The organism is Mycobacterium sp. OTB74 (genome assembly GCF_029892685.1).
Taxonomy (GTDB): Bacteria; Actinomycetota; Actinomycetes; order Mycobacteriales; family Mycobacteriaceae; genus Mycobacterium.
The window spans coordinates 55,229-170,571 of record NZ_JARXVD010000010.1 but is presented as its reverse complement, the minus strand read 5'-3'; the positions used below and the strand labels follow the sequence as shown (position 1 = coordinate 170,571).

Genomic DNA, 115,343 nt, shown 5'->3' with positions numbered 1-115,343 from the left:
CCAGCGGCAAGCCGCGCGCTGCACCGCGCCGCGCGATCTACGCGCACATGGCGCTGATCCAGGAGAGCATCGGTGAGCCGGACATCGACCCCGACGACCGGGTCGCCGTCGAGCGGGTGATCCGTGAGCAGGGGCGGTTCGTCGCGATGTGCCGGACCGGCAGCGGGCTGAACAAGTACGCGGACGTTTTCCCAAGATGAACAAGTTCCCGAACCTGAAGCGGTGGGCCAGCCAGGCTCCTCCGAGCTGGCCGCGCTGAGGATCGACGCCGCAAGCACCACCTTTACAGTAGTTGTCATATTGCTACATTTCAGCTGTGAAACTCCTGAACGCCGCTCTCGTTGGCTCTCTGACGTTCGCACTCGCAGCCTGCGGCGGAACACGCGGTAACCAAGAGAGTGCAGCCCCGGCCGCTACCACCACCATCTCGGCGCAACCACCAAAACCGTTGCCATTCAACGCGAGCGGCTTGTTGGCAGGGACCGCAACGCCGAATCTCCCAGCCGGCGCACTGCACGAAGTGTCCGTCATTCAAACTGGCCCACTCGACGTGCACATAAGCGGCGCCGCCAAGCTCCCGTTCGCATTCCGCAACAACACCAGTGGCGCAATTTCTCACGTCGACTGGACCGCGACAGCCCGTAGCGGCGGCAAGATTGTCGCCACCGCCAACAGCCAGGGCACGATCCCCGCGCAGGTGCAGCCCGGAGAAGTCGGACTCGCCTTCATCTACTTCGGACCCGGTGACCCGAAACCACCCACCGAGGCCGCCTATGACTTCCAGGCCAAGACCAGCGCGGCCGACCAGCACTCGTACAACACCGCCGCACTCAAAGTGACCGAGGCCAACGCGTCCGGCGATGCCGTCGTGGGCGGGGCCGTCAACTCCACCGGAAAGTCCGTCGAAGGACCGTTCTCTGTGTCCACCTACTGTTTCGATGGCGACAAACTGCTCGGTGCCCACGACGCGTTCGCTAAACAGAACGGACCGGCCGCCCCGGACGAACAGGTGACGTTCTCGGTGCCGCTGTATGGCGCGAGCTGCCCGACTTTCATCGTCGGCGTGGGCGGCTTCTTCGCCTAGCGCAAATCGCCTCACCCCACATACGACTAGCGACCGCGCCGACGAGGAGCACAATCCGATGGGCAAAGACGACGCACTCGGGCAGATCCGTAGTGATCTGTCCCGGTTGGAGACCAAGAAGCGGCTCAAAAACAAGGACTTCATACGGCTCGAAGAAATCCTGAGCCAAACGGGAAGTCTCGTCGCGAAGGACCGCGAGTACGAGCGGTTGTACCGGTGGGCGCTGGGCATCCACAAAGGCAAGTCCAAGCCTCCGTCGCAGCCGCCGCGTGCAAATAAACGTATCGGTCCCTCTGGGCTCGTCGAGAACCCCGGGCTCTCCCAGGGCGGCCGCGAGGTGCTCGGCGGACTTCCGGGATCGCGGCGGGGACACTGACATGGCGAACCCATACCGCGGCGAGATCGCCGACCTACTTCGCGGTGCCCGTTGCCATTTCGGCCACACGCTGCGCGAGATCGAAGACGGGCTGACCGTCGACCAGGCATCCGAGTTGCGCGACGTGAGCCGCGACCAGGTGGCCGCGTGCCGCCGTGCTGTGCAGCGGGTGCTCAACGGCGAGTTCTCTACCAACGTCACGCAGGCCGGCTACGACGAAGCCGTCCACCGTGCACTGCTGCATCACCGCGGCGAGATGAGCGACGGTCTGCGACAGCACGTCGACACAAAGCTGGCCTGGTTCAAGGCCGAGTGGCTGCCGGACCTCAAACCCGAACCGCTGCAGTGTCCGTACGGCTACGGTGCGCCGGCGAAGGGAGCAACCGGCCGCCCGGAGCCGGCGGTGTGCCCGGACTGCCGGATGGCTCCCTGCTGGTGCGACTGACCGTCGGTTCTCGCCGCGCGAGCCAGCGTCGGGATTTATCGTTCCATCCATGTTCGATCGCGCTGATCCGCCGGAATGCCTCTGGCTCCCCCTGCCGTACTCCGAGGAAGAGCATGCTGCCGTTATGGAAGCAGCGGATGCTGACGGCGTCGAATACGTGCCCTGGGCCAATTTTCGGCAGCTTGTCGACGGGATGGCACGGGCCCGCAGAGCCCGGATCCGGTTTGTCGCCACCGAGGGCGATCCGACGGATGGTTATCCGGCGCTTGCAGGTTGGGCTGCGGCGGTTGGTGCCACGAACGTCCTGACCAAGGCGACCGCACCGGCTCCACCGCCCGAGGCGGAGAAGATGCTCGGCGCGCTCCGGTTCTATGGGAACAATGGCTGGGCGGACTTCAAGACAAATGTGGGCCCGATGACACGCACCCATGGCCAGAAGCTGGCCGACGCCGGGTATGACCCTGACTGGGTTGTCGGCTATTTCGTCGGGCAAGGCCTCGACCGGGACGCTGCGATGCGGCTACGAAAGTTCCTCGAAAACAACGTAACGTCCTGAAACTCGCAGACGAATCGCATGTCTCCGCAGCCGCGCCGAGTACAGCACGCGCCGCTGCAAGAGGCTGCCGGTGGCGCATGGATGTGACTCCGCGGTGGTATCGGAGATCTGTCGGTCCCGCTGGCTAACGTGGGGACCGTCGCACGAAGCGGCGCATCACCACCCCGGGGAGAACCACATGACCTTCGACGAACTCCGCGCGCTCATCACCAACTCGCGCCCGTCCGACTGGCGACGAGTCAAAGCGATGGGGCCGACCTACCGCGACCGTTTCGGCTCGTGGACCGGGCCCGGCGAACAGGCCGGCATCGATCACGACAGCCACGCGGAAGTCGCTGTATATCGCCCGGACATCGACCTGACGATCGCCTACGGAATGCCTGAGAGCCAGCACGAGCGCAACCTGGCGTTCACGTGGTCGAAGGCGTTCCCGGACAAAGAGATCCGCGAGATCAGCATCGCTGACATCTTCTGGCGCGGCTCCCTGGTGGACCGTGTCAACTACGTGTACGTCGACGGCGGCCGCGGGATCGTGCCGATTGGCAGCGGGCATCAGGGCCTTCGCATCACGCAGTACGACCTCGCGGTGGCTCGGCTCCTCAGCGACATCTCGGACTACCACGAATGGGAGCGCTACTACGGCGCAGTGCCGTACGAGTTGCAGGACTGAAATGGCCCTGCAGTTCGTCGACCTGCGCCCCGCCTCGTCCGATGACCGCTGGTGGTCGCCGCCGTTCGACTCCGCGGTCACCTACGCGAACCCGCATTGGTGGGACCGGCCCCGGAATTACTACGTGAGCAAGCCCTGGTTCGTCCAAGTACTCCAGGACGGTGTCGAGGTGGCGCGGGTCGAGTTGGACGACCCGGGCGGCATCAACCCGGAGTATGCGCACGTCCCGGTGATCGGTGACGACGAGCGGTTGGAGATCCAGTTCATCGAGGTGGCCACCGCCTCGATGCGCTGCGGGATCGGCACCGGGGTGGTGGAGGCGCTCGCCGACCGGCACCGTGGCCGCCGGCTGTTCGCGTACAGCGAGGACGCGGACGAATTCTGGGGGTCGCTCGGCTGGCAGCGTTTCGATCACCGCGACGGACAGCCGCAGTTCCACCGCGCGCTATTCATCGCGCCGGCCCGGTGACCCGCTCGCCCAGAGAAGGCATCGACAGGCCGATCGATTTCTCGTACGACGCCTGCTGGTTCGAGTGCACCGAGTGTGGTGACCGCGTGGTGATGACGTTCGAGGACTACGACAACGGCGCGTCCCGGACCTGCCGCTCGGGTCACGAGGTCTCTGCTCAGACGGAGTATCCGGCGCTCACGGACCTGTCCGACATCGCGCTGGACCCAGCCGAGATCGAACGCCTGGCTTGGTATCACACCAGCACCTACCACGACTGGCCTCCGACCGACGAGTCACCCAGGGCGAGCGCGACCCACCTGGGCACGTTCGAGTCGGCGATCGAGAACATGTTCCGGCGCATGCGGGACCAAGATGACGCGGACAGCCAGTTCTATCTGCACAGGGTGCTCATCGGGTGCCCGCCCGTCGAGGTGTCACCCCTCGGGCCGGAGCTCAGCGACTTCATGGGCAACGTGAGGCTCGGCGCCCTGCACGAGGCCGGGTACCCGGTGGTGCGCTACGTCAACGTGCACGAGCACACCGGCTCGATCTCGCTGGTGATGGTGCCGTCGGTGATCACTCGCGTCCAGACGCTCGCAGTGCCGCTGAGCTTGGACGTCGAGGAGTCCTCGGCGTCCCGGGAGGTCTTCGCCCGCCACGCCGCTGAACGAGACGAGGTGACTGCACGGCGGCCGTCCACCGAGGGGATCAGCCGCCTCGAGTACCTGAAGCCGCGTGACCCGGAGACCGCGCCGATAGTCAGGGCGGCACGGGCCTGCGACAGGGAGTTGTGGGCGGCCGAGGACCGGTACAAGCAGGCGATGACGAGCGAGCACATGCCCGGGGTGGGCTACCGGACGCGCGAGAAGTTGTTGGACGCGCGCAGGTACCACCGCGCCGACCTTGTCGCCGCCCACGACAAGTTCCGGTTACTCGCCGAGTTGGTGCAGAACCCCGCGCGTACGCTCGCCGCTCTCCGAGCGCAGCCAGTGCGCGAAATCGGCGGGAAGGCCCGGTAGCGCGAGCTACCCGTTCATCCACCGGGCTAGTGCCGCAACCGATTCCGCTTCGCTGAGCGCTCCGGTCCCCCGCAGCATCCGCCACCACGCCCGCTCGGCGGCCAGGTACTCCTCGACCCAGCCTGGCAGGCAGGGCCGGTCACTCAGGTCTTCGGAATATTGGTCCACACCCGTTTGGACGCAGCGGGACGGTGAACGGTTCCATCGGATTTCGGGCCAGTTTTGAGCGCCGACCGCCCTCCGGGCCCGGCTCTGCTCGGTCCTAGTCCTATTCGGCGAGCAGCGGAACGCGGTCCGCCAGCCGGCGGAGATCCCAGGGGTACTTGATCGCCAGCACGACGTACAGCAGTGCCAATCCGACTTTCACCGCACAGTCGATCCACCCGCGAGAGCCCAGCGCAAGGAGGCCGAAAAACACCGCGAAGCAGACCATCGCGATGGTCTGCTTGCGCTTCATTGTCTGCCCGACAGACAGCTGCAGACGCGCCAACCCATAGGCGGCGTGACGGATCGCCGGATCGGAGGGCACTGGTCCACGGCGCACTGCCCGCAGCGCCGCGGCGCGGGCCCGGCGCGTCCCCAACGGTTCGAGCAGCGCGAACGATTCGTTGCGCTCACCGAGAAGGACCCCGAACGCCGCGCCGACGGCGGCACCGGTGATGGTGATGATCGCTATGCCGCCGGCCGGAATCAACGACGCCGCGGCCAGGGCGACACTTCCGATGGCGGCGATCACGGCCACGAAAAGCGCTGACAGTGCTATCCGGATCCCCGCGGTGTCCTGAAAACGCAACCACAGCATGGCCGTTGTCCTCTCGTTGCCCGGTGGGCGGGTCCCGCCGGCGGAGGTGAGACTAGTGCCGGCAACGCGGTCGCCGAGACCGCGGCGCGGCGCCGATGGGTGGCGGCAGGTATGTCGTGTCGCGCCTCCAAGCACGTTCCAGACCTACCTACAGTCACCGCCATGGCCATTGATCTGACCGACACCGCGACGCTGCTCACCGCGCTGCGTTGCGTCCTCGAACAAAATGTCCCCAACCAATCCGACAACAGCCGCGAGGACACCGTGCGCTTCATCGACGCTCAACTGGATGCGCTGCACGCCACGGGAATGGTCGCCCCCGCTCAGGTAGGCGGCCGCTCTAGCGCTGTCAACAAAAAGCGCACGCTGCTGGCACGTGCCCTGGTGCAGTCCCTCTACGGCGACGACACAGTCTCCACACTGAGGCGCGCAGGTCAGATCTGAGTCCGTCACCCCGCCTGCTCGACCCGCGTCCCAGCACCATCCCGACCGCTCACGCTGACACCATGCCGGCCATGAAGTGGATCGCTGACACGCGCACCGTCGAGCTGACCGAGCGGAACCTGTCCGCGCTACTGGCCAAGCTGGACGATCCGGCCTCGGTGCGCACCCTGGTCTCCCCGTGCCGGGCACTGGCCGTGCACGCGATCGAGGACGGCGCCGACCCCGACGCCGCGGCGGCCGAGACACTGGCATGCCTGACGGCGACCCGCCGCGTCCCGGTCGAACCGGTGGTCGTGCTGTGCCGCAGCCAGCTGGCTGCGCTGGCGGGGACCGTCTGCGGGGCACTGTCCGCTTCGGGCGTTTGTGTTGTGTCCGTACCGGATTCGGCGCACTACAAAGACCGGAACCCGGGCCCGGTGGTCATGCCCACCTCCGGCGAGCGGTACTGATCCGTCGTTCTGTGCCCGCCTAACTGGCGCAGGTAGCCGGCCCCATCCGCCCCTATCCTGGAACCCGGGGATCTGAGGGGGTTCGCGTGGCTGCTGCCATCGACGTCGGCGGTGCGCGTACGCGCACGTCCTGCGCGGCTGGGGTTTTCATCGCCGTCACATTGGCGCTGACGGGCTGTTCGGCGCCGCTGTCCGGTCACGCCACCAAAGCCGCCGGGCCGGCGCCCGCCAGACCGATCGAACAGCTCGCCCCTACCGCGGATGAAATGTCCGAGGCCCTGGGGTCGGTCATGAAACCCGCGCTGGTCCGAAGTTCGGATGCGATCACATTGTTGCCGGACGGGATCGGTGACACCACCCCGGCCGCGTGCGTCGGCGCCAAGATGGGCGGAATGCGCCAGACCTACGCGCAGGCCCCCGTCACGGCCGCCCAGACCGGTTCGTGGGACACCAGCACCGACGGAAACATGTTCCCGCGCCCCGAGTTTCACGTCAGGGTGGCGATCGTGGAGCTGAAAACCTCGGCCGCCGCGTCGTCCCTTCACCGACAGTTCGTCTCGCAGTGGCAGCAATGCCAGGCGACCCCGATCGTCGAACACAACGTTGCCACTGTCGGGAGCACGTTCACCGACCAGATCACAGCCGTGGCCGAGCACGATGGACTGCTGACCGCCATCGACATGCAATCGACCGACAACCGGTACGACGTGCACACTGATCCTCAACCGATCGAACGGGCGGTGGCGATCGCCGGCCGATTCCTCATCGACGTCGATGTCGACAACACCGACGGAATACCCAGAAACGTCATCCCGCCCGACCATGCAGTGGCCGTGGCCAAGCTGATCGTCTCCAAGATCACCTCCAACACATAGCCTCCACACCGCGAAATCGCCGCACGAACAGGGACACAATGAACGAAATGCTGGCCCGCGCCGGGATCTTCCAGGGCGTCGAACCCGCAGCCGTCGCCACATTGAGCGCGCAACTGCAATCCGTGTCGTTTCCGCGCGGGCACATCATCTTCCACGAAGGCGACGCCGGCGACCGGCTCTACATCCTCACCTTCGGCAAGGTGAAAATCGGCCACACAGTCCAGGGCCGTGAAGCCCTCATCGCCATCTTGGGCCCAACCGATATGTTCGGCGAACTGGCCCTGTTCGACCCGGGCCCGCGCACGTCCACGGTCACTGCCCTCACCGAGGTCCATGCCTTCACCATGACCCGGCCGGCGCTGCGTACCTGGATCAGCGCGCACCCCGAAATCGGCGAGCAACTCCTGCGGGTGCTGGCCCGCCGCCTGCGCCGCACCAACAACATTCTGTGCGACCAGATCTTCACCGACGTCGGCGGCCGCGTCGCGAAAATCCTGCTCGATCTGGCCAGCCGGTTCGGCGAGGCCGGCCAGGGCACGCTGCGCATCGATCATGAACTCACCCAGGAAGAGATTGCCCAACTGGCCGGCTCGACCCGGGAATCGATCAACAAGGTTCTGGCCAATTTCACCACCCGCGGCTGGATCCGCCAACAGGGCAAGACCATCCACATCCTCAACCCCGCCGCGATGGCCAAACGCGCCAAATGAACACCGGACCGACCACAGGGCGAGCCTCTACCTTCGTCGCTGCCCCTGTCACAGTCAAATGCGCGCGCGCGGGCGCCGACATCCCGCGGCGGCGCGGAAAAGTAGCGGGCCGACCATACCTCGCGCGGTCTTACGCTTGAAATATGCCCAAACACAACGCAATCGACGTGCTTCTCGACCAGACCGAACTCGCAATCTACCGGCATGGTCGGCTCAACCCGGGCCTGGTCATCGAGGGAAGCTTGCGGCTCATTGATCAATCGCGCTGGGTCCTGACTGAGTGGGGATACACGCCCAGGATGACGCGATGCGCCCTGAACGCTGCGCGGGCGGCACTCCGACAACTGCCGATGACCTGACCTCAGCAGCTGTGTCTGGTCGACGACTCTGCCGCGTTCCGGAGATAGGAAACGTACCGCGGCTTATCAGCGAGGTCGGGGTTTTCAACAGGTCCCGCTTCCGTCCCGCGCCGCGGCATCGCCGGATGTTCAGGTCAGCTGCACGAACACGATCTCTGGGAAGGTGCACACGTATTCAACGCATGGCGTCAATCGTGTGATTAATAGCGGCTTGCGTATACCGCTGTGGTCTGTGTTCTCGCGTTGCTCAGATCGGTCGAAGATGTTCGTATCATGACTTGCGGTTCATCAGATTCGCACGAATCTGCACCACGACATGTGAAAGATTCGGTCATCTGCCCATCATTGGTGCCGGTGATCGAATATACGATCGTGAATTTCAACGTGGACACCGACCACAGGTCGGATTGGTCGCCTAAGTATTTCGTGACAGGCTCGATGGTTGTAACGCACCCTAGAGGACCTGTGCAGTCCGGATTGAGGGCACGGAAGTTGACTTGCCATACGCTTGGGCTAAGCACCCTCGACCGTGCAGCGTCCAAGGCAGAGGTTGTTGGAGCAGCTGTTGCCGTCACGCTCGTCGTGGCTGGTTCGTCATCATTTTTCAGTGAGTCCAGTTGATCGCTGATTAGGAACGCGAACGCCCCTGGCTCTGCTTTCCAGAGGCGGTTGTCTCCATCGGCGATGACGTCGATCGGTACATCGTGAGATGCACCCTTGCCCGTTTGGACTTTCGCCATTCCGGTGTATTCGTTGCCTGACTTGTGAATCAAATTGACGTCCTGCACGTGGAGGTGAAGTTTTGCCAATTTGTCGTCTGAGTCGAATTTCTGCTGCATCGACTGCTTGACCCAGCTGCCGAGATCGTCCGTGTCGACTGACGTTCCGAATGGGCTCCATTCCACCACCGCGAACACAGTCGCTGCGACAGCGGCGAGCGCGATCAGAGCACTGAACAACGGAGCGTTCTTGTTGGGCTCTGCCGCTTTGGACGGCCTACACGCCACGACGACTACACCGATCGCGCCAAGGAGCAGTCCCCAGAGAAGCGACTCCCCGATGTTGCGGCCCTTCAGGTTGCCTATCACCGCAGCACAGGCAGCGCAGAACAGCCACAACAGAATCGTTATTGCCCATTGCATGCGCGTGAGTGTAAATCCGCCCACCCACAGCTGTCGGCGAGTCGATACACCGCTTAGCTGCTCTTTCTCGGTTCGGAACTCAGCGATGCACGCGATCGCGCCCACCTCGTTCTCAACGCGACGAGCACGCGTGCTGCCGGAACCTCGGACAATGGTGCGCGATTCCGTCCCAATGCACCGTCGGACTGCGCAGCGACGGAGTCATAGCCGTATTTGACCCCGTGACCAACCGCTCCTGGACCAGCTCGAAACCGCGGCGGTAAGAGGCGGAGCCGGACGGACCAAACCCCTTGGCCGGCACGCCGGTTCAGTTCGGTGGCACCGGCGGTCCGTAGAGCTTAAGGTAGACCTCCCGTGCCCGTGACCGCAGCTGGTCACCGTCCAATCCCCCAGCGCGGCTGCGCAGTTCGGGATCGCCGACGTAGTCGTCGACGTCGAAGAACAGCCCCTCCAGAAGGGTGAACTCGCGGCCGGCCACCAGGTCTGCGTCGTCCTTGAACAGTTTCAGGTACGCCGTCTCGAAATCATCGGCCGAAATGCGTTCAGCGATGAAGTCGGCGATCAGGCTCCAGTACTTCGCGGCCGGAGTCGTCTCGCGCGGACCGGCGCCGTCGACCTCGAACGAGTCCTCCACATCTCGAGTCTAAAACCGGCGGCAGGTGCGGCTGACGCAGATTTCAGCCGGAAGCGCTGTGGTGTCGCACGATTCATGCACCGCGTACTGTGGGCGAGTACACAAAGGCCAGAGTCGCATCCCCCGATGTTCTGGTTCAGATTTCAGAAGAACCCGGTATTCGACCTTCGCGGCCGACCCGGGTTCTTTGCTTTTACCCGTCCGATACACCCCACCGGATCAACCCGGTGCCTCACCCGTTCTGGCAGGCCCCGACCGCTGCGGCGCGCTCCCCGGTGGTGATCGGCAGCTGATACTTGGCGGCCACCGTCAGGTAGTCGACGACGAACCCGCACGGCTGGTACTCGGGCAGCCACTGATCCAGGCCATAGTCGGATTTGGCGCGGTTGGCCGTCGCAGACACCGCGACCAGCTCGGTGAGATCGTTGGCGAAAATCTGCCGCTGCTGCGGGCTCCACTGCGCCGCACCGGCATCCCACGCGCGACGAAGCGCATACCGGTGATCAATCTGCACCTGCTTCACATCCACCGCCTGCCCGGTGTACGGGTCCGGGTCGAGGGTGCCGGCGGTGACCTTGCAGTCACGGGTCCCCGGCTTGAACACCACGTCCTTCAGCGCGGCACCCAAGACCCTGTTACGGGTGTCGCAGCCGGAGTGATCGGTCGGGTCGTTCCACGCGGGACCGAACACGCAGGACTGATCTTTGCGACACCCTCGCTGATAGCCCGGCACCGGGCTAATGCGGTCGACCACCGGCACCCGGTCCAGCAGCCCGGCCAGTGCCGCCGGGACAGGTTCGGCCGACGCGCGGGGCACGCCGCCGGTCCCGGTGTGCACGCCGCCGACGGTGAGGGCCAGCGCGGCGGCCACCACGAACCCGCGGCGCGGGCCGCTCATCGCGGCGAACAGGGATCGACGGTCATCTCGCTCACGGTAGACACCGCCACCGACAGATCGCCGTGGCAGCGTCCGCCACGCCGCCGTCGCGGCGGCCGCCTTTCACAGGCATCACCCGCTCACGGTCGGTGCAGTTATGCCAGGGTGAGGTCGTGACCGCGGAAATCGCTGAACCTGCCCATGCTCGGTCATTGGCCGACCGAACCGCCCGCACCGCCGAGCTGGTCGCCGAGCTGCACGCGATCGTCGAAGAGCTCGAGAAGTGGCACCCCGGCCGCAAATTCCCACTGGACGGTCATCTCGTCGGTTCCCTCGGGGAGGCGGCCTGCGAGGCGATGTTCGACATCGTCCTTCAACCGGCATCGACACCGGGCCACGACGCGGTGGCCGGCGACGGCCGAACAGTGGAAATCAAGGCCACATACGGAGACAGGAGCGTCGGCATCCGCGCAACATCTCACGACCATGCTCAAGCACTGATTGTGCTCAGGCTGTCACGGCGCGTGGATGTGGACCATGAGGTGGTCTACAACGGACCGTTCAAAACGGCCGTAGCTGTGGCTGGACCTCTGCAGAAAAATGGGCAGGCCCCGATCAGCCTGACCCGCCTACGCGCCGCCAACGTGCAGGTCGACGACGCTGACCGGGTCACGTTGCGCAAACCCTAAGCGCACGAGCCCATTTCGCGGTTCTATTCGGTCTCGGTGACCCCGACGTACACTCCCCCGAACTTGGCTTCGCCCATGCGGCACGGTTTGTGCTCGATCCAGACCCGCCCGTCGCGGCTGACCTGTTCACATGTACTGCCGTCATCGACGTGCAGCGCCTCGAAGCCACCTCCGACAGAGGTGTTGTGGCCGCTGACTTTTCGGCCGTCGCCGCACACCGTCTTCGGGTAACAGTCGTCGCAAACGCTCAGGTACTGCCACGCCCTTCCGATCGCCGGCAGCCCGCACAGCGGACAGGAATGTGCGCGCCGATGCTCATCGGGTTCTGCGAGCAGCCAGTCAGCCCCGGCCAACGCGCGTAGCGCGGCGGCCACGGCGGGTTCGGGCGTGTGCCGGCGCAAACTGATCAACACATAGTCGGCCCGGGCAGTATCGGTCACCCCGGGACGCTCCGCTGCAGGAACGTCGGCGACACTGCCGAGTCCGCGGACCAGAGCGGCGATGGCAGCACGGTGCCACACGCTCACGTCGTCGAGCAGAAGTGTCCGGTTCCTGTGTTGGCTTTGGCGCCAATACTTTTCGATTTCGGCGACCACACCGGAATAGTCATCCGGCGCCACCGACCACATCGAGCCTCCGCCGACGTCGGCAACAAACAGGCCCCGATCGCACAGGAACGCATAGCCGCCGCTGACGTCGTCGGCGTTGAACCCGTCGTGGACGACTTCAACGACCGACGATGGATCGTCAGCCCAATCCATCGCAAGAGCATGAACCGCCGCGCGATCGACCGGACCCTCCATCGGTTTCATCGCCATCACCGTCCTTTCCCGCTGAACCTAGCCAGCAGGCCCGACATATCCGCACTGAGCAGTGCAGGACGTCTCACACCAGCCTCAGCTCAGCGCTAGGCCCCGGGCCCAGCCCGCGAGTCCGTCGCTGACGGCTGCCTGACGTTCGCCACCGCACACCGGATTTGAGGGCGCTCGACAGTCCGGCGCACACGTCGATTCCAACCGCGTCAGGAGACGAATTCGCCTGCTTCCGTTGGCCACACGAGCCGCACCTCATGATCGCCGAACAGGTCGATCAACCCGTCGGCGGGCCGCTCGGGCACCAGAACCGTGCACAGTGTCGGCCGCAGCACCCGCGCGTAGTCCAGTATCTGCCCGAGCGCCAGGCGCATGGTGACCCGGTCGACTGAGGATTTAACTTCGATCAACTCGTCAGTGGTCCCGTCGTACAGATCGGCGCGAAAATACTGGCCGTCAATCGGAATTCTGTACCCGCACACCGCGTGACCCTGGGCGCGCAAATGCTCTACATAGCGGTTCTGCAGCATCGCTTCTCGCCGCAGCCGGGTCGTAGACGCCATGGCGTCGTATTCGACGGTGTATTCCTCGACGATGTTCTGCTCGACGGGGACCTTGTAGGGCTGCGCACCGACAGGCGCCGCTGCCTGCGGCGGCGCGGCAAGCCCGACCGTGACCAGCAGGTCGGACAGTTCCGGGCCGGGCCCGATCGCATCGCGCAGCACCTGCTCCGCCTGCAGATTCCAGCTGGTGTCGAGCGCAGCCAGCTCATAAATCGAGTTCGATAGCCCCCCTTGAAGATTCGGCGCTTCGGACGCCTCAGCCGAAGTCGGCATGACGATCTGCCACCACTGCGGCCACGCGGCGGCCAAGTCCAGCCAAACCTGCACAGGGTCGGACTCCGGAGCCCATGCCAGCAGCAATTCGCTCAACTCGCCGACCACGTCGCCGTACCGCGTCAATTGTGGCTGGAATGCGCGGGCCCGGCCCAGCGCCCACAACAGCACCACCAACGGCTCGACAGTCCGCCCCTCCTGCGAGATCGCAGCGACCATGTCGCGCAACATGATCAGCGCGTCCTGCGGATCGATGCTGTCCTCTTCTACAGGTTCGGGATCGGCGGTGTCGGTTTCTGCGGTCAGCGCCACCGGCTCCGCGGCCGGGTCCCGGCCGACGGGCTCGCCGCCTGGGTCTTGTCGGTTCGCGCCGATATCGCCGTCGCGGTCGAAAAGCTCCTGCAGCCAATCGGGGCGCGGCACACCCGCCGCGAGGTAGGCGGCGTCCATCTCATCGCGACCTTCAGGGGTTTCCCACGGCGAAGTTGCAGCGTCCTGGTACCAGGCGGGAACCACTATCGCATGCAGCCCCGGTTGAGCGTTCCAGCCGGCGGCGCGTCTCTCCGCATCCGCTCTATTCACGTAAAAGGCCCAGATCAGGCCGGCACGCGTCGCCTCGCGGGAATGACCGGCTCTGGCTACGTCGACGGCCCACCGTACGTTGGGGCTCGGCTCGTGTTCGTGACGATTCTCAATCCCTCCGCGCCCCTTGGACATTTCCGCAAAGACCATGTGCGGATTATCCAGTGCAAGCGCCGTGACCACAGCCAATGTCCGACAGTCCCGAAATGAACGTCTCTGCTCTTCGGGCACGCCGCCGTCCCGCCGCGAACCCACTCCAGACTTCCAGCAGCCGACGCCTGCCTTCACTAGCGGCAACCAATCTCTAACTAAAGTTGTGATACTCTAACTTTAGTTAGAGATTGGAGTATCCCGATGCAGCTGAACCGGCCACTGTCCACGGTGACCCCGACCCTGGACGGTGATGTCCTGGCGGTTCTGGCCGCCGCGGACGTGACATTCACGATCAGTCAGATCAACCGCATCCTGCCCGACGTCTCCGGTGAAGGGATCCGCAAAGTCCTGACACGCCTGACCGAGCAGGGTGTGGTCCTGCACGACCAGGTCGGCCGAACCCACACCTTCCGGTTCAACGCCGAACACCTTGCGGCGCAGCCGATCCGGGAACTCGCCAACCTTGCCAACACGCTCCTGGACCGGCTCGATCGCTACCTGGCGGAATGGCTCGAGAAGGCCGCGTACGCGGCGGTGTTCGGGTCGGCGATGACGGGCCGGATGCGTCTCGACAGCGACATCGACATCTTCCTGGTCCGCTCCTCGGCGCCGGAACCGGTTGCCCCCGGCGATGATTCGCAGGTGTGGGAGCAGCAGGTCGCCGACCTCGCCACGGCGGTCACGGCGTGGACCGGCAACGACGCACGCGTCGTCGAGTACACCGAGCAGGACCTGCACACCGCCATCGCCGCCGGCGAGCCGCTGCTGCGCGAGGTGGCCCGGGACGGCCGAACCGTCGCGGGTCCGCCGGGGTGGCTCAAAACGCAACTGCGTACGACCAACCGGCACCGTCCGATGGCGGCGAGGTCCTGATGGCACCCGCAGATCCGCGCACCAACCCGTCGACGCCCGCGGTGATCGCCGGACGGCGAGCCAAGGCGATCGAATTCCTCGGCGCCGGCGAAACCGTTCTGGAATTCGATGCGACCGCGACCAGCGCAGCCGGCGACCTGTTCGTCGATGCCGGCATCGCCGCCTCGGACGTGATCTGCTGCGTCAGACTCGGAAAGCACTCCAAAAGCGACAACCACAGCGAGGCGACCGCGCTGCTGGCGCAAGCGGACAAGGGATCGGTCAAGCACCTGAACACCCTGCTGGTGATGAAGAACAAGGCCGCTTACGCCGCCGAAGCCTTGTCCGCCACCGAGTGCAAGAAGATGCACCGCGCAGCCACCCACCTGGTCGAGGCCGCCAAGCTGGCCACCGCTTCGCGGACCCAACACGAGGATGCGGGGGCGCCCTGACCCGTGCCGCCCTCGCAGCACCCGCGCCAACCCGCGCCGCGGCGGCTGTCTCGCCACTGTGCCGCAGTACAACGTGCAGCAGAGGCACTACCGGTGAGGAGACGAGTCGATGAGCATGGCACCGACAGCAGAACAGTGGGCCCGCCAACAAGGCTGGGAGGCCGCCATGGCGACCGCCACGTGCCTGTGCCAGGCTCAGATCGATCTGCTGACCGTGCAACGGAACCGGCTGCGCGACGAAGTGGACCGCATCGGATCGGAGCTCGATGATCGCAGTGATGCAGGTGACCACGTCATCGGCCACCGCCTCGATGCGTCCGATCGCGTGCCGGACAACGGCCAGGGCCGAATTGAGTGCTGCCGCGTCCGGCGTCTGCGGGGCCGCTGCCCCTGAAAATTCGCTCGTGAATCGCTCCACTTCGTCGCGCAGACGTGACTGGGCGATCTGCTTCCTGCGGCGGTCCGACGACAGGATCGCCGAAGCGGCACAACGCGGAACAGCCGTTGCCTCCGATCCGTATTCGCCCCACCGGTCACGGGGCAGTGAGACGATGATCGGCATGTCGCAAGCAGTCTTCGTCGCGCTCATCGGATTGCTGGGTTCCAGTGTCGCATCTGTAATGATCGCGGAATGGCTGAAGCGCCGGGACAATCGCGCTTCGGCCGCGTCGGATCTGGACATCTGGGCCAAACTGCCAGAGGGCGAGGCCAAAAGCCGACTGCTAACGAGCGTCGAGCGCCGTGTGTCGCTTATGATTGAGCCTCCGAAGCCTTCTGTTAGCTCTTTTGCCCTTGTGGGCGGCGTTCTTTATGTAGTGGTCTTAGAGGTGATAAGCGCCATCAGCGGGGATGCTCGCTGGGAGCGCCATTCCGATGGCATGTTGTGGCGAAGAACGTCCTTTGACTCGACTGTGAGGTACGAGGCTTTTGATTCCTGGCTGGCTTTTAATGTCGTTCAAACCATTTTTTTTGGATGTTTCTGGGTCCTGTGCCTTTGGGTCGTCAGGCGTTTCGGGTTGTTCGGGAACAATAAGGCGGCCAAAGAGCAAACAGCCGAGGAGTAAACCCAAGGGGCCGATAGCCATGCAGGCGTGGACTAAGGCGATCCGCTTCCCCACGGCGCATCCCCAATCCTTACCGAAACGGACCTTCGATAGAAATCGAAGCACCCGCCCGTGGATATTGCTCGGGTGGTGAAAACAGCGCCGAGACTGCGGGAGAACTCGATCGCAGGAAGTTCGAGATCGTCAACGACATGTTGCGGAAGTTCCGGCGCCAGCTCTGATATGGGGGACGCCTTGTCAGACCGGGTTCGGTTCGGCGGGCATTCGTGACGTGATTTGGACCCCGACCCGATCCTCCAGCTCGGCCCGCCGCTCGCTGTCCAGCCGCGCCCAGACCTGACGGAACGGAAACCACGGACTGCCGGCTAAGCACGGAACTTCATGGCGCCACTCCGAACAGCTGCCGGCTAACGGCGATGAGCGTCCATCCGGCATGCAACACTTCCGTGATATCGCATCACGCCGACCATCGGCCTTCTAGCCTGAAGTGAGCAATGAACCGTGGAGCTCCGGGAAATCGCAGGGTACACCGTCGTACTCAGCCACCCGGCAGCACGGCATCATTATCGGGATCGCATTGGGCTGCAACGCAAATCGCCTTATTCCTTCATCAACGACGGCACCGGCGCGCAAAATCTGAATGTCCAGCAGGGCATAGATCTACCCACAGAGCAGTCATATGCAGCTCACGCCACCATCGGAACACCGGTAGGGAGATCACGGCAGCCAGTTCGACACAGCACTGGCGATCGAGTTGGCTTTGCCGCCGACCCACACTGCGGCGTCTACCGTAGCTCCGATAGCTATCGTGGTCCCATGCCGCGCGGCGATCAGTCCGCCGGTAATATCCTTCCCGAACTCACTCGCCACGTATCTTGCGGCTCCCCCAGCGCTACGTCCCTCGGTATCTCTGCGCTGCAATTCTTCACGCTGCCACTTCGTCCAATCCTCATTTGCGCTGTCAGCGAGGAGCGTTTCGCCCCTGGCACTTCGCCTCGATTCCTCAAATCCAAACATGAGCGAGGCTCCCGCAACTAGCGTTGTAAAGCATGTAGCCGCGCCAGTACCTTCTGCGATACCGATCGCCCCCGTCCGGACGCCGTGAATGGTTCCTATCGATAATGCTAAATTTCCGCCTCCTTCGCTGATATCGATAATTCCGGGCGCTACTTCGCCTCGTTCAATTTCGTTTATCCCACTTCCCATTTCAAGCCCGTTAAAGAAGGCGCCTATAACCGGAAGCGTTTTGACCCCTCTTTGGAACCAGATAAACCCAGCGGTCGATCGTGGCGCACCCGATTTGGTAGCAATAGTCTCCGCGATTGCAATGCGTTGCTCAGGGCTCAGGGCTGTGTCGAATGGGTCACCCTTCTTTATTATGTCACTCCAATCACTCCTTTTACCTATTCCCTCCGAGGTAACCTTCCCAAGAGGGCTCATTTTGGTGCGTGTTGCAACGCGCACATTATTTCGGTAATCGCTTGCACCCTTGGCGATCTGAGCGGCGGCATCAGCGCCTGCCGCGTCAATATTCAATGCCTTAATAGCGTTCACCGCTTTCGAAGAGTTCGACGTAATCAGACCCTTATATAGATCCCTTAGTGCCACGTCGGTGCCTAAAGGGCGTAGGGCTGCGTCTACAGCCCCTAATACTGCCTCGACCTGGCGCCACAGCCCGCGGGCAATTGCATTGGGCACGGCCTCTGGTTTCGACCGTGATCGTTCAGGGGGATGGCTATCAGTACCACCGGGGTCCAACCATTTCAGTGGATTGTCCCTGCCGTAGCGAAACAAGTTAGTTCCGTCGATGAGCCCGGATGGATCAGAAGTTGTCCATCGTCCAAGCCACGGCGCGTAATACCGCGCGCCGTGGTATCCGAACCCGTTCTCCCCGTCGCGCTCCATCCCGGTGTACCGATACCGCTTAGGTGTTTCCGTTTGACTGCGGACCGCCTGATATGTGGTACTCCCGAACGGCGCGTATTCCTCGTAGGAGATGATCTGCGCGCGGTCGTCTAGTTCGAGGCTGACCGAACCGAGGTGGTTCCCGAGCTGGTAGCGGATCAGCTGCTGCGGCGCCTGGTCGTTTCCGTCGGTGTCGAGGGTGCGTGTTTCAACCAGTGCGATGCGCTGCTTGTCGTCCATGACGTGCAGGGTCTCGCGCTCCAATAGCGTTGTTGTCCCGTCGTTTTCATAGGTGCGATAGACCTCGAAGCCCCCGAGACAGATGCGTTCGTCCTTGCGCGCGGGCGTTTGCACATCCGGGGCAAAGCGTTCCGTCACTTTGCGGACGCGTTGTCCGTTGCTGTCGTAGACGTAGTAGGTGGTCTCGGGCGTGCCGCCGTTGGTGACAACCTGCCGCGAGGTCGTCTGGAGTTGATCGGCGAAGTTCCACCGCACCGCTGACAGGTGCGGGAACGATGTCATGTTGCCGTGCGGGTCGTAGCTGTACGGCTCGGTTATGGGGTTGTTTCCGTTGGGGTTCAGCGTGGTTCGGGTGAGTCGGTTGCTGGTCTTGAGCAGGGCGCCGGCGTTGCCGTCTTCGATCAGGCTGGGTTCCACGTACGTGTACGCGCGCGTCCAGCCAGCCTGCAGGGAGGCGCTACCGCGGTGCTGCATCTGCAGGAAGTTGCCGACGGCGTCGTAGACATAGCGTTCGGTGTAGATGCCCATGGCATTGCCGTCGCCGGGCTGCGGGGTTAGTCCCACGCGCCCGGCGTCGTTATACGAGTACGGAATCAGCACACCGTTCGAGCCGACATGTTCGCGTCCGCCGGCTTGGATCAGCCGGTAGATCGCGTCGTATACGTAGTCATTGCTGGGTTCAATGCGTTGATTGTTGAAGAAGATGGTTTGCTGGGCGTCGTCGGCGATGTGAGTGATGTTTCCGGCGGGGTCGTAGGCGTAGCTGAGGTTTTGCAGCAGCCGGCCAGGCCAGCCAGTCGTGGCGGGGTGCGGGTCGTCGCCGGGAAACGTCGCGGGATTTCGGGTGGTCACCAGTTGGGTGAGCCGGAAGGTCAGCGGGTCGTACGCGTAGGTGGTGGCTGCGCCGTTTTTGTAGTCGATGCGCAGACGCTGGCCTTTGGCATTGTGCTCCAAACCGGCGACGCCGACGGGTGACGGCGCGTCATTCGCTGGGTCGAGCGCGCCGGTGGGTTCGTTGCCGTGGTCCAGCCAGACATCCACTCGTGCAAGTAGATTCGCTTCGTTGAAAACCGGTTGAACGATATTGAGTTTGGTGCCTGGCAGGCTGCTGTGCGGGGCGATGGACTGGATGGGTCGGTTGAGCGCGTCGTAGAGCGTGCTGGCTTCGAACGTCTCGTCGTCGAGCGCGGGAGTGTTTGACCAGTCCGGGATGGCGGTGTAGTCGCTGACCAGTTGGCGGGTGCTGTGTAGCGGGTTGCCTTTGAAGTCATAGGCCTCGAGCGACGCATCGCTCGCATCCACACGCGCGTTGGTGACGATTCCGGCGGTGTCGCGGTGTCGATAGATCCGGGTGCGTAGATTGAGCTGCTGCGCCCGGTCTTGGTCTGCGGGGGCGGCGTTGGGCGCCGGTTCGCCGTATTCGGTTGTGGCGATGAGGGTGTCGCGGCCCAGGGTGCGTGGGTCGGAGTCTGCGGTGCTGCCGCGTATGGTCTGGCCTGTCGGCCGACGCAGTGCGTCGTAGGCGGTGGTGATGGTGTGAGCGCGGCTGTCCCAGCTCCGGATTGGCTTGCCCGTCACGTCATTCAGAGTCCAGCGTGCCCCGGCCTCCATGCTCAGATGGTGGATACGGGTTGCGAGCATGTTGTAGTCGTAGCGCATCACGATGCGGCCCTGCTGATCGCCGGCCTGCACGACAGCATCGCGCACCGCCCGTTGGTTGCCCTCGATGTCCAGATCGACGCGAGTGTTGAATTGGTCTTCGGTGCCGTCGAGATCATGTCCGGGGCAGACAACCCGGTTACGGGCCACGGTCAGAAATGGCCGTCCGAGCGCATCGGCATGAGCAATGGTGGGGGTGTCGGCGTGCGCGGCAGCGCGGGTGGCGGCGGTTTGTTCGTCGGGTCCGAGGGTGCCACCGGCGCGTTGTGAATACCAGGTTTGCCACGGTGTCGCCGTGTTGGCGGCGAGATCCGCAAAGTAATTCGCGACGTATCCGCTGATATCGGTGTCGGTGCGCGGATCACCGGTCTGGTCATTACGGGTTGCGCAGGTGTCGTTGACGTCATAGGTGATGGTCTGCCAGGGATCGAAGACGACTTTGTCGTAGGTGTTGTTGGGATGCAGTGTGGCGATGACCCGGTCGGCCGGATCGTAGAACACCACCAGGCTGACACCGACCTGGACGCCGAATTCGAAGCCCGTGCTCGCGGTGAAGAACGGCTCGTACTGGCGGACCGGTTTGCCTTTGTTGTTGAAGATGGTCCACCCGCTGCAGACCCACCTGGGGTCGACGGACGAGCCGCCACCGATGACTGGCCCAGGTTCTGCCTGGACCTTCTGCTGGATGACGCGGCCGAACCCATCGGAGTAGGCGAAGCCGATTTGAATCTTGAGTCCCTGCGGGGGAAGTGTTGCGGTGGCGTGGGTTTCGCGGGTGAGGGTGGCCGCGCACGCCGGCTGCCACAGGGTGTGGTCGTCGGGGTGGGCTTGCCGGCTGCGGCGGAACCGGTCGACGTCGTAGATGACGCGAGTGGTGGCATCGTGCAGGAGACCGGGTGCGACGGTGTGTGGGTCGGGTGCGGTGAAGAAGTCGTCGATCTGACTCTGGGGTGGGTCGGTGATGAAGCCGGTCAGTGAGTCGCCTTCGGCGGGTGCGGGTTGCGGTTTACCCATCACGGCGGTGCCGACAACCAGGCCGAGGGTGTCGAACCCGACTTCGGTCTGGTTACCGTTGGGGTCGCTGATCAGTCGTGGTTGTAGGACCCGGTAGTCGTTGACGTCGACGGTTACCTGGTTGTTGAGCGCGTCGTAGCGCTCGATCGCCAGCAGGTCATTGGCATCGAACGTAATCGTGGTGTCATAGCCGAATGCGTCGCGGTAGCGGCGGCCCAGGAAGAAATGTGCCTGGGCCTGCCCGAGTTCGGTTGTCGCGTCGTCGCTTGCGCCGGCGGAAAAGTAGGTGCGGCCTGACGGGATCCACCAGTGGTTGTCGGGGTCGTCGGCGGGAAATCGGTTGTCGCCCTTGAGGTCCTGCGACAGCACATATCCGCCCTGGTCGGCGCCCTGCCCGCCCAGCACCGAAACCGGGTCGGGCAGCAGCGGTTCGGGTGACTGCCCCGAGCGGGGGCGCTGGAATATTTGGGTGAGCAGGCCGGGCGTGAAGGCAAGGCGGTAGTTCTCCCCCGCCAGCGCGAGCGACTCGAGTTGGCCCAGCGGCAGCAGGCCGGTCAGGTCGTCGCGGCGGTACAGGATGCGTTGCCGTTCGATCGGCCGGCGGCACTCGCCGCCGGTGGGTGTGGCCTCATAAGGGATTTCGGTGCTGAACCGTTGGCGCAGTTGCCCGACGGCGTTGGGGTCGGACTCGACCAGGTCGGCGGCCCGGAAGCGTCCCGCGGTGCCAGTCGGGGTGTACCCGGTCAACTCGTAGGTAGCCGCGTCGGCCGCCTGCGGGGTGCGGTAGGCGTCGTCCGCCTCGATCGAGTTGGTCAGGTGGTGTTCGGTGTAGGTCAGCAGGGTGATGGTCTGCTTGGCCTGATCGGTGAGCGTCAATGCGGCCAGTCCGGGATTGGGCGCCTGCTGTGTCTGACCCTGGTTGTCGGTGATGCGGATGGTGGTGCGTCTGCCGTAGCCGATCGCCGCTTCCTTCAGCACGTTGCCATAGGCATCGACTTCCAGGGTGAGGGTGTGCTGCAGACGCGGGTCGGCCGGGTCACGTTCGTAGTGAAAATTGAGGGCTTCGTTGACATGCCGGTAAAACACGCAGTACGGGTTCAGCCCTCGTGGTTGCAAGGTGCGCACCGCGTAGTTCTGCTCGGTGACGGTGTAAGGGGTTGCAGCGCGCGCGATCTGGGCGGGACTCGCTGCGGGTCCGGCGTCGTCGGCGTACACCTCTTGGCGCAGCATGGCGCCTTTGAGCGCGCGGCAGGCTTCCCGTTCCTCGTCGGCGCTCAGCCCGGTGGGCAAGACGGTGTCGGGCAGCAGTAACGCCTGTGCATCGGCGTCGGTGAGCCCGGGTTCGCGGAAGTACTCGCCGGCGTACACGTCGGATACATGGCCGCCGCCGATGTAGACCCCGGTGTGAAACCACGTCTTGGTGTGCACCGGCGGCACGTAGGTGGCGGTGTCGATGTTCTCGCCGACCGGGAAGGCGCCATCGGTGGTCAGGGCCGCCAAAAGTTCGGTGTCCCATTGTTCGACCATGCCAAAGCCGCGGAATTCGCGTTCCTCGCCGTCGAAGTAGCCGTGGTGGTAGGCGTAGCGACTGGTAAACCGGTTGCGGCCCACCCAGTCGACACTCTCGGATTGCTCCACCACGTGCACCGGGAACGGCAGGCGAGTGACCCACGGGGTGCCCGCGCGCTGGTCCTGCAAATAGAATTTTGTGGACGGGGCGTAGGTCACCACGGTTTCGGCGCCCAGGTTGTTGTCGGTACGGGTCAACAGGTTTGGCTTTTGGCCGCCCATCAGGTCGATGTAGCGCATCTGGCGGCCCGCGTCGCCGGGCAGCGGTGAGGACCACACCAGGCAGGCGGTGCCGTTGCCGAGCAAGTCCACCACCGCCGCGGTGGCCATGTCGTCCAGCCGCGGGAAGCCCGCCACGGTGTGCGGGGTGCTCCAGCTGTTGCCGGACTGGTTGAAATACAACCGCGGCCCGCCGCGGTGCAGATAAACGATGTCGGTGGTGCCGCTGCCGTCGATGTCGGCGAGCCGCACGCGTTTGGGGTCGAATTCGGTGAGATTGTCGAACCACGGGGCGTTGTCCATCGTGATTTTCGCCCCGAACTGCCCGTAACCCAGGTTGGGCCAGTAGCAGATTTCGCCGTTGCGGATGCGGACCAGATCGGTCAGGCCGTCGCCGCTGAGGTCGGCCAGAAAGATCGTCTGAACCGCCTCGGCGAACACCAGGTGCGGCCCGCGTTCTTCGTCAACGGCCTGTACGGTGCGCCGTGCGGGTCCGAATCCGTTGTCCCCGAGCGATTCATGCCAGATGAGCGCATCTTGTTCGGTGAGCAGAATGTCTGTCAGCCCGTCACCGTCGAGGTCCAGGAACCGCAGGTTCGGGTCGCCGAAGTCGAGGTTGGGCCGTGAGGTGAACGGCCGAAATGGCTGCCATCCTCCGCTGGGGTCGTATTCGTAGGACCCTGGTGTGGGCCCGTCGAACTGCACCAGGTGGGGCTGGCCGTCGCCGGACAGGTCCATGAACTGTGCGCCGGCGGCCAGCGTCGGGGCGGGTTTGGCGCCGACGGTCTGCAGCGGACCGAGCCTCGCGGTGCCGGCGGTCCCGGTCGCGTCGTCGTCGAGTGGGCTCAGGTTCGGTTTGTAGAACCAGCCGCCGGCCTGCTCGGTCAGCACCCCCGACAGTCCCTCGCCGTACAGATCAACCCACCGGTAGGTGCTGCCGTCGACACCCTCGGGCAGACTCGCCAGACTGTCCGGGTCGATGGTGTGCACAGTGTTCTGCACGATGGGTTCGGTGTAGGAGAATTCCACGGGGGGAAGGGATTTCGACAGATAGCTGCCATCGGCGCCACGGCGGTAGGCGCTGTGGGTGGCCATGGTGAGCATCGAGTAGATCGGGGCGCCGGGATCGGTGGGCTGGGTATGGGTGAGGTCGGTCGAGCTCACCAGACAGTCCGCGCCGACATCGGGGACGTCGGGGAAATGGTGGAACATCAGGATCCGGCGGCACAGTCGAGTGGTGCGCACCTCGAACCGGGCCCGGTAGCGCGAGAACGGATCGGGACGCAGCGGCCACGGATAGCGGGGTGTTCCGGTCGCATCGACGATCCGGTCGTCGTCGGGACCCGGCGCGGCCGGGTCGTGATCCCCATAGTCGAACACCACCTCAAACATCCAGCCCGCACCGGCAATGTCCTGGGCCGAAAGCCTGTGCGGCCGAACACCAGTCGCATCCAGCAAGGGCTGGGGGTTGCCATACCGGACGCGCTTGGGAAACCGGTTAACTCGGCGCCGCGGATCATCCGGGCCGCCCCTGTGACGTTCGTCCGGGCGTGCCATATCGACGCCCAGACCGTCGTCGGGCCGGTACTCGTAGACAACCGCATTGCCTTTGTCGTCCCGTGTTTCGCTGATGAGCCAACTGAAGACCCGCCGCGCATCGGCGGGGTCGGTGATGCGCGAGCCGGCGTCAGCGCCATAAAGGGTCAGCACGTTGTCGGGGGTGATACTGCGCCAGTGCACATCACCGTCGGTGCGGGTCCAGCGTTCGATGCGGGCGAACAGGCCTTCAATGCGCGGACGGTAGCGGCGCACCAGGTAGGTCTCGGTGGCGCCGTCGATGCTGATCGTGCGCTGCGTCTCGACGGTCACCGGTTGGCCGTTGTTCAGGACCAACTGCCCGCTGGCGTCGTAGGCGAGTTCGGGGACCAGGTCTTCGGCGCCAGACAACAGGAACACATCAGAATCGTCGGCGTCGGCGTAGCGGGGCAATCCTTTATCGGTTTTGCGGGTAATCGACGGGATCGACAGGCTCCACCCGAATCCGAACGGGCCATTGCCCGAACCGGAGTCATACGACAGCGACAGCTGCGGGCCGAACCCGGATCGGCCGGGGCTGGTGGCGATCGGCACACTCATCGACCCTGTGCCGGTGACCGGGTTGACCCCAAACTTTTCTCCGATGCCGCGGATCGCGCCGCCGCCTTTGGGCAACGTGATGGTGGGCGCGCTGACCTGGGGTGGTGTCTGCGCCGAGTCGCCGCCCGGTTGGGGTTGCGGCAGTGAGGGATTCGCCGGCGGCGCGCCGGCAGGTGCCGACTCGGAAGTGGGGAGCGTCATTGCAGTCTGTCGTGCGCGAGCGGGCCGACGGCGGCGGTGCGGTTGAGGGGCATGCCGCTCAGGTCGACTCCGGTGATGCTGCTGATGCCGGCGCGCGTGGCGGGCACCCGGGCCGGCGGGCTGATCGCAGCGAAATTCCTTGCGCCACTGCCGAAGTGCCGTGATGGATTGCCGGGTGTCTTCTCGCCGATGCCCCGCTGCGCACTGTTGTCGATGCGCAGCCTCGGTGGCACATTCTGTGCCGGACAGCGGTGGTGGGCCGCATGCTGGGTGAGCACGTGTGCGGGGTTCATTGGGCCGGCAGCTTTGCGGTGTAAGTGATGATTGCGTACACGTCACGAGTGGGCTCGGTGGGGGCCAGGACGTTCGGGTCGGCCGGCAGGCTCAGTGTGGTGCTGCGGTTGGTGTTGAGCTCGGTGGACATGGTGGGCGGTACGGGTATCGCTGGTGCGGGGGTCAGGGTGTCGCCGTCGCCGGCGTACACACCAATCGATTCGATAGTCAACACCGCGTTTTGGACCAGGTAGGGGAAGTAGTCCATGGTCAAAGTGGCGCTGAAGGCGGTATTTGTGCCGGAGGTGAAGGTGTACCACTCGTTGGGGAAGTCGTGGCGCAGATTCAGCAGGACCGCCAGGGTGGGCGTCGGCTCACTGGCCGAGGCGCCGGGAGGCAGGGTCTTCAGGTATTTGCCCGCGGCATCCGCGAGCGCCTGGCCGCCGTCGCGGGCGGTGAGGTACACCTCCAGGACGACGTCGGTGATGGTGGAGTAGTCGAAACTGGGTATGTCCGGCAGTGACAGGCTCCAGGTGCTGATCGCTCCGGCGCCCTCGAACGGCAGGAACCGTTCATCACGCAGGTTTGTTTCGAACATGCCGCTGTCGGCGACAGCATTGCTGGTCACCACGGTGTCAGTGCTGCCGTAGTAGTCCACGAAGCGCGGGTCGGCGTTGTTGGTGCTTCGAGCATAGGTGTTGCCCGGCAACAGATCCGGCGTGGTGCGCACTGAACTGTTCTGCAGGGTGACTTTGACGTTCACATTTGTGTTCCGCGCAGCCACCGCCGCCAGGTTAATGCGGAGCATTTTCATCCGGCGCATGAACTGCCCCGGGCAGCCACGGTCATAGAACCATTCGGGGATCGTGACCATCGCCGAACCGGTGGTGATCAGCTGCAGCAGGGCCAGCGGATCCAATTGGCGTAGTGAGACTTGGCAGATCATCTCCAGCTCGCGCAGATGGTAGGTCTGGTAGTCCAGGTCGAGGGATTTGATGTCGCGGTAGAGGGCTTCGCCGGCCAGTAGGCCTTGATGGCCGCTGTCCCAGTAAGTGGGCTGGATGTAGGTGACGGCGTCGACCTCGGGCCGCATCAGCTCCCACTTCGTCGTGGCTTCGGCCTTGCGGGCGGTGTCCAGTGCCATGCGGTAGTACTGGTAGTACAGAGAGGACAGCTGGCCTTGCATCCAGCCGTAGAGGTCGGTGTTGGTGAATTTCGTTTGCAGGAAGCTCAAGACCTCCTGAGCTTGCCCCACTTGCGTTTTGGCGGTCTCATATTCGGCGCGGGCGGATTGTTCGGTCAACAGCGACACCAGAATCTGGCGGCCCAGTTGGCTCAGTTCGTGCGCGGCCAGGTTGATCTGCATCTGCCAGTCGTCCGCGCGGCGCTGATATCCCGCTTTGCGGCCAGCCATCGCACCTTGGTCCTGCTCCCACTGTGCCAAGGTCCGCAAGCCTGTGGCGACCGCATTGGCTACAGTGGCCAACGTTCCACCGCCGCCGACCTTCGATGTCGCGCCAAGGCCCCAGAAGTGCACGTCGATTCGCAGATCAGGCACTGGGGCCAGCGCGGCGGCCGTCACGGCTGCGGCCTCGCTGAGCACGTGTAGGTCGCGGGCGTTCGGCATCTTGTCGTTGAGCTCATCGTCCTCGTTTGAGCTGAGATAGAGGTTGCCTGAGCCGGACGCACCTGACTGCGCCGACGGTGAATTCGACTGCACAGGTTGATAATTGGGGTAGGTCTGGGTCGCGATTGTCCGGTCGTACTGGGTGACCAGGGCGTCGTAGGCGTCGTTGAAGTTGTCTTCGGTGAGCACCGTTGTGTGGTCGACGGTGAACGTGTCGGGCACGGTGGTCGGGTCTGGTGCCCCGCCGAGTTCGCGCAGGTAGAAGGTGTAGCGTTCCAGCGCTGAGGCGCGGCTTCGCAATAGCGCCTCGGTGGAGGCTTGGGCTTGTTGCCACTGCAGGAACCGCAGGTTTTGGCTCATCTGCTGGATGGACACTTCGTTGTTCTGCCGCAGCCTGGCCAGCGCTTCGGCGTCGCTCTTTTCGATGGCCGCGAGCAATCCGGCACCGAGCGAGCGGACTTCGCCGCACAGCTCGAGGGCCTTCTGGATGATCAGCGGGGCGCGCACGGGGCTGACCGGCTGGTTCAGGCCGCTGAGCACGCTGCCGACGTCGAGGCCGGCGGCGGTCGCGGCGACAAGCAGGTTGGGGTCGATGGGAGGGTCGAACAACGGCATCAGCTGGACTTGCCCGGCGAGATTCTCGCAGTGGCGAATCTGGTTGAGCCGGCCCTCGACGGTGCTCCAGTAGCCGAGCAATTTGGAGTTGGGCGGGATGCAGAAGTACAGGCTGGTCGCGGCGCCGAAGGCCGACCCGGTGGTCCCCAGGCCGGTGTTATCGGCGGGGGTGGTGATGTTGAACGGGAACTGCCCTTCCAGTGCGACGAGCGCATCGCCGAGTTTATCGAGCGTTCCGGACGCGAGCAGGTCGTTGTAGCACTTGGCCGAGGTGGTGCCCGCGGCCGGTACCGGCTGGGGTTGGGGGCCAAGGAGATTGGCGGCGATGACGTAGCACAGGGTGGCTTCGTTGACGGTTTCGATGGTCATCTGGCTGTACAGGCTGTCGCCCCAGGCGATGAGGTTGTCGAGGTACTTCATCACGACGTAGTACTGGAATGCGATGGGCCGGGAACGGGCCACCGCGAACGGGGAGAACGGTGTTGAGACGCTCGTTGCGTAACTGGTCAGCAGGTCCTGCACCTGGCTGATCTGTGTCGAGGTCAGCTGGGACTGCGGGCTGGACAGCAGCACGAACAATTCACTCAGGTCGATGCTCTGCGGGTTCTGCTGGAAGTACAGGCACTTCCAGAAGCGCGCCGGGGCGGGACCAGGGCCGATAGAGGTCGGATCGAATACGTAGTGGAACCATTGCTGGGCCTCGGCGAAGCGCTGGTTTTGCGACAGGTGCACGGCCACCGCAACGGGGATGTGATAGATCAGCTCCCAGTTGTAGTTGGCGTAGGGAAGCTGGTGGTCGAGGTCGATCTGCGCCGGATATGAGGTGATATGTACCGGCCCGTCGCCGGGGGTGTACTGGGGATTGACGCCCGGGGAGGTCGGTGCGCTGAAGAAGGTGTTCGCAAGGCCGGCAAGGAAGGTGGGGTCCAGCATCGCCGCCACCGCGTCCCCGGAGGCATGGTTGAGTGCCGCGATGAGCTGCCCGACCAGCGGGTGAAAGAAGTTCTCGAAATCGAAGTCGCATTGTTCGATCTGCCAACTCGCCAGGCCTCCGTTGAGCACGGTCTGGTAGTCGGTGCTTTCGTGGAAGCGCTGTGAGCCGGTCATGAGATTGGTCCCGTCGTGGCCGTCGATGTCGGGGGCACCGCGTCGATGCTGCTGTTGATTCCGATGCTGCGGGAGCCGAACAGGACCGGGCCGCCGCCGCTGATCACCGCGCGCATGGCGCCGCTGGTCACGGCGCTGTGCGCCAGTGCCGTATCGATAGTGGCGGTGGGTGCCGGCAACCCTGTGTCGGGTGGCGCCGGGGGGACAACGAGCGGCGGGATGGCGACGGCAGTCTTGTCGATCGCGGACAGTTGGGTTTCGGTTAACCCGAAACCGTTGAATATCCCGATCGGCACCCAGTGTTGCGAGGAGGTGACGTAGAAGACGCTGCGTGCGTCGCCGAAAAAGAACGGCATCCACCACTGGTTGGCGACGCTGGGTTGGGCCAGTTCGACTTTGGCCGGCAGGCTTCCGGTGAGCACGGTGAGGGTCTCGAAGACCTTGAGCTTCCGGGTGAAGGCGGTGCCGCCCAGCGTGTCGTAATTGATGGTCAGTGTGGTCGGTCCGGTGCTATTGCTGATATCGACTTCCCGGATGTCGCCGGGGATCGACACCAAACCCGGCGCCTGTAACCATGTCGGAGGGTCGCTGTGGGTGTTGTGCAGCACGAAACCGTTCGACCCGTTGGTTAGGCCCCACTCTTGGAACGCGACGAAGGCGATGCCATCGGAGCTGGGAGTCACCGTATTGTCGATGTCCAGGGTTCCGGCGAACGCGGGCGGTGGGTTGTTAGTCACTTCCAGATACAGCGACTTGTTGTTGGGATCGCTCGATGTCCAGGGCCGCAACATCCAGGTGGTGCGGTCGAACGTGCCGGGCAGGAAAGTACCCAGCAGCAGCGGGTTGGCGACGTCGGAGGATTTGGGCGGTTGCCAGGCGCCGTTGTAATACTCGCTCCAGAACAGCACCGCGCCCACGTTTTGCATTGTCAGATCCGACGCCTTGTCAGCGATCGCGCCTGCGACGTCGCCGAGTGACGTCGATCCGAGCTGTCCCCCGCCGGCGGGCATGTTGGATTTCAGTTTGTCAGGGCTGTTGGCAGCTGCGTAGTGGATTTGCAGCCAGAACAGCAGCAGCCGGCCGTTCCAGACGCACGGCACGACCGGCACATCTTCGATGTTGAGTTTGATCTGCTCCCACGGCGTCCAGGCCGCCTCGGCGGACTTGCGGTAGAAGTAGTGGCCGGACGCGCCGGTACCGCGCGCGATGACGTGCGTGGTGTTGGTGTCCGGGTCACAGAACAGGCCGCACGGGTCGAGTTTGGCGACGAGTTCGAGGTTCGACAGGTAGTCCAGGTAGGCCTGCGCCGCTGTGTCGGCGGTGATGTCGCTCTGCAGAAGCTGACTCATCGTGGTCTTGAAGAACGGGGACCGGTCGTCGCGCAGGTTCTCGTCAAGCCAATTCTCTGGCCATAAGAAGACCTCACGATTGGCCTGCCACACGCGGTAGCGTTTGCGCCAGTTCCATTGGGAGGCATGGATGTCTGCCGCAGTGACGCTCGGTTCCAGGTTGCGCAGGCAGCGTTCGATGAACAACAGCACCGAAGACAAGGCCAGCCGCACCCGGGAGGTCAGCATGCACGGCGCCATCTCGACGTCGAGCAGGAAATAGTTGAACAAGTCATCAGGGGTCGGCAGCCGGTTGGGCGTCGGGCTCACGCCGAGAGCGGTCAGGATCACCGGGCCGGACGTGACAAGGATGTAGGCGACCAGGGCGTCGCGCTGCATCGTGCGCACAGTGTCGTTGATCGGCTGGACAACGGTCAGCCAGTCGGACTCCTGGTAACGCGAACGTACCGCCGACTGGAAGTCGGCCAGGATCGTCGATCCCGGCGCCCGCGACGGATCATTGGTGGCAGCCTCGATCAGGGTGGCCGCCGACAACTGGCACGAGGAGATCACCCTGAAGGCCGATTGCAGACGTAGAAGGTTGGCGAACAAGTTCGGCAGCTGGGCAAAAGCCGCCAGGCTTGCGTCGGCGGTCACGTTGGCCGTGGTGACGCCGAACAGGCGGCCGAGCACCGGTTGCAGCGACAGCGGATCCCACCGGGTCAGGGCCAGCAGTTCGCTGGCCGCGCCCGGGGTTGCCGCCGCAGCGTGTTGCAGCGTGGCCAGCAGCTGGGGGGTTTGTGTCCGCCGCGGCGAATAGCTGGCCTTCAACGCCGCGAAGGTGACCAAACCGTCCAGGACGGTGGTCAGGTCCGGGTAGCTGGCAGGGGCGGCCGGCGAGTCGACGTCAAGCACAGCAAGCCAGCCCTTGCCGCCAACGGTGAGTCCAGCGTCGGTGGCCAGGTAAGCGATCTCGTCCGCGGTCAGCGACAGGTCCGCGGCCAGGGCGGTCGCTTTGAGGAAACGCAGAAGGGTGGTCTGTAGGTAGCTGACCAGGACCTTGGAGTACAGGTTCTCCGACGCGATCGGTGCCCACGCGACACCGACGGTTTCCCAGCTGGCGGTGAACGTGGTTTGCAGCCCGGTCGCGGTGATCGTGATGGGTGTCAACTCGCCCGCGCGAAGCGCGACCGCGGACAGGTTGGTCGACACAGTTGAATCGGTGTTTGTCGATTGCTGCAGTTGCACTTTCGTCCCGTTGACTATTAGTGATGTGATCGCAGCGCCGGGGTCGGTGGTGAACCTGAGGTTGTAGTCGCCATCCTGATCCGCGCACAGGTAGCCGTCCCAGCGGCCAGCGATCGTCGTGGCGGGCGAGTTCGGTGGCGGCAGCGGATTGTCCGGGCCGTAGTCCAGCCCGGAGGCCGACGGGGACTGGTCAGCCACCGCCGACGGGTCGTTGGTCAAGAAGAACTGCGCGCTCAGGCCGCCCTGGTGCAGTGCGGTCAGATCGTCGATACCGGCCGGTGCTGACGTGGTCGCGGCGGGATTGGCCGCCGGTATCGCCGCGCGGGTGTTCAACAGGGCCGGAGCGAATGTGGGGTCGCAGCCGGCTGCGGCGGTCGCGCAGCCCAGCGCCTGTTCCTGGCGGCGCAGGTTGCCCAAAGCAGGTAGCAGGCCGGCCAGCAAGGTGGCCAGCGCGGCTTCCGGAGTTTGCGCTGTCGCGCCGGTGGTTGCCGTGACATAAGCATTGAACAGCGGCCGCAAGTAGGGCGTGGTCGGGTCGTCGTAGGCGGCGAAAAAGTCGGTGACCGCCTGCTCGTTTGCGGCGGCCAGTGCGGTGATTCCGCCGGTCAGTGCGGTGTCACCGGTGGCGGCGCTCTGCAGGGCCGCCACAGTGGCCGGGTTGAGGTAGCCGTAATAGGTCAGCTGTTTGCCGATGTCGTCGTAGCTCAGTAACCCGTTGGCAGCGGCGAGGGCCGGGCCGGGCAGCGTGGACTGGGTGTAGCCGAACGGGATCGAGGTCGCGAATGTGTTCTGCAGCAGGCCGAAGTATTCGTTGGCCGCATTGGCGCCCAGCACGACAGACATCAGCGCTTGGCCGGTTGAGGCGCTGACCGTATCCCCCACCGAGAACTGGGCGTCGACCGCGATAAAAGCCGTTCGCAGTGCCGAGGCCAGGGCGGTGGTGACCGTCGGGGCGGGCGCCGCCACCCCACTGAGGTCGGTGTTCCACAACAGATACAGAGCCTGTACGGGGAGCAGTCCGGCCGCTTGTAGGGATTGCGCGCGGCGGATGAATTCGACCAGCGGTGATCGGACCGGGTCGGCGGCGTTAATGACCGGCAGCGCAAACGGATCCACGCCGGTGTAGGTGATCAGGCTGAGCAGTTCAAGCACCGACAGGCCCAGTGTGCGGGCAAGCCAGGCGCGCCGATAGATCTGGCTCAGCACCTCTGCGCTCAGGGCTGTGGTGGCGTCGCAGCCCAGGCCCAACGGCGCGGGGCCGGTGATGAGGTCGAATTCCCCGCCGGTCACGTTGAGCGCGGCGATCACCGCGGGCCGGTGGGCCAGCAGGGTCGGCGCCGGGGAACTTGTGAACAGAGCGCCGTTGATGTCGGGGGCGAAAGCCGCGTCCAGGCCGAGCACCGTCGGGTTGAGGAACATTCGCGTGTAGAGCGAATCGGTGCCGGTGGTGGCGATCGGTGCCCAGCAGGCCAGAAGTGAGGCCAGATCGGTGGCCGGGTCCAGCGCGAGCAAATCCATTGCTTGGTAGGCGATTCCGGCGCGCGGCAGCAGGGTCAGAAAGCCGCTGTCGAGTCGTTGCAGCGGTGTGGCCGCCGCTGCAGCGGCCGAATCGTCGAACAACGCCCCGATGAGGTTGTCCGTCTGGGCGACGGTCAGGCCCAGCTTGTGCCACAGGCGGGTGAACCGCGCCAGGCGCACGAAGTCGATGTCGGCCAGCGGGTCGCCGTTGAGGTGTTGCAGTGTCATCTTGGTCGTGTCGGACGAGGCGCCGGCGACGTCGATGACGATCAACTGCGCGATCGTGGTGTAGTTCGCCATCACCCACGCCGCGACCCCGCCGGTGCCGTAGTCGGTGGTGTTCAGGCCTGCCGGGAGTTGGGCGGTGAAGGCGGCGGCCGTCAGGGTGCCGTTGTGCAGGGCTGTGAGGGTCGCGAACGGCAACGCCAATGCGTCAAGCAGTTCGATCAGCCAGCTGCCCGGATTGATGAAGCGGGTTCGCAGGATGGCCACGATGTCGGTGTAGGCCAGCGCGGTGATGCGTGAATATTCTTGCAGCGCAGACAGTTTCGCGATGGAGCTGGTCCCGTAGATGTCGGCCAGGGTGAGTGTGCTGTCGGTGAGCAGCCGGTTTTCCAGCCGCGAAATGCCGAGGCGTTCGGCGAGGATGTCGCGCCAGCCGAACGGATTGGGGTCCGATGCGGTGGGTGCGGGCGCCTCGAGCGCCTCGGAGGCGCGCATCACCTCCATCAACTGGTGCAGGGTGATGCCCAGGCGTGCGATGTGCAGGCGCAGAAGCTCCAAATCCCGGTAGAACGGCAGCGGCTCCGGATACCACTGGGACTGCAGCAAGCGGTAGGCCGCTACGGCGGTGGGGGTGTCATCGTTTTGCGGTGCGGCGACCAGTTCAGCTGAAGACACTGTCCCGTCGTCGCTGTAACCGGTGAATCCGCTCAACGACTCCGGCGCGCCCTGGTTGCCGACGTAGTACTCGAGCACTTCGTTGACCAAATCCAGGTACGGCAACACCAGGTTGGTGTTCTCACAGGTCAATGGAAGCGCACCGATATCCGGGCGGCGGCTCAGCAACACAGCACGCGGATCCAGACCGTGCGCGGTGGGTGTCGAGTTGTAGATCCAGTCAAGAAGATCCACCAAATAGGCGGCCGGACCGGTGATCGACTGGCAATCGTCGCACTGGGAATAGTCCAGGTCGCCGAAGAGGCCCTCCAGCGTGGCCGCGACTGCGGTTGGCTGCGCGGCCGCAGAGGTTTTGGCGATGAGACCTCCGAAAGCGCCGGCACCGATCGTGGGCTGCTGACGGCCAGCCAGATAGGACAGGGCAGTGTGCATAGTCGCGGCGTGAATCACTTGTGCGCGTTGGTAGATCGCATCGGCGGCCTCTGGACCGCCCAGCGCCTGGGCGTATTGTTGGGCGAACTGGGCGCGACCCAACCGCGTCAGCGCGTAGGCCGAATCCAGTCCGTGGCCCAACAACACGGTCATATAGGACAGGTCGGTCGTGATCTGATAGACCCGCTGCATCCGGGTGATCTGCGTGATCGCCTCGGGGCTCACCGAGGTGCCGGTTCTGGACAGATACTGCCCGATCGGTTCGTCGCCGAGGTCAAAGCCCGAGTTCGCCAAAAGGAAAGCGCCGGCACCCGACGCCGATACAGATTGGCCGAACCCGCCCGTGCTCGCCATGTGCCCGACAGTGGCCGTCGGGTAACTCAGGCGGACCTGCGCGGCAAGCAGATTAGCGTAGTTGGCTTTCTGCTCATCGGTTGTCGCGCCGGGGATTTCGGCTGGCGGGTTGACGTTGGCCAAAAGGGTCTGCCACGCCGCAGCAGTGTAGAACCCGGCGGGGACCAGGTCGGCCGGGGAGGTCAGCGGCCGCTCATGCTGCGATTGGTACAGCGCTGCGATGAGCGCGGCGTTGCCGCCAGTGGCATAAGCCATCTGGCCGAGCATTTGCAGCTGTGAGCAGACGGCGCTGCCCAAAGCCTCCTCGGTTTGGGCCCACAGTGTCGCGGGATCGTTGCCGAACTTCACCAGCAGGCTGGCGAACTGTTGCTGCGTACTCGTGTTGGCCGATCCGACGCTCACGTCTAACAGCTCACTCAACGTCGACGGCCCGACCGCGGGTGCGGCGTTGAGCGACACCGAAGCGGCGATGCCGGTGAACACCTCTTTCGCCGCTGCGATGTGATCGCCCAGCGCCGCCGGGATGATGTTCTGAGTTATAGCCTGCTTCCAAATCGCCTCGGCGCGATCAGGATTGGTTTGGTGCAGGCTGGTCGGATCGCTCGGCAGCCCAGCGCGCAGCAGCGCGTAATAGAACGCCGGGTCGATGCCGGCCGCGCCCACAGGTGTGCTGGCGGCGGTGGTCGCAGCAACCTCGTGGGCCGGCGCCGGGGCCAACGGATTCGCCCCACCTTGTTTCGCGGCTTGAGTGGCCACACTGGCCATCGCGATGAGGCGACCGTCCATGAAGGTCGTGTTGGACAGATATGTGATGTCTTGCCGGGTGTCGGATTCCTCGAGGTCGGCCAACGAACCCACATAGTGCTGACCCACCGCGGCGACGAGTGTCTCGTATTCGCTGGGCAGGGCGGTGCCGACAGGCAGCACGACGTCGAGTTCCTCGCGGACACCTGCCTTGTAGCGGACGACCGATGACGCCGCGATCGAACCGCCAATCATCACCTGAACCTGTAAGTCAGGGCTGGACTTGTGATGAGCCGCCAAAGTGGGCAGCGATATCTCGGCGGTCAGCGTGAAACTACCGTCAGATGCGCTCTGCCCCGAGACCAGCGCCACGTCCCCGCCGACATTCTTGTCGACAAGCCGCAGGTTCAGGCCCCCGACCGCCACGCTTGAGGGGCTACTGACCGTCCCGGTGACGACGTAGGCGGTAGCACCAACCATTCGGTCAGCAGACCCCACAGCAGGACCTTCGGACATCGACTTCGACTGCGCTGCCCCCGGGTCCTCGGTCATCGTTGATCCCCACGCAAACTCAGGTCTGACGCGGCTGTTGCGCTAAGCGGATCCGATGGCCCGCTGGCCTGGACGAAAATCACCTTGATCATCAGTTCCCCTATCGAGGCCCATCAGCTCTGACCGTGTTCACCTGCAGCGCGCGTGTCGATTATGGCGACTGTCCTCTGCGAGCACTTAAGTACTGGACTACTCATTTTTTTGTGTCGCGTTTGATTCGGAAGTGCGATTCGTCTGAACGGCTTAAGAATGGCGCCGTGGGATTCCGGCTTCTTGATTCACATTGTTCTTACCCTCAGATTGGTGTTCCTTCGTACTGCATGCGTGCTGGGCGCATGGGCATTGAGCGGCATCGCAACATTTGAGGCGAGACAGCCGTCGGTTCTGGCATGGCGCAGCAGTTACATCAACTCAGGACCGGCTACGTATCCCCAGCATCGATCGTCGCCGGTTCATGTGGCGCAGTCGCCGACGGAACGGCGGACGCCTTCCGATTACCGATGAGGAGGTGTTGGTCTGGGCACCCACTTTGGGCTGACCTGCACCGTGACGCCGCTGGTGGCCGACACGGTGCAATAGGCATAATCCCCCGGCTTTCCGCGCGGGAAATCAGGATTGCAGATCCATTTCGGGTCGGACTCGACATCATCGAGCGAATAACCCGCCTCTTCGGGGACAGCGAAGTCGAGCTGCGCGGTCTTTGTGGCCAGTACAAAGCTCTTGCAGATGATTTTCGCCGGCCCGCAGTCGATTCCCGGGTGGGTCACCCCGTTGCTATTCATCACCGTCACCGGGCCAGGGCTGTTGACGATGATGGTGAAAGCCAAACGATCGAGCACGGTGCCGAGCATTCCGGAGGCATCTTTGAGGAAGCCGATAATTTCCGCCGGGGAGGGCGGCGCCGGTTTTGCCTGCGGCGCCAGGGATTTCGCCTCCGGTGTTGGGCGGCGATCATCGTCTCGATCAGCCGCCCCGGGGTGAAATTCCCGCCCTTGTAGAGATAGCGGTCGCATTCGCTGGCCACGTCGACTCCTCTTGCTGTCGTTGCCTCGGACGACGACACCATCGCAGCGCAGAAGCCCGTCGGACGCACGCGGCGCGTCGTGCGGTCAGCAGAGAGAAATCCCGTGAGCAGAGGCCTAAGGCCGCGAGCTGCCAGTCGACGAAGCGGTGCGCGACTACTTCCCACGCATCTCGTCGGTCATCCTGTCGAGGTAGGACTCGACCTGCGCCGCCTCGTAGTCGTCGACCTCCTCCTGGGTCGCGTCATCTGGCTCGAGCTCTGTCTCCAGCTGCACTCCGGCCTCGAACAGATCGTCGCGGCGGTCCAGCTTGAGCCGGCATACGCCGCACTCGAACCGGTCGGCGGAACCTTCTCGTTCGACATAAGCACTGTAGGCCTGATGCCCGTAGTCGTCGCCCGCGTATTCGACCGCTGGTAAGCCGCGGCGAACCTCGTATACGACCCATCCCATGTTCTCGCATGCGGGACACTGATATGGCACCGGTTCCTCGGTGCCCTCGTTGGTGGTGGGAGGGACCTCGGCGAACTGCTTGATCACGTCCGCTCTGCCGGTGGCAATCAGGCTGAGTGCCAACTTTTGGTAGTCGTCCCTTGCCTGGCGCAACAGCTGCTCGTACCGCACCTTCGCTTCGTTGATCGCCTTATCCACGATCGCGCGAACGAACTCCTCTGCCTCCTCGCCGCCCCAGTACTCAACCCGTGCCGACGCTTCGACGCCCAGATACGTGAACAACTTGTCGGTGAGTAACACCATCTTCTCGAACGCGGCCTTGTTCGCCCGCATCGACGCGACTCCGAGATGAATGGCTGAGTTACGCACTCGGAAGATCAGGTCGAAGTCCTTGCTGTTCAGCTTCAGACCGCACATCTTGTTCACCCGCTCGAAGGCCGCCACCCCGGCGACGGTTGTCAGCTGCGGCAGGTGATCACGTGCTGTCCCCTTGCTATCCAGTGTCAGCGCAGTCTCGTCCGTGTACTTGTCGGGCAGCAGATGGAAACTCTGGAGTGTCAGCGCGTGCTTCAGGAGAAGCTCGACGGCGGTCCCAATCGAGATCGCCAGACGCTGCGCATCCCATCCGGCCTCACCGGGATACAACTCGCGCACCACGCGCGCGTGCTGAGAAGACCCATCCCACAGCACATCGGGCAGCTTGTCGTGCGCATAGTGGTCTGTACCCGCTGGCCAGCCTTGAGTCATGCGCTCACAGTAGTTCGCCTGCCCGTCACCTTCCCTCGACGTCCGAACGTGCGTATGCGCCGTCGCTGCGGTGGCCGGATCCAGATCCGCGGCCATAGTCACTCATCATTATTCGGCGATAACTGACGAGAATTTTCATTCCCGCAGCGGCGCACGTTCAGCGATTCGCCAGTGGCGACCTATCACCCACGCTGCCATTCAGGTTTTCACTGGTCGGTAAGCACGATCGGTTGCCCCTGCAATGTGCACACCAAAACGCCCGCCAGCGTTGTCCGCGTCTGGATACATACCACAATCTTGCTTGTGTTAATTCCGCAATGTATATTGCGTACCGTGCGTATGGCATTTCACCACGGAAAAGAGGCCACCATGACCGCCGCCACCGCGACTGAGTTCCCTAAGCACCGCCGTATCAGCGGGATCGGTTCGCCACAACGGCACTATCGGCTCGAACCCGCGTTGATCACCGAGAGCGGCACTCACCACACAGTGGTGGTGGCCGGCGGAACCAAAGGCACCTACGTTTTCGCCGCGGACGCAACCGGCGAGATCGCCGACTACCAGGCGCTGGCCATCGTTCCCGTCACGACCCACGTCGCTGCGTTGTCGAAGTTGGGTTATCAGACAATTACCGGGTGAGGATCCGCATCGAAGCGCACCCCGAGGGCAGGGCCTGGCGCTTGAGCGCGCCGGCGTTTGACGAGGCACCCACCACCACCGCCCGCAGCTTTGTCGAAATCCCCTCCGCTGCACGGCAGCTCGCGGTGACCGCCGCGGATATCGCACCCAGTACCGTCGAGCTGGACCTCGTCGTCACAGCGGGTGGCGTCGACGTGCTGCAGGCCGAGAGTCGGGTCGCCGCTGAACGCGCCGCGGCCGAGGCAGCTGCGGCTCAGCTGGCGGTCAGCGCGCGGGAGGTCGCCGGCCAGCTTCGCACCGCGGGACTGACCCTGGCCGATATTGCCGATGTCCTCGGGGTGAGTTATCAGCGGGTATCGCAGCTCCTCGCGGACTAACCCGCAGTCATCAAACGTCGTCGTCGAAGCGCCGCTGCGCGATCGTTCCTCCCTGCACTGCTTCGGATGTCGTTGTCTGCCCGTTCAACTCGGCCTGTTCGGGGCTGTACTTCACGACCGGGTTCGACTTGCGCGATGACCCGCCACCGCTGCCGGGACCGCTCATCGGCATCCCGCCGGGCATGATCGGCGTCTGGCCGATGCCCGGTTGTGTGGCCGTTCCCGTTCCCGGCGCTCCAGTTGTCCCACCGCCTCCGGCGGGGTTGTTGGACCCGGCCAGATTGGTGGCCGGCGCGGTGAATGCTCCACGCGGTGGGTCGCTGCGGCCTGTGACATCGGCGTTCGTGTTCAGATCGGGCCTCGACGTTCCCGTGACCGGCGGAGTCGACTCCGGCGCTGCGATGGTTCCGGGCGACGTGGATGTGGCCGGCACCATTGGCAGCGAGGGGCCAGGCGTACGCAGCGCAGCGGCCACTACAGGTGCGGCGGCCACCGCGGGAACACCCAATGATGCGAGGTCCGAGGTGGTTAGGGCACCATCGCGGGCTTTTTCGTTCTTGGCCGGCTGTGATCCAAGCTGTGAGCCCCCACCACCAAGACGGGGCGATCCAGTCGGGGCGACGGTTGGAGGCTGGGACGGCCCTGATGGTGCGGCTGGCTGCTGACGCAGTTTGTTTAGCAGATCGTCGACGGAGCCGGCGGGCGCGGAGCCGTCGGTCGAGCTACTCGTCGATGTTGCTGGAGCCTTCGTGCCGCGCAGCGTTGCGGGCGGAATGGACGATGACGGCGCTGGTACAGGTTTAGCCGGAGGGACGTCCGGTGCCTTCACCCGACTGTGACCGCTCACTGTGTGCTCGCGGTGCTGCTTGTGGATGAACTCGCCGTGCTTGGCCAACCGTTCCCGAATGTTCTTGCACGCCTTGTCGAATGCTTTATCCGCCGCCGTCCGCTCACGGTGCAGATTGCGCGAATGCTTTTGTGCTGCCTTCAGCGCCGCCTCTTCAGCCGAACCGGATCCGGTCTGCGCGGCCCGCTTCAGCGCCGCCTGCGCATCGGTGACGGCCTTGTCCGCGGCGGCCAGCTCAGCGTCGGTCGGTGCATCACGAATCCAGTCGCGCGAGGCGCTTTCGAGACTGGAGTACGCGGCACCGCCTTCGGCGAACCCGAGCGCACCCTTTTCGACCTCCTGGCGGATGGCCGTCAGCTTCCCGTGCGCATCGGTCATGGTTGCGCCTTTGGCAAGGGTCATCAGGGTGACTGTGTTGGTGTTCAGGTCCTTGGCGATCGCGTCCATGCGGCGGGACAGGCCCGTGTAGTGGCTGGCGGCGTCGCGCGCGGCATCGGCGAGTGAGGCGATATCGGTAGTCATGACGCGGATCATCGCGCCACCTGCCGCAGATTGACGCGGGCGGCGCGAATCAGGGAGCGGTGACAATGGTGACGCCGAGCCGTGCCAGGGCGGGTGCGGTGTACGTAGCTGTAGACGCGCGGCTGTCGTCGTCAGTCCGGGCCAAGAGGCCGATGACTGTCGCGCGGCCGTCCCGATCTACGACGAAAACCGGTGCGCCGCTGTCCCCGCCGACAGCGCCCTTGCCGAAATAGATGACACCACCACCAGCATCGATCAATGGTCCACAGGTAACCCCGGACTTCGCACCGTCGAAGCAGACTGGAGTACCAGGAGGCAACACCTTGACCTCTGCTTCAGTCATCGCGCCTACTACAGGCAGTCCCGCGATCTTGGCGGACCGAGGGTCGGCCGTGGTGTTGGCCCAGATCACCGTCGAGTCCTGAGTGGCATCGGCCACGGCCTGCCCCGCTATGCCGAACATCTCGGTTGCCCCACCGGCGGTCGTCTGCAGGTACTGGTCAGGGCTGTAGGCCCCGAGGACGCAATGCCCCGCGGTCAGGAACCCCGTGCGTCCATCGGCGGTCACCGTCGGGCCAAGTGTGCACAGGTCCAAGTCACCAGCACCATCGGTGGCGTGGAGGATTTTCGTCCCTGCCTGAGGTATCGCGCTGAACTGTGCATGATCCACGTCGTCGCGTGGAAGGACTGTCACCGGCGCACCGCTAGCATCGATCCATTGCGGCACAGCGGATTTCGATGCGATCACCGGGGTCGCACCACCGGCGGTTAGGGGCGGGGTGGCCTCAGATGGGCCTCCCGCCGCGACGGCGTTACCGGACAACACATTCGACCCGCAGCCTGACACCGCTAGCGCGGCAATAGCGGCCAGCGCAACGACGGCACAGGGCGAGAGGCTGGACGTCCTCACATAGCCGAGTCTTCCACGCTCGGCAGGGCGCATGTACCAGCTTTCCAGGCCCATCCCACGTCCAAGAGCCGGTTGGTCCGCTCCAACACCAGATCCCACCTATCGTTGAGCCACCGACGAACTCGGGCGCGACCCTCTTCGCCGAGCGTATTCATCGCGGCCTGTGCGACGACGTCACCGAGGGTGGTCGATGGCATCACATCCTCGACATCCGGCCACCGCTCGTGGTCCAGCATTACCCAGATGTGCGCGTACGCGAGCACGCCTGCGTAGACAATCTCGGCAAGGGCTGTCGGAGCAGTCTCGGAGACGATCTCACGTGCGGTACGTGCAGCGGTGGCCGCTAAGAGACACAGATCGCCCGCCGTTTCGGTGGGGGCCGTCACTTGATCGCCCCCGGGTCCAGGTCGTGGCCGCCCGTCGACGGCGCGTTGTGTCCCAGGCCGGTGTCGGTGGCCGCCGCGTTGGCCGGGCCGCCGGTTCCCTGAGCCGGAACCCCAGGAGTTCCGCTGGCGTGCACCGAGACCGGTCCCTGCGGCGCCGGGGCTGCGGGCGGCGCGGCCGGCGAGGGAGCGGCCGGCGGTGCCGGCGGCATCGGTGCCGGAGCTGCTGCCGGGCCGGCCGGAGGTGCGCTGGCATCCACCGGAACCGTGGGCGCCGGGGTCCCACCGGGCACCGTGAACGGCACCCCGCCGGTCGGGCCGGATACCGGTCCCGGGGCCGCCCCCGACGCACCCGGCGCGGCCGGGTCGATCAGGTGGAAATACCCGGCGTCCGGGCCCATGTCTTTCGGAAGCGCATCGGCGCCAACGGTTTTGTAGTCGGTCAGGTCATAGAACTGGCCGTCGCCGAGCAGCAGGTAACGCTTGCCGCCGGCCACCAGCACGTCGCCGGGCTTGGCGTCGGTCGGCGGCACCTGCTGGCCCGGGTCCTGCCCCGGAACCGGCGGGGTCAGACCGGCCTTGGCTGCCGCGTCGGCCAGGCTGACCGGGTGCGCCGGGTCGGCGGCGGCCACGATCTGCGCCAGCTTCGCCCTTGTGGCGTCCGGGAAGGTGACCTTGCGGCCTTTGACGTCCACGGTCGTGTTCGGTGTGGTCGCCGCGGCGGGCTTGGCCGTCGCGGTTCCCGGAACCGGTGTCCCCGGCGTCCCGAGAACGGCCGGCGCAGGGGCTCCGGGCCCGCGGGGCACGGTGCGGTTGTCCGGCGTGGACGCCGACAATGACTTGGGCTTGTCTTCTTTGCGTTCGCCGAGCTTGCCGGTGTCCAGCTTGTGCGGCTCGCTGTCCCCACCGAGTGCCCGGCCGCCGCCGAGTGGTGAGGAGCTCATCGGTGTGCCACCGCCGAGTGGCATGCCGCCACCGCCGAGTGGGGAGGCGTTGCCCATCGACGGGCGGCCCAGCGAGGACAGCAGATGCGACAGATCGTCTTTGTTCGCAGCGTCTTTGGCCGGAACCGTGGGTGCGGCGGCCACCGGCGGCGCAGCGACCACCGGCGCTGCGGGTGCCGGGTTGGGGGCGATCGCCGCCTTCGGGTGATCGTGCAGGCCCGGATTGGCGGAGACGGTGACCGGCGGTGGTGGGTCACCGGCGAAGATGGCTTCCAGTTTCTTGTTGGCGGCATCGATCTTCTTCGACGCCGACGCCAGCTGGGTCTGCATCGTGGTGGCCGGGCCCGCATCGGTGAGGCTGCCGTTGTCGGCGAGCTGGGTGCGTGCGGCCTTGTTGGCGTCCAGGACCGCCTTGTACGCGGCACCGGCGCCGTCGGAGGCGGCGGTCAGTTGCGCGATGACGAGAGGGCCCTGCGACGGGAGCTTGGCCATCGCGGCGAAATGCGCCGAAAGGTCTTGGCGGGCTTTGAGAATGTACGGCTCACCGGAGTTCTGCATGGTTTGGTCGATCTGGTGGAACAGGTCGGCGATCCCGGCCAGCCAGCTGGTCACCGCGGACTGCACCGCCGGGGTGTCCACCCGCAGCGGCTCCGGCGGGGTGGAGTTCCACACCGACCCTTGCGGTCCGTCCTGGAATCCGAACACCTGCTTCTGCGCGGCGGTGAGCTTGGCGTCGATGTCTTGAACGCCCGCAACGTCTTTGGCCGATCCGGGCAGCATGTGCGTGGCGGTGCCGTCGGGTGCGTCCCACAGCCCGTAACCGTGGTGGCCCATGCCGGACATCTCCCATAACGCCGCCCCACCGATCCCGAGCCATCCGACTGGTCCGGGGATGACCCCGACCGTGGAGAGGAGTGCGCCGACCACGTCGCCGTCTTTGATGTCCTCGTAGGCGGTTTCGGCCGACAGGACGGTCCCGATCAGCGGCACCGTGCGGAATGCGCCTTTAGCCAGGCCCTTGGCAAGCGGGCCGGGCAACGCTTTGCCTACCACTTCGGCCGCTTTGACCATCGGGGCCTGGCCGGATTTCCACTGTGCCTTGGCCAGGCCGGAAACGCCTTTGATCGGATCGGTGGTGAGGTCACGGAGAGCCTCGCGGGGCAGGCCCAAGTGCTTGAGCACTTTGTCGCCAGTACTCGGCCCGCCGCTGGCTGCTCTCGATTTCGGTGCGCTGTTATCCGGCTTGGGGCTGCTGGCGTCGGCCGACCGCGCACCAGCGGATTGCCCATCGTCGGGCTTCGTCTCATCGACCGGTGGAGCCTGTTCGTGAAAGTTGGGATCGTCATTCATTTGGGTCATGCGCGCAGTGGTATCAGTTCCCGAGGAAAATTCGCGCCTGCGGCGCGGGTTCATCGACGCCCAGGTGTTCGTGCTCGCGGGCCAAACTGCGTAGTCCACTGAACCTTTACCGCCCTACCGGCTGAACAGCTTCGCGGCGTCGATGAGAATCTGGTCCCGGGTGTGCACGTATGTGCGCATCGCCAAGACACCGCCGTCACTGTGCCCGAGCCACGCGGCGATCATCGTGACGGGTGCCCCACGGATGTTCAGAAGACTAGCGGCCGTATGCCGGCTCGCGTGCAGCCGGCGGTGCGACAGTCCAGAATCCTTCAAAGACTTTGTCCACCAAGCATTCAACGTGCGTGGACTCAGCGGCCGACCAAGGTCGTGGCAGAAGACATGCCCGTCGTCGTTGCCCTCCCACTTCGCTCCCGTCGCGAGCTTCGTATGCAGTTGCTCTAAGCGGACTCGCCGGAGGATCGGGAGAAGGTGTGGCGGAATCGGGAGGGTACGTGCGGAGCTGACCGTTTTGGCGTCGGCCTGCTCGATGACACCAGCCCCCGTTGAGACACGTGTTGCGCGAACGCTCAGTGTCGGTGGTTCCCCGTCGAGGTCAATCGCCGACCAACGCAACCCTGCGAGTTCACCACGCCGCAGGCCCAGCAGCGCCATGTGCACAAACAGTTCACGCCGGCGCGCATAGTCATCGGCGCCTTCCCCGTGCGCGCCGACGAGCTGCTCCAACTCTGCCTCGGTGAGACTGTCATCGACCTTCATCGCTGACTCTCCCGATGGCTTGCGTAAAGGCTCGACCAACGAAACGACGTTTCGCACAAGAACGCCCTGAGCATGCAAGTCGGACCACACCGTCTTCCACCGCGCCAGCATCGGATTGATCGATGTCCTCGCCCACACACCGCGATCGGTTGTGCCAGCCCGTAATTCGGTCACCAGAATTTCGACGTCGTGCTTAGTAATCTTCTGCACCTTGAAGTCGCCGTAGCGATCCACGACCGGCCGCAGCGCCGCGGCGTAGGCGTCGGCCGTCGTCGGCTTCACCCGCGCGGCCTTCGCAATAAGCCATGTCGTGATCGCTTCTCGCACGGTGAGATCACTCGGCGCAGTGAAAGTGCCCTTGGCGAGCTCGGCGGAAGTGGTCGCGTGCCAGTCTTTGGCCGCATCGAGAGATTTGAACCGGCGCTTGGGCTGCAACCGACGGCCGTCGGGCAGCACAACGTTGATGCGTGCCTCGTAGGTGACGCCGCGTTTGCCCTCCGCGCGGGTGATGAAGCTGGGTAGTCGTGCCACGTATCAATCCCATCGTGCGATCCGTACAGGACCAGTCACGCGGCGTGACACGCCGACACAGCGCCAACCCAATTCCTCGGCAGTTGTGTCAAAAAGTGTCAATTTTCCGGAGTCCCGTCGCCGTTGCCGACGACGGAAACCCCATCTGATCTGCGGTGGCGGAGGGATTTGAACCCCCGGTCGGGTTTAGCCGACTCTCGCTTTCAAGGCGAGTGCATTAGGCCGCTCTGCCACGCCACCGTCGACCAGCCTAAGGGGTCTGCTGCTCCGGCAGTGCATCCGGCCCGGGGGTAGCGTTATCGCCATGCGCGCCATCGTCGTTGAAGCCCCTGGTCAGCTGGCATGGTCCGAGGTTCCGGACCCCTCCGCCAAAGAAGGCGAGGTCGTCATCGACGTGACCACCGCGGGTGTCAACCGGGCCGACCTGCTGCAGGCTGCCGGGCTGTATCCGCCGCCACCGGGAGCCAGCGACATCCTGGGACTGGAGGTCTCCGGCACCATCTCCGAGGTAGGCCCCGGGCTGGGGAACGCCGAGACCTGGAAGCCCGGCGATCAGGTGTGCGCGCTGCTGGCCGGCGGCGGCTACGCAGAGAAGGTCGCCGTCCCCGCAGCGCAGGTGATGCCGATCCCCGCGGGCGTGAAGCTGCACGACGCGGCGGGCCTGCCAGAGGTCGCAGCCACGGTGTGGTCCAACCTGGTGATGACCGCCAACCTGCAACCCGGCCAGTTGGTGCTGCTGCACGGCGGTGCCAGCGGGATCGGCAGCCACGCCATCCAGGTCACCGAAGCCTTGGGGGCCCGGATCGCGGTCACCGCAGGTTCCGCCGAAAAACTCGCCCTGTGCGAAGAACTCGGCGCGGACATCCTGATCAACTACCGCGAAGAGGACTTCGTCGAGCGCATCACCCAGGAGGGCGGCGCCAACGTCATCTTCGACATCATGGGTGCGTCGTACCTGGACCGCAATATCGACGCCCTGGCCCCGGACGGGCGACTCGTGATCATCGGGATGCAGGGCGGTATCAAGGGCGAGCTGAATATCGCCAAGCTGCTGGGCAAGCGCGCCGGCGTCATCGCCACCGCGCTGCGGTCCCGTCCCGTCGATGGCCTGTCGGGCAAGGGCGCGGTGATTTCCCAAGTGGTGCAACATGTTTGGCCGATGATCGCCGACGGCCGGGTGCGCCCGATCATCGGCGCCGAACTACCTGTCGAACAAGCGGCGGCGGCCCACCAGCTCCTTCAAGCAGGAACCGTATCCGGGAAAGTGCTTCTGCGAGTTAGGGATTAGCCCAGAGAAGCGAGCGCCCGAACCAACTGATCAACCTCGGCAGTCGTCGAGTAGTGGCCCAGACCGACCGTCACGGCTCCACCGATGTCGTTGACGCCGATGGTCTCCAACACGCGGGAGTTCTTGTCCGACACCGCAAGAACACCGTTGTCGGCCAGCCGGCTGATGACCCGCTCGGCCGGAATGCCCTGCACCGCGAAGCTGACCACCGGGATGTGCGCCTCGGGCGAGCCGATCACCATCACCCGCGGCAGTGAACGCAGGGAACCCAACAGATAGTCGAATACCCGCGACAGGTAGCCCTCGGCTGACTGCATGGACTGCGCCAGCCGTTCCCGACGCGAGCCGGTCGCCGACTCGTCCAGCTTGGCTAGGTACTCGATGCTGGCCACCACACCGCCCAGCAGGCCGAACTGGTGCGCACCGACCTCCAGGCGGGCCGCGCCGGTGGCATCCGGGTCCAAAGACACCGCACCCAACGTGTCGATCACCGACGGGTCGCGGAACACCAGCGCGCCGATCGGCGGGCCACCCCACGCGACCGCGTTGAGCGCCACCACGTCGGCATCGACGTCATTGATGTCCAGAAGTCTGTAGGGGGCGGCAGCCGAATGGTCCACGACCACCATGGCGCCGTTGTCGTGCGCCAGCTTGGTCACCGGCCGCAGGTCGGTGACGGTACCCAGCTTTGAGGACGCCGATGTGATGGCGACCAACCTGGTCGGGCGCTCAATCAGCGACTCCCACTGCCAGCCGGGCAGCTCGCCGCTCTCGATATCGACCTCGGCCCATTTGACCTTTGCGCCGTATCGATTCGAGGACCGCAGCCAGGGCGCGATGTTGGCCTCGTCATCCAGGCGGGTCACCACGATCTCGTAGCCCAGGCCAGAACGCGAGGCGGATGCCTCCGCAAGTGAGTTCAGCAACACCGCTCGGTCAGAGCCGAAGACCACGCCACGCGGGTCGCCCCCGACCAGATCTGCGACAGCCTGCCGAGCAGCAGCCAGGACCGCGGCACTGCGCTGGGCGGCCGGGTGCGGACCTTCGGCCGAGGACATCGAACCGCGGAATGCCGTCGAAACCGTGGTCGCTACCGAGTCCGGTAGCAACATGCCAGTAGGTGCGTCGAAGTGCACCCACCCGCCGCCCAACGAGGGGTGCAGTCCACGCACCCGGGCGACGTCATATGCCATGCCTGCCAACCTTCGAGCGTTTGCGAACTGTCGACCGAATATAGCTTCGGCAGGTGCCCGGCCGCGTAGACACCGCGACAAACTGGGTCACCCGAACAGCCATACTAGTGCAGTGAGCTTGGCGTCCGGAGTCATTGTCGCCCTGTTGTTCATGGTTCTCCCGGGAGCAATCGTGGCCCGGGCAGCACAGCTAACGTGGCCTGTAGCGATTGCGGTCGGTCCCGCAGTTACCTACGGTGTCGTAGCTTTGGCGATCGTCCCGATGGGCGCCGTCGGGGTGCCCTGGAACGCATGGACAGCACTGGCGTCGTTCGTTGTCGTGGTGATCCTGGTTGCCGGACTCCGGCGGATACTGCACCGTGCCGCTGACGACGAGGCTGAGTCCCGTGCCATCGGTCGCATGCCTGCGCTGGTGGTCGCCGCGGGCATAGTGGTCGGCGCCGCCGCCATCCTGGCATCAGCAATGCTCGGCATACGTTACTGGCAATCAATTCCGAGCACTTGGGACTCGGTTTGGCACGCCAACACCATTCGCTGGATTCTCGAGACCGGACAAGCGTCTCCGCTGCATATGGGCGAACTCCGCAATGTCGAGACCCACGCCCTTCTGTACTACCCGTCGACATTCCACGCACTGGCCGCCGTCTTCAGTCAGGTCACCGGAGCGGCCGCGACCACGTCGTACACGTTGAACTCACTGGCCGCCTCAGTGTGGCTGTTCCCGGTGAGCGCGGCAGTCCTGACCTGGAACCTGGTCCGCCCTCGCGCTTCCCAGCGCTGGACCGCTGGTGCCGCCGCGACAGCAGGCGCTTTGTCGGCATCCTTCACCGCGTTGCCCTACGTCGAGTTCGACGTGGCAGCAATCCCCAACCTGGTGGCCTACGGCCTTGCCGTGCCCACGACCGTGCTGGTCATGTCCTGCCTACGGCACCGCGACCGGCTGCCCCTTGCTGTGCTCGCACTGCTCGGAGTGTTCTCCACCCACATCACCGGCGGTGTGGTGGTGGTCACCTTCGTTGGCGCCTGGTGGCTGTGCGACGTGCTGTGGCACCCGGTGCACAGTCGGCTCAGCGACTTCCTGACGCTGCTCGCCGCAGGTGTGCCGGCACTGCTGCTACTGCTACCGCAGTTCATCGGGGTGCTGGCGCAAGCAGACATCATCGCGGGGCACGCCTTCGTGACGCACCAGAGCAGACTGCGGGTGTTGTTCAACGCGATCGTCCAGCACACGCGGCACCTCAACGACTATCCGATCCAAAACATCCTGATCGCGCTCGGTGCCGCCGGCGGGCTGATCCTGTTGGTCAGGCGAGTGTGGTGGCCGCTGGCGGTGTGGGTCCTGATGATGGTCGCGATCGTGCATTCGGGCGCACCGTTCGGCGGGCCGGTCGGCGCGGTCATCGGCAGATACGCCGACCTGTTCTACAGCGATCCGCGTCGGCTCTCGGCAGTGGTGACCATGCTGATCACGCCGTTCGCCGGGATCGCGTTGTTCGCGGCGGTGGCGTGGGTGGTGGCCTGGTTGCGGCGCCGCCAACCGCGCACCGAACGGTTCTGGGCGACCGCCACCGCGGCCCTGCTCCTGGTGTCCACGGTGGGCCTGGCCTGGCACTACCTCCCGCGGCATCGGTACCTGATCGGCGAGAAGTACGACCGGGTCATGGTCAACGACAAAAACCTGGAGGCCTTCGCCTACTTGGCCACGCTGCCCGGCGCCAAGGACACGCTGATCGGTAACGCCAACACCGACGGCACCTCCTGGATGTATGCCGTCGCCGGGTTACGCCCGCTGTGGACCCACTACGACTTCCCACAGCAGCAAGGCCCGGGCTATAACCGCTTCATCTTCTGGGCCTATGCCAACAAAGCCGACACCGAACCACGCGTCGCAGCGGCTGTGCACGCGCTCAACATCAAGTACGTCATCACCAGCTCGACCATCGTGCGCGGGTTCGTCATGCCCGACGGACTAGTGTCGCTGGATAAGTCAAAGTCGTGGGCCAAGATCTACGACAACGGTCGGTCCCGCATCTACGAATGGCGCGGCGACACCGCCTCCCCGGCGAACAAAAGATAGGAACAGTGCAGCAATGACGCTGAAACCAGAAGATGACGACGACGACATCGAAGTCATCGGAGGTGACCTCGCTCTGGGTGACGCCCTCAACGAGGACGAGGAAGGTAAGCCGCTGACCGATCTGGTCGAGCAGCCGGCCAAGGTGATGCGGATCGGCACCATGATCAAGCAGCTGCTGGAAGAGGTGCGCGCAGCGCCGCTCGATGAGGCCAGCCGAAACCGTCTGCGCGATATCCACCGATCCAGCATTCGCGAACTCGAGGACGGCCTGGCACCGGAGCTCAGCGAGGAGCTGGAACGGCTGTCGCTGCCATTCTCCGAGGACAAGGTGCCGTCGTCCGCTGAGCTTCGGATCGCCCAGGCGCAGCTGGTCGGCTGGCTCGAAGGCCTGTTCCACGGCATCCAGACCGCGCTGTTCGCCCAGCAGATGGCGGCGCGGGCCCAACTCGAACAGATGCGTCAGGGCGCGCTGCCGCCAGGCGCCATTCCCGATGGCCACCGCGGTCCGATGCAGCCCGGCACCGGCCAGTACCTGTAGATCGTGTCCGAACCGCACATCTCCACGCAGAACGCATGGGTGGAGTTCCCGATCTTCGATGCGAAGTCACGGTCCCTGAAGAAGGCTTTCCTGGGCAAGGCCGGCGGTGGCATCAGCCGTAACGACTCGAATGTCGTTGTGATCGAAGCACTTCGAGACATCACCATGTCTCTGAAGATGGGTGACCGGGTCGGCTTGGTCGGCCACAACGGCGCGGGCAAGTCCACCCTGCTGCGGCTGCTTTCCGGCATCTACGAACCCACGCGCGGCTCGGCCACCGTGCGGGGCCGAGTTGCCCCGGTGTTCGACCTCGGCGTCGGTATGGACCCGGAGATCTCCGGGTTCGAGAACATCATCATCCGCGGGCTGTTCCTGGGGCAGACCCGCAAGCAGATGCTGGCCAAGGTCGACGAGATCGCCGAGTTCACAGAGCTCGGCGAGTACCTCTCCATGCCGCTGCGCACCTACTCGACCGGTATGCGGGTGCGGCTGGCGATGGGTGTGGTCACCAGCATCGACCCGGAGATTCTGCTGCTCGACGAGGGGCTGGGTGCGGTCGACGCCGACTTCCTGAAGAAGGCCCGCACGCGACTGGAGAAACTGGTCGAACGGTCCGGAATCCTGGTATTCGCCAGTCATTCCAACGAATTCCTGGCCCGGCTGTGCAAGACCGCAATATGGGTAGACCACGGAACCATCCGGTTGACTGGCGGCATCGAGGACGTCGTGCGCGCATACGAGGGCGAGGACGCCGCACGCCACGTCCGCGAGGTGCTCGAGGAGAACGAGCGCGAGCGGCAGACGTGACCGAGTTTGTGTGTGCGGTGATCGTCACCCATCGGCGACCCGCGGAGCTGGCGAAATCCCTTGCGGTGGTGTGTTCCCAAACCCGGGCACTTGACCACGTCATCGTCGTGGACAACGACAACGACCCCGCGGTGCGGGAGTTGGTGAAGTCGCAGCCGGTCGCGAGCACCTACCTGGGCTCGGTCCGAAACCTGGGTGGCGCAGGCGGTTTCGCATTGGGAATGCTGCACGCGCTGGCCCTAGGCGCCGATTGGGTGTGGCTGGCCGATGACGACGGCCGGCCCGCGGATTCCTCAGTGCTGTCCACATTGCTGGAGTGCGCCGAACGGCACGGGTTGGCCGCGGTCTCACCAATGGTGTGCGACCTGAATGATCCTGCACGACTGGCCTTTCCATTGCGTCGCGGGCTCGTGTGGCGCCGTCAGGTCGCAGAGCTTCAGGTAGACCGCGAAGTCGGCGACGACCTGCTGCCCGGCATTGCCTCACTGTTCAACGGTGCCCTGTTCCGGGCTACCACACTGGAAGCCGTTGGTGTGCCGGATATTCGGCTCTTCGTCCGCGGCGACGAGGTGGAAATCCACCGCCGACTGGTGCGCTCCGGCCTACCGTTCGGCACCTGCCTGACGACCACCTATCTGCATCCACAGGGCTCCGACGAGTTCAAGCCGATTCTGGGCGGCCGCATGCACACCCAATACCCGGACGACGCCACCAAGCGTTACTTCACCTACCGCAACCGCGGCTATCTGCAATCCCAGCCTGGCCTACGCCGCCTGATCCCGCAGGAGTGGGTGCGATTCGGCTGGTACTTCCTGATTACCCGGCGCGACCCGGCTGGGTTGCGAGAGTGGTTGCGCCTGCGGCGTTTAGGACGTGACGAGAAGTTCAGCAGGCCCGATTCAGGAGGCCCCAGTTCTGGAGGACCGGGATGACGTTCACCGACGCGGCGTCGCAATCGAAGACGCTGAAGCGCGCCTGGCGCGACCTGGTAGCCGGATTCAGCAAGCGTGAACTGTGGCTGCACCTCGGCTGGCAGGACATCAAGCAGCGCTACCGGCGCAGCGTGCTCGGACCCATCTGGATCACCATCGCCACCGGCACCATGGCGGTCGCCCTTGGTGGCCTGTACTCCCAGTTGTTCCACCTATCGCTGGCTGAGCACCTGCCCTACGTGACGCTGGGCCTGATCATCTGGAACCTGATCAATGCCTCGATCCTCGAGGGCGCCGACGTGTTCGTCGCCAACGAGGGCCTGATCAAACAGCTCCCGACACCGCTGTCGGTACACGTCTACCGCTTGGTCTGGCGTCAGGTGCTGCTGTTCGCGCACAACATCGTCATCTTCGTGATCATCGCGATCATCTTCCCTAAGCCGTGGTCCTGGGCGGACCTGTCGGTGATCCCGGCGTTAGCCCTGATCGTGGCCAATTGTGTATGGGTAGCACTGTGTTTCGGCATCCTGGCCACCCGATACCGGGATATCAGCCCTCTGCTCGCCAGCCTGGTGCAGCTGCTGTTCTACGTCACCCCGATCATCTGGAACGACCAGACACTGCGCGGTCAGGGTGCGGGGATGTGGTCGAAAATCATTCAGCTGAACCCGCTTCTGCATTACGTGGATATCGTCCGCGCGCCGCTGCTGGGCGAGCATCAGGACCTGCGGCACTGGTATGTGGTCATCGTCCTCACCGTCCTCGGCTGGATCGTCGCGGCGTTCGCCATGCGGCAGTACCGCGCCCGGGTGCCGTATTGGGTTTAGTCGCCCTAAGCTCGTCCGGGTGGATCGCCACCGGACCCAGGGTGCTATCACGCAGGAACGGCTCGATATTGCGGATCTCATCGATCATCTCGATGAGGCACAGCTGACGATGCCCAGCCTCTGCGGAGGCTGGGATGTGAAGACGGTCGCCGCGCACCTGGTAAGCGACGGCTGCGAGGAATCCGCTTCTCTGCGGCCGACATCGACCACACCTGGGGAAACGGGCAGGAAGTCCGCGGGACGGCCGTCGATCTGATGATGGCTGCAGCTGGACGCACTGCAGTGCTGGACCGTCTCGACGGGCCCGGTCTTGCACTGCCTCGCCATCGGATATCCGCGTAGAGGTGGAGCGGTTTAGCTGGTCGCCTGCGCGGACCCGCACCGTCACCTGTCCGACACCCCGGGTTCGGCTGCACCGAGTTCAATTGCGGGGACCCGCATTCCGCGTTCCCAGGAGTAATCATGACCGCTACTGACACGCCTACCACTACCGACGACACCGCGAACGGACAGGTCATCGAGGCCGAGCTCATTCCCGTCGCCGACGAGACCATCGAGGCCGAGAGCACCGGACTTGCCATCCGCGAGGTCCTGGGCGACGTGCTCGAGCGTCAGCTCGATGCCGGCCACGGCCTCAGCCGCCAACTGGTCAGCGCCACCGCTGCCGCTGCCGAGGCAATTGTCGAGTCACCGGCCAAGGTCATCGCCGCAGTGCGTGACGGTGCAACTCTGCCCGTCGCGTTCAGCGAGACCAGCGCGGCCGTCCAGGACGTGATCGTCGAATCCGGCCGCGACATCCGGAGCGCCGTCGGCGAGTACGTCGGCCGTAATGCCGTGCTGCCCAACGCGGTCATCGCCGGTGCGTCTCAGGTGGCCGGCTCGCTGGTGCGGGCCCAGGGATCCTTGACCGCGACCGCGGTGGACGGCGCGTTCGCCGTGGCCGGCACGGCTGTCCAGGGCGAGGACGTGCGCGAGGCGGCAACCCGCCGGTGGAGCGAGATGCGCACCACCGCGTCGACCGCCCGCGAGGCCATTGGCGAGCAGGTCACGGTGGCCCGCCAGAACATTCGGGACGCCGTCGCCTGACGTTGCCGGAGGCTCGGGATTGGCCGCGGTGGCCCGTCCCGAGCCCTTCGCAAGTTATCCACAGGCCTGGACTTTTTCTTGCGCGCGTGCCCGGGTAGAAGCCAGGGCTAGCGAACGGAACAGGCTGCCGCCCTTTTGATCTGGCGGAATTACGCGGCCGATCGTGAGTAGTGGAAGAGCGAGCAGGCCGGGCTGTACCACATCGTGAACACCGCTCAGGCGGCAAAGCCTACCGGGATGAGATAGACGACCGTCTGGCCGGGAGGCAGGGCGAGCGTCCGGGCCGCCCGCGACTCGTCGAGGGCTGCAACGGGCACGGACACAAGACCGCTCGCGACCGCCTGGAGCAGTATGTTCTGGGCGGCATGCCCGACCTCGATGTTGGTGTACGCATCGGCCCTGTCGCCGTACCTCTGGGAGAGGCGACCGGGCTCGGCGGCCACCACGATAACGACCGGGGCAGCGCCGACAGATGCCTGGTCGAGGGCAGCGGCTTGCAGCTGTGGGCGCAGATCGGTCGTGGCCCGGGTCTCGGCGCGGTGGCCGTCAGGCAGGTAGTGCATCATCTCCGCGGCGGTCACCGCGTAGAGCTCAAGCGGGTACAAAGCGCCGGCCGACGGAGCCGCCCGCTTGCGGTCCGGGCTGGTGACGCCCTGCCCGGCCCACAGCAACTGGCCGATGGTGCCGACAGGCAGCGGACCTGGCCCAAACCTCCGCACGGACCTGCGCCGCTCGATGGCTGCCTCCAGGGAGACCGTGCCGGCGACACTGGGCTTAGGCAGCGCGATCTGATTGGTGTAGCGCGCCTGGCTCTCCTGCGCGGGGCTCTGCTGCACCGAGCTGGGCGCTTGCCTGGTACAACCCTCGGCTATCGCGACTGCAGCGACACCGACCAGCAGTTCACGGCGTTTCATCGGGTGCCTCCATACGAGCGGAGCAGCCTGGTCGGCTGCCGATCGGGGCTCATCCTTGAGAAGGAGTCAACGCTCCCAGAATCACAGACGCAAGGTGAAGAAAGGCTCAACTGAAATCGCCATCAGATGACCAAGATTCGTATTTCACCATCTGTCCCTGCAGCTGGCCGATGTGGTTCTGCCGGTCGGCGATGCACAAATCAAGATCGAATTCTGGTGTCAGACAATGGCGGCCGGTACGAACGGTCGACTCGCAGCGCGCAGTGTTCTTCAGCCAGTCAATAGCACCACTCGCTGAAGACTTTCTACAGTGGGCCAGGTCACGATGCGGACATGAAAACCGAGGTTTTCAGAGCGGCACTCGCGAAATATGAGCGCCGGCGTGAGCTATTCAACGTCCCCCGGATTCAGGGTGGTTTGCGGGCGCGCCTGACAACGCGTCGGGAGTTGCTCAATATGCTGAGTGCTCTTGATGCACGGTTCCCACCGGGTTCGCGCAATCCCTAAACGGCTGAGTGCACACGCGGACGCCGAAGTGCCATCATTGACGATACTGCCCCCGTGTCGGCAGCAGAAGAACGCTGCTGGGAACCCACACCAGGAGGTATTCCAGCGATGGCCGATGTTATCGACGACGCTGCCGAAGTGGCTGCGGGCATCTTCGACGAAATGCCAGAGCGACTGCATCACAGCGCTGCGGTCGCCGCCAGGGCACAGGTGCTATCCGTGACGGTGCCACCGTCGGCAGTGGACATCCTGGTTGCCGCCGCGTGGCTGCACGACATCGGCTACGGTTCCCGGCTCAGGCTTACTGGCTTTCATCCCCTCGACGGGGCTTTGTACCTGCGCGGTGACGGCTGGCCGGAGGAAGTGTGCACCCTGGTCGCACACCATTCCGGTAGCCGCTTTACCGCACGCGTTCTCGGGCTTGACGATCAACTTCGGCAGTTCGCATTCGTTGAAGACCCGCAGTCGGATGCAATTACGGTCGCGGATAACACCGCTGGACCGAACGGGACGATCATGACGGTGGATGAGCGCTTACGCGAGAAGCTGACCCGACACGGACCCGACTCAACGAATACCCGCGCCAACCCCGAGCGCGACGACTACATCCGTGCCGCCGACCGACGCGTGGCACACCGCCTCTCCACCTTTGGCTTGCATCCCGCCACCGTTCTGAGCGAGCAGATCGGGTAGCCGCACACTTACACCGAAACGTGAAACCCCCTGAAATATCGGGACTTTCAGGGTTTTCACCCATGTTCAGCGCCGGCGCGGAACCGCCCGCCTGGTAGCGACATTCAACCTGTTCCAGGAGTTGATGGCCGTCGCCATCCCGACGACGTGGGCCAGTTCGCGGTCGGTGAAGACTGCGGCGGCTTGTGCGTACACGTCGTCGGGAACCGGGCCGCACATCAAGTCAGTGATCGCCTCGGTGATGGCCAGCGCAGCACGCTCGCGCTCGGTGAACAGGTCGCCTGCCGCCCTACACCGAGCCCTGGCGCCGATCACTCGCTGAGAGAAACCAATTCAGCGGCCAGATTGGCCCGCGCCGCGTCCTCCCACAGCCGGCGACCCGGCTCCGTCCGGTACAGCGTCGGCGCAGCCAACATCGACTCGATCATCCGGGCGCGCCAGGCACCGAAATCAGCATCGGTGACGTGCTGGTACTCGGCACGCACGCGGGCAGTGTTGTGTTGATACTGCGCTGGCGGCACCGCCAAAACCGCCAGGTCGGCGTCGGAGAGCACTTGCCCGTTGTGGTCATCGGCCGCTGGATTGTGAGTGATGGTGACGCGCACCAACCGCCCGACTTCGGCGACGAATGCCGGATCGACACCGAGGGCTGCCAGATCGGCTTCGGCCAGCAGTGCGCTGTTCTCCTCATCATCGGATTGACCGGCATACACCGCGTCGTGGTACCAGGCCGCCAACCGCACCGCGTCGGGATCGTCGGCAAGCGCGGCCAGCGTTTCGACGCCGTCCAGCACGCCATGCAGATGACTCAGGTCGTGGTAACGGCGATGCGGCTCGGACCAACGTGCCAACAGCGCGGCCCCGGTGGCCCCGGTGTCCGGCGATGCTGAATGTCGCGCCAACAGCGTCTGCCACACCTGGAGCAAATCGGTCACCTACACATGGTGCACGTAAGCTGCCCGCGTGGCCGAGCCAGTAGAGATCCCTGCCCATTCCGGTGCCGAGAATGCCGTCGAAGCGTCTCTGGGCCTGGTCACCCAGGCGTGGCGCTTCGTAGTTGCGGGCGGACTCTCCGCGGTCGTCGACTACAGCCTGTACGCACTGCTCAGTGCCATTTTCGTGGCGAACGGCATGCCAGACGACCGGGCCACGCTCATCGCCAAGACGCTCAGTTTCATCGCCGGCACCACCACGGCCTACCTGATCAACCGGCGTTGGACCTTCCAGGCGCCACCCAGCCGGGCGCGATTCATCGCAGTTGTGGTGTTGTACGCAGTTACCTTCGGCCTGCAGGTCGGCATCAATCAGCTCTTCTATCTGCAATTCGCCGGCGAGTCCTGGCGACGACCGGTGGCGTTCGTCATCGCCCAGGGCACCGCTACTGTGATTAATTTCGTGGTACAGCGAGCAGTGATTTTCCGGCTGAAGTGACGTCGGCCGGTACCCTTTGACCGTTATGTCTACCCAGCCTGACGCCACGCTGCCCCTGACGCGACGCGCCCTCACCGGGTTCGGTCGGACGGCCCCTTCCGTGGCAAACGTGCTCTCCACACCCGACGTAGAAGTGATCGCCCAAGCGGTTAAGCAAGTCGCGGACGCGAACTCATCCAGCCCGTCACACCTGCGCCGCGGCATCCTTGGCCGCGGTCTGGGCCGGTCGTACGGCGACCAGGCCTGCAACGGCGGCGGCATCGTCGTCGACATGAGCCGGTTGAACACCATCCACTCGATCAGCTCCGAGACGGCCATCGCCGACGTCGACGCCGGGGTCAGCCTGGACCAGCTGATGAAGACCGCGCTGCCGTTCGGGCTGTGGGTTCCGGTGCTGCCTGGCACTCGCCAGGTCACCGTCGGTGGCGCCATCGCCTCGGACATCCACGGCAAGAACCACCACAGTGCGGGCAGCTTCGGCAACCATGTGCTGTCCCTGGATCTGTTGATGGCCGACGGCGAAGTGCACACCCTGACCCCGGACGGCCCGGATAGCGAGCTGTTCTGGGCCACGGTCGCCGGAAACGGGTTGACGGGCATCGTGATTCGGGCTCGTATCGCGATGACCCGTACAGAGACCGCTTACTTCATCGCGGACGGCATCGCGACGCACGACCTGGACCAGACCGTCGCCGTCCACCAGGACGGCAGCGAGGACAACTACACCTACTCCAGCGCCTGGTTCGACCTGATCAGTCCGCCACCCAAGCTGGGGCGTGCTGCCGTGAGCCGGGGCAGCCTGGCCAAGGTCGATCAACTGCCTGCCAAGCTGGCCAAGGATCCGCTGAAATTCACTGCGCCCCAACTGCCGGCCATTCCCAACGTCTTCCCGGTAAGCTTCATGAACAAGGTCTCGCTGTCCATGATCGGCGAGGCGTTCTACCGGATGAGCGGCAACTACCAGGGCAAGATCGTCAACCTGACGCAGTTCTACCACATGCTCGATATCACGAGCGGTTGGCAATATGCCTATGGCCCAGCAGGTTTCGCGCAGCATCAGTTCCTGGTTCCACCCGATGCGCTGGAAGAGTTCAAGGGCATCATTCGGTGGATGCACACCCAACATCAGTACTCGGCGCTGAACGTCTTCAAGCTCTTCGGGCCGGGTAACAACGCACCGCTCAGCTTCCCCATGCGGGGCTGGAACGTAGCCCTGGACTTCCCGAACCGTCCGGGCGTCAACGAGTTCCTCAACGAACTGGACAAGCGGGCAATGGAATTCGGCGGCCGGGTCTACACCGCCAAGGATTCCCGGGTCAGCGCCGAGAGCTTCCACCGGATGTACCCGCGCATCGATGAATGGATTGCTACCCGCCGCAAGGCCGACCCGAACGGCGTGTTCGCCTCCGACATGGCCCGCCGCCTCAAGCTGCTCTGAATCCGGAAAAGGAAAACACATTGATTGACGCAACCGGCAACCCGCAGACCATTCTGCTGTTCGGCGGCACCTCGGAGATCGGCCTGGCCATCGTCGAGCGCTACCTCAAGAACGCGCACGCCCGGGTGATCCTGGCCGACCTGCCCAACGCCCCCAAGCGCGATGCTGCCATTGCGCAGATGGAGGCCGCCGGCGCCAAGGAGGTCGAGTACCTCGACTTCGACGCCTTGGACACCAAGTCCCATCCAGCACTCATCGAATCCGCTTGGACAGCAGGCGATGTCGACGTGGCGATTGTGGCGTTCGGTGTGCTGGGTGACGCCGAGGAGCTGTGGCAGAACCAGTCCAAAGCCGTGATGACCGCGCAGATCAACTACACCGCAGCGGTGTCGGTGGGTGTGCTGATCGGCGAGAAGATGAAGGCTCAGGGTTTCGGGCAGATCATCGCCATGTCATCGGTGGCCGGCGAACGGGTGCGTCGTTCCAACTTCGTCTACGGCTCCACCAAAGCCGGGCTCGACGGCTTCTACCTGGGCCTCGGAGAAGCGTTGCGCGAGTTCGGAGTTCACGTCCTGGTGATCCGTCCCGGCCAGGTTCGCACCACCACCACGCTAGAGCACTGGAAGGCCACCGGAGCCAAAGAGGCCCCGTTCACGGTCGACAAGGAAGACGTCGCCAACCAAGCGGTCGCCGCGGCGGCCAAGGGTAAGGAGCTGATTTGGGCACCGAACCCGGTGCGCTACCTGATGGCAGTCATCCGGCACATCCCCCGGGCGATCTTCCGCAAACTCCCGCTCTGATGCGGGTGGCAGTGCGGCCGGCCGGCCAGATGCTGGTCGCCATCGCGGTGGCTGTGGTGGTCGCGGTGGTCGCGCTGCCCGCAATTCAGCGAGTGCAGTGGCCGGCGTTCAATTCGTCGAACCAACTACATGCACTGACCACCGCGGGCCAATGTGCCTGTCTGGCCGGGCTATTGGCCACCGGCTGGATGTGGCGTCGAGGCTGGCGACGAGTCGCGAAACTGGCCGCCACTGCCCTGCTGTCTGCGTTCTCGGTGGTGACCCTCGGCATGCCGTTGGGCGCAACCAAGCTGTACCTGTTCGGTGTCTCGGTGGATCAGCAGTTCCGCACCGAGTACCTGACCCGGCTCACCGACAGCGCAGTGCCGCACGACATGACGTATCTCGGGCTGCCGGCGTACTACCCGCCAGGGTGGTTCTGGATCGGCGGCCGGCTGGCCGCACTGTCCGGCACCCCGGCGTGGGAGATGTTCAAACCGTGGGCGATCATCTCGATCACCGCAGCAATCGCAGTCGCATTCGTGTTGTGGGCGAACATGATTCGCTTCGAGTACGCCGTGGCGGTCAGCACCGCCACGGCTGCGGTGGTACTGGCGTACTCCTCTACCGAGCCCTACTCGGCAGTCATCGTGGCACTGCTGCCACCGGTGTTCGTACTGGCGTGGGCTGGCCTGAAAGCAACCGGGCACAACGGCCGCGCAGCGGTACTGGGCACCGGGATATTCCTCGGCATCGCCGCGCTGTTCTACACCCTGCTGCTGGGCTATGCGGCCTTTACTCTGACTTTGATGGCGCTGCTGCTGACCGCCGCCCGCCGACAGCTGCAACCGCTGCTCCGGCTTGCGGTGATCGCCGCCATCTCGGGGGCCATCGCAGCGCTCCATTGGGGCCCTTACTTCTTGGCGACCCTGCACCACCCAGCCGACAAGGGCACCGCGCAGCACTATCTGCCGATGGCCGGCTCGCAGCTGACCTTCCCGATGCTCGACTTCACCCTGCTGGGCGCGCTGTGCCTGGCCGGCTCGCTGTGGCTGGTGGTACGAGCCCGTAGTTCGACCCGAGCTGGCGCCTTGGCCATCGCGGTGGTGTCGGTGTACGCGTGGTCTCTGCTGTCCATGTTGGCCACCCTGGCCCGCACCACGCTGCTGTCCTTCCGCTTGCAGCCGACGCTGACCCTGCTGCTGGCCGTCGCCGGGGTGTTCGGGTTCATGGAAGCGGCGACAGCCATCGCCAACCGCTACCAGCCGCCGACTCGCAACCGGGTCATCGCAGTGGCTGCCACCATCGGCACCATCGGCGCCGTGGCGTTCAGCCAGGACATCCCTGGCGTGCTGCGCCCCGACATCGCGGTGGCCTACACCGACACCGACGGTTACGGCCAGCGCGCCGACCGTCGGCCACCGGGCTCCGAGCACTTCTACCGGGAGATCGACGAACACATCACCGCAGCCACGGGCCGCCCGCGAAACCAGACCGTGGTGATGACCGCCGACTACAGCTTCCTGTCCTATTACCCCTATTACGGGTTCCAGGGACTGACCTCCCACTACGCCAACCCGCTGGCCCAGTTCAAGGAACGGTCCGCAGCGATCGAGAGTTGGGGCACACTCACCAGCGCCGACGCGTTCGCCGAGGCTCTGGACAATTTGCCGTGGCCGGCGCCGACGGTGTTCCTGATGCGACACGGCGGCACGGGCACCTACACCCTGCGCCTGGCCGAGGACGTCTACCCCAACCAGCCGAATGTACGTCGCTACCAGGTGGTGTTGGACGCCGAGCTGTTCGACGCCAAGCACTGGCAAGTGACCGATGTCGGACCGTTTGTGCTGGCAATCCGTAAGGGCCACTAACATCTAGGCCCGTGGTCGGAGAGCCTGTTCAGGAGCGCAATCACCGAACGGCGCGGTGGATCGCGATCGTTGCCGGACTACTCGGGGCATTTCTTGCCATAGTTACGCCAATGCTGCCGGTCACCCAGACCACCGCGAAGCTGAACTGGCCCCAGAACGGGACGCTCAGCAGTGTCGACGCGCCGCTGATCGGCTACGTCGCCACTGACCTGAACATCACCATCCCGTGCCAGGCCGCCGCCGGATTGATGGACCCAGCCGCCCCCGGCCGAACGATGCTGCTGTCCACCGTGCCCAAGCAGGCACCCAAGGCCGTCGATCGCGGCCTGCTCATCGAGCGAGTGGGTGGCGATCTGCTGGTCATCGTCCGCAACACCCCGGTAGTCAGCGCGCCGCTGAGCGAGGTGCTGAGCCCGGCCTGCAAGGAGCTGAAGTTCACCGCGCACGCCGACAAGGTGACCGGCGAGTTCGTCGGGCTGGTGCAGGGCCCCACCGACAGAAACCCCGGCAAGCCCCTGCAGGGCGAACGCAGCGGCTATGACTTCCGGCCGCAGATCGTCGGCGTGTTCACCGACCTGTCCGGGCCGGCCCCGCCAGGGCTGAGCTTCTCGGCCACCATCGACTCGAGATACAGCACCTCGCCGACCCTGCTGAAGATGCTCGCGATGATCTTCGGCGGCGTGCTGACTGTGATCGCGCTGGGCGCACTGCACGTGCTGGACAGCGCGGACGGCATGCGGCACAAGCGACTGCTGCCGCCACGCTGGTGGTCGCTGACCCCGTTGGACGGTGTGGTGACCGCGGCGCTGGTGTGGTGGCATTTCGTCGGGGCCAACACCTCTGACGACGGCTACATCCTGACCATGGCCCGCGTATCCGAGCACGCCGGCTACATGGCCAACTACTACCGCTGGTTCGGCACGCCGGAGTCGCCGTTCGGCTGGTATTACGACCTGCTGGCGCTGTGGGCGCACGTGTCCACCTCGAGCATCTGGATGCGGCTACCGACGCTGCTGATGGCCCTGGCCTGTTGGTGGGTGATCAGCCGCGAGGTACTCCCCCGCCTGGGCACCGCCGTCAAGAACAACCGGGTCGCCGCCTGGACCGCCGCCGGCATGTTCCTGGCGTTCTGGCTGCCGCTGAACAACGGCATCAGGCCGGAGCCGATCATCGCGCTGGGCATGCTGCTGACCTGGTGCTCGGTGGAACGCGGCGTGGCCACCAGCCGACTTCTGCCGGTGGCCATCGCCATCATCATCGGCGCCTTGACGCTGTTCTCCGGCCCGACTGGTATAGCCGCGGTGGGTGCGCTACTGGTCGCCGTCGGCCCGCTGAAAACCATTGTGGCGCGGCATACTTCGCGCTTCGGCCATCTGGCGCTGCTGGCCCCGATCCTGGCTGCCTGTACGGTCACCATCATCCTGATCTTCCGCGATCAGACCCTGGCGGCCGAGATCGAGGCCAGCACCTTCAAGACCAGCGTCGGCCCCGCTTTGAGCTGGTTCGACGAGCACATCCGCTACGAGCGGCTGTTCACCTCCAGCCCCGACGGTTCGATAGCGCGCCGGTTCGCGGTGCTCACGCTGCTGCTGGCGCTGGTGGTATCGCTGGCAATGTCGTTGCGCAAGGGACGAATTCCCGGCACCGCCGCCGGCCCGGCCCGGCGCATCGTCGGCATCACCATCATCTCGTTCCTGGCCATGATGTTCACCCCCACCAAGTGGACGCACCACTTCGGCGTGTTCGCCGGCTTGGCAGGCTCGCTGGGAGCCTTGGCGGCCGTCGCCGTCGGCACTGCTGCCATGCGATCCCGCCGCAACCGGGCCATGTTCACCGCGGCGGTCTTGTTCGTCGTGGCATTGTCGTTCGCCACCGTCAACGGCTGGTGGTACGTCTCCAACTTCGGCGTGCCGTGGTCGAACCAGTTCCCGCAGTGGCACTTCGGTTTCACCACCATCCTTTTGGGCCTGTCGGTGCTGGTGCTGCTGTGGGCTGCCTGGCTGCACTTCTACGATCACGCCCCCGACAAATCACCGAAGCGCTGGATTCCCCAGGCGCCCTTGGCAATTGCCTCGTGGGTTGTGGTCCTGTTCGAGGTGCTGTCACTGACACTCGGCATGACCGAGCAGTGGCCCGCGTGGTCGGTGGGCCGCTCGAACCTGTTGGCGCTCACCGGAAAAACCTGCGGGCTGGCCGACGATGTGATGGTCGAGCAGGACCCCAATGCCGGCCTGCTGGCCCCGATCAACTCCCCGATCGGTGATGCCCTGGGCTCCGGCGGTTCAGAAGGTTTCACGCCCAACGGGATTCCCGCCGACGTCTCAGCCGATCCGGTCATGGAGCCCCCCGGTGGCAGCAACTTCGCCGACAACGACGGCAACACGTCCACCGGTGCCGAGCCCGGCACCGAAGGCGGCACCACTTTTGTGGCCGGGGTGAACGGTTCGAAGGCTCGACTGCCCTACAACCTGGACCCGGCCCGCACCCCGGTGCTGGGCAGTTGGCGGGCCGGCATCCAGATCCCGGCGCGGACGCGCTCGGGCTGGTACCGCCTACCGCCGCGCAACGAGGCCGGCCCGCTCCTGGTGATCGCCGCGGCAGGCAGGTTCAACCAGGGTGAGGTCCGGGTCGAATGGGCCACCGACGCCCAAGCCGCGGCAGGCAAGATCGGCGGGGCCGTTGGCTTCGCCGATGTCGGCGCCCCGCCTGCCTGGCGTAACCTGCGCGCTCCGATGTCCGCGATGCCGTCCGAGGCCACCCAGGTCCGCGTGGTCGCCACCGATGACGACCTGGCACCCCAGCACTGGATCGCGGTGACCCCACCGCGTATCCCGAAGTTGCGATCCCTGCAGGACGTCGTGGGCTCCAAGGATCCGGTGCTGTTGGACTGGCTGGTGGGCCTGGCGTTCCCGTGCCAGCGCCCGTTCGGCCACAACAACGGCGTCACCGAGGTGCCCAAGTGGCGCGTCCTGCCGGACCGGTTCGGCGCCGAAGCCAACTCACCGGTGATGGACTACCTCGGCGGCGGCCCGCTCGGCATCACCGAGCTGCTCCTCAAGGCCACCCCGGTGCCGACGTACCTGAAGGTCGACTGGTTCCGGGACTGGGGGTCGCTGCAGCAGTTCACCAGGTACTACCCAGACGCCGAGCCCGCCCGGATCGACCTGGGCAAGGCCACCCGCAGTGGGTTCTGGAGTCCTGCACCGTTGCGTCATTCCTGAGCGCCTCGGCGGCGTACACATGCACGTCGCCTACTCTTTAGCCTCGTGCCTGCCAGGACTGCCCGACTCGTCGCGATCATCGCGGGCCTCGCCGGTCTGCTGCTCTGCGCGCTGACCCCGCTGTTGCCCGTCAAGCAGACCACCGCGACCGTGCTCTGGCCTCAGGCCGCCGGTCCGGGTGGTCTGGTATCCGACGTCACCGCCCCACTCGTATCGGGTGCCCCACTGGCACTGGACGTATCCGTCCCGTGCTCAGCGATCGCCACCCTGCCGGCCGCCGGCGGCCTGGTGTTCTCCACCATCCCGCCAGACGGCATCGACGCCAGCCGCAACGGGCTGTTCGTCCGGGCCAACGCCACCGACGTCGTCGTCGCCTTCCGGGACACCGTGGCCGCGGTGGCCAAGCGGGCTGACATCGCAGCCGGAAAGTGCAGCAACCTGCACCTGTGGGCCACCAACAGCGGCGTCGGCGCCGACTTCATGGGTCTGCCCGGTGCCTCCGGCGTCGGCACGGTCGAGAAGAAGCCCCAGGTAGCCGGCATATTCACCGATCTGAAGGTGCCCGCGCAGCCCGGCCTGTCTGCGCGCATCGACATCGACACCCGATTCATCGTCGCCCCGACCGTGATCAAGTCGGCCGCGATGGCCCTCGGCGTGCTGCTGACGCTGGTCTCTCTGGTGGCCCTGGCAGTCCTGGACCGACTCGATGGCCGACGGGTCACCGATGGCTGGCGACGCTTCTGGAAGGTTGGCCTGTGGCACTGGCTGGCCGACGGCGCCGTGGTCGGCGGCCTGCTGCTCTGGCATCTGATCGGCGCGATCTCCTCCGACGACGGCTACAACCTGACCATTGCCCGGGTGTCGAGCCAGGCCGGCTACGTCGCCAACTTCTACCGGTACTTCGGCACCACCGAGGCACCGTTCGACTGGTACCAGTCGGTGCTTTCGCGGATGGCCGCAATCAGCACCGACGGGGTCTGGATGCGACTGCCCGCACTACTGGCCGGCGTTGCCACCTGGGTGCTGCTGTCACGTTGGGTGCTTCCGCGGCTCGGGCCTGGTGCCCGCGGTATGTCCCACAACTCCATCGCGGTGTGGACCGCGGCTGCGGTGTTTCTCGCCGCCTGGTACCCGTTCAACAACGGTCTGCGGCCCGAACCGCTGATCGCCTTCGGTGTCATCGCCACCTGGGTGCTGGTCGAGTACGCCATCGCGACCCGGCGACTGGTGCCGGCCGCGCTGGCGCTGGTGGTGGCAGGCCTGGCCGCCACCACTGCCCCACAGGGTCTGATCGCCGTCGCGCCGCTGCTGATCGGCGCCCGCGCCCTGGTCCGAGTGGTGCACAGCCGCCGCGCCGGAACCGGCCTGCTGGCAGCCATCGCTACCCTGGCCGCCTCGGCCTCGCTGCTGCTGGTCGTGGTGTTCCGGAACCAGACGCTGGCCACGGTCGCCGAGTCGGCGCGGATCAAGTACAAGGTCGGGCCGACCATCTCCTGGTACCAGGAATTTTTGCGCTACTACTTCCTGACCGTCGAAGATTCTGTAGACAGTTCGCTAACTCGACGCTTCTCTGTGCTGATCCTGCTGCTGTGCCTGTTCGGAATGATCGCCGTGCTACTGCGCAAGGGCCGGGTGCCCGGGCTGGCCAGCGGACCGGTGTGGCGGTTGATCGGCGCCTGCGCGCTGGGTCTGCTGTTGCTGCATTTCACCCCGACCAAGTGGGCGGTGCAGTTCGGCTCCTTCGCCGGGCTGTCCGGCGCCCTCGGCGCGGTGACTGCTTTCGTGTTCGCGACAGTAGGCCTGCACAGCCGACGCAACCTGGCGCTGTACGTCACCGCTCTGCTGTTCATGCTGGCGTGGGCCACATCCGGGATCAACGGCTGGTTCTACGTCGGCAACTACGGCGTGCCGTGGTTCGACCGCCAGCCGGTGCTGGCGCACCATCCGGTCACCTCGATGTTCCTGGTGCTGGCGATCATCACGGCAGTACTGGCCGGCTGGCTGCACTTCCGCATCGACTACGCAGGCCACACCGAGGTCGCCAACACCCGGCGTAACCGCGTGCTGGCGTCCACCCCGCTACTGGTGGTCGCAACCATCATGGTGGTGCTGGAAGTCGGTTCGATGACCAAGGGCTTCGTACAGCGCTACCCGCAGTACACCACCGCCAAGGCCAACCTGTCGGCGCTGACTTCGGGGCTGTCCCGCACCAGCTGCGCCATGGCCGACGACGTGCTCGTCGAGGCCGACACCAATGTCGGCATGCTGCAACCGGTCGCCGGCCAGCAGTGGGGTAAATACGGCCCGCTCGGCGGTGAGAACCCCGTCGGCTTCACCCCCAACGGCATCAGCGATTCACTGGCACCGCCGCATCCGGTGGTCGCCAACCCGGGCACGGTCAACTCCGACGGCTCACCCAACAAGCCCAATGTCGGTATCGCATTCGCGGCCGGCACCGGCGGCGGCTACGGCCCGACCGGCGTCAACGGCTCAAACGTATTCCTGCCATTCGGTCTGGACCCGGCCCGCACCCCGGTGATGGGCAGCTATGGCGAGAACACAATGGCGGCAAAGGCCACCTCGGCCTGGTACCAGTTGCCTCCGCGCACTGCGGACCGACCGCTGGTCTCCCTCGCGGCGGTCGGCGCCATCTGGTTCCACGACGAGGAACATGAGTTCCACTACGGCCAGTCGCTCAAACTGCAATGGGGTGTCCACCGGCCCGACGGCAGCTTCCAGGCGCTCAACTCGGTTGAGCCGATCGATACCTTCGCCCAGTACGCCTGGCGCAACCTGCGGTTCCCGTTCACCTCGGCACCTCCCGAGGCCAATGTGGCACGCATCGTGGCGGACGATCCGAACCTGTCCGAGGACCAGTGGTTCGGGTTCACCCCGCCACGGGTGCCGACGCTGCAGACCGCGCAGCAGTTCCTCGGATCAGAGACCCCGATCCTGATGGACATCGCGACCGCGGCGAATTTCCCGTGCCAGCGACCCTTCGTCGAACACCTCGGCGTCGCCGAGCTACCGCAGTACCGCATCCTGCCCAACGTCAAGCAAGTGGTGGTTTCCTCGAATATGTGGCAGTCCGCGCAAAAGGGTGGGCCATTCCTGTTCATCCAGGCGTTGTTGAAGACCTCGACCATCCCGACATATCTGCGCAACGACTGGTTCCGGGACTGGGGGTCCATCGAGCGATACGACCCGGTGGTGCCACCTCAGCTGGCGCCGCCGGCCGTCATTGACCAGGGCACCGCGACCGTCAACGGCTGGAGCCGCCGCGGACCGATCCGGGCACTGCCATGAGCACGCGCACAGCTCGCTGGGTCGCCATGGTGGCCGGGCTGATCGGCTTCCTGCTGTCAGCGTTGACCCCACTACTGCCGGTGGTCCAGACCACCGCGACACTCAACTGGCCCCAGCAGGGTCAGCTGAACAACGTTACGGCGCCGCTCATCTCACAGACGCCGGTCTCGATGACCGCGACGGTGCCGTGTTCGGTGATCAACTCGCTGCCGCCTGCCGGTGGGCTGGTGCTGGGCACCGCGCCGCGGGACGGTAAGCAGGCTGCGCTCAACGCACTGTTCATAAACGTCACCAGCACCCGGGTCGACGTCACCGACCGCAACGTGGTGATCGCCAGCGTGCCTCGCGCGAAAGTCGTTGGTGCACCCGGCTGTTCGCGTATCGAACTCACCTCGGACAAGTCGGGAACCTTCGCAACGTTCGTGGGGCTGACGGGTACCGACGGCAAGGAACTGCATACGGGCTTCGCCGATCCCAATCTGCGACCGGCCATCGTCGGCGTCTTCACCGACCTGAAGGGTGAGGCACCACAAGGTCTTTCACTGTCTGCGACGATCGACACCCGGTTCATCAACCGGCCGACCACGCTGAAGTACATCGCCATATTCGGCGGAATCGCGTCCACCATCGTCGCGGTCCTGGCGCTGTGGCGCCTGGACCGCATGGACGGGCGCCGGATGCGGCGACTGATCCCGTCACGTTGGCGCACGCTCACCGCGGTCGACGGTGTGGTGGTCAGCGGGTTCGTGCTCTGGTATGTGCTGGGCGCCGGTTCCTCCGATGACGGCTACATCCTGCAGATGGCGCGCGTCGCCCCGCACGCGAACTACATGATCAACTACTTCCGGTGGTTCGGCAGCCCGGAGGATCCGTTCGGCTGGTACTACAACGTGCTGGCCCTGATGACGCACATCAGCGACGCCAGCATCTGGATCCGGCTGCCGGATCTGTTGTGCTCCTTGCTGTGTTGGCTCCTGCTGTCCCGTGAGGTGCTGCCCCGGCTGGGGCCGGCAGTGGCCCGCAGTCGGGCAGCCATGTGGGCCGCGGGTCTGGTCCTGATGGCCGCGTGGATGCCATTCGACAACGGCCTGCGCCCCGAAGGTCAGATCGCCACCGGTGCGCTGATCACCTACGTGCTGATCGAACGCGCCATCGGTTCCCGCCGGTTGACCCCCGCCGCCTTGGCCATCATCGCCGCGGCCTTCACCTTGGGTATCCAGCCGACCGGCCTGATCGCGGTAGCCGCGCTTCTCGCCGGTGGTCGTCCGGTGTTGCGCATCCTGGTACGCAAGCGTCGCGAGGTCGGCATCTGGCCACTGATCATGCCGCTGCTGGCGGCCGGCTTCGTGGTGCTGACAGTGGTGTTCGTCAATCAAACGGCGGCAACGGTGTTGGAGGCCACCAGGATTCGCACCGCCATCGGCCCGAGCCAGGCCTGGTACACCGAGAATCTGCGGTACTACTACCTGTTCCTGCCGACGGTTGACGGATCGATGTCCCGCCGGTTCGGCTTCCTGATCACCGCGCTCAGCTTGTTCACCTCGATGTTTATGATCCTGCGCCGCAAGCGGATTCCAGGTGTCGCCCGGGGCCCGGTGTGGCGGCTCATGGGCATCATCTTCGCGACCATGTTCTGCCTGATGTTCACCCCCACCAAGTGGGTGCACCACTTCGGGTTGTTCGCCGCGGTGGGTGCGGCCATGGCGGCCGTGGCAACCGTGCTGGTGTCCCGGTCGGTGCTGCGGTCGCCGCGGAACCGGATGGCCTTCGCGGCTGCGGTGCTGTTCGTCATGGCGCTGTGCTTCGCCACCACCAACGGCTGGTGGTACGTGTCGAGCTACGGCGTGCCGTTCAACAACGACATGCCGACCATCGCCGGGATCAAGGTCAGCACAATATTTTTCGTGCTGTTTGTGATCGCCGCGGTATGGGCGTTCTGGCTGCACTTCAACCAGACCCACCCGGAGAGCCGGGCGGTGCGGATGATCACCGCGGCACCGATTCCGGTGGCCGCCGGATTCATGGTGGCGGTGTTCATAGCGTCGATGGCCATCGGTGCGGTACGTGAATACCCGACGTACTCGAACTTGGCCGGCAATCTGCGGGCACTCGGGGGCGGCTGCGGGCTGGCCGACAACGTGCTGGTCGAGCCCGACCCCAACACCGGATTCCTGGCTCCGCTGCTCGGTGACTACGGTCCACTGGGCCCGCTCGGCGGTACCGGCTCAGTCGGGTTCACTCCCAACGGCGTTCCGGATCACATTGTTGCCGAAGCGATTCGACTGGAGTACCCGGTATCCGGAACCGACTCGGACTGGGATGCGGCGGTCAAGCTCAAGACACCGGGCATCAACGGTTCAACCGTGCCGCTGCCGTATGGCCTGGACCCAGCGCGGGTACCGATGGCAGGTACCTACACCGAAGGCCCGCACCAGCCGTCCAAGCTGACCTCGGCGTGGTACGCCCTACCCCGTGCCGATGCTGCGCATCCGCTGGTGGTCGTCACCGCGGCCGGCACCATCACCGGAAACAGCGTGCTGAACGGACACACCGAAGCGCAAAAGGTCGCACTGGAATACGGCCGCCCCGGCCCCGGCGGAGCACCTGTCGCCGCCGGGCGGCTGACCCCGTACGACCTGGGCCCGGCCCCGTCGTGGCGCAACCTGCGCTACGACCGTCGGCAGATTCCGGCCGACGCGACCTACGTCCGGGTGGTGGGCGAGAACCTCTCGCTGAACCTCGGTGACTGGATCGCCGTCACCCCACCGCGGGTGCCGGAGCTGCAGACCGTCCAGGAATACCTCGGCAAAACCCAACCGGTGCTGATGGACTGGGCTGTCGGCTTGGCCTTCCCGTGCCAGCAACCGATGCTGGTGCACAACGGGGTGACCCAGGTGCCGAAGTTCCGGATCACTCCGGACTACACCGCCAAGAAGCAGGACACCGATACCTGGCAGGACGGCATCAACGGCGGCCTGTTGGGTATCACCGACGTGCTACTGCGGGCGCACGTGATGGCGACCTACCTGTCCGACGACTGGGGCCGGGATTGGGGCTCACTGCGCCGGTTCACGACGATCGTGGACGCGGTGCCGGCGCAACTGGAATTGGGCACGACTACGCACAGTGGGCTGTACTCACCGGGCAAGATGCGCATTGAGCCGTAGCTAGGCTGGCTGCGTGCCCTCAATCCTGTGGTTTCGTCGGGATCTGCGGCTGCGCGATCTTCCCGCGTTGCTCGCAGCTGCCGACGACGACCGCGAGGTGCTGGGCTGCTTTGTGTTGGATCCGCGACTCGAAGCATCGTCGGGCACCCGCCGACTGCGGTTTCTCGCCGACTGCCTGAGACAGCTACGAGCCGATCTCGACGGTCGACTGTTGGTGACCAGAGGGCACCCGGCCGAGCGAATTCCGTTGATAGCCAAGGAGCTTGGTGCCAGCGCCGTTCACGTCTCGGAGGACTTCGCACCATTCGGACGGCGCCGTGACGACCAGGTGCAGGCGGCGCTGGGGCGCACACCCCTGGTGCGGACCGGCTCGCCCTACCTGGTCTCGCCCGGCCGGGTGGTGAAGGAAGACGACACCCCCTATCGGGTGTTCACACCGTTCTTCCGGCGCTGGAGCGACCACGGCTGGCGGGCCCCGGCCCGCTCAGATTGCGGGTCCGCGCGCTGGCTTGATCCGGCCGACCTGTCCAACTCCTGGGCCCGACCGGCGGACATCCCGGACGTGGACGCCGCATCCTGCTGCGGCGCCGGAGAGGCCGCGGCGCTGAGGCAGTGGAAGAGGTTCGTCGATGAAAGTCTCGAAAGCTACGCCGAACAGCGCGACTATCCCGGCGTCGACGGCACCAGCGGTATGGCGGTGCATCTCAAGTTCGGCACGATCCATCCGCGTACTATGGCCGCCGACCTCGACTTGAGCCAGCCTGGCCACGCTGCATACCTGCGCCAGTTGGCTTTTCGCGATTTCTACGCCGCGGTGCTGCATCAGTGGCCGCATAGTGCGTGGCACAACTGGAACCGCGACTTCGACGCCATCGAGACAGACACCGACACGACCGCCAAGCAACTGTTCGAAGCCTGGACGGAAGGCCGCACCGGCTTTCCGTTCGTCGACGCGGGCATGCGGCAGTTGCGTCAGACCGGCTTCATGCCGAACCGGCTCCGGATGATCACCGCGTCGTTTCTGGTCAAGGACCTCCACCTGCCATGGCAATGGGGCGCCCGCTGGTACATGGAGCAATTGGTCGACGGCGACGTCGCCAACAATCAGCACGGCTGGCAATGGTGCGCCGGTAGCGGCACAGACGCTGCGCCATACTTCCGCCTGTTCAATCCAACGGCACAGGGCCAGAAGTTCGACCCTGACGGTAGTTACATTCGCCGTTGGGTTCCTGAATTGGCCGACGTCGACGACGTCCACCTGGCAACCGGGCGCCCTCCTGCGAATTACCCGGCACCGATTGTCGATCACCGCGATGAACGTGCAGAAGCGCTGTTGCGCTATCAGGCCATTGCAGCAGGACACCGGCGGAAATGACCGTCGCGGCGGGAATGACGTGCATCCGCATCCTGGTAGCCTCGCGAACGGGAGGACTTCGATGCGAATCACCACCTTGCTGATCACCGGCGCAGCCACCGCCGCCTGTGCCGCGCTCGGAGGCCTGGCGTCAGCACCGGCGGTCCAATCAGACTGGTACGAAAAACTGCGTAAGCCCCCGTATCAACCACCGCGGCAGGTTTTTCCAGTGGTGTGGCCCGCGCTCTATACCAACATCGCCGTCGTCTCGGCAGGTGCGCTCGACCGACTCAGAGCCAGCGGCGCCGACGGTGAACGTCGCACCTATCAAACCGCACTGGCGCTCAATCTGACTCTCAATACCGCCTGGTCATGGCTGTTCTTCAACAGACGCAAGCTCGGCGCATCGGTGCTGCTCAGTGCTGGATTGACCGCTAGCAGTGCTGATCTGGCGCGCCGGTCGATCACCGTCCTGGGCCTGCGCGCGGCGCCACTGGCCCTCTACCCGCTGTGGTGCGGCTTCGCCACAGTGCTGAGCGCAGGCATCTGGCGGCGCAACCGGCACGTTCAGTGAAAACATCCAGGTGTCAAGGTGATCCATAGGGTCGCCATGTTCAGGTCGTAGCCATCAATGAAGTCTGCCCGGATCGTCTGCACCTCCGGCGCCGCCGGATTGGCAACCCCTGCGCCGGCGAGCGCCACTGCCAGCACTACCGCCATCAACCGTCGCAACGTGGAGCCCGGTACCGGCTGTGTCATGTGTTTCGGGTGCTGCGATAGGCGCTGGGCGTAGTCCCGAACCAGCGCTTGCAGGATCGGGTGAGCACGCTTTGCTCGGCGTAGCCGAGCTGGCGGCAGAGCTGGTCGAGGCTGACATCGGTGTCGATGAGCAGTCGTTGGGCCGTCTCGCGGCGGGCCTGGTCAACCAGGTCGGCGAAGGCCTCTCCCTCGGCGGCCAGCCGGCGTTGCAGGGTTTTGGGATGAATCCCGATGTGCCGAGCGATATCGGGCAGACTGACCGAACCAGTGGGCAGCAACTGACGCACCAGACTGCGCACCAACTGACTGGTGGCCGGACCATAGTCGCCGATGGTGCCCGACAGGTAGTCCACAGCGGTCTGGTGTGCGAGCCGGTCAGTGGGCAGAGCGCACTGTAAATTGTTGGTGCGCAGGGTGAATCCCGCGACCGGTTCGCAAAACACAGGTGGGCAACCGAAGTAGTTCTGGTAGTCATCGGCAGCGGTGAGCGCGGGGTGCGGCAGGTGTACGGCGACAGGCCGGTAGCCGGCACCGAGGAACCTGCGCAGCACCTGCAGGGTCACGCCCAGCGAAAGCTCGATGGCCTGAGCCTGTGGCGGCGTCGGATCGAGGCGATATTCGAATTCGAAGCGACTCATATCCGGGTCCAGGTGGGCAGTCATCCGGGCGCTGATCGAGGGGCTGTAGGCCGCCATGAACTTGTCGAAAATCAGGAAGGCTTCAGCAACGGTGGCGGCGTTGCGGCCCGCCAGCCCAACTGCGCCGAGGATGTCGATTCCCTGCCGAAGCGCCAGACGCCTTCCGAAATCGGGGTTTTGGAGTGCAGCAGCAATATCTTCTAACATCTTGGCCCCGTTGGGCAACGAGATGAACCGGTCCTGGCGCCCGATGTCGTCATACGGAATGTGAGCCGCGGCGGCGAATTCACGACTGTCACCGCCCAGTTCGGCGACCAACTGGTGAAAACCCATCAACGCTGTCCCCCGGATAACCGCCATGTCCTGGACTGTCAAATATTTGTCCCGAATTGTCAAGACAGTAGGTTGCCAGATCTTGCAAAGTAGATGCCCTGATCGGGGTATCACGGCGGGTCGGCAGGACAATGGCGCGCCGTGACTTACGGTGAACCCTCAAGAGAGGAACAATATTTCGTGAATGCTAGATATCGGCGACTGGCCTGGCGTGTAGCGGCAGTCAGCACTGCCCTGGTCGCGGCCGCCGTGTCGGGATGTTCGCCATCACCGTCGGACAAATCCTCGGCCGGGCCGTTGTCTGCCGATGCGGCCAAAGCTATCGCCCTGGACGCGTACACCTACGGCTACGCATTGGTCACCACCGAGATGACCCGACGGGTGATGACCAACGTCGAGAAAGTGGACGGTTCCCGAGCTCCGATGGGGCAGTTGATGCGGATGCGCGAGTACCCCAACGCCGCGTTCCGGGATGTCACCGCCCCTAACGCGGACACGCTGTACACCAACGGGTTCATCGACGTCAAAGATGAACCGTGGGTGCTGAGCCTGCCCGAGGCGGCCGACCGCTACTACCTGTTCCCGATGCTCGACGGGTACACAAATGTGTTCGAGGTCCCCGGCAAACGCACCACCGGCACCGGGCCCCAGACCTACGCCATCACCGGACCGAACTGGAAAGGCACCCTGCCCCCGGGGGTGACGGAATACAGGTCGCCGACCTCGACGGTGTGGTTGCTGGGCCGCATCTACTGCACCGGCACGCCCGAGGATTACGCCGCGGTCCACAAGATGCAGGACGCAATCTCGTTGGCGCCGTTGAGTTCTTACGGCAAGCCCTACACGCCGCCGGCCGGCAAGGTCGACCCGACCATCGACATGAAGACCCCGGTGCGCGATCAGGTCAACAACTTGAGCGTCGAAGACTACTTCAACCTCATGGCAACCCTGATGAAGGACAACCCGCCCACTCCGGCTGATCAGCCGGCAGTGGACAAGATGGCCAAGATCGGCCTGGTACCGGGGCAGAAGTTCGACATCAACAAGTACGGCGCTGATGTCGCTGCCGCCCTGAAGTCGGTGCCCAAGGAAGGGTTCGACAAGATCATGGCCCACTTCAAGAGCTTCGATAGCGTGAACGGCTGGCGGTTCACCACCAAGACCGGGCAGTACGGCACCGACTATCTGCAGCGCGCGGTGATCACCGCAATCGGGTTGGGCGCCAACCGACCTCAGGATGCGGTGTATCCGACGTCCGAAGTCGATGCCAGCGGCCAGCCCTACAGCGGTGCCAACAAGTACACGGTGCACTTCGACAAGGACCAGCTGCCGCCCGCCAACGGGTTCTGGTCGCTGACCATGTACGACGAGGGCTTCTTCTTCGTGGACAATCCGTTGAACCGCTACAACCTGAGCCAGCGCAACGCCTTCGTCACCAACCCCGACGGGTCGGTGGATCTGTATCTGCAGCACGACAATCCGGGTCCCGGGCATGAGGCCAACTGGCTGCCCGCACCATCCGGAAAGTTCAATCTGATGTTGCGGTTGTACTGGCCCAAGGAGACTCCACCGTCGATAATTGACGGCACCTGGAAGCCTCCGGTCGTCAGCAAAACCGCCTGACCGGTCCCTCCCGCCTAACAACCGAACACGATCGAGGAGATTCCGTGAAGAAGAACACCATGGCACTGTGTGCCGCAGCGGCGGTGGTCGCCGCACCACTGGCGATCACCCCAATTGTCGCTGCTCCCATTGCTTCTGCCGACATCTGCGCCGGCGTTCATGGCCGGTTCGTCGGGGTCAGCGGCTGCGGCGACCCGGTCGCCCGCGGCGTCGCGGCGGGCGCAGCCATCGCATCCGCCGACCACCCCTACGTTCCGGGCGAAGTCCCGTGCTACACAGTCGAAGGCGTGCCCTACTTCACCCCGCCGGGCGACCCCTGCTAACCGGTCACACCCAACGGCTGCGCGGCGGCGGGGCCTGCGGCGTCACCCAGGCCTTTGCGTACCGGTTACCGCTGGCGCGTAGCGGATCACGACTGCGGTAAACGACGTACGGGCGTGTCAGGTACCCGATTGGTGCACTGAACATGTGTACCAATCGGGTATAGGGCCAGATGCCCAGCAGGGTGAGCACGATCAGTACGTGGACCTGAAAGCTCAACGGCGCGTTGGCCATCAGTTCCGGTGCGGGATTCGGGGTGAACAGGCTCCGTAGCCACGGAGACACCGTCTCGCGGTAGTTATAGGCGGCGAACACATTGGTCAGCGTGTTGACCATCCCGGTGAGCAGAGCGCCGACCAGCAGTAGATACATCAGCTTGTCGTTGGTTGTAGTGGCGGTCCGGACTTCTGGAACCACGATCCGGCGGTACAGCAGAATGCCGGCACCGGCGATAACCGCAAACCCCGCAGGCGCACCCATGCCCACGGCCATCAGGTGGTAGACGTGCTCGGATACGCCGATTGCGTTTGTCCATGACTGCGGGATCATCAGGCCCACCACGTGTCCGCCGAGGACCCCGAGCACCCCGAAGTGGAACAGCGGGCTGCCCAGCCGCAGCAGCCGGCTCTCATAAATCTGCGATGACCTTGTGGTCCAACCGAATTGGTCGGTCCGATAACGCCAGATGTGGCCCAGCACAAAAGAGGTAAAGGCGATGTAGGGAAGCGTCATCCACAACAAATTGGTCATCGTCGGCCCCCGATCATGGCTGGGTTCATCGTCATGGGATCCATGCCGAACGGATCGAGGCCCACGTCCTCGTCGGGCGGACCTTCTGCAGCCAACTCGGTTATGCGGCGACGGTCAGCAGTGCTGATCGGCGGGAGCGTTACCAGCACCGCGGCCAGCAAGCCGGCATAAGGTGAACCGTTGTCCTGCAGGGAAAGTCGCAGCAGTTCCAGCACCGGTACATGTTCAGCCAGCAGTCGCTCACCCCGGACCTGGTCTACGGTCGCGGCGAACTCGAGCACCATCGGCAGATAGTCGGGTAGTTCGGCTTCGCCGATCTCGATACCCGCTTGCCGGTAAGCGTGCTTGAACCGCAGCAGGGCCGAACCCCGCTTGCGGGTGTCGCCGTAGGCGTAGTACGTCAGGTGCAGACTGGACCTTCGCCGCATGTCGAACGTCTCGACATATCGCGCGGCGCGTTGCGTCGGTTCCGTCTCGCAGAAGTACAGCAAAAAGTCCGTCAGCTGAGTGCGGACCGGCTCAGGCATTTCGGCTGCTGCTGTGGCCAATTGATCTGCAAGAATGCATGTTTCGTCAGTCGGATAGTCGAGAAGAAGTGCGACGATGCGCCAGACCAGCCGCTGCTGGTGTTCGGACAGTTCGGTGCCGGAACCCGTCCGGCGTCCCCGAGCCAGTAGTTTCATCGCGTCGGCACCAGCCCTTCGGAACTGCGCCCGTCCCAGTTGAGCAGATTCACCCGTGATGGATCGTCCTTGGGCACGGCGCTGTTGGTGTCCACCAGGTGGAACTTGTCGGCCATCGAGTCGAATGCGGTCATGCCGGGGCCGCCGTCGCCCTCCAAACTGCATCCGGTCGCGATGGCGTCCAGTCGGTGCGCGTCGGCCCCAGCTCCGCTCGGGATGACGTAGCGGTCTTGGTATTTGGCGATCGCCAGCAGCCGGTACATCGACTCGATCTCGTCACCACTCAGGCGCACCGATTCCGGGATGGACTCGTCGAACTCCTCACCGAGGTTGGCCGATCGCATGTACGCCCGCATCGCAGCCAACCGCTGCAGCGACGCTCGCACGGGACCGACCTCACCCGCGGTGAACAACTCAGCGAGATATTCGATCGGGATCCGCAGGGTGTCGATGGCGCCGAACAGGTTGTTCTTGTTCTCGCCGTCGTGGCCTGTCTCCTTGAGGATGTCCACCACCGGCGACAGCGGTGGTACGTACCAGACCATCGGCATGGTCCGGTACTCCGGATGCAGCGGCAGCGCAACCTGGTAGTCGACAATCAACCGGTAGACCGGCGAATTCTGCGCTGCCTCAATCCATTCCGGTGAGATGCCGGCGCGCTCGGCTTCGGCCACCACTCGCGGATCATGCGGGTTGAGGAACACCCCAAGCTGGGACGGATACAGGTCTTTTTGATCGGTCACCGATGCAGCCTCGAGCACCTTGTCCGCGTCGTACAGCATCACACCGATGTACCGCAGTCGGCCCACACACGTTTCCGAGCACACAGTGGGAATGCCCACTTCGACGCGGGGATAGCAGAAGGTGCACTTCTCAGCCTTGCCGGTCTTGTGGTTGAAGTAGATCTTCTTGTAAGGACATCCGGTGACGCACTGGCGCCAGCCGCGACACTTGTCCTGATCGACCAAGACAATGCCATCCTCGGACCGCTTGTAGATGGCGCCAGATGGGCACGACGCGGCACACGCGGGGTTCAGGCAATGCTCGCAGATGCGCGGCAGGTAGAACATGAAGGTCTGCTCGAATTCGAGCTTCACCTTCTGGCTGACCTCTTCGATCTTGGCCAGCAACGGATCTCGGCCTACCTGTTCCGGCCCGCCGCCGAGGTCGTCGTCCCAGTTGGCACCCCAAGTGACCTTCGTATCCCGCCCGGTGATCAACGACTTCGGCCGGGCCACCGGCGTGGTGTCCATCAGTGGCGAAGACAGTAGGTTGTCGTAGTCGTAGGTCCACGGGTCGTAATAGTCGGAAACCGTTGGCAGGTCAGGGTTGGCAAAGATGTTCAACAACCGCTTGAACCGGGAACCGGATTTCAACGTCAGCTTGCCGCGCTTGTTCAGCGTCCAGCCACCCTTCCAGCGTTCCTGGTCCTGATACTGACGTGGATATCCCTGTCCTGGACGGGTTTCCACGTTGTTGAACCAGACGTACTCAACGCCGCTGCGGTTGGTCCACGCCTGCTTGCACGTAACGCTGCAGGTATGACAGCCGATGCACTTGTCGAGGTTCATCACCATCGCCAGTTGGGCCATGACTCGCACGTCAGTACTCCACTTCTTGCGAACGGCGACGAATCGTGGTGACCTCGTCGCGCTGATTTCCGGTGGGCCCGTGGTAATTCAGGGCAAAAGACTGTTGCGCATAGCCGCCGATTAGGTGCGTAGGCTTGATCATGATCCGGGTCAGGGCGTTGTGAATACCGCCGCGCTTGCCGGTCTTCTCGGTGCGCGGTACATCCACCGCCTTGTCTTGGGCGTGGTACATGAAGACCAGGCCTTCAGGCATCCGGTGACTGACAATCGCGCGGGCATTCACCACGCCATTGCGGTTGGTACACTCGATCCAGTCGTTGTCTTTCACCCCGATCTTGGCGGCATCGACATCCGACATCCAGATCGCCTGTCCGCCACGGGAAAGCGTCAGCATGTAAAGGTTGTCCTGGTATGCCGAGTGGATCGACCACTTGGAGTGCGGGGTTAGGTAGCGGACGGTGATCCCGCCACTGGTGTCCCCCACTGCCGGCTCGTCGAACAGTGCGGTCATGTCCAGCGGTGGACGGAATGTCGGCAACTGCTCCCCCAGTTCGTCCATCCAATCGTGGTCCAGATAGAAGTGCTGGCGCCCAGTCAACGTGTGCCACGGCTTGAGCCGCTCGGTGTTGATGGTGAACGGCGAATAGCGGCGTCCACCCGTCTCCGAACCCGACCACTCCGGCGAGGTGTTCACCGGCATGGGTCGAGACTGAGTATCCGCGAAGGTGATTCGCTTACCTTCATTTTCGGCAGCGAGATCCACCAATTCGGTCCCGGTACGACGCTGCAGGGCTTCGAAGCCCTCCACTGCCAGTCGTCCGTTGGTGGTGCCGGACAGGGCGAGGATGGCCTCCGCAGCATGGGTGTCCTTGGCCAGTGACGGCCGACCCGCGGCCACGCCACGGTCAGAGACACCGTTGACCCCGCGTAGGTACTCGACCTCAGCATCCGGGTGCGTGGTGACGCCCTTAACCGTCAGGCCCAGGGTTTCCACCAGCGGCCCCAGAGCCGCCATCTTGTCGGCCAGCGCCGGATAGTCCCGTTCCACCGTCACCAGACGCGGCATGGTCTTGCCCGGAATCGGTTCGCATTCACCAGCTTTCCAGTCCAGCACTCGTCCGCCTGGCTGGGCGGTGGCGTCGGAAGTGTCGTGCGCCAACGGCATCGCCACGATGTCCTTGCGCTTGCCCAGGTGTTTTTCGGCCAACCAGGAGAAGCCGCGGGCAATACGGTGGAACGCGTCGAAGTCGGTCTTGGTCTCCCAGGGCGGCGAAATCGCCGGGGAGAACGCGTGCACAAACGGATGCATGTCGGTGCTGGACAGGTCGTGCTTTTCGTACCACGTCGCAGCCGGCAGCACGATGTCCGAATACAGGGTTGTGCTGGTGTTGCGGAAGTCCAAGGACAGCAACAGATCCAACTTCCCGGCCGGCGCCTCGTCGCGCCAGCGCACCTCCTGCGGGCGCAGGCCGTCCTCGTCGCTGGCGGCCACATTGTTGTCGGCTCCGAGCAGGTGCTTGAGGAAGTATTCGTTGCCCTTGGCAGAGGAGCCCAGCAGGTTGGACCGCCACACCGTGAGGCACCGCGGGAAGTTCTCCGGGGCGTCGGGGTCCTCGCAAGCGAACTGCAGATGCCCAGAGGTGAGGCCGTCCATCACATGTTGTGCCGGTTCCTTGCCCAGTCGCTCGGCCTCATCGGCCAGATCCAACGGATTGCGGTTGAACGTCGGATAGCTCGGCATCCAGCCCAGGCGGCTGGCCAGCGCGATATTGTCCGCTGCGGTTCGGCCCGTCAGGGTGCCCGCAGCCAGCGGCGATGTCATGGGCTCGGTAGTGAACCGGTCGTAACGCCACTGGTCGGTGGCCAGGTACCAGAACACCGTGCCCTGCATCTGCCGCGGTGCGCGCTGCCAGTCCAGCCCGAAAGCCAATGCGCCCCATCCTGTTACCGGCCGGCATTTTTCTTGTCCGACGTAGTGCGCCCAACCGCCACCGTTGACGCCCTGACATCCGGTGAGGATGACCAGGGACAGGAACGAACGGTAGATCTGGTCCGAGTGGAACCAATGGTTGGTGCCGGCCCCCATGAGAATCATCGAGCGCCCCTTGGAACGCTCGGCGTTGTCGGCGAACTCGCGGGCAATCCGCAGCGCGGCCTGCGCCGGCACTCCGGTAATGGCCTGCTGCCAGGCCGGCGTGTACGGCGCGGTGGCGTCGTCGTATCCGGTGGACCAGGTGCCCGGCAACCCGTCTCGCACCACGCCGTACTGCGCCAGCATCAGATCGAATACGGTGGTAACCAGTTTTCCTGCAACAACTCTGGTTGGCACCCCGCGTTCCAGCACTCCGGGTTGGTCGGTGTCGAACCGAGGAAGTGCAACGGTGGTGACGTCGTTGGCACCACCGTGCAGTGTGAGGAGGGGTTGGACCCCTTGCAGATCGAGGTTCCATCGGCCTTCGCCGGAGGGGGTGAAGCGATGGCCCAGCGACCCATTTGGCACCACCGGCTGCCCGGCTTGATCCAGCAGTACGGTTTTCGATTGCGCGCCCTCGCCGGTATCCCCGAGATCTGCTGCGGTGAGGAACTTTCCGGGCAGCACCCGGCCTTCGCGTTCGACCAAGGTGACCAGGAACGGGAGGTCGGTGTACTTCTTGACGTAATCGGTGAAATACGGAGTCTGCTTTTCGACGAAAAACTCTTTGAGGATCACATGGCCCATCGCCATGGCCAGCGCGGCATCCGTGCCGGGATTCGCCGGGAGCCACTCGTCAGCGAACTTTGTGTTGTCCGCGTAATCCGGCGACACCACAATGACTTTCTGGCCGCGGTACCGCGCCTCGGTCATGTAGTGGGCGTCGGGTGTACGGGTTACCGGGACGTTGGAGCCCCACATGATCAGATAGCCGGCATCGAACCAGTCCGCAGATTCGGGAACGTCGGTCTGATCGCCGAACACCTGCGGCGAGGCCACCGGCAGGTCGGCATACCAATCGTAGAACGACAGCATCGAGCCGCCCATCAACGAAATGAACCGTGCCCCAACGGCATGACTCACCATCGACATTGCCGGAATGGGTGAGAAGCCGGCCACCCGATCCGGACCGTAGGTCTTCACCGTGTAAACGTGGGCGGCCGCAGCGATCTCGGCGGCCTCCCACCATTCAGCACGGACAAAGCCACCGCGACCTCGCGCTGACTTGTATGCCCGGGCCTTCTCCGGGTCTTCGACCACGTCGGCCCACGCCAGCACGGGATCCTGCAGCCGCTCTTTGGCTTCCCGGTAGTAATCCAACAGCAGTCCCCGGACATACGGATAACGAACGCGCGCAGGGGAATACGTGTACCAGGAGAACGACGCGCCGCGTGGGCAACCGCGTGGCTCGTACTCTGGCTTGTCTGCTCCGATCGACGGGTAGTCGGTTTGCTGTGACTCCCAAGTTATTACGCCGTCCTTGACGTATATCTTCCACGAGCACGACCCGGTGCAGTTGACCCCATGAGTGGAGCGGACCACCTTGTCATAGGCCCAGCGGTCGCGATAGAAGTCGTCCGCCGAACGCCCACCGACCTTGTGGACGGTGCGCAGGTCCTCAGATATTTCGCCGCGGTGAAAGTATTTGGACAACCGCAGCAGCGACTCAGCTGATGCCTGACTGACCACGCCGGTTTCGGCCACAACGCCCTCCTTGCCACCCGTTGAGTGATGAGGTTAGGGACTGCGCCTCAGTCGTCAAAAGAACGCACTGGCCGCCGCAACGGCTTGTGCAATCGCGTTAACAGCCCGGTCACGTTCGGTAATAGATGCGATTTCGGGGCCGCAGGCTCTACCTGCAGAGATCCGCCCACAATCGGGCCGCGTAACCGCCCGGACACGACACCCGTCACATTGCTGCCGCGTAGGGCGCCGGATTTCTTTTCAGCGCGGTAACAATGCGCACAGGCTTACGAGCAGGTCAGGACGAACCGAGAATTTCAGCCGGTGGACGTCGATCTCCCGTTGTTCCCTTGGGTCAGTAGCGAGAAGTCGTACTTCGGCTCCTTCTGGGGGAACCACAACGACCTGACCGAGGTGCTATCGCTCGCCGCCGCCGCCGCCGGACAGATCAAACACATGGTCACCACCGTCCCGCTCGACGACATCAATGACACGCTGAAGGCGCTGGGTCGCGGAGACGTCGTGGGCCGTGCGGTCGTCGTATTCGATTGACCATTCTTGCTGCGATCGTCCCTAAAAATCGCATATCGTGCTATGGATCGAGCGTTGTAATCGATGGCATGCTGGCCGGATCGTCGGGCCGGCAGTCGGCATGTCCGCACGGCTGAACTAACTGGATCGACAATTCAAAGTGTTTGCCCGACAAAAGTATTCGTGACTGGTATCCGCGAGCGAAGGGAACGGACCACCATGGCGATCGCGACGACAAGTCCGGTGACCGGTGAGGTACTCAAGAAATTCGATGAGCTCACCGCGGACGAACTGGAGGACAAGCTCGGCCGTGCCGCTGCCGCGGCTGCCTCGTACCGACTGACGAGTGTGGAAGAACGTTCCGGATGGCTGAACCAAGCCGCTGACAACCTGGAAAAGGCCACGGACTCGATCAGCAGATTGATCACCACCGAGATGGGCAAGACCTACCTGGCGGCGCTGGAGGAAGTCGCGAAATCCGTTCGCGGCCTTCGCTTCTATGCAGCCGAGGGGCCGGCATTTCTGAAGAACCTGCCGGCGGACGCCGCGCGTGTCGGCGCCAAGGAAACCTACGTGACCTATCAGCCGATCGGTCCGGTGCTGGCCGTCATGCCGTGGAACCTCCCGCTGTGGCAGGCCATGCGGTTCGCTGCGCCGGCGCTGACCGCAGGCAATGTGGGGCTACTGAAGCACGCATCCAACGTGCCGCAGACCGCGCTCTTCATGGAGCAGCTGTTCCGCGAGGCCGGCTTCCCCGCCGACGTGTTCCAGACCCTGCTGATCTCGTCCGGACGGGTGGAGCAGGTCCTGCGCGACGACAGGGTCAAGGCCGCCACGTTGACCGGCAGTGAACCCGCGGGCAAGTCGGTTGCCACCATTGCCGGGTCTGAGATCAAACGGGTCGTCCTCGAACTCGGTGGCTCAGACCCGTTCATCGTCATGCCGTCGACGAACCTGGAGCGGGCCACAGATGTCGCTGTGAAGGCGCGCACCCTCAACAACGGCCAGTCGTGCATCAATGGCAAGCGGTTCTTCGTTCACTCCGACATCTACGACGCATTCCTCGATCGGTTCGCAGCGAAAATGGCGGCCTTGGTGCTCGGCGACCCAATGGACGCAGCCACCGACGTCGGCCCGCTGGCCACCGAATCAGGTCGCAACGATGTAGCGGCATATGTCGACGATGCCCTGGCCAAGGGAGCCACGGCGGTAGTCGGCGGCAAGCGCCCCGACGGGCCCGGCTGGTTCTACCCGCCCACCGTCCTGACCGACATCACCGCGGACATGAACATGTACCACGAAGAGGTGTTCGGCCCGGTGGCCCAGGTGTTCCGGGTGTCCTCGGTGCAGGACGCCCTGGAACAGGCCAACGCCCACCCGTACGGACTCGGCTCTAACCTGTGGAGCGAGGACCCCGAGGAACGGGCGGTGTTCGTCCGCGACGTCCAGTCCGGCATGGCGTTCATCAACGGAAACACCACCAGCTACCCGGAGATCCCGTTCGGCGGGGTGAAGCGCAGTGGTTACGGGCGCGAACTGTCAGACCTCGGTATGCGCGAGTTCATGAACGCCAAGACGGTCTGGATCGGCGCTGATGCCTGACACGTTGCCGACGGTGGCGGTACTCGGTACCGGCGTTCTCGCGAACGAGGCGATCGACGACGACCTCGACAACCCGTCGTTCTCGTTGGCGGCCACTTACCGGGTGTCGCACCGCGCGGCCTCCGGCTGACCACGAAGGGACGCGACGGTGACCCGCATCGGATTAGCCGCGGCACGCGAGAGCAATCGCCAACTAGCCGAAATCATTCCATCAGTCAGCGACAACCAGTGGGAGCTGCCATCGGCCTGCGCGGGCTGGCGGGTCATCGACGTGCTGGCGCACCTTGGGGCGCTGGCCTACGAGACTGTGTGCCCGCCCGCGCCCGACCCCACGTGGCCGAAAGTTCGTGAGCGTTACCACGATCTGCGGGTCAACCAGCGTCGCGGGTGGAGCCATGCCGAGGTGATCGCCGAGTGGCACCAGTATGCTCCCAAGCAGCTGGACCTGCAGGAAGCGGGTCAGGAACCGGAGGTGGCGTCCGAGCCGGTGGTTGTTCCGGGTCTCGGGACCTATCCGCGTCATCTCCTGGCGAACACCACCGCGTTCAATGTGTTCTGCCACTTGCGGTTCGACATGCTGGCCCCCGACGGACCGCTGCCGTTCTCCGTACCCGAACCGACCGACGAGATCGTTGCCCCCGCCGTCGAATTCATGCTGGCCGGGCTGCCACAAATGCAAGGCCCTGAGCTCGATGCGACGGTGACGGTGCCGCTGGTGCTCGAGCTGACCACACCGGGCGCTGTCACCGTCACGGTGCTTCCCAACGGCGGTTCCGGCGGACACCTGACGGTGGTGCCCGGTATCCACGGAGACACCACAATTCGCAGTACAGCAGTGGATTTCATCGCTTGGGCTACCACCCGAAAGCCGTGGCGTGACTTCTGTGAGATCAGCGGTGACTCATCAGCGGCCACTCCCTTCCTGGACTGTCTCAACATCATCTGACAAGGAGGCGCCGACCATGTCGAATTCCGTCGTTCCCCGCATTCCCAGCCCGCTGACCACACCCACGATCAATCAGGGCACTGCGTTCACCGATGAGCAGCGCCGTACCCTCGGTCTGGTCGGACGCCTGCCGTCGGCGGTACTTACGCTGGAGCAGCAGGCCGGCAGGCTCTGGGACCAATTATGTTCACTGCCAAATGATCTGGCCCGCAACTTACTCCTTGAACAGATGCACAACCGCAACGAAGTCCTGTACTACAAGGTGCTGACCGAGCACCTCACCGAGTTGCTTCCCGTCGTCTACGATCCGACTGTAGGCGATGCAATCGAGCAGTACTCCGATGAATACCGCGGGCAACGCGGCATCTATCTATCGATAGATTCACCGGAAGACATGGAAGCCGCCTTCGGCACACTGGGATTGGGTCCTGACGATGTCGATCTGGTCGTGTGCAGCGACGCCGAAGAGATCCTCGGGATCGGTGACTGGGGCGTCGGCGGCATTCAGATCGCGGTCGGGAAACTGGCAATCTATACCGCCGGCGGGGGCATCGACCCGTCCCGGACCATTCCGGTCTCGCTCGACGTCGGCACCGACAATCAACAACTCCTGGGCGATCCGTTCTACCTGGGGAACAAGCACGCACGGCGACGTGGAGCCGACTACGACGCCTTCATCAAGCGCTACATCGAGACCGCGCATCGACTGTTTCCCAATGCGCTGTTGCACTTCGAGGACTTCGGACCCGAGCATGCCCATGCGATCCTCGACAAGTACTCGCCTGACTACCGCGTGTTCAACGATGACGTCCAGGGCACCGGCGCAGTGGTCATGGCGGCGGTCTACGCCGCTGTCAAAATTACCCGCACTGCGCTTCGTGACCAGCGCATGGTGGTATTCGGTTCAGGCACAGCGGGAGTCGGCATCGCCGACCAGTTATACGACGCCATGGTCGCCGACGGCGCCGGCCATGACGACGCCGTCGACCGAATTTGGCTGGTAGACAAGCAGGGCCTGCTGTTCGACGACATGGACGATCTCCGCGACTTCCAGAGGCCATACGCCAAGAACCGCGCGGCGCTGGGTGTCTCCGCCGACGCCACTTTCAGGCTCGTCGACAGCATTAAGATGGCCTCGCCGACGATTCTGCTGGGCACCTCGACAGTCCACGGTGGTTTCACCCGTGAGGTGATCGAAGCAATGACGGCTGCGACACCGCGGCCGGTAATTCTGCCGATATCGAACCCATCCTCACGGATCGAAGTCATGCCCGCCGATGCGATTGCGTGGTCGAAAGGCGCCGCCCTGGTCGCCGCTGGAATCCCCGTGCAGCCGGTCGAATATGGCGGAGTCACTCACACTTTCGGTCAGGCCAACAATTTCATGGTGTTTCCCGGGCTCGGACTGGGTGTCATCGTGGCCGGTGCCACGCGGGTCACCAAATCGATGCTCGTCGCCGCGGCCCGTGCGGTAGCCGAGCAGGCCGACGTCGCAGCACCCGGTGCGGCGCTGCTGCCTGACGTGAAGAATCTGCGCGCGCTGTCGGCTCTGGTGGCTCAGGCAGTGTACGCGGCGGCACATTCCGACGGAGTCGCAACGCGCACTCACGGCGACGTCGCGTCCACCGTCGAGGCGACCATGTGGCGTCCCGAATACCGGCCGGTGGCACCATGAACGAGGACCGACCCCCGACGATTCTGGACCTTCCGATCGGACTGGACTGCAAAGGAACTCGGCATGAGAGCGACTCGATGGGCGGCATCGACGTCCCCGCCGACCACTATTGGGGCGCCCAGACACAACGGTCACTGGTCCATTTCGACATCGGCGACGACCGCATGCCCAAAGCGGTCTATCACGCCTACGGCTACGTCAAGAAGGCCGCCGCCACCGTCAACGCCAAGGCAGGCCGGCTGCCCCAGTGGAAGGCGGACCTGATCAGTAGGGTCTGCGATGAAGTCATCTCCGGGCAATTGGATGAGCAGTTTCCGCTCTTTGTATGGCAGACGGGTTCGGGCACCCAGTCGAACATGAATGTCAACGAGGTAATCAGCAACCGCTGCATCCAACTCGTCGGCGGAGATCTCGGGTCCAAGACCCCGATCCATCCCAACGACGACGTCAACATGGGACAGTCATCGAACGACACCTTCCCGACCGCGATGAATATTGCTGCGGTGCTGGAACTTCGCGAACGACTGCTGCCGGCGGTGCGCAAGTTGCGCGACGTCATCTCTGAGCGGGCAGACCGGTGGGCCGAAGTCGTCAAGATCGGACGCACCCATCTGCAGGATGCTGTGCCGCTGACCGTTGGCCAAGAGTGGTCGGGCTGGGCGGCGCAACTCGATACGGCCACCGCGCGGATCGAGGCCGGGCTCGGCGAGCTATCGAGACTGGCGGCGGGTGGCACCGCTGTGGGGACCGGACTGAATGCGCCTGCGGACTTCGGCCGTGACGTGGCCGCGGCGATTGCCGCGCTCACTGCGCACGAGTTCATCACCGCACCAAACAAATTCGAAGCACAGGGCGGACTGGACGGCCTGGTCGCCTCACATGCCACCCTGCGTGGATTGGCGGTGGCGTTGATGAAGATCGCGAACGATATTCGTTGGCTCGCCTCGGGGCCGCGCGCCGGCATCGGCGAGTTGAAGCTGCCTGCCAATGAACCGGGGAGTTCGATTATGCCCGGCAAGGTGAATCCAACCCAGTGCGAGGCCATGGTGATGGTGTGCATCCAAGTGCTCGGTGACGACGCCGCGGTCGGAATCGCCGGCAGCCAGGGCAACTTCGAGCTCAATGCGATGCGCCCGATCGTCATCAACAACTATCTGCACTCAGCGCGAATCCTCGGTGATGCGTGTAGCAAGCTTCGTGAATTCTGTATTGAGGGAATCAAACTCAACACCGAACAGATCGAGTCCGACGTCGATCGGTCTTTGATGCTGGTCACCGCACTCTCTCCGGTGATCGGGTACGACAAGGCCTCGGCGATTGCACATGATGCAGATCGAACCGGCTCCACGCTGCGTGAGGCGGCACTGCGCTCGGGATTCATAAATGCGGCAGACTACGACCGAATCGTCAACCCCGCCAAGATGGTCTAAGCATCGCACAGCCCGCCAAGACAAGGAGAATTCAATGCCAGAAACCAAGATCACCGTCATCTACGACAACCCGACCGATCCGGCTGCTTTCGAAAGTGCTTATGAACAAGAGCAATTGACAGCGGCTCGCAAGATACCTGGTCACGTGCGCGTCGAAGCGTCCAAGGTGTGGCCGAAGGAGGATGGCAGCCCGACGCCTGCCTACCGCATGATCGATCTCTATTACCCTGACTACCAGGCCGCCAGTGCGGCGGTTGCGACGCCCGAGGCGGGCGCATTCTTCGAAGCCATGGCACGGCTGTCGACCGGCGGCGTCCGTGTTCTGTTCTCTGACATCGAGATACCGCAAAGGTGACGCGGCCATGACCAACCCCCTTCCCCGCAAGGCCCTGATCTCCATCAGCAGCTACCACGGCGTCATCTATCCCGACGGTACGAAAACGGGGCTCTTCTACACCGAGGCGTTGCACCCGTTCGAGGTTTTCACCGACGCCGGCTTCGAAGTCGACCTCGCCTCCGAGACAGGTACGTTCGGTTTGGACGATCTATCTCTCACCGACAGGTTCTTGGCCGGTGATGACAAGGCAGTCTTCGACAAGCCGGATCACCCATTCAACGTGAAGCTGAACTCTCGGCTGATGAAAGCGTCGGACGTGAAGGCCGCCGAGTACGGGTTGTTCTTCGGGTCCGCCGGGCACGCCGCCCTGTACGACTATCCAAGCGCCCGCGGCCTTCAGGCCGCTGCGCAAACCGTATGGACGCGAGGAGGAATCGTCGCGGCGGTGTGTCACGGACCCGTACTCCTCCCCGGAGTCGCCGACCCCGCAACCGGCAAGTCGATCATCGAGGGGAAGACGGTCACCGGCTTCACCATTGAAGGCGAAGTCGTCTTAGAAGTTATAGAGAAGCTGACGGCCGACGGAGTCACCCCTGTCGTGACAGCGGTCAGCAGCGCGGGCGCCGACTACAGCTCTCCCATGCATCCTTTCGACGACTACTCCATCACTGCCGGACGAGTCATCACCGGTGCCAATCCGGCCAGCGCACGCAGTGCAGCACAGCGAGCTGTCACGGCGTTTGACGCGCTGTCCTAGCAGCGTGCAGGCTGCGGGTGAACTGGGTGTGCAGGAACCTTCCCCGCCAACCCATGCCGGCTCCCTTGCCATGGTGCGTACCGATGGTCGCATCTTGGCTGCCGCCACCGCATGACGTGCGATATTTGATGCTGGGGCAGTGGGCTCAGCAGGCCGGACCGATGAACTCGACCCCGGCGAGAATCGCCGGGCGGTGCCGCAGAATCCGATAGTGCGCCAGGCGGCCCAGCCCCCGGGTGGTCTCCAGCCGGGCATCGGGCCAAACCTGCACGATCTCTTCGCTTTCCGTGTACAGGCTGTCCGGATCGTCCGGGTCATGGATGACCAGCAGCGGCCGATCACCGAGTCGGCCGGCCAATTTGGCGATGTCGGTCTCCAACAGGGGCATCCCGATCCGCTGGCTCAGCCGTCGATGCAGCCGGTCCCGGATCCGTCGGCCGAAGCCGTGCCGTTCCGCGAAAACATCCAGATACCAGGAGAATTCGCCCATCGGCGCCAGGAACACAAACCTCTCGGTCGCTGCTCCTCGCGCCACGGCCAACGCTGCCGCCTTGGCGCCCAACGAGTGACCGACGATGGCGCGCGCTGGTCCATGTGTCTGAATGACGGCCCGCACCGCTTCCGCGCATTCGACGATGGTGCTGCGTCCGGGTGCCAGCGCACCCGGATCGGAGTCGTTATGGCTGGGCAGATCGAACGCGATCACCCGATGTCCTGTCTGGACAAGGGGTTTGACGAACACCGCCAGGTGCGCGGGGCATCCGCCCCAGCCGTGCACCAGGTAGACCAGCGGACCGTCACCCCAGGATTCACCGGAAATGCGGTGGCCGTCCCAGGATGCCTCGATCGGCGTGCTGGGCGGCAGGCCGGGCGGCATCTTGGTGCTCAGGTCGACATCGGGCACGGTGCACCACAATTCGGTTGCCCACCGGGCGCCGATCCCCGGCGCGAGCCGCTCGAGCCACCAAAAGGCCCGACGGACCCCCGGGGATATCGGCGGGTGCACGCCCGACTCCTCGACATTGGCCGCTCCCGCAGCGCTGTCTGTCGACACGGGGTTACTTCCCGTCCCGGTGCAGCGGCAGTTGTTCGGCGCCACGGTAGAGCGCGGCAGCACCACCGACAGCCGTCGCCGCGACACCGGCGACGGCCTTCAGCCCGGAATTAGTGGAAGTCTGGGTCATCGTGAATCTTCACTGAAGCGTGAGCAACCCTTACAGCGGGGTCAGGCCGTGCTTGCGCTGAACCTTCTTGAGGTTCTGCTTGTCCCGCAGCAGCTTCAGCGACTTGCGCAGCAGCAGGCGGGTCTCGTGCGGCTGGATCACCGCGTCGATGTAGCCACGCTCTGCGGCCGTCCACGGGATCGCCATGTTGGCGTTGTAACCCTCGATGAAGTCAGCCTTGATCTTCTGCACCTCCGGTGCGGTCGGATCGGGGAAGCGCTTGACCAGCAGTTGCGCCGCACCCTGCGCACCGATGACGGCGATACGCGCGGTGGGCCAGGCATAGTTCAGGTCCGCGGAGAGCTGCTTGGAACCCATCACCGCGTAGCCGCCGCCGTAGGCCTTGCGGATGACGAACGTCACCTTCGGCACATCGGCTTCCACGATCGCATTGAAGAACCGGCCACCACGCTTGATGATGCCGCCGGTCTCCTCCGCCACACCCGGCAGGGCGCCCGGGGTATCGACCACGAAAACCAAAGGCAGATTGAATGAGTCGCAGAACCGGATGAAGCCGGCAGCCTTGTCGGATGCCTCGTTGCCGATGGCGCCCGCCATGAACAGCGGCTGGTTGGCGAGGACGCCGACCGGATGACCGTCGACCCGCGCGAATGCGGTGATCATCTCCGGAGCGCGCTGGTCGGAGATCTCGAAGACATCACCATCGTCGAACATGCGCAGCAGAATGTCGTGCATGTCGTAGCCGGCGTTGTCGGCGTCCGGCACGATCTTGTCCAGCTCGAAGTCTGTAGGGGTCAGCTCGGGCTCCAGACCCGGGTTGATGATCGGTGCGTCGTCAAAGTGGTTGGCGGGCAGGAAACTCAGGTAGTCACGCACGTACTGGTACGCCGCGGCCTCGGACTCCACCACCTTGTGAATGTTGCCGCGCTGCGCCTGGACGTCGGCACCGCCGAGCTCATCGAAGGTGACGTCCTCGCCGGTGACGTCCTTGATGACGTCCGGACCGGTGATGAACATGTAGCCCTGATCGCGCACCGCGACCACCAGGTCGGTCTGGATCGGCGAATACACGGCGCCGCCAGCGCATTTGCCGAAGATCAACGAGATCTCCGGGACCAGGCCACGCAACATCTCGTGGCGGCGGCCCAGCTCGGCGTACCACGCCAGCGAGGTCACCGCGTCCTGGATCCGGGCGCCGGCGGAGTCGTTGATGCCGATGATCGGGCAGCCGACCATGGCCACCCACTCCATGAGCTTGGCCACCTTGCGGCCGAACATCTCACCGACCGAACCTTGGAACACCGTCTGGTCGTGGCTGAACACCGCGACCGGCCGGCCATCGATGGTCCCGTGACCGGTCACCACACCGTCGCCGAACAGGGCGTTCGGGTCACCCGGAGTCTTGGCCAGCGCACCGATCTCCATGAAGCTGCCCGGGTCGAGCAGCGCGTGGATCCGGGCGCGGGCGCTCGGGATGCCCTTCTTGTCGCGCTTGGCGGCAGCCTTCTCGCCACCGGGTTCCTTTGCCAGCTCCAGCTTTTCGCGAAGCTCGGCCAGCTTCTCAGCTGTGGTGGCGGGCGGGCGCGGTGCGCTCAGTTCGGCGGTCACGGTTCTCCTACTACTTCCCGGCCTGAATCTCGTTGATGGCTTGGCTCATATGCGCACCCACCTTGGCGATGTACGGCTCGTCGATGGCCTGGATGTGCTCACCGCCAATATGCACGACCTCCAGACCTGAGGCGAATTCGCCCCAACCACCGTCTGGCTGACGGGTGGCATACGCAGGCTCGAAGGTGACGGCGTCATCGTGGTAGCGGTCGGCCATATAGAGCACCACGTGGCCGTTGTACGGCTGGATCTCGATGACATCCAGTGCGCGGTTGTCCAAGTATGAGGTGCGTTGGTGCTCGATGATGCCGCCCGGAATCTGCACGCCTGCTTCCTTGACGGCGTTCAGCACGAACTGCACCTGACCGGAGTCGTCGAGCTTCTCCAGCTCCTCGTACGGGATCTCCGGGATCTGCACGTTGAACGTCTTCTCGGCGAACTTGGCGTAGCGATCCCAGCGCTTGCGGGTCTCTTCATTGGTCTGCGGGATCGGGGTACCCGGCCGCACACAGTCGATGAGCCCCACGAACTCGACGTCAGCACCGGCCTGCTTGAGCCCGATGGCGCAGGCGTAGGACAGCGCTCCACCCAGCGACCAGCCGGCCAGGATGAAGGGCTTCCCCTTCTTGCCATCCACCCAGCCGTTGAGCTCCAACAGCTTCGGCACGTATTGCGCAGCGCGTTCCTCGATGGTGCCCTCGACGCGCTCCAGGCCGATCATGGGCGTACCGGCCGGCAAGCGGTTCAGCAGCGGTTCGTAGACGACGGTCGAGCCACCGGCAGCGTGGAAGACGTAAACCGGTACCTGGTCGTCGTTTTCGGCCGCCCGGATCACCCGGACGAACCCGTCCAGCTCTCCGGCCTCCAGGAACTCGCGGACTGTGGTCGACAGTTCCTCGATGTTCTGCGCCTTCCTGACGTCGTCAGGCGTGATGGTGCCCTCGGCACGCTCGGAAAGACGTTGCGCCATCTTCTCGGCCTGCTCGTCGGTGATCGCCGGCACCACGTTGAAGATGCCACCCGGCGACTTGCCCGTGACGATCGCCCACGTTGCGAAGGTGACCCGCTCGGCCGCATCACGCGGCGGCACATCGGAATTCAGCGCGTCGGCGACGGCCTTCTGGTTCAGCACCTCGGCGGCCGCAGCAACGGCACTCTGCGACGGTTGGGCGGCAGCCGGGCCCGACGGATCCGTGGGCGGCGGCGGGATGGCCGGGCCGCTGGGGTCGGTTGGGGGCGGCGGAATCACCTGCGCGGCTTCCGTCGGCGGGGCCGACTGGGCGGACGCAGCGTCCGTGGCGATCTCTACCGCCGGCTTTTCCTCGGTCTTCGTCTCGCCAAGCGGATGTCCCGCCTCGGCCAGCTTGGCCTCCAGCTCGGCGACAGTCGTTGCACCGCCCAGCATTTCGGCCTGCGCGGCGGCAATCTCCTCGGAGGTCTGGCCCTTCTGCGCCTCAGCCAGCTGGTCCACCTCGTCGCGGTGTTCGATCGCGTACTCGATCAACTTCTCGACCGCATACAGGTTGGCGTCGCGCACCGCCGTCAACTGGATGGGCGGCAGGTCGAAGTCGTACTCGACGCGGTTCTTGATCCGGACCGCCATCAGCGAGTCCAGACCCAGCTCGATCAGCGGCACCTCCCACGGCAGGTCCTCGGGCTCGTAGCCCATGGCCCCGCCGACAATGGCACCCAACCGGTCCGCGATGGTCTCACCGGAATCCGGCGACCACTTCTTGAAACCTGCGCCGAGATTCGCCCCCTGAGTCAGGTTGTCCTGCAGGATCTCGGCATCGCCTTCGGGTTCCGTTGCAGCCAAACCGGTATCGGCCACCACAGCACCGGCGCCGACGGCAGTCGCGAGATTGCCGACACCCATCGCTCCGGTCAGATTGCCGCCTCCGGCGGCGAAAGGCAGCGCCGCCCCATCACCACCGCGGCTGACCACCGCGTCGTAGACCAGGGTGAACGATTCACCCATCCGGGCGTGCACCTGAACGGTGCCGCCGCCGGGGTGGCGGGTCAGGGTGGTCACCAGCCGCGCACCCTCGCCGGGGATCGCGCGCTGCTCGAAAGCAGTCAGGCGGGCGTCCGGAAGTACCTGGGCGGCAGCGGCTTTCACCAGGGCCGCCAGAGCGGCCGCATCGGCGGCGGCGCGCGGGGCGTACTCCCAGACGTGCTTGCCGTCAGGGGTGGCGACGTGGCTGCCCGGCAGTACCGCTGAGCTGTCCCCGGTGAAGCGCGCTTCCAGCCAGTGCGGCTTGCGCTTGAAGCGGGTCGGCGGGATGGGCGCATAGTCAACTGCCACATCCTGAGCCGGCGAGAACAGCGTCCGGAAGTCCAGGTCATGGCCGTGCACGAAAAGCTGCGCCATGGCCGTGGTCATCGACTCGACCTCGTCCTGCTTGCGGGCCAGGGTGGCGATCAGCTGGCCATCATGAAGCCCAGCGGAAGCCGTCGTCAGCCCAACCTGCATGAGCGCCACCGGATTCGGAGCCAGCTCCAGGAAGGTGGTGTGCCCGCTGTCGACGGCATTGCGGATGCCGTGGGTGAAGTAGACGCTGTGGCGCAGCCCCTTCTTCCAATAGTCGACGTCGTGGATCGGGTCGCTGCCCGGCCGAAAGTAGGTGCCCTCGTGGACCGTCGAGTAGTAGCCAGTGGCCAGTGGATGGGCCTCGATGCCCTGGATTTCCGCAGAGAGTTCGCCCAGCAGCGGGTCCATCTGCTGGGTGTGGCTGGCGCCCTTGGTCTGCATCTTTCGGGCGAACTTGCCCTCGGCCTCGGCCCGGGCGATGATCGCGTCGACCTGCTCGGGCGGGCCCCCGATCACGGTCTGGGTCGGGGCGGCGTAGACGCACACCTCGAGGCCCGGGAAGTCGGCGAAGACCGTCTTGATCTCTTCAGCCGAGTACTCGACCAACGCCATCAGCCGGATGTAGTCACCGAACAGCATGGCCTCGCCCTCACCCATCAGATGGGCTCGCGAGCAGATGGTCCGCGTGGCGTCGGCCAGCGACAGGCCACCGGAGAAGTACGCCGCGGCGGCTTCGCCGAGCGACTGGCCAACCACCGCAGCGGGTTTCGCGCCGTGTGCCTTCAGCAGCTCACCAAGCGCGATCTGCAGCGCGAAGATCACCGTCTGGACGACCTCGATGGGGTACTCACAGGTCTCGTTGGTGTAGTCGATCGCGTCATCGAGGATCAGCTCGACGACGGAGTAGCCGCGCTCGTCCTGGATGTGCGCGTCGACCTTGTTGATCCACTCGGCGAAAATCGGATCGCTCAGGTACAGGGTCTTGCCCATCTTGCGGTGCTGCGCACCGAAACCGGCCAGCACCCACACCGGGCCGTTGGTGACCGGACCGTCGGCGGCCAGCACCAAGGGGCTCTGCTTGCCCTCTGCGAGCGCCCGCAGACCCTTGACTGCCTCGTCGTGGTCGTGCGCCAAAACGACTGCGCGCGAACGGCCGTGGTTGCGCCGGGACAGCGAGCGTCCGATGGCCTCCAGCGAGTAGGACCGGCCCTGTTCGCTGTCGATCCAGTCCGCGAGTTCTGCCGCAGTAGCCTTCTTCCGCGAGGTCAGGAAGCCCGAAACAGCAAGCGGGACAATGCGCTTTACCGGCTCTGCAGACTCCAGCTCTTCACGGGCCGCCTCGATCAGCTGCAGCGCACGGTCAGTCAGGCCGGGCAGTTCGGGTTCGTCGTCAGACTCGTATCCGTAGAACTCGGCGTCACCGCGCTTGTCGTCTTCGTCATCGTGGATGAACTCGCCGTACTCGTCCATCCGAACGCCGCCGACGTAAACGGCATTGGCATCGTCAGTGGACTTATCCTCGGCCACAACCTCTTTGGGCTCCGGCTCAACCAGGTCACCGGGCAGCACCTGCCGGATCACCACGTGCGCGTTGGCACCACCGAAACCGAAGCCCGAAACGCCGGCGATCGCATGGCCGCTGTACCGCGGCCAATCTGCCACCTCAGCGTTGACCTTGAGGTGCTCCTTGTCGAAGTCTATGTACGGGTTGGGGCCCGCGTAGTTGATCGACGGCGGCAGCTTGTCGTGGTGCAGCGACAGCGCAACCTTGGCCACACTGGCCGCACCGGCGGCCGATTCCAGGTGTCCGACATTGGATTTCACCGCGCCGAGCAGCGCAGGCTTGTCGGCGGCACGACCACGGCCGATTACTCGGCCCAGCGCGTCGGCCTCGATGGGGTCACCCAGGATGGTGCCGGTGCCGTGTGCCTCGATGTAGTCGACGGTCTTCGGATCGATACCGGCGTCCTTGTACGCCTTGCGCAGAACCGCTTCCTGCGCATCGGGATTCGGTGCCAGCAGGCCGTTGGACCGGCCGTCGTGGTTGATCGCGCTACCCGCGATCACCGCAAGAATTTCATCGCCGTCACGGCGGGCGTCGGCGATGCGCTTGAGCACCACCATGCCGCCGCCCTCGGAGCGAGCGTATCCGTCGGCGTCCGAGGAGAACGACTTGATTCGGCCGTCCGGTGCCAGGACGCCGCCGACCTCGTCGAAGCCGACCGTCACCATCGGGGTGACCAGCGCATTGACGCCACCTGCCAGCACCACGTCGGCCTCGCCGGAACGCAACGCCTTCACGCCCTCGTGCACCGCCACCAGCGAGGAGGAACACGCGGTGTCGATGGCCATGGACGGGCCGCGGAAGTCGAAGAAGTACGAAACCCGGTTGGCGATAATGGAACTCGCGGTGCCGGTGATGGCGTACGGGTGGGTGATCGACGGGTCGGAAACCGACAGGAAGCTGTAGTCGTTGGTCGAGCTGCCGACGAACACACCGACCGACTCGCCGCGCAGCGCCGACGCCGGGATACGGGCGTGTTCCAATGCCTCCCAAGTCAATTCGAGCGCCATCCGCTGCTGCGGATCGATGTTGTCGGCTTCCATCTTGGCCAGCGCGAAGAACTCGGCGTCGAAGCCCTTGATGTCGGACAGATAACCGCCGCGGGTGCGAGCCTTGGCGACCCGCTCGGCGATCCGCGGCTCATCCAGGAACTCAGCCCAACGCCCCTCAGGCAGATCGGTGATGGCGTCGCGGCCTTCCAGCAGCGCGGCCCACATCTCGTCTGGGGTGTTCATCTCGCCCGGGAAACGGGTGGCCAGACCCACGATGGCGATGTTCGCCAGGTCGTCGTCGACGTCGCGCGACCAGTCCTCGGCCTCGGCGCCGGCGATATCCTCCTCGGGCTCTCCCTCGACGATGACCTGGGCCAGCGCCTCGATGGTCGGGTGCCGGAAAGCGACCGTGGCGGTCAGCGTGACGCCGGTGAGATCCTCGATGTCGGAGGCCATGGCGACCGCATCGCGCGACGCCAGACCCAGCTCGACCATCGGGACCGACTCATTGATCGAATCCGGCGACTGTCCGGTGGCGTTGGCCACCCAGTTGCGCAGCCACTCGCGCATCTCCGGTACCGACATGCCGTGGGCGGCCGAGTCCCGCGAGCCCTCCTGCGGCGTGACGTCGATTTCGTTCGAATTGTCTTCGGTGTCAGTCATTTTCACTGTTCACTTTCGCCGCCGGTCGGTGGGCCCGGGCCGGGATCAGGGCCAGTCAGTTCAGATCGTCGGGGAAGGCGTTTGCCACCTTGCCGCTGCGCAGGGTGCCGTCCAGATATGCCGAACGGGTTGCGCGGCGGCCGATCTTGCCGCTGGAGGTGCGTGGTATGGCGCCGGCCGCGGTCAGCAGAACGTCGCGGACGGTGACGCCGTGACGCACCGCGATGGCCGCACGGATGTCGTCGATGATCGGCTGGGTCTCCAGCTTGTGTGCACCGGGCGCCCGCTCACCGACGATGACCAACTGCTCGGAGCTGTCGTCAGGATCGCGCTTGAGGCCGACGTGGGCGTCGGCGAAAGCCTCGTCGGGCAGCTGGTTTGCCGGCACTGAGAACGCCGCCACGTAGCCGACGCGCAGCGCCTTGGTGGCCTCCTGCGCCGAGTACTCCAGGTCCTGCGGGTAGTGGTTGCGGCCGTCGACGATTACCAGGTCCTTGACGCGGCCGGTGATGTACAGCTCGCCATCGTGGTAGGCGCCGTAATCGCCGGTGCGCACCCAGGTGGCGCTGTCTTCGGCACCCTCGGCGTGCGACGGGCTGGTGCGCGACTTGAGGGTGTTCTGGAAGGTCTCGATGGACTCTTCGGGCTTGCCCCAGTAGCCGGTGCCCATGTTGGCACCGCTGATCCAGATTTCACCGATCTGACCGTCGGCCAGCTCGGTGGCGGTCTCGGCGTCCACGATGACGGCCCACTCGTCCACGCCGATCCGGCCCGCGCCGGCCTGGGCGACGGCCTTCGGCGAGTCGTCCGGAACCACCACGAAGGTCCCGGTGTTAAGGCAGTCGCGGTCCACCGACACAATGGTCGGCTCCGCGGCGGAGGGGGTCGTCGACACCATCAGCGTGGCCTCGGCCAGGCCGTACGACGGCTTGATGGCCTTGGACGGGAAGCCGAACGGGCCGAACGCCTCGTTGAACCGGCGCACGGTCGCCGCCGAGATCGGCTCGCTGCCATTCAGCACGGCCTTGACGTTGGACAGATCGATGTCACCATCTTTGGGTACACCGCGAGCCGCGGCGTGATCGAAGGCGAAGTTCGGAGCCACCGAGATGACGCCACCGGTGTCGGTGTCCTTGCGGGCCATCTCGCGAATCCAGCGCTCCGGACGGCGCACAAAAGCCGCGGGCGTCATGAAGGTGAAGCTGTGGCCGATCATCGGCGCGATCAGCGCGGTGATCAGACCCATATCGTGGAAGAACGGCAGCCAGGACAGGCCGCGGTCGCCCTCTTCGCCCTCCAGCGAGTCGACGACCTGCACCACGTTGGTGGCCAGGTTGAGGTGGGTGATCTGCACACCGGTCGGGATGCGGGTCGAGCCCGAGGTGTACTGCAGGTACGCGACGGTGTTCTCGTCGACGTCGTCGAACGGGATCCAGGTGACGGCAACCTCGTCCGGGACCGCGTCGACGGCGATGACACGAGGGCGCTCGCTGGCCGGGCGGCTGCGGAAGAACTTGCGCACGCCTTCGGCAGCAGCGGTGGTGGTCAGGATGGCGGCCGGCTTGCAGTCGTCCAGCACCGCATGCAGGCGGCCGACGTGGCCCGGCTCGGACGGGTCGAACAGCGGCACGGCGATGCGGCCTGCGTACATGGCGCCGTACATCGCGACGAGGTAATCCAGGTTCTGCGGGCACAGGATCGCGACCCGGTCGCCGACCTCGGTGACCTGCTGCAGGCGCGCAGCCACCGCTTTGTTGCGGGCACTGAACTGCGCCCAGGTCAGATCGCAGGCGACGCCGTCGCGCTCCGTGGAGAAGTCCAGGAACCGGAATGCCAGCCGGTCGCCGCGCACCTTCGCCCAGCGTTCAACGTGCTTCACGATGCCGGCGCCGTCCGGGAAGGTGATCTTCCCGTTCTTAATGAACGGGTTGTGGAACGCCATCAAACTCTCCTGTCACAGCGCAGCCGCGCGGCCTTCATCCTGCGAAAATCTATTGGCCGAATCCCAGCCAAACGAGATGAATCGTACCGGCCGGTAGCGAGGCGCCATCCGGCGATCCGCTGGCCAGGCGTCAGACCCTACTCTTAGTTATCTCTTAATGTTAGGCGACGGATATTCGCCGGCCAAATCACCGCGCCCACAACGAACGCCCTTATTTAACTCAGCCATGTTTCGGGTGCGGGGCGTTGTTGATCAACCGCTGCGCCCAGTCCAATGTCCACTGCGTCGCGGTCTGTCCATTGAAATTCCAGAACTGTGGCGTGTTGTACAGAGCGTGTACCGGACCGGCCGTGCTGCCGGTCAGCGTCTCCAGGGTGGCGGGCAGGCTTGCCACGTTGAACGCCTCGGCCGGCGCCGCGCAGATCAAGTCTCCAGTACCGCAAATCTCGTTGGTGCGGTCGTTGAGCGCGCCGAATCCGCCCTTGCGCGGACCGGTCATGGTCAGCCCCAGCGGCCCCAGCATCGGCAGCTCATGCAGGGTGACCTCGGCGCCCTGGCCGACCGGGTTCGGACCGAGGTCCTGACCGACATCGGCCTGCCGACGACCGTCGGCAATCAACGTCACCCCGAGGACGAGGTCCTGATCGATGGGCCCGCGGCCGTTGCCGATGTCGCTGGCGATATCCCCGCCGATCACCGCACCCTGCGAGAAGCCCATCAGCACGAAGCTGGTCAGGGGGCAGCGGTTGTTGATGTCGGTGATGGCTTGGACAGCCTTTTTCCTGCCCTCGGCGCGGCTGTCGTTGTACGACATCTGCTGGTCCGCCGCGAACGGGTTATGGAATTCGGCGGTGTACGGCACGGTGTACTGCGCCAGCCGGTCCGAACCGAACTGCTGGCCCAACGGGTTGGTGACGTTGAGCAGCAGTGCACGCGGAAACGCCGGAGTCGGGTTGTTCGGGTCAAGCTCGCGCGATGACTCCCAAGTCCCCGGGATCGAGATCACCTGCACGTCAGGGCAGCTCTCGGACTGATACTCCGGGCGAGGCTTGGACGGCGACGACGGTGCCGACGAACCCGAAGGCGGCACGGCCCCCGGCGGCGCCTGCGTGGTCTGCTTGTTCGGCTGCCGCGTCCACACCACGATCGCGAAGGCGACGACGATCACCAACAGCGCTACTGCGCCGGCCGCGGCTATGGCGAGGATGCGATGGCGCCTGCGCTGACGGGTCTTGGTCATGTGGGGTGAGATTCTCCTGCTAGCAGAGTCGGTCGGTTGCGATCCGGATGTAGTCGGCCGTCGTGGCGTCACCGCCCGCTATTGGGCGCAGCTGCGCACGCCCAGAGGCCTCGCGAACGAGTGGTTCTACAAAGCCGCGCACGGCCTGATCGCTCTGCCCGGCCGCGCGGGCCTGGCAGACGGACGAGCCTATGCGCAGTGCCATCAGATCACTGAATGGGCGCAGACCGGCGGCATGTACGGCATCGAGATAGTCCTGTTGCCGCGGCGAAACCGTGACGGCGACCGGCCGAGTCGCGGCATGACTCACCGGTCGCGCCGCGACAGCGGTCATCTGAACAGCGTCCATACCGGATGAACACCCACTGACCATCAAGGCGGCGCCGCAGAGCGATATCTGAGTGCGCACGCCCCCACGGTACCGGGCCTGCGAGGGCGGCCCCTGTAGCTGACTGACGCTAGCGAATGACGGTGGTGAGCTCGCCGGACATGGCGCCCAACTGCGGAGCCCAGCTGCCCCAGTCGTGCTGCGGGCCATCCGGGAAGTCGAAGTGGCCGTTGTGGCCGCCGACCTGGCGGTAATGCGAATAGAAGGCGCGGTTGCTGCCTGCCGCCTGATCGCAGTAGCCGATCATGGCCGCCGGGTCACTGCAGGTCAGGGTCGAAGGGCTGAAGACCCACAGGCGAGTGTTGTTCTGCGCCAACAGGGATACGTGCACGTCCGGGTCGTGCCACTTCCACCGGCCCAACTGCGGCGCGCCCCACATGCCGTAGCTGTCCACGCCGCCGAACTGCGCCAGGCCGGCGGTGATCGCACCGTTCATGGCCGTCGCAGACGGAGTCAGGAATCCGGACAACGAGCCGGCGTAGCGGAACCGGTCGGGGTGAAACGCCGCCAGCGCCAATGCCGCGGTGCCGCCCTGGGCCGCTCCGACGACGCCATGCCCGCCTGGTGCCAGGCCCTTGTTCGCGGCCAGCCAGTCGGGCAGTTCCTGGGTGAGGAACGTCTCCCACTGCTTGCTGCCGTCGTTCTCCCAGTTGGTGTAGAAGCTGAACGCGCCACCCGCTGGGGCCACCACCGAGATGCCCTTGCCGGCCAGGGTGTTCATCGCGTTGCCTGCAGTCACCCAGTTGCTGACGTCCGGGGCGGCGTTGAACGCGTCCAGCAGGTACACCGCGTGCGGGCCACCGCCCTGGAACGCCACCGGGATGTCGCGGCCCATGGCACCAGACGGCACCATCAGATACTCGACGCCCGCTGCGTGCGCCGTGCCGGTGCCGGTGAGCACCCCCGCCGCGAGCAGTACCGCACTCGCTGCCGTCAGTACCGTCCGGACCATCCCGCGTGCAGATCGCAGCACCATGCCAACCTCACTCGTTCACGTGTCGTCGGAGAGTATTGCCGGGCATCCCCCGCCCGGCTTGTAGTGAACCACATCACGACCGTCGCAGGTGCCGGAAGCCAGTCTGCGAATGGCCGGTCAGACGGCTGACGGCGACAACCCTTGTCGGGTTGTCGCCGTCAGCTTCAAAGCGTTGCCAGAGGCGTTACGCCTGCGGGGTAGCCCCCAGCACGCGTGCCAAGTCAGGCTTCATGGCCTGCAGCTGCTGTCCCCAGTAGCCCCAGTCGTGGGTACCGCTGTTCGGGAAGTTGAACACACCGTTGGTGCCACCGGCAGCCAAGTAGTTCTGCTGGAAGGTGCGGTTGGTGCGGATGGTCAGGCCCTCCAGGAACTTGGCCGGGACGTTGTCGCCACCGATCTCGCTCGGGTTGCCGTCACCGCAGTAGACCCAGATGCGGGTGTTGTTGGCCACCAGCTTGGCGATGTTGACCATCGGGTCGTTGCGCTTCCATGCGCTGTTCGGGTCCTCGGTCTTGCCCCACATGTCCTCGGCCTTGAAGCCACCGGCGTCACCCATGGACATGTTGACCAGCATCGGCCACCAGCCCTCGGACAGGTTCAGGAAGCCGGACATCGAGCTGGCGTAGATGAACTGCTGCGGGTGGTAGATGGCCAGGGTCAGCGCGGCCGAACCGGCCATCGACAGACCAACTGCGGCGCCACCGGTCGTCTTGACCTGACGGTTGGCGGCCAGCCATGCCGGCAGCTCCTGGGTCAGGAAGGTCTCCCACTTGTAGGTCACCGTCGGGCCCTTGTTCCGGGCCGGGGCGTACCAATCGCTGTAGAAGCTGGACTGACCACCGACGGGCATGATCATCGACATGCCGGACTGGTAGTACCACTCGAATGCAGCGGTGTTGATGTCCCAGCCGTTGAAGTCGTCCTGCGCACGCAGACCGTCGAGCATGTAGATGGCCGGCGAGTTCGGGCCACCGCTCTGGAACTGAATCTTGATGTCGCGGCCCATGCCGGCCGACGGCACCTGCAAGTACTCAACCGGCAGACCGGGACGCGAGAATGCGCCTGCAGTCGCCGTTTCACCAACGACGCCGACGAGCCCGGGCAGCGTCACCGCGGCGACAGCGGCAACCGCCATCCGGCGCGGCATGGCCTTCGCCATCTGCCGCATCTTCCCAACGAAACTCATACCGCTCCCTATCCCATATCTGTCATTTGACGGCGTAGACAACCCTCATCACCGCCCAGCCGTTGAGGTGGCGATCAGGCCGGGCGTGTACACCCGAATGGTTATCGCCGCACGAACCGGCGGCGTTACCAACGCTTCAGGCCAGCTCAGCGCACATACGCCGGAGTCACGGCCCGGTAGCCGGTAAGCCAGTGTAAGGGGTGGAGTGCTTCGGAGGCACATCGAGCTTGCAGCGGTACAGCTCATACAGCGGCACCCGATCGATCCGATACCGCGAAAAAGTGAACGCATTGACAAGATTCGATAAGAACCTTCGCACCCCCATCGGAGCTCGTACCGAACTGAGCATCGTCTCAGTCTCCGGGCAGGTCAGCGCCACTTCCGCCTGCGCCACCCAGTCCTCGTCCAGGTACGTCGGAATCCACGGGTACTTGCGCAGGAACGGACCTTCGGCGACAGCCCAATCCGGGAATAGATCCTTGTCGTGGCCGATCCGCGCATCGTCCAAGCGGGCAGTGTGCGCGGCTATCGGGTTTGCCAGGCCGATCTGGTCGATCACCCGCACGTCCAGCGGCAGGTTCATGCCCATCATCCCCAGATTGGTGAAAAAGACCGTGTGCGGACCTTTTTCGAACCAGTTCGGTGGCGGCGGCGACTTCGGATCCGGCACCGGCGGCGGCATGGCAGGCACCACGTCCCACTGGTCGTAGTTGCCCGACGGCAGCAGCAGCGCCCCGACCGGGGTGTTGTCGATTGCTTCCAGCACCGACCGCATCCGCGGATAGTCCAGATAATCGGCAGCAGTCAGAGGATGCGCGTGCCCGGTGGCCTGTGAATAGAACCGTCGCTCGTCGACGATGCCGGAGTACGTCACACGGGTGGCGTCGTACCCCAGTCCCGGGGAATTCGCCGCCCACAGCGACCATCCCACGATGGCCAGCCATAACGCTGTCGTCGTGCCGGCCAGTGCGTAACCGACTTCGCGGGCGATGTTCTTACCGTCGGGCAGCACGATCGGGATCACCGCGACCGGCGTCATCAGGCACATCAACGGGACCAGGAGCACCCGGCCATGCATGAAGTCGCCGCCCTGGCGCAACCAGTAGAGCCCCTGCACCAAACCGCTTACCACCATGAAAATGACTACGGCCGTTGGGCTTTGGACACGTCGAGCTATGAGGCTGTAGCCGCGCGGAGCGTTCTGCCCCCACCACGGCCGACTGTGCGAGACGAACAACAGGATGGCCAGGGCCGCGGTGAGCATCAACGGAACCCACAGCAGATACGGGCGGTTGAAGTTGGACAGGTACACCAGTCCCTGCGGCCACTTCGAGCCGGTCGCATCCTTGGCCAGGGCGGTGATCGGCACCAGCAGTCCGTAATAGCCCATTCGGAAAATCTGATAGGCCACCGGAAGCAATCCACCTGCCAGCACGATGATTCCGCGGCGGCGCCTGCCCCGGGCCGCCACCAGCATCATGACCAGCGCGGCACCGCCGATCAGCGCAAGTTCCGGGCGGACCAGCACCGAAATGCCGGCCACAGCGGCCAACGTGGCGTCGAACCGGACAGTGGTGGCGTTGCCTCCGGTCTCACCGGCGCGTTCCGTTGCGAGGCGCGCCGATTCGGTCCGCAACGCCTGCGACCAGCACACCATCATCCACCACAACAGCCCGAGATAAGCCGTCATCAGGCCGTTCTCCAGCCCGGACGTCGCGAAGTCGCGGGCCGGCGGCACTGCCATGTAGACCAATGCGCCGGCCGGCACCACCAGCGCCCGCCGACCGCGCAGCCCCGGCGCGTACAACCGGCCGGTGCCCAGCATCATCAGGACCAGGCCGGTGACGCTGAGGATCAAAGCCAGGGTCAATGCGACGTATTCGAGTTGCACCGAGCCGCCGGCCCAAGAGGCGAATGCGACCAGGTAGGTCCATAGCGTCGAGGTGTTGGATTCGACACGTTCCCCAGCGTTGAACACTGGGCCGTTGCCGGCCAACAGGTTTCGCACAGTGCGCAGCACAATCAGGCCGTCATCGGCAATCCAGCGCCGCTGCCAGGCACCCCAGCCAAATAACACGGCACATACGACCACGCTCAACCACAGGCTCAGCCGGGCCGACCGCCCGTATGGGTAGGCCGGTCCGCGGAGCAACTGCCGGGAGGGCGCGTCGCGTACCGGTTCAGCTGAAGTAGATTGCGGCACCAAGGGTTCCGATCAAGGTCAGCCCCAGCAGTTGGAGCACGCGATCGTTCAGCACGATCTCCTCGGGCTCGCCAGCCGTGCCGCCGTCGACGTCGACCGCGTAGCGCAGGATCGCGATGCTGAAGGGCACCATGGACACCGCGTACCACGGGCCCTTGTCGCCTTCGAAAGCCCACAGGCCGTAGCAGAGCACCACTGCAGTCGCCGACAGCGTCCAGACGAACCGCAGGTAGCTACTTGTGTACGACTCCAACGCCTTACGGATCTTGGCGCCGGTGCGCTCGGCGAGTTGCAGTTCGGCGTACCGCTTTCCAGCAGACATGAATAGCGAACCGAAGGCGAACACCAGCAAGAACCACTTGGACAGTGGGATCCCGGCCGCGACACCACCGGCGATGGCGCGGATCAGGAATCCTGATGAGTTGATGCAGATATCCAGCACCGCTTGATGCTTCAAGCCGAAGCAATAGGCCAGCTGAATGACGATGTAGATGGCCATGACCAGCGCCAGGCTCGGCGTGAGCCACCACGAGATGGCCAGCGAGGCAACCCCGAGCGCGACCGCCAATCCGTAGGCCAACGGCACTGGCACCACGCCCGCGGCGATCGGCCGGTATTGCTTGGTCGGGTGCACTCGGTCGGCTTCAACATCGCGAGCGTCATTGACCAGATAGATACAGGACGCCGCCAGACAGAACACCACGAAAGCAACACCGACGTGCTTGAGCACCTCGGCATAACTGTAGTGGACCTGCGCACCGAGCGATGCCAGCGGTGCGGCCAACACCAGCACGTTCTTGACCCACTGCCGGGGCCGCAGCGCTTTGACGATGCCGGCCGCCAGGTTCTTCGGCGGACCAAGCTGTTCGGTCTGCTCGCTCATGCCCGATCCGCCTTCTTATTGACCCTCTTCGAGACCGCACCGACCGACTCGGCGACTGCTGTTCCGACTGCGACGCCGGTCAGCACGTCGGTGGGGTAGTGCACGCCAAGCACCAACCGGGACAACGCCATCGGCGGGACCAACAGCCACGGCAGCGGCAGTCCGGTGACCCGGCCGATCAGGATGGCAGCCGCGGTTGTCGACGTTGCGTGGGCCGACGGGAAGCTCAGCCGACTCGGCGTCCCGACGTTCACCGCGATCGCCGGATGGTTCGGCCGTTCGCGTTTGACCACCCGCTTGATGACGACAGCCGCCGCGTGGGCCAGCAGGGTGCCGATGCCGGCGGTCAGCCATACGCGCCGGCGCGCGGGCTGCAGCACGGCGCCCAGCGCCGCCACGCCCAGCCAACCGAGGCTGTGCTCACCGAAGTGCGACAGCGTGCGGGCGCCGGCGAGCACGCCGGGCCGACCGGTGAGTACGGACTGCACGGCAACCAGGACTGCGTCCTCACCGCGTGGCGCATCAGATACCGGCGCGACGTTGAGGTCGTCGTTCACTTGGCGCCTGCCGTCTCGGTGTTGGCGGTCAGCAAGACCGTCTCCCATTTCTCCTTGCTGGTCAGCACGGGCAGTGCCCGCCGGTACGTCCGCCGCATACGCTTGAACTTGCGTGCCAGCGCAATGTGGTGCCGCGCCGATTCACGAAGCAGCCCAAACATTTTCGCGCGGTCCCGCTGACGGAAGACCACACCGCGCCCGTCGGCGGTGGTGACCGTTACGCCATCTACCCCGCACAGCAGGAACCATCGTGCATCCTGCGTGGCGACGTTGAGTTGGGGCCGCTCGTGGTGCTCGGGGTTCTCCCGGCGCAACTGGTGCAGCACACCGAGCCCGAGGCGGAATCCGATGGCCGGCAACGACACCGGTGGCTTGTGCACCCGGCGCCGGCCTGTTGGCGCCGGCAGTGCAGTGGCCCCGGGCACCACCACCGCGTCCGGGAAGGACTCCCGCATCGAACGCACTTCCGGCAGCGCCGACTCCAGGATGGAGAAGATGTGTTCCGGCCCGGCCAGGAAGTCCTGGATCGCCTGGTTCTGGATGGCAACCGTCGAATACTCAAGGCACAGAAGGTGTTTGAGCGTCGCCTTGATTGAGCTGGCAAGCAGCCCCTTGACGTCGTCGTCCCAATGCAGGGCCGCCACCACCAACCGGTTGCGCAGGTGGAAGTACGCCTGCCAGTCGATGGCGTCGTCCTTGTCGCTCCACGCCATGTGCCAGATCGCCGTACCCGGCATGGTCACCGTGCGGTAGCCGTGCTCCGCGGCCCGCAGACCGTACTCGCAGTCGTCCCACTTGATGAACAGCGGCAGCGGCTGGCCGAGTTCCTCGGCGACCTGGCGCGGGATCATGCACATCCACCAGCCGTTGAAGTCGACGTCGATGCGGCGGTGCAGCAGCTTGCTGCGGTTCTCCTCGACGTCATCGAGCGCGTACTTGGCGAAGTCGTGGTCGTACTCGGTGTACGGCGCGTTGGTCCACATGAAGTTGTCGCGGTTGACCACCTCGCCCATCACATGCAGATGTGATGGCTCCTGCAGGTTGAGCATCTGGCCACCGATCAGGGTGGGCGACTTGGCAAACCGGTTGAGCGCCAGCGCCCGCAGGATCGAATCCGGCTCGATGCGGATGTCGTCGTCCATGTAGAGGATCTGGTCGCAGTCCGTGTTCTTCAGTGCCTCGAACATGACGCGGCTGTAGCCGCCCGAACCACCCAGGTTGGGCTGGTTGTAGATCGAGAGGCGGTCGCCAAGAGCGGCGGCCGCGGCCTCGAAGCCGGGATGATCCTTGGCTTTCTTGGTGCCCTGATCCGGCACGATTACGGCGCTGATCACCTCGTCCACCAACGGATCCGAAGTAAGTGCGGCAAGCGCGTTGACGCAGTCTGCAGGCCGATTGAAGGTGGGGATGCCGACCGCGATGTTGGCCCGGCCGGGGGCGGGGGTGGCTGCGTACCAGCCGGCGCTGTGGACCGTCACCTTGGTGTCGGTGGTGATGTCGAACCAGATCCACCCGCCGTCCTCGAACGGGGTCAGATCGATCTCGAATTCGATTGCGGCCGGCTCGTCCCCGGTGCTGACGATGGGAGCACCACCGACGGTGATGCGCGCACCGGTGGCCTTGGACCGGTAGACGTCCACTCGCGCCGCGCCGGTCAGCTCGACCCGCAGCACGACCGAGGTCAGCGTCGACCACCGCCGCCAGTAGCTCGCCGGGAACGCGTTGAAGTAGGTGGCGAACGAAACCTCTGATTCCGCACCGATTTCCAGTGTGGTGCGGCTCGACGCGTGGGCCCTACGGGCGTTGGTGGTCGATTCGTCGATGTACAGCTTTCGGACGTCCAGCGGTTCGCCCGGGCGCGGCAAGATGACGCGGGACAGCAAGCTCACGGCACGGGACTGCCCCGCTGCCAGTGCGCCAGAGGGAATGTCGCTCATGGTCAGCTACTTTCTGTACCGGCGTCGCCGAGTGCCGCGCCGTCGCGCAGATGCGGCGTCAGGACGTTGTCGTACATGTTCAGCGCACTGGCGATGGCCATGTGCATGTCGAGGTACTGGTAGGTGCCCAAACGGCCCCCGAACAGCACTCGGTTTTCTTCGGTCTCCGACTTGGCACGCGCCCGGTACGCAGCCAGGATCGCGCGGTCGGTGTCGGTGTTGATCGGGTAATACGGCTCATCGTCGGCGTCGGCGAACCGCGAGAACTCCCGCATGATGACGGTCTTGTCGGTCGGATACTTCCGCTCGGGATGAAAGTGCCGGAACTCGTGGATTCGCGTGAACGGTACGTCCGGGTCGTTGTAATTCATCACCGGAGTACCCTGGAAGTCACCGGTTGGCAATACCTCAACCTCGAAATCGAGGGTGCGCCAACCCAATCGCCCCTCGGAGTAGTCGAAGTAGCGGTCTACTGGCCCGGTGTAGACGACCGGCGCAGTCGGCGATTCAGCGCGCAGGCCATTGCGGACGTCGAACCAGTCGGTGTTCAGCCGCACCTCGATGCGGTCATCGGCTGCCATGTTCTGCAGCCAGGCGGTGTATCCCTCAACCGGCAGACCCTCGTAGGCGTCATTGAAATAGCGGTTGTCGAAGTTGTAGCGCACCGGAAGCCGGCTGATGGTGGAGGCCGGCAGCTCGCGCGGGTCGGTCTGCCACTGCTTAGCGGTGTAGCCCTTGACGAAGGCCTCGTACAGCGGCCGGCCGATCAGCGAGATGGCCTTCTCTTCGAGGTTCTGGGCGTCTTCGGTGTTGATCTCGGCAGCTTGCTCGGCAATCAGCGCCTTGGCCTCGTCCGGGGTGAAGTATTTACCGAAGAACTGCGAGACCAGACCTAGTCCCATGGGGAACTGGTAGGCCTGCCCGTCGTACAGCGCGAAGACGCGGTGCTGGTAGTTGGTGAAGTCGGTGAACTGGCGCACGTAGTCCCACACCCGCTGATTGGATGTATGGAACAGATGTGCACCATACTTGTGCACTTCGATGCCAGTCTGCGGCTCGGGTTCGGAGTAGGCGTTGCCGCCGATGTGTGCGCGCCGCTCAACGACCAGGACTCGTTTGCCCAGTTGAGTGGCTACCCGCTCGGCGATCGTCAGGCCGAAGAATCCGGAGCCGACGACAATCAGGTCATAGGGGCCAGAGGATTGTGTCCCGGCGCCCCGGGGATCAGGGGAGGTCATCGGCACTCAGGGTATCCGACGAGGGCCGCGCGCCCTGAAAACACCCGGTTGGCCCGTTTCGCCCCCGCAGATCGCAATTCGCTCACGATTCTGCATCGCCACTCCGGTCTCAGTAGTCACAGCCGTACCATCGATTGCGTCGGTGATTTGACGACTTGGCCGCCAGTCGAGATGCCGTCACCTACATCAAAACGCGTGAGCAGTCATGCCACACCGTTCGTAGATATTGAGGAGACTTCCGTGCCGAATCGACGTCGACGCAAGCTCTCGACAGCCATGAGCGCAGTCGCCGCAGTGGCCGTCGCAAGTCCGATCGCACTCGTGGCGGTCGCCGAAACCACCCCGGCCGATCCCGCACCACAACACCGGGAATTCGTCCGGGCTGCCCTGGTCACTGACCTGCCCAACGAAGTGATGTCCGCGCTGTCCCAGGGACTGTCCCAGTTCGGGGTCAACCTGCCGAACATCATGGGTGGCGCATCTCAGAGCTCCCCCAACCCACTGGCGGGCATGCCGAGCGCGGGCCTGACCGCACCGGGCGGCCTGACCGCGCCGAACGCTCTGACCCCGACGGCACCGGGCCTGACCTCGCCTGGCCTCACTTCGCCCGGGCTGACCTCGCCGGGTCTGACCTCACCTGGGTTGACCCCTGCGGCCGGACTGCCGAGCACAGGCGGCCTGACCACGCCGTCGACGCCCGGGGTTACCGCTCCCGGAATGACGGCTCCCGGCCTGAGCACACCCGGCACGAGCCCGGCCGGGCTGACCTCGCCAGGTCTGAGCACGCCTCCGGTCGGCACCGGCCTGAGCCCGGCCGGTCTGGGCGGCGCTGACATGCCGATGACGGACCCCAACGCAAGTCTGGGTCTCGGCGCCGGCCAGGGGCTGGGCGGTTCACCCGCTGGCACCTACCCGATCCTGGGTGACCCGTCGGCCGGTCTTGGCGGCGGTCAGGGCCTCGGCGGCAGCAGCGGGGGCGGCGGCTTGGTCAGCGATCTGACCAACGTGGCCAATCAGCTCGGTGCCACCCAGGCCATCGACCTGCTCAAGGGGATGGTCATGCCGGCCATCATGTCCGCAGTGAAGTCCGGTGGCGCAGCAGTCCCGGCAGCGGCAGCCCCGGCGGCAGCGGCAGCTCCGGCCGCGGCAGCAGCGGCGGCCCCGCTCGCCGCACCGGTTGCCTGACCCCGACCTGAAATAACCGCTGAGTCCTGCAACCAAAACGGCACCGCAGAAGCCAACTCTGAAGAGGCTCTGCGGTGCCGTTGCAGGTTGACGGCAGATCAACAGGCAATTAGCCCGTGTCGAAACACTGGTAACACCTGACACATACGTAACATCGGGCCGTGCCACCTCGTCGCCCCGCACCGCCGATACTGCTGTCCGCCGTGGCGGCGACAGCCCTGGTGCTGCCGTTGGCGACTCACGCGATCATCAATGAGACACACGATCCGGCCCCCGCGTCGACCGCGCCGCAATTCAACGAGAAACCGCTGGCCGGCGTCGCCGGCGGGGTTACGGTCCGAGAAATCCACCAGAACACTCCGTTTTCACTGGTGGCGCTCACCGCGTCTGACTTCGACGGCACCTCGGCACAAGTTCGCGCCAAACGGGCCGACGGTTCCTGGGGCCCTTGGTATTCGGTCGAAGCGCCCGACGGAGTTGGCGATCCACACAGCACCACCCACGGCACCGAACCCGTGTTCGTCGGTCGCACCAACACCGTGCAGATCTCGGTGACCCGCCCCGCCGGGGCAGCTCCGATACCGTCCGGCCCTGACAAGCCGTCCGGCCCCGGACTCGGTTATCGACCGGTCGATTCAGAAAAGCCCCTTGGCCCGAGCCTCAAGGCGGTGCTGATCAGTCCACCGCAGGCACCCGCGGACATGCAGTGGCAGCCACCCGCCGCGGTTGCTGCGCCCAACCAGCCACCGAACATCATCAGCCGAGCCCAGTGGGGCGCAAACGAAGGCATGCGCTGCGGGAACCCGGTGTACGACCGAGGAGTTCGCGCCGCCGTGGTGCACCACACCGCCGGCAGCAATGAATACACCCCCGAGGATTCAGCCGGTATCGTGCGATCGATTTACGAGTACCACACCCGCGAATTGGGTTGGTGCGACATCGCTTACAACGCGCTGGTGGACAAGTACGGGCAGGTTTTCGAGGGGCGCTTCGGCGGCATGACGAAACCGGTCGAGGGTTCGCACACCGGTGGCTTCAACGTCAACACCTTCGGCGTAGCCATGCTGGGCGATTTCGATACCGTCCCACCCACGCCCATCCAGTTGCGCACCATCGGACGACTGATCGGTTGGCGGCTCAGCCTGGACCACGTCAACCCCCTTGGCAACGTGACACTGACCTCGACCGGCGGTGAATTCACCCACTTCCCCACCGGCGCCACCCCCACCCTGCCCACCATCTTCACCCACCGCGACGTCGGGAACACCGACTGCCCAGGCAACGCAGCCTATGCCGCGATGGGCGAATTACGGGACATCGCAGCATCTTTCAATGCCGCGCCCGGAACCTTGAGCGCTACCGAGATGCTGCGCGGCGGGGTTATCTACGACAGGTGGCAAGCCATGGGCGCAGCCACCGGCGCCCTGGGTGTGCCGACCTCACCGGAAGCATCCGCCTACGGTGGCACCCGGTACGCGACATTCGAACACGGCGCCATGTACTGGTCCCCGGCCACCGGCGCCCAGCCGCTGACCGGTGCGCTCTACGACGCCTGGGGCACACTGGGTTTCGAGCGCGGAGCGCTGGGCCTGCCAACCAGCGGGGAAATCCAGGAGCCGCTGTGGGTCGTGCAGAACTTCCAGCACGGCACCCTGAACTTCGATCGTGAAAAGGGCACCGTCACCCGAGTCATCGACGGTGTGCCGCTAGAACTTCCACCGCCGACCAAGAACGAGCCGGTGCAACTGGAGCGGTTCCGCCGGATCGACGTGCGCTGACGCTCAGGGCTACTCGTTACCCAACTACAGCCACCAGCGTTCGAGCACCCGGGCCACCCCGTCGTCGTTGTTGCCAGTGGTGACCTCATCGGCGGCGGCCAACGCCTCGGGGTGCGCATGTCCCATCGCCACGCCCAACCCGGCCCAGGCCAACATCGGCACATCGTTGGGCATATCACCGAAAGCCACCACGTCATCGGCGGTAATCCCCAGCGGGGCAATAATTTCCGCAACGCCGGTGGCCTTGCTCAGACCCAGCGGCAACACTTCGATCAGGCCGTTGTTGGTCGAGTAGGTGAGGTCACCGGTCAGCCCTACGTGCGGGGCCAACGCTGCGGCCATGTCCGAACTACGGGCACCGGCCTTACGGATCAACAGCTTCACCGCCGGCACGCTGAGCATGTCTTCGACCGACACCTCCGTGTTGTCCGGGTTGTGCCAGGCGTGCTCATAGCCCGGGGAACTGGCGAACTGCGGTATCGACTCGTCTAATGCGCTGCGGCCCACTCGCTCGACGGCCAACCCCACTCCAGGTATGACCCGCCTGGCGATTTCGGCGAGTTCGGCCAGCGCATCAGGAGCCAGAGTGTGTGCCGACACAATCCGGTCGGTTGCGGCGTCGTAGATGACCGCGCCGTTGGCACACACCGCCAGCGGCGCCATCCCAAGGGCATCAACCACCGGAGGTATCCACCGCGGCGGTCGTCCGGTGGCCAGCACGAACCCGGCGCCGTCACGGACCGCGGTATGTACGGCAGCGCGGGTCCGCGGCGTCACATTCTCCCCGTCGTCGAGCAGTGTGCCGTCGATATCGGTGGCGATCAGAGCGGGCAGCACTACCGGACCTCCCGTCGGGCGAACTCGGCCTGGTCCAGCGCCGCGGCCTCTGTCGGCGCTCCGCCGCCCAACCGGCGGGGCACCCAGTACTCACCCGCCGGGTGCCGGTAGGCATCCTGCATCGCATGCAGTTGCGCGGTCAT

The 115,343-nt window shown here is 64.8% G+C and carries 92 protein-coding genes, 1 tRNA gene and 2 pseudogenes (2 of these 95 running past the window's edge); 50 read left to right on the top strand and 45 right to left on the bottom strand.

The window, feature by feature from the left end; genetic code table 11:
* The 8 genes from M2432_RS15550 to M2432_RS15515 form a co-directional block, all read left to right on the top strand.
* Nucleotides 1-200: the 3' portion of a hypothetical protein gene (locus M2432_RS15550; protein WP_280827709.1), read on the top strand. The gene continues 13 nt to the left of window position 1, outside the view; the window shows 200 of its 213 coding nt (coding positions 14-213); its start codon lies off the left edge, out of view; the stop codon is at nt 198-200.
* Nucleotides 201-520: 320 nt separating this feature from the next.
* Entirely contained in the window at nt 521-1,084 is a 564-nt protein-coding gene (locus M2432_RS15545; protein ID WP_280827708.1) for a hypothetical protein, read from the top strand.
* Between the two features lie 58 nt (nt 1,085-1,142).
* Nucleotides 1,143-1,460 carry a hypothetical protein gene (locus M2432_RS15540; protein WP_280827707.1) on the top strand — a complete coding sequence of 106 codons (318 nt, stop codon included), beginning with the start codon at nt 1,143-1,145 and terminating at the stop codon, nt 1,458-1,460.
* 1 nt (nt 1,461) lies between these two features.
* Nucleotides 1,462-1,905: a hypothetical protein gene (locus M2432_RS15535; RefSeq protein ID WP_280827706.1), complete on the top strand. Its 444-nt coding sequence runs from the start codon at nt 1,462-1,464 to the stop codon at nt 1,903-1,905.
* Between the two features lie 49 nt (nt 1,906-1,954).
* Nucleotides 1,955-2,461, top strand: coding sequence for a hypothetical protein (locus tag M2432_RS15530; RefSeq protein ID WP_280827705.1), 507 nt, complete (start codon nt 1,955-1,957; stop codon nt 2,459-2,461).
* 178 nt (nt 2,462-2,639) lie between these two features.
* Nucleotides 2,640-3,131 (top strand): hypothetical protein, encoded by a 492-nt coding sequence (locus M2432_RS15525; protein WP_280827704.1) that lies wholly within the window; start codon nt 2,640-2,642, stop codon nt 3,129-3,131.
* Between the two features lies 1 nt (nt 3,132).
* On the top strand, nt 3,133-3,600 hold the full coding sequence (locus tag M2432_RS15520) for a GNAT family N-acetyltransferase (RefSeq protein WP_280827703.1): 468 nt from the start codon (nt 3,133-3,135) through the stop codon (nt 3,598-3,600).
* Nucleotides 3,597-4,601 (top strand): hypothetical protein, encoded by a 1,005-nt coding sequence (locus M2432_RS15515; RefSeq protein WP_280827702.1) that lies wholly within the window; start codon nt 3,597-3,599, stop codon nt 4,599-4,601. Before M2432_RS15520 ends, M2432_RS15515 begins: the two co-directional genes overlap by 4 nt.
* Before the next feature lie 6 nt (nt 4,602-4,607).
* Here the strand turns inward: M2432_RS15515 and M2432_RS15510 are convergent, their stop codons facing one another.
* Together M2432_RS15510 and M2432_RS15505 are read right to left on the bottom strand one after the other, a co-directional pair.
* Nucleotides 4,608-4,769, bottom strand: a complete 162-nt coding sequence (locus tag M2432_RS15510) for a hypothetical protein (RefSeq protein WP_280827701.1) — start codon at nt 4,767-4,769, stop codon at nt 4,608-4,610.
* Nucleotides 4,770-4,869: 100 nt separating this feature from the next.
* Nucleotides 4,870-5,403, bottom strand: coding sequence for a hypothetical protein (locus tag M2432_RS15505; protein WP_280827700.1), 534 nt, complete (start codon nt 5,401-5,403; stop codon nt 4,870-4,872).
* A 162-nt stretch (nt 5,404-5,565) separates the two neighbouring features.
* Between M2432_RS15505 and M2432_RS15500 the strand changes: the two genes are divergently transcribed.
* From M2432_RS15500 to M2432_RS15480, 5 genes are all read left to right on the top strand, one after another.
* Nucleotides 5,566-5,847, top strand: a complete 282-nt coding sequence (locus M2432_RS15500; RefSeq protein ID WP_280827699.1) for a hypothetical protein — start codon at nt 5,566-5,568, stop codon at nt 5,845-5,847.
* 62 nt (nt 5,848-5,909) lie between these two features.
* The gene (locus M2432_RS15495) at nt 5,910-6,296 is read left to right on the top strand and encodes a hypothetical protein (protein ID WP_280827698.1); all 387 of its coding nucleotides are present in this window, start codon (nt 5,910-5,912) and stop codon (nt 6,294-6,296) included.
* Between the two features lie 86 nt (nt 6,297-6,382).
* Nucleotides 6,383-7,171, top strand: a complete 789-nt coding sequence (locus tag M2432_RS15490; protein WP_280827697.1) for a sensor domain-containing protein — start codon at nt 6,383-6,385, stop codon at nt 7,169-7,171.
* Between the two features lie 38 nt (nt 7,172-7,209).
* Nucleotides 7,210-7,881, top strand: a complete 672-nt coding sequence (locus M2432_RS15485; RefSeq protein ID WP_280827696.1) for a Crp/Fnr family transcriptional regulator — start codon at nt 7,210-7,212, stop codon at nt 7,879-7,881.
* Between the two features lie 143 nt (nt 7,882-8,024).
* Nucleotides 8,025-8,240: a hypothetical protein gene (locus M2432_RS15480; protein WP_280827695.1), complete on the top strand. Its 216-nt coding sequence runs from the start codon at nt 8,025-8,027 to the stop codon at nt 8,238-8,240.
* 200 nt (nt 8,241-8,440) lie between these two features.
* Here the strand turns inward: M2432_RS15480 and M2432_RS15475 are convergent, their stop codons facing one another.
* From M2432_RS15475 to M2432_RS15465, 3 genes are all read right to left on the bottom strand, one after another.
* Nucleotides 8,441-9,382, bottom strand: coding sequence for a hypothetical protein (locus M2432_RS15475; RefSeq protein WP_280827694.1), 942 nt, complete (start codon nt 9,380-9,382; stop codon nt 8,441-8,443).
* Between the two features lie 307 nt (nt 9,383-9,689).
* Entirely contained in the window at nt 9,690-10,016 is a 327-nt protein-coding gene (locus tag M2432_RS15470; RefSeq protein ID WP_280827693.1) for a colicin immunity domain-containing protein, read from the bottom strand.
* Nucleotides 10,017-10,248: 232 nt separating this feature from the next.
* The gene (locus tag M2432_RS15465) at nt 10,249-10,914 is read right to left on the bottom strand and encodes an HNH endonuclease family protein (protein ID WP_280827692.1); all 666 of its coding nucleotides are present in this window, start codon (nt 10,912-10,914) and stop codon (nt 10,249-10,251) included.
* A gap of 152 nt (nt 10,915-11,066) precedes the next feature.
* Between M2432_RS15465 and M2432_RS15460 the strand changes: the two genes are divergently transcribed.
* Nucleotides 11,067-11,582 carry a hypothetical protein gene (locus M2432_RS15460; RefSeq protein ID WP_280827691.1) on the top strand — a complete coding sequence of 172 codons (516 nt, stop codon included), beginning with the start codon at nt 11,067-11,069 and terminating at the stop codon, nt 11,580-11,582.
* A 23-nt stretch (nt 11,583-11,605) separates the two neighbouring features.
* Here the strand turns inward: M2432_RS15460 and M2432_RS15455 are convergent, their stop codons facing one another.
* A complete protein-coding gene (locus M2432_RS15455; protein ID WP_280827690.1) occupies nt 11,606-12,343 on the bottom strand; it encodes a hypothetical protein in 738 nt (245 codons plus the stop codon).
* 260 nt (nt 12,344-12,603) lie between these two features.
* On the bottom strand, nt 12,604-13,680 hold the full coding sequence (locus tag M2432_RS15450; RefSeq protein WP_280827689.1) for a hypothetical protein: 1,077 nt from the start codon (nt 13,678-13,680) through the stop codon (nt 12,604-12,606).
* A 486-nt stretch (nt 13,681-14,166) separates the two neighbouring features.
* Here M2432_RS15450 and M2432_RS15445 point away from each other — a divergent pair, with 486 nt between their 5' ends.
* The 4 genes from M2432_RS15445 to M2432_RS15430 all read left to right on the top strand — a co-directional run bounded on the left by M2432_RS15445 (nt 14,167) and on the right by M2432_RS15430 (nt 16,333).
* A complete protein-coding gene (locus M2432_RS15445; protein WP_280827688.1) occupies nt 14,167-14,838 on the top strand; it encodes a nucleotidyltransferase domain-containing protein in 672 nt (223 codons plus the stop codon).
* Entirely contained in the window at nt 14,838-15,269 is a 432-nt protein-coding gene (locus M2432_RS15440) for a hypothetical protein (protein WP_280827687.1), read from the top strand. The genes M2432_RS15445 and M2432_RS15440 overlap by 1 nt, the downstream gene beginning before the upstream one ends.
* Nucleotides 15,270-15,378: 109 nt before the next feature.
* Nucleotides 15,379-15,663: a hypothetical protein gene (locus M2432_RS15435; RefSeq protein ID WP_280827686.1), complete on the top strand. Its 285-nt coding sequence runs from the start codon at nt 15,379-15,381 to the stop codon at nt 15,661-15,663.
* A gap of 10 nt (nt 15,664-15,673) precedes the next feature.
* Nucleotides 15,674-16,333 (top strand): hypothetical protein, encoded by a 660-nt coding sequence (locus M2432_RS15430; RefSeq protein ID WP_280827685.1) that lies wholly within the window; start codon nt 15,674-15,676, stop codon nt 16,331-16,333.
* 717 nt (nt 16,334-17,050) lie between these two features.
* Here M2432_RS15430 and M2432_RS15425 read toward each other — a convergent pair.
* The 6 genes from M2432_RS15425 to M2432_RS15400 all read right to left on the bottom strand — a co-directional run bounded on the left by M2432_RS15425 (nt 17,051) and on the right by M2432_RS15400 (nt 38,196).
* A complete protein-coding gene (locus M2432_RS15425; RefSeq protein ID WP_280827684.1) occupies nt 17,051-25,276 on the bottom strand; it encodes a SpvB/TcaC N-terminal domain-containing protein in 8,226 nt (2,741 codons plus the stop codon).
* Complete coding sequence (locus tag M2432_RS15420) at nt 25,273-25,569, bottom strand: hypothetical protein (RefSeq protein WP_280827683.1); 297 nt, start codon at nt 25,567-25,569, stop codon at nt 25,273-25,275. Before M2432_RS15420 ends, M2432_RS15425 begins: the two co-directional genes overlap by 4 nt.
* Nucleotides 25,566-28,898, bottom strand: a complete 3,333-nt coding sequence (locus tag M2432_RS15415; RefSeq protein WP_280827682.1) for a toxin — start codon at nt 28,896-28,898, stop codon at nt 25,566-25,568. The genes M2432_RS15420 and M2432_RS15415 overlap by 4 nt, the downstream gene beginning before the upstream one ends.
* Nucleotides 28,895-35,974 (bottom strand): neuraminidase-like domain-containing protein, encoded by a 7,080-nt coding sequence (locus M2432_RS15410; RefSeq protein ID WP_280827681.1) that lies wholly within the window; start codon nt 35,972-35,974, stop codon nt 28,895-28,897. The genes M2432_RS15415 and M2432_RS15410 overlap by 4 nt, the downstream gene beginning before the upstream one ends.
* Nucleotides 35,975-36,468: 494 nt before the next feature.
* A complete protein-coding gene (locus M2432_RS15405; RefSeq protein WP_280827680.1) occupies nt 36,469-36,825 on the bottom strand; it encodes a hypothetical protein in 357 nt (118 codons plus the stop codon).
* Nucleotides 36,826-37,152: 327 nt separating this feature from the next.
* A complete protein-coding gene (locus M2432_RS15400; protein WP_280827679.1) occupies nt 37,153-38,196 on the bottom strand; it encodes a hypothetical protein in 1,044 nt (347 codons plus the stop codon).
* Between the two features lie 333 nt (nt 38,197-38,529).
* On the opposite strand from M2432_RS15400, the gene M2432_RS15395 reads away from it, so the two are divergent.
* Together M2432_RS15395 and M2432_RS15390 are read left to right on the top strand one after the other, a co-directional pair.
* On the top strand, nt 38,530-38,835 hold the full coding sequence (locus M2432_RS15395; RefSeq protein ID WP_280827678.1) for a hypothetical protein: 306 nt from the start codon (nt 38,530-38,532) through the stop codon (nt 38,833-38,835).
* Entirely contained in the window at nt 38,832-39,212 is a 381-nt protein-coding gene (locus M2432_RS15390; protein ID WP_280827677.1) for a hypothetical protein, read from the top strand. The genes M2432_RS15395 and M2432_RS15390 overlap by 4 nt, the downstream gene beginning before the upstream one ends.
* Nucleotides 39,213-39,222: 10 nt before the next feature.
* Here the strand turns inward: M2432_RS15390 and M2432_RS15385 are convergent, their stop codons facing one another.
* From M2432_RS15385 to M2432_RS15360, 6 genes are all read right to left on the bottom strand, one after another.
* Nucleotides 39,223-40,581, bottom strand: a complete 1,359-nt coding sequence (locus M2432_RS15385) for a hypothetical protein (RefSeq protein WP_280827676.1) — start codon at nt 40,579-40,581, stop codon at nt 39,223-39,225.
* 49 nt (nt 40,582-40,630) lie between these two features.
* Nucleotides 40,631-41,491 (bottom strand): hypothetical protein, encoded by an 861-nt coding sequence (locus M2432_RS15380; protein ID WP_280827675.1) that lies wholly within the window; start codon nt 41,489-41,491, stop codon nt 40,631-40,633.
* Complete coding sequence (locus tag M2432_RS15375) at nt 41,488-41,877, bottom strand: hypothetical protein (protein ID WP_280827674.1); 390 nt, start codon at nt 41,875-41,877, stop codon at nt 41,488-41,490. The genes M2432_RS15380 and M2432_RS15375 overlap by 4 nt, the downstream gene beginning before the upstream one ends.
* Nucleotides 41,874-44,177: a hypothetical protein gene (locus M2432_RS15370; protein ID WP_280827673.1), complete on the bottom strand. Its 2,304-nt coding sequence runs from the start codon at nt 44,175-44,177 to the stop codon at nt 41,874-41,876. Before M2432_RS15370 ends, M2432_RS15375 begins: the two co-directional genes overlap by 4 nt.
* Nucleotides 44,178-44,291: 114 nt before the next feature.
* Complete coding sequence (locus tag M2432_RS15365) at nt 44,292-45,467, bottom strand: site-specific integrase (RefSeq protein WP_280827672.1); 1,176 nt, start codon at nt 45,465-45,467, stop codon at nt 44,292-44,294.
* A 153-nt stretch (nt 45,468-45,620) separates the two neighbouring features.
* A tRNA-Ser gene (locus tag M2432_RS15360) sits at nt 45,621-45,707 on the bottom strand.
* Between the two features lie 64 nt (nt 45,708-45,771).
* On the opposite strand from M2432_RS15360, the gene M2432_RS15355 reads away from it, so the two are divergent.
* Nucleotides 45,772-46,755, top strand: a complete 984-nt coding sequence (locus M2432_RS15355) for an NAD(P)H-quinone oxidoreductase (protein ID WP_280827671.1) — start codon at nt 45,772-45,774, stop codon at nt 46,753-46,755.
* On the opposite strand, the gene M2432_RS15350 is transcribed toward M2432_RS15355, so the two are convergent.
* Nucleotides 46,752-47,948 carry a cysteine desulfurase-like protein gene (locus tag M2432_RS15350; RefSeq protein ID WP_280827670.1) on the bottom strand — a complete coding sequence of 399 codons (1,197 nt, stop codon included), beginning with the start codon at nt 47,946-47,948 and terminating at the stop codon, nt 46,752-46,754. The two genes, M2432_RS15355 and M2432_RS15350, sit on opposite strands and share 4 nt — an antisense overlap.
* A 151-nt stretch (nt 47,949-48,099) precedes the next feature.
* On the opposite strand from M2432_RS15350, the gene M2432_RS15345 reads away from it, so the two are divergent.
* From M2432_RS15345 to M2432_RS15315, 7 genes and pseudogenes are all read left to right on the top strand, one after another.
* On the top strand, nt 48,100-50,025 hold the full coding sequence (locus tag M2432_RS15345) for a DUF6541 family protein (protein WP_280827756.1): 1,926 nt from the start codon (nt 48,100-48,102) through the stop codon (nt 50,023-50,025).
* Between the two features lie 13 nt (nt 50,026-50,038).
* Nucleotides 50,039-50,563 (top strand): bacterial proteasome activator family protein, encoded by a 525-nt coding sequence (locus tag M2432_RS15340; protein ID WP_280827669.1) that lies wholly within the window; start codon nt 50,039-50,041, stop codon nt 50,561-50,563.
* 3 nt (nt 50,564-50,566) lie between these two features.
* Nucleotides 50,567-51,370, top strand: a complete 804-nt coding sequence (locus M2432_RS15335; RefSeq protein ID WP_280827668.1) for an ABC transporter ATP-binding protein — start codon at nt 50,567-50,569, stop codon at nt 51,368-51,370.
* Nucleotides 51,367-52,302, top strand: a complete 936-nt coding sequence (locus M2432_RS15330) for a glycosyltransferase family 2 protein (RefSeq protein ID WP_280827667.1) — start codon at nt 51,367-51,369, stop codon at nt 52,300-52,302. Before M2432_RS15335 ends, M2432_RS15330 begins: the two co-directional genes overlap by 4 nt.
* Nucleotides 52,299-53,129 (top strand): ABC transporter permease, encoded by an 831-nt coding sequence (locus tag M2432_RS15325; RefSeq protein ID WP_280827666.1) that lies wholly within the window; start codon nt 52,299-52,301, stop codon nt 53,127-53,129. Before M2432_RS15330 ends, M2432_RS15325 begins: the two co-directional genes overlap by 4 nt.
* Nucleotides 53,130-53,148: 19 nt before the next feature.
* Nucleotides 53,149-53,471 (top strand): annotated as a pseudogene (locus tag M2432_RS15320) (maleylpyruvate isomerase N-terminal domain-containing protein).
* Between the two features lie 120 nt (nt 53,472-53,591).
* Complete coding sequence (locus M2432_RS15315) at nt 53,592-54,215, top strand: hypothetical protein (RefSeq protein WP_280827665.1); 624 nt, start codon at nt 53,592-53,594, stop codon at nt 54,213-54,215.
* Between the two features lie 215 nt (nt 54,216-54,430).
* On the opposite strand, the gene M2432_RS15310 is transcribed toward M2432_RS15315, so the two are convergent.
* The gene (locus M2432_RS15310) at nt 54,431-55,129 is read right to left on the bottom strand and encodes a SagB/ThcOx family dehydrogenase (protein WP_280827664.1); all 699 of its coding nucleotides are present in this window, start codon (nt 55,127-55,129) and stop codon (nt 54,431-54,433) included.
* 615 nt (nt 55,130-55,744) lie between these two features.
* On the opposite strand from M2432_RS15310, the gene M2432_RS15305 reads away from it, so the two are divergent.
* The gene (locus M2432_RS15305; protein ID WP_280827663.1) at nt 55,745-56,329 is read left to right on the top strand and encodes an HD domain-containing protein; all 585 of its coding nucleotides are present in this window, start codon (nt 55,745-55,747) and stop codon (nt 56,327-56,329) included.
* 66 nt (nt 56,330-56,395) lie between these two features.
* Here M2432_RS15305 and M2432_RS15300 read toward each other — a convergent pair.
* Both M2432_RS15300 and M2432_RS15295 read right to left on the bottom strand, forming a co-directional pair.
* Nucleotides 56,396-56,614 (bottom strand): annotated as a pseudogene (locus tag M2432_RS15300) (carboxymuconolactone decarboxylase family protein); the annotation flags it as partial.
* Between the two features lie 26 nt (nt 56,615-56,640).
* Nucleotides 56,641-57,264 (bottom strand): metal-dependent phosphohydrolase, encoded by a 624-nt coding sequence (locus M2432_RS15295; RefSeq protein ID WP_280827662.1) that lies wholly within the window; start codon nt 57,262-57,264, stop codon nt 56,641-56,643.
* 28 nt (nt 57,265-57,292) lie between these two features.
* Between M2432_RS15295 and M2432_RS15290 the strand changes: the two genes are divergently transcribed.
* From M2432_RS15290 to M2432_RS15250, 9 genes are all read left to right on the top strand, one after another.
* A complete protein-coding gene (locus M2432_RS15290; protein WP_280827661.1) occupies nt 57,293-57,760 on the top strand; it encodes a GtrA family protein in 468 nt (155 codons plus the stop codon).
* Between the two features lie 25 nt (nt 57,761-57,785).
* Nucleotides 57,786-59,198, top strand: a complete 1,413-nt coding sequence (locus tag M2432_RS15285; protein ID WP_280827660.1) for an FAD-binding oxidoreductase — start codon at nt 57,786-57,788, stop codon at nt 59,196-59,198.
* A 20-nt stretch (nt 59,199-59,218) separates the two neighbouring features.
* A complete protein-coding gene (locus M2432_RS15280; protein ID WP_280827659.1) occupies nt 59,219-59,998 on the top strand; it encodes a decaprenylphospho-beta-D-erythro-pentofuranosid-2-ulose 2-reductase in 780 nt (259 codons plus the stop codon).
* Complete coding sequence (locus M2432_RS15275) at nt 59,998-61,848, top strand: galactan 5-O-arabinofuranosyltransferase (protein ID WP_280827755.1); 1,851 nt, start codon at nt 59,998-60,000, stop codon at nt 61,846-61,848. Before M2432_RS15280 ends, M2432_RS15275 begins: the two co-directional genes overlap by 1 nt.
* Before the next feature lie 11 nt (nt 61,849-61,859).
* Nucleotides 61,860-65,069 carry an arabinosyltransferase domain-containing protein gene (locus M2432_RS15270; RefSeq protein ID WP_280827658.1) on the top strand — a complete coding sequence of 1,070 codons (3,210 nt, stop codon included), beginning with the start codon at nt 61,860-61,862 and terminating at the stop codon, nt 65,067-65,069.
* Between the two features lie 45 nt (nt 65,070-65,114).
* Nucleotides 65,115-68,375: an arabinosyltransferase domain-containing protein gene (locus M2432_RS15265; protein ID WP_280827657.1), complete on the top strand. Its 3,261-nt coding sequence runs from the start codon at nt 65,115-65,117 to the stop codon at nt 68,373-68,375.
* Nucleotides 68,372-71,542: an arabinosyltransferase domain-containing protein gene (locus M2432_RS15260; protein ID WP_280827656.1), complete on the top strand. Its 3,171-nt coding sequence runs from the start codon at nt 68,372-68,374 to the stop codon at nt 71,540-71,542. The genes M2432_RS15265 and M2432_RS15260 overlap by 4 nt, the downstream gene beginning before the upstream one ends.
* Before the next feature lie 13 nt (nt 71,543-71,555).
* On the top strand, nt 71,556-72,917 hold the full coding sequence (locus M2432_RS15255) for a deoxyribodipyrimidine photo-lyase (protein WP_280827655.1): 1,362 nt from the start codon (nt 71,556-71,558) through the stop codon (nt 72,915-72,917).
* A gap of 61 nt (nt 72,918-72,978) precedes the next feature.
* A complete protein-coding gene (locus tag M2432_RS15250) occupies nt 72,979-73,470 on the top strand; it encodes a tryptophan-rich sensory protein (protein ID WP_280827654.1) in 492 nt (163 codons plus the stop codon).
* Here the strand turns inward: M2432_RS15250 and M2432_RS15245 are convergent.
* Together M2432_RS15245 and M2432_RS15240 are read right to left on the bottom strand one after the other, a co-directional pair.
* Entirely contained in the window at nt 73,464-73,655 is a 192-nt protein-coding gene (locus M2432_RS15245) for a hypothetical protein (RefSeq protein WP_280827653.1), read from the bottom strand. The genes M2432_RS15250 and M2432_RS15245 overlap by 7 nt on opposite strands.
* Entirely contained in the window at nt 73,652-74,653 is a 1,002-nt protein-coding gene (locus tag M2432_RS15240) for an AraC family transcriptional regulator (RefSeq protein ID WP_280827652.1), read from the bottom strand. The genes M2432_RS15245 and M2432_RS15240 overlap by 4 nt, the downstream gene beginning before the upstream one ends.
* A gap of 207 nt (nt 74,654-74,860) precedes the next feature.
* On the opposite strand from M2432_RS15240, the gene M2432_RS15235 reads away from it, so the two are divergent.
* Together M2432_RS15235 and M2432_RS15230 are read left to right on the top strand one after the other, a co-directional pair.
* Nucleotides 74,861-76,249 (top strand): DUF1254 domain-containing protein, encoded by a 1,389-nt coding sequence (locus M2432_RS15235; RefSeq protein WP_280827754.1) that lies wholly within the window; start codon nt 74,861-74,863, stop codon nt 76,247-76,249.
* A 44-nt stretch (nt 76,250-76,293) separates the two neighbouring features.
* Entirely contained in the window at nt 76,294-76,572 is a 279-nt protein-coding gene (locus tag M2432_RS15230; RefSeq protein ID WP_280827651.1) for a hypothetical protein, read from the top strand.
* A gap of 4 nt (nt 76,573-76,576) precedes the next feature.
* Here M2432_RS15230 and narI read toward each other — a convergent pair whose 3' ends face one another.
* From narI to M2432_RS15210, 4 genes are read right to left on the bottom strand one after another with little or no spacing between them, the layout of a single operon-like run.
* Nucleotides 76,577-77,320 carry a respiratory nitrate reductase subunit gamma gene (gene narI, locus M2432_RS15225; protein WP_280827650.1) on the bottom strand — a complete coding sequence of 248 codons (744 nt, stop codon included), beginning with the start codon at nt 77,318-77,320 and terminating at the stop codon, nt 76,577-76,579.
* A complete protein-coding gene (narJ, locus tag M2432_RS15220; RefSeq protein ID WP_280827649.1) occupies nt 77,317-78,003 on the bottom strand; it encodes a nitrate reductase molybdenum cofactor assembly chaperone in 687 nt (228 codons plus the stop codon). The genes narI and narJ overlap by 4 nt, the downstream gene beginning before the upstream one ends.
* Entirely contained in the window at nt 78,000-79,595 is a 1,596-nt protein-coding gene (narH, locus tag M2432_RS15215; RefSeq protein WP_280827648.1) for a nitrate reductase subunit beta, read from the bottom strand. The genes narJ and narH overlap by 4 nt, the downstream gene beginning before the upstream one ends.
* A 10-nt stretch (nt 79,596-79,605) precedes the next feature.
* Entirely contained in the window at nt 79,606-83,271 is a 3,666-nt protein-coding gene (locus M2432_RS15210) for a nitrate reductase subunit alpha (protein WP_280827647.1), read from the bottom strand.
* A gap of 303 nt (nt 83,272-83,574) precedes the next feature.
* Here M2432_RS15210 and M2432_RS15205 point away from each other — a divergent pair, with 303 nt between their 5' ends.
* The 8 genes from M2432_RS15205 to M2432_RS15170 all read left to right on the top strand — a co-directional run bounded on the left by M2432_RS15205 (nt 83,575) and on the right by M2432_RS15170 (nt 90,528).
* The gene (locus M2432_RS15205; protein ID WP_280827646.1) at nt 83,575-83,802 is read left to right on the top strand and encodes an alcohol dehydrogenase; all 228 of its coding nucleotides are present in this window, start codon (nt 83,575-83,577) and stop codon (nt 83,800-83,802) included.
* 198 nt (nt 83,803-84,000) lie between these two features.
* A complete protein-coding gene (locus M2432_RS15200) occupies nt 84,001-85,383 on the top strand; it encodes an NADP-dependent succinic semialdehyde dehydrogenase (protein ID WP_280827753.1) in 1,383 nt (460 codons plus the stop codon).
* Complete coding sequence (locus tag M2432_RS15195; RefSeq protein ID WP_280827645.1) at nt 85,376-85,513, top strand: hypothetical protein; 138 nt, start codon at nt 85,376-85,378, stop codon at nt 85,511-85,513. Before M2432_RS15200 ends, M2432_RS15195 begins: the two co-directional genes overlap by 8 nt.
* A gap of 18 nt (nt 85,514-85,531) precedes the next feature.
* Nucleotides 85,532-86,329 (top strand): maleylpyruvate isomerase N-terminal domain-containing protein, encoded by a 798-nt coding sequence (locus M2432_RS15190; RefSeq protein WP_280827644.1) that lies wholly within the window; start codon nt 85,532-85,534, stop codon nt 86,327-86,329.
* A gap of 16 nt (nt 86,330-86,345) precedes the next feature.
* A complete protein-coding gene (locus M2432_RS15185; RefSeq protein WP_280827643.1) occupies nt 86,346-88,004 on the top strand; it encodes an NAD-dependent malic enzyme in 1,659 nt (552 codons plus the stop codon).
* Complete coding sequence (gene fumC / locus M2432_RS15180) at nt 87,971-89,434, top strand: class II fumarate hydratase (RefSeq protein ID WP_280827642.1); 1,464 nt, start codon at nt 87,971-87,973, stop codon at nt 89,432-89,434. Before M2432_RS15185 ends, fumC begins: the two co-directional genes overlap by 34 nt.
* Before the next feature lie 34 nt (nt 89,435-89,468).
* Nucleotides 89,469-89,789 (top strand): EthD family reductase, encoded by a 321-nt coding sequence (locus tag M2432_RS15175; protein ID WP_280827641.1) that lies wholly within the window; start codon nt 89,469-89,471, stop codon nt 89,787-89,789.
* Nucleotides 89,790-89,796: 7 nt separating this feature from the next.
* Nucleotides 89,797-90,528 carry a DJ-1/PfpI family protein gene (locus M2432_RS15170; RefSeq protein ID WP_280827640.1) on the top strand — a complete coding sequence of 244 codons (732 nt, stop codon included), beginning with the start codon at nt 89,797-89,799 and terminating at the stop codon, nt 90,526-90,528.
* A 145-nt stretch (nt 90,529-90,673) separates the two neighbouring features.
* Here the strand turns inward: M2432_RS15170 and M2432_RS15165 are convergent, their stop codons facing one another.
* The 14 genes from M2432_RS15165 to glf form a co-directional block, all read right to left on the bottom strand.
* Nucleotides 90,674-91,582 carry an alpha/beta fold hydrolase gene (locus M2432_RS15165; RefSeq protein ID WP_280827639.1) on the bottom strand — a complete coding sequence of 303 codons (909 nt, stop codon included), beginning with the start codon at nt 91,580-91,582 and terminating at the stop codon, nt 90,674-90,676.
* Nucleotides 91,583-91,586: 4 nt separating this feature from the next.
* Nucleotides 91,587-91,712, bottom strand: a complete 126-nt coding sequence (locus M2432_RS15160) for a hypothetical protein (RefSeq protein ID WP_280827638.1) — start codon at nt 91,710-91,712, stop codon at nt 91,587-91,589.
* A gap of 30 nt (nt 91,713-91,742) precedes the next feature.
* A complete protein-coding gene (locus tag M2432_RS15155; protein WP_280827752.1) occupies nt 91,743-93,308 on the bottom strand; it encodes an acyl-CoA carboxylase subunit beta in 1,566 nt (521 codons plus the stop codon).
* 22 nt (nt 93,309-93,330) lie between these two features.
* Nucleotides 93,331-98,850 carry a polyketide synthase Pks13 gene (gene pks13, locus M2432_RS15150; protein WP_280827637.1) on the bottom strand — a complete coding sequence of 1,840 codons (5,520 nt, stop codon included), beginning with the start codon at nt 98,848-98,850 and terminating at the stop codon, nt 93,331-93,333.
* Between the two features lie 55 nt (nt 98,851-98,905).
* Nucleotides 98,906-100,792, bottom strand: coding sequence for a long-chain-fatty-acid--AMP ligase FadD32 (fadD32, locus tag M2432_RS15145; RefSeq protein ID WP_280827636.1), 1,887 nt, complete (start codon nt 100,790-100,792; stop codon nt 98,906-98,908).
* Nucleotides 100,793-101,012: 220 nt separating this feature from the next.
* Nucleotides 101,013-102,032 (bottom strand): cutinase family protein, encoded by a 1,020-nt coding sequence (locus M2432_RS15140; RefSeq protein ID WP_280827635.1) that lies wholly within the window; start codon nt 102,030-102,032, stop codon nt 101,013-101,015.
* A gap of 19 nt (nt 102,033-102,051) precedes the next feature.
* The gene (locus tag M2432_RS15135; protein WP_280827634.1) at nt 102,052-102,366 is read right to left on the bottom strand and encodes a DUF732 domain-containing protein; all 315 of its coding nucleotides are present in this window, start codon (nt 102,364-102,366) and stop codon (nt 102,052-102,054) included.
* A gap of 124 nt (nt 102,367-102,490) precedes the next feature.
* Entirely contained in the window at nt 102,491-103,372 is an 882-nt protein-coding gene (locus M2432_RS15130; protein WP_280827751.1) for an alpha/beta hydrolase family protein, read from the bottom strand.
* Nucleotides 103,373-103,580: 208 nt separating this feature from the next.
* Nucleotides 103,581-104,582 (bottom strand): alpha/beta hydrolase family protein, encoded by a 1,002-nt coding sequence (locus tag M2432_RS15125; protein WP_280827633.1) that lies wholly within the window; start codon nt 104,580-104,582, stop codon nt 103,581-103,583.
* A 166-nt stretch (nt 104,583-104,748) separates the two neighbouring features.
* The gene (gene zomB, locus M2432_RS15120) at nt 104,749-106,785 is read right to left on the bottom strand and encodes a flagellar motor control protein ZomB (protein ID WP_280827632.1); all 2,037 of its coding nucleotides are present in this window, start codon (nt 106,783-106,785) and stop codon (nt 104,749-104,751) included.
* Complete coding sequence (locus M2432_RS15115) at nt 106,763-107,668, bottom strand: decaprenyl-phosphate phosphoribosyltransferase (protein WP_280827631.1); 906 nt, start codon at nt 107,666-107,668, stop codon at nt 106,763-106,765. Before M2432_RS15115 ends, zomB begins: the two co-directional genes overlap by 23 nt.
* Nucleotides 107,665-108,225, bottom strand: a complete 561-nt coding sequence (locus M2432_RS15110) for a phosphatase PAP2 family protein (protein ID WP_280827630.1) — start codon at nt 108,223-108,225, stop codon at nt 107,665-107,667. The genes M2432_RS15115 and M2432_RS15110 overlap by 4 nt, the downstream gene beginning before the upstream one ends.
* Nucleotides 108,222-110,162, bottom strand: a complete 1,941-nt coding sequence (locus tag M2432_RS15105; protein ID WP_280827629.1) for a glycosyltransferase — start codon at nt 110,160-110,162, stop codon at nt 108,222-108,224. The genes M2432_RS15110 and M2432_RS15105 overlap by 4 nt, the downstream gene beginning before the upstream one ends.
* 2 nt (nt 110,163-110,164) lie before the next feature.
* A complete protein-coding gene (gene glf / locus M2432_RS15100; protein WP_280827628.1) occupies nt 110,165-111,400 on the bottom strand; it encodes a UDP-galactopyranose mutase in 1,236 nt (411 codons plus the stop codon).
* Nucleotides 111,401-111,640: 240 nt separating this feature from the next.
* Here glf and M2432_RS15095 point away from each other — a divergent pair, with 240 nt between their 5' ends.
* The gene (locus tag M2432_RS15095; protein WP_280827627.1) at nt 111,641-112,585 is read left to right on the top strand and encodes a hypothetical protein; all 945 of its coding nucleotides are present in this window, start codon (nt 111,641-111,643) and stop codon (nt 112,583-112,585) included.
* Between the two features lie 161 nt (nt 112,586-112,746).
* Nucleotides 112,747-114,363, top strand: a complete 1,617-nt coding sequence (locus M2432_RS15090) for an N-acetylmuramoyl-L-alanine amidase (protein ID WP_280827626.1) — start codon at nt 112,747-112,749, stop codon at nt 114,361-114,363.
* A gap of 24 nt (nt 114,364-114,387) precedes the next feature.
* Here the strand turns inward: M2432_RS15090 and M2432_RS15085 are convergent, their stop codons facing one another.
* Together M2432_RS15085 and M2432_RS15080 are read right to left on the bottom strand one after the other, a co-directional pair.
* Entirely contained in the window at nt 114,388-115,200 is an 813-nt protein-coding gene (locus M2432_RS15085) for an HAD family hydrolase (protein ID WP_280827625.1), read from the bottom strand.
* Nucleotides 115,200-115,343 carry the 3' end of a lysophospholipid acyltransferase family protein gene (locus tag M2432_RS15080; protein ID WP_280827624.1) on the bottom strand. 387 nt of this gene lie beyond the right edge of the window, so the window shows 144 of its 531 coding nt (coding positions 388-531); the start codon falls outside the window, past its right edge; it ends in the stop codon at nt 115,200-115,202. Before M2432_RS15080 ends, M2432_RS15085 begins: the two co-directional genes overlap by 1 nt.

Excerpts from the sequence above, each read along its gene's own strand:
- M2432_RS15540 (WP_280827707.1), top strand. The coding sequence starts at position 1,143 with ATGGGCAAAGACGACGCACTCGGGCAGATCCGTAGTGATCTGTCCCGG.
- M2432_RS15535 (WP_280827706.1), top strand. The coding sequence starts at position 1,462 with ATGGCGAACCCATACCGCGGCGAGATCGCCGACCTACTTCGCGGTGCC.
- M2432_RS15530 (WP_280827705.1), top strand. The coding sequence starts at position 1,955 with ATGTTCGATCGCGCTGATCCGCCGGAATGCCTCTGGCTCCCCCTGCCG.
- M2432_RS15525 (WP_280827704.1), top strand. The coding sequence starts at position 2,640 with ATGACCTTCGACGAACTCCGCGCGCTCATCACCAACTCGCGCCCGTCC.
- M2432_RS15520 (WP_280827703.1), top strand. The coding sequence starts at position 3,133 with ATGGCCCTGCAGTTCGTCGACCTGCGCCCCGCCTCGTCCGATGACCGC.
- M2432_RS15505 (WP_280827700.1), bottom strand. The coding sequence starts at position 5,403 with ATGCTGTGGTTGCGTTTTCAGGACACCGCGGGGATCCGGATAGCACTG.
- M2432_RS15500 (WP_280827699.1), top strand. The coding sequence starts at position 5,566 with ATGGCCATTGATCTGACCGACACCGCGACGCTGCTCACCGCGCTGCGT.
- M2432_RS15495 (WP_280827698.1), top strand. The coding sequence starts at position 5,910 with ATGCCGGCCATGAAGTGGATCGCTGACACGCGCACCGTCGAGCTGACC.
- M2432_RS15485 (WP_280827696.1), top strand. The coding sequence starts at position 7,210 with ATGAACGAAATGCTGGCCCGCGCCGGGATCTTCCAGGGCGTCGAACCC.
- M2432_RS15480 (WP_280827695.1), top strand. The coding sequence starts at position 8,025 with ATGCCCAAACACAACGCAATCGACGTGCTTCTCGACCAGACCGAACTC.
- M2432_RS15475 (WP_280827694.1), bottom strand. The coding sequence starts at position 9,382 with ATGCAATGGGCAATAACGATTCTGTTGTGGCTGTTCTGCGCTGCCTGT.
- M2432_RS15465 (WP_280827692.1), bottom strand. The coding sequence starts at position 10,914 with ATGAGCGGCCCGCGCCGCGGGTTCGTGGTGGCCGCCGCGCTGGCCCTC.
- M2432_RS15455 (WP_280827690.1), bottom strand. The coding sequence starts at position 12,343 with ATGGATTGGGCTGACGATCCATCGTCGGTCGTTGAAGTCGTCCACGAC.
- M2432_RS15450 (WP_280827689.1), bottom strand. The coding sequence starts at position 13,680 with ATGGACGCCGCCTACCTCGCGGCGGGTGTGCCGCGCCCCGATTGGCTG.
- M2432_RS15445 (WP_280827688.1), top strand. The coding sequence starts at position 14,167 with ATGCAGCTGAACCGGCCACTGTCCACGGTGACCCCGACCCTGGACGGT.
- M2432_RS15440 (WP_280827687.1), top strand. The coding sequence starts at position 14,838 with ATGGCACCCGCAGATCCGCGCACCAACCCGTCGACGCCCGCGGTGATC.
- M2432_RS15435 (WP_280827686.1), top strand. The coding sequence starts at position 15,379 with ATGAGCATGGCACCGACAGCAGAACAGTGGGCCCGCCAACAAGGCTGG.
- M2432_RS15425 (WP_280827684.1), bottom strand. The coding sequence starts at position 25,276 with ATGACGCTCCCCACTTCCGAGTCGGCACCTGCCGGCGCGCCGCCGGCG.
- M2432_RS15420 (WP_280827683.1), bottom strand. The coding sequence starts at position 25,569 with ATGAACCCCGCACACGTGCTCACCCAGCATGCGGCCCACCACCGCTGT.
- M2432_RS15415 (WP_280827682.1), bottom strand. The coding sequence starts at position 28,898 with ATGACCGGCTCACAGCGCTTCCACGAAAGCACCGACTACCAGACCGTG.
- M2432_RS15410 (WP_280827681.1), bottom strand. The coding sequence starts at position 35,974 with ATGACCGAGGACCCGGGGGCAGCGCAGTCGAAGTCGATGTCCGAAGGT.
- M2432_RS15405 (WP_280827680.1), bottom strand. The coding sequence starts at position 36,825 with ATGCTCGGCACCGTGCTCGATCGTTTGGCTTTCACCATCATCGTCAAC.
- M2432_RS15400 (WP_280827679.1), bottom strand. The coding sequence starts at position 38,196 with ATGACTCAAGGCTGGCCAGCGGGTACAGACCACTATGCGCACGACAAG.
- M2432_RS15385 (WP_280827676.1), bottom strand. The coding sequence starts at position 40,581 with ATGACTACCGATATCGCCTCACTCGCCGATGCCGCGCGCGACGCCGCC.
- M2432_RS15370 (WP_280827673.1), bottom strand. The coding sequence starts at position 44,177 with ATGACCCAAATGAATGACGATCCCAACTTTCACGAACAGGCTCCACCG.
- M2432_RS15355 (WP_280827671.1), top strand. The coding sequence starts at position 45,772 with ATGCGCGCCATCGTCGTTGAAGCCCCTGGTCAGCTGGCATGGTCCGAG.
- M2432_RS15350 (WP_280827670.1), bottom strand. The coding sequence starts at position 47,948 with ATGGCATATGACGTCGCCCGGGTGCGTGGACTGCACCCCTCGTTGGGC.
- M2432_RS15345 (WP_280827756.1), top strand. The coding sequence starts at position 48,100 with ATGGTTCTCCCGGGAGCAATCGTGGCCCGGGCAGCACAGCTAACGTGG.
- M2432_RS15340 (WP_280827669.1), top strand. The coding sequence starts at position 50,039 with ATGACGCTGAAACCAGAAGATGACGACGACGACATCGAAGTCATCGGA.
- M2432_RS15325 (WP_280827666.1), top strand. The coding sequence starts at position 52,299 with ATGACGTTCACCGACGCGGCGTCGCAATCGAAGACGCTGAAGCGCGCC.
- M2432_RS15315 (WP_280827665.1), top strand. The coding sequence starts at position 53,592 with ATGACCGCTACTGACACGCCTACCACTACCGACGACACCGCGAACGGA.
- M2432_RS15310 (WP_280827664.1), bottom strand. The coding sequence starts at position 55,129 with ATGAAACGCCGTGAACTGCTGGTCGGTGTCGCTGCAGTCGCGATAGCC.
- M2432_RS15305 (WP_280827663.1), top strand. The coding sequence starts at position 55,745 with ATGGCCGATGTTATCGACGACGCTGCCGAAGTGGCTGCGGGCATCTTC.
- M2432_RS15285 (WP_280827660.1), top strand. The coding sequence starts at position 57,786 with ATGTCTACCCAGCCTGACGCCACGCTGCCCCTGACGCGACGCGCCCTC.
- M2432_RS15275 (WP_280827755.1), top strand. The coding sequence starts at position 59,998 with ATGCGGGTGGCAGTGCGGCCGGCCGGCCAGATGCTGGTCGCCATCGCG.
- M2432_RS15260 (WP_280827656.1), top strand. The coding sequence starts at position 68,372 with ATGAGCACGCGCACAGCTCGCTGGGTCGCCATGGTGGCCGGGCTGATC.
- M2432_RS15250 (WP_280827654.1), top strand. The coding sequence starts at position 72,979 with ATGCGAATCACCACCTTGCTGATCACCGGCGCAGCCACCGCCGCCTGT.
- M2432_RS15245 (WP_280827653.1), bottom strand. The coding sequence starts at position 73,655 with ATGACACAGCCGGTACCGGGCTCCACGTTGCGACGGTTGATGGCGGTA.
- M2432_RS15240 (WP_280827652.1), bottom strand. The coding sequence starts at position 74,653 with ATGGCGGTTATCCGGGGGACAGCGTTGATGGGTTTTCACCAGTTGGTC.
- narI (WP_280827650.1), bottom strand. The coding sequence starts at position 77,320 with ATGACCAATTTGTTGTGGATGACGCTTCCCTACATCGCCTTTACCTCT.
- narJ (WP_280827649.1), bottom strand. The coding sequence starts at position 78,003 with ATGAAACTACTGGCTCGGGGACGCCGGACGGGTTCCGGCACCGAACTG.
- narH (WP_280827648.1), bottom strand. The coding sequence starts at position 79,595 with ATGGCCCAACTGGCGATGGTGATGAACCTCGACAAGTGCATCGGCTGT.
- M2432_RS15200 (WP_280827753.1), top strand. The coding sequence starts at position 84,001 with ATGGCGATCGCGACGACAAGTCCGGTGACCGGTGAGGTACTCAAGAAA.
- M2432_RS15195 (WP_280827645.1), top strand. The coding sequence starts at position 85,376 with ATGCCTGACACGTTGCCGACGGTGGCGGTACTCGGTACCGGCGTTCTC.
- M2432_RS15185 (WP_280827643.1), top strand. The coding sequence starts at position 86,346 with ATGTCGAATTCCGTCGTTCCCCGCATTCCCAGCCCGCTGACCACACCC.
- M2432_RS15175 (WP_280827641.1), top strand. The coding sequence starts at position 89,469 with ATGCCAGAAACCAAGATCACCGTCATCTACGACAACCCGACCGATCCG.
- M2432_RS15170 (WP_280827640.1), top strand. The coding sequence starts at position 89,797 with ATGACCAACCCCCTTCCCCGCAAGGCCCTGATCTCCATCAGCAGCTAC.
- M2432_RS15160 (WP_280827638.1), bottom strand. The coding sequence starts at position 91,712 with ATGACCCAGACTTCCACTAATTCCGGGCTGAAGGCCGTCGCCGGTGTC.
- pks13 (WP_280827637.1), bottom strand. The coding sequence starts at position 98,850 with ATGACTGACACCGAAGACAATTCGAACGAAATCGACGTCACGCCGCAG.
- fadD32 (WP_280827636.1), bottom strand. The coding sequence starts at position 100,792 with ATGGCGTTCCACAACCCGTTCATTAAGAACGGGAAGATCACCTTCCCG.
- M2432_RS15140 (WP_280827635.1), bottom strand. The coding sequence starts at position 102,032 with ATGACCAAGACCCGTCAGCGCAGGCGCCATCGCATCCTCGCCATAGCC.
- M2432_RS15135 (WP_280827634.1), bottom strand. The coding sequence starts at position 102,366 with ATGACCGCTGTCGCGGCGCGACCGGTGAGTCATGCCGCGACTCGGCCG.
- M2432_RS15130 (WP_280827751.1), bottom strand. The coding sequence starts at position 103,372 with ATGGTCCGGACGGTACTGACGGCAGCGAGTGCGGTACTGCTCGCGGCG.
- M2432_RS15125 (WP_280827633.1), bottom strand. The coding sequence starts at position 104,582 with ATGAGTTTCGTTGGGAAGATGCGGCAGATGGCGAAGGCCATGCCGCGC.
- M2432_RS15115 (WP_280827631.1), bottom strand. The coding sequence starts at position 107,668 with ATGAGCGAGCAGACCGAACAGCTTGGTCCGCCGAAGAACCTGGCGGCC.
- M2432_RS15105 (WP_280827629.1), bottom strand. The coding sequence starts at position 110,162 with ATGAGCGACATTCCCTCTGGCGCACTGGCAGCGGGGCAGTCCCGTGCC.
- glf (WP_280827628.1), bottom strand. The coding sequence starts at position 111,400 with ATGACCTCCCCTGATCCCCGGGGCGCCGGGACACAATCCTCTGGCCCC.